The sequence below is a fragment of the Rathayibacter sp. CAU 1779 genome, assembly GCF_054551755.1.
Genome location: NZ_JBTOLK010000002.1, coordinates 510,947 through 624,064, shown reverse-complemented (window position 1 = coordinate 624,064; position 113,118 = coordinate 510,947). Strand labels below are relative to the sequence as shown.

The following is a 113,118-nucleotide window of genomic DNA, read 5'->3' as shown; positions in this document are numbered from 1 at the left end:
TCATGCCCTTCCACGCGCCGACCATGGCCACGACGATCAGGGGCACCCACATCCATCCGGCGATTCCGAGGCCGAGCCCTGCGCCCGCGGTCAGTGCGACGACGATCGGAACAGCGAGCTGGGCGATCGCCGCGCCGAGATTGCCACCGGCTGCGTTCAGGCCGAGCGCCCATCCCTTCTCGCGCTGCGGGAAGAAGAATGTGATGTTCGACATGGAGCTGGCGAAGTTGCCTCCGCCGAATCCGGCGAGCCCTGCGACCGTCAGGAGCACCCAGAACGGCGTGGCGGGGTTGCTCACGGCGAGGGCGAGTCCGACCGTGGGCAGAAGCAGGAGCCCGGCCGAGATGATCGTCCAGTTGCGTCCGCCGATCAGCGGCACCATGAACGAGTACGGGATGCGCAGGGTCGCCCCGACGAGGCTGGGCAGGGAGATGAGCCAGAAGCTCTCGCTCGTCGAGAGGTGGAATCCGGCGCCGGGCAGCAGCACGACGACGATGGACCAGAGCTGCCACACCACGAATCCGAGGAACTCCGCGAAGATCGACCAGCCGAGGTTGCGTCGCGCGATCAGGCGGCCCTGCACTGCCCACTGCGCGGCATCCTCGGGCTTCCATCCCTCGATCCAGCGACCCGATCGGAACGCCAGCGGCGCGCCGGCAGAGGCGGTCTCCGTCTGCGACCGGTCGCCTGTCGTTCGCGATCGGGGCTGCGTCGGGCTCGCGGATGGTGCGGCGTCGAGGGTTTCCGTCATGTCATCCTCCAGCTCTGGGCTGTCGCGTCGAATGGGATGCCTCGACGGTACGAAGGGGCTGTTTCGGAGGACCGCGCTGCCCGTAACCGCGGTGGAACGTTGTTCCCACGAGCGCATCGAGACGCGGTGAGGTGGGCACTCTGGTGCGAGAGGCACGCCGAGCGATCGGCTATGTTCTGCGATGTGGCACTCTCCGACGATTCCGCTGAGACAACGAGTTCCGCCGAGCCTCCTGCCGAGGACGCCCGTCAGCCGTGGCTGGCGCTCGCCCAGGACTACGAACGGGCCCGTGCGCGCGAGGACTCGCTGGATCGGCTGGTGGAGTGGCCGGCGCAGCGAGAACTCCTCGGGGACGTTGCCGGCCGGTCGGTGCTCGATGTCGGCTGCGGCAATGGTGCGAAGCTGGCCGAACTGGTCGAGGCCGGCGCGCAGGACTGTGTCGGCGTCGACATCAGCGGCAACTTCCTGACCGACGCCCCTCCCGGTATGGACCTCGTTCACGGTGATCTCTCCGAACTGGACGCACTACCCGAGTTGTCTGGCCGGAGCTTCGACCGGATCACGTTCCTGCAGTCGATCGGGTACGCGAAGGATCCTGTCCGTACGCTGCGGGCGGCGCGGGCGATGCTCGCTGACGACGGTTTCATCCTGCTCACCAGGACTCATCCGATCCGATATGCCATCGAGCGGACAGAGAAGAACGGAACCGCTCTCGGCGAGGAGTACTACTCCACCGCGGCGTACACCTACGTGCACGACAACTGGAACGACCGGGTCGCGCTCACGAAGCGCGCCTACACGGTCTCCGACCTGATCAACATGGTCAGCGCGGCCGGACTGTGGATCGAGAAGGCGATCGAGCCCCAGCTCTCCGAGGATGCTCGCCGGCGGTATCCGCACAAGCAGGCCGTCATCGACAAGTACCTCAGCATCCTCATCTTCAAGCTCCGACCGCTGCCAGGGCGCTGAAGGGGCTGGACGTCGCGCTGAGGCAGGCGTCCGCACCGACGGGCTGCGACGCGAAATCTACACAGTGTAGGTTTGCGGCGCTAATGAGGCGATTTTGAGGACTCTGGTGAAGGTTTGCGCCCGCAATCTATAATAGATTCGTGAGTGAGAACGAGAAGCGGCTCGGGATCGGGCAGGCCGCCGAACTGCTGGGGATCTCCGCCAGCTACGTGCGAACTCTCGCCGACCGCGGCATCCTCAGCTCAGCCACCACCGACGGCGGGCATCGCCGGTTCGACAGGCGCGTCCTGCTGAACGAATGGGCGGCATTCCGACACGCCACCCCGGCCCGTCCCGAGTGGTCGGACACGTTCGACCTCGCGGGCCTCGACGAATCCTTCGTGTGGGGGAGGATGCGGGACGAGGTCGGGGTGGACATCCCGCAGAACGCGCACGGCATCCTCGCCTACGCCGTCACCGAGATGGTGAACAACGCCATCGACCATTCGACCGGACGCCGGGTGGTCGTCAGTGCCGCTGTCAGCGACCGCATCATCGACGTGCGCATCGCCGACGACGGGGTGGGCGCATTCGAGACGATCAGGGCGGGCCACGGCCTCCCGGATGCCGGCGCGGCCCTGGTCGAGGTGACCAAGGGCAAGCGGACCACCGCGCCGGAACGGCACGCGGGGGAGGGGCTCTTCTTCACGCTGCGCGCCGTCGACTACGCCACCCTGTCCGCCAACGGATACGTGCTGGCGGCATCACAGGCAGCGGGCACCGACAGGTTCGCCTCCGGTTCGTCCCGCAATGACGGCACCGTCGTCACGCTCAGGCTGGACCTCGACACCGATCGCAGCCTGACGTCCGTGTTCGAGCAGTTCGCCCCCGTCGACGAAGACGGCCTCGGCGGTTTCACCCGAACCGAGCCCCGGATCAGCCTGGTCACGTACTCCGGGGACTTCATCAGCCGCAGCGAGGCGAAACGATTCGCCGCCGGGCTGGAGAAATTCGAGACCGTCACCCTCGACTTCGCCGGACTCGACCTCATCGGTCAGGGATTCGCCGACGAACTGTTCAGAGTGTGGCAGCGCGAGCACCCAGAGGTGGAGCTGAAGGTCGCCGGGGCGAGCCGCGGCGTGCGCCTGATGATCGACCGGGCACGTCGCCCTTCCGTCGACTGATCGCGTGCGAGTACACCGCGGTGGCTCAGTCGCGTTCGGCGTGAGCCGCGAGGAACCCGCTGGTCGCACCGAGAGGAATTCGCCGGGCTCGGGGAAATCCAGACGCTCAGCCGTCGAGCACGTCGATGCGGTAGCCGCGCTTCACGACCGTCGTGATGAGGCCCGGAGCGTCCAGTGCGGTGCGCAGACGGCTGAGCGCCATGTCGAGCACGTGGTCGTCGACCGCACCGACGAGGATGCGCGACAGCTGATCCCGTGAGACGACCGCCCCGCGGGCACGGAAGATAGGCCCGAAGACCGCGACCTGGGCCGGCGTGAGCGGGATGCGACGGTCGCCGATCCGCACGACCGTCCCGCGCAACTGCACTCGACCGTGCGAGGTGCGGAGGCCGTCCGCAGCACTCCGCTCCAGGTGCTCGCAGACGAGGCGGATGAGGGCGCCCATGCGGAAGCGTTCCGGTTGCAGCGGACTCAGCCCGGCGGCGAGGAGCGGAGCGGCCGTGACCGGACCCACCACCGCGGGCACCACGCGCTCCGTCATGGCGTCGAGGAGGTCGTCGCGGCGACCCATCGCATCCGCGGCGTCGAAGAGTGCCTCCACGGCGGGAGCGCTCGTGAAGGTGATGCAGTCGAGCTGGTCGGAGCATGCCGCCTCGATCAGCCGTTGCACGCGCAGGTCGGAGTCGTCGGCCGTGCGCCAGCTGTACGGTGCGACCGTGAGCACGCGGTGCCCGGCGGTGCGCAGGCGTTCCAGTTGAGGTTCGTCGATACGGCCGTGCACCTGCACCGCCACCGTCTGGCCAGGCGGATACGACGCGAGCACGCGGTCCACGAGGGATGCCGTCGTCTCCTCGTCGCTCATCCCGGCGTCATCGAGTCCGGCGGCACGGATGCCGCCGCGCGCCTTCGGACCGCGCACCAGGATCTCGCCCCGCGACAGGGCGGCGACGAGCTCCTCGCCGAGCCCTGCGGCATCCGACACCTCGAACCAGCGACGGATGCCGTATGCCGTCGTCGCCAGCAGGATGTCGGGCCGCGCCGCGATCATCGCGCGGGTGTCCGCGATGACCGGATCGTCGGCATCCGCGTTCACCATGCGGATGGTGGGGGCGTGGATCACCTGGGCCCCCCGCCGCTCGAACGCGTCGATCAGATCGCCGCTGCGCCGGTCGCTCGTGACGCCGATGCGGAAACCCTGCAGCTGATCGGGACGGAACCCAGGAATGGCCTCCGTCGTCTCGACGCCGTCTTCAGTCATGGCTTACGCGAACTCCTGGGCACGGGCGAGCTGCCGGGCGGCAGCGTCGTCCCCGTCGGCGGCGAGCCGCACGACCTCTCCGATCACGATCACCGCGGGTGAGGTGACGCCCGCGACACCCGCGGCCGTCACGATACCGTGCAGGTCGGACACCGTCGTGCGCTGCCCGGCCGTGAAGCCGCGTTCCACGGCGGCAACGGGCGTGCCGCCGGCCATGCCGTGCCGCGCGAGCCCCGCGACGAGCGACGGCAGAGTGCCGACGCCCATGAGCACGACGATGGTGCCGCCGAGTCCGGCGAGGTGTCGCAACTCCTCGTCGGTGAGCGGCGCGTGACCGGAGACGACGGTGAAGAGGTGGCTCACGCCGCGGTGAGTGAGCGGGATGCCCGCCGCAGCCGGCACGGACGTCGCGCTCGTCACGCCAGGGATGACCCGCACGGGAACGCCTGCTGCCCGGCAGGCGGCGACCTCTTCGCCGCCGCGACCGAGCACGTAGCTGTCGCCGCCCTTGAGGCGCACGACGTGGGATCCGGCACGGGCGTGCTGCACGAGCATCCGCTCGATCTCGCGCTGCTCGACGGCGTGATGCCCTGGACGCTTGCCGACGTCGATCAGGATCGCCTCGGGCGCGAGTTCGGCCAGGTTCTCGTGAGGTGCGAGCCGGTCGTACAGCACGACATCCGCGGCGCGCAGCGCCTTCATGCCGCCGACGGTCATCAGGTCGAGGTCGCCCGGACCGCCGCCGACCAGTGTCACTTCACCGATCGCTTTCATGCTTCGACCCCGTTCTCGATGCCGGATGCTCCCGCAGACCCGGCCAACACACCCGCCTGAGCGGACCCGGCCTCGCCCGACTCGGTCTCGCTGGAGGCCACGCTCTGGCCCGCACGCCGAATCGCAGGCATCCCGAGCCCGACGACGGCCTCCGACTCGTCCTCGCGCGCCGGACGCAGCTGGCCGCGCTCGACGACGCGGGGGAGTCCGGTGTCTGGCGCATCCGGAGCGTTGACGAACGAGCGGAAGCGGCGAAGCCGATCCGGGTCGGCGAGCGTCGCCGCCCACTCGTCCTGGTAGTCGTCGACGTGCCGGTGCATGGTCGCCTCGAGCTCGTCGGCCAGGCCGAGCGAATCGTCGACGACGACGCCGCGCACGTGCTCGAGGCCTCCGTCGATGTCCTCGATCCAGCGCGCGGTGCGCTGCAGCCGGTCGGCGGTGCGGATGTAGTACACGAGGTACCGATCGATGTAGCGGATCAGCGTCTCATCGTCCAGATCGGTGGCCAACAGCTGTGCGTGCGCCGGCTGGAGTCCGCCGTTGCCGCCCACGTACAGGTTCCAGCCCTCCGCTGTCGCGATCACGCCGACGTCCTTGCCGCGGGCCTCCGCGCACTCGCGCGCACACCCGGAGACACCGATCTTCAGCTTGTGCGGCGCCCGCAACCCGCGGTACCGCAGCTCGAGCCGGATGGCCATACCCACGGAATCCTGCACGCCGAAGCGACACCACGTGGATCCGACGCAGCTCTTCACATTGCGCAGCGCCTTGCCGTACGCGTGGCCGGACTCGAAGCCGGCGTCCACGAGCTTGCGCCAGATGTCCGGCAGCTGGTCGAGGCGCGCACCGAAAAGGTCGATGCGCTGGCCGCCGGTGATCTTCGTGTACAGGCCGTACTCCTCGGCCACCGCGGCGATCACGGCGAGCTTCTGCGGCGTGATCTCGCCTCCCGGAATGCGCGGCACGACGGAGTAGCTGCCGTCCTTCTGCATGTTCGCCAGTGCGCGGTCGTTGGTGTCCTGCAGTGTTCCGCGGCCGTCGTCGAGGATGTAGCCCCCGTGCTGGCTGGCGAGCATGGACGCCACGGCCGGCTTACACACGTCGCACCCGCGTCCCGTGCCGAACCGCTCGACGATGTCGTCGAACGAGACGAGACCGAGCACGCGGATCCCGTCGAACAGCTCCTGCCTGCTCATCGGGAAGTGCTCGCACAACGCGTGCGAGACCGCGATCCCGGCTGCCGTGAGTTCCTTGTCGAGGATCTTCTTCACGAGCGGCACGCACGATCCGCACTGGGTGCCCGCCCTGGTGCACGCTTTCAGGGAGCCGAGGTCGTGGCATCCGGCTCCGTCGTCACCGCCGCTTGCGACAGCCGAACGCACGGTGCCGACGCTCACGTTGTTGCAGGAGCACACGAGCGCGTCGTCCGGCAGGTCGGTGTCCGGCACTTCGCCGCCCGCCGACAGATAGGCCGAAGGCTCTGCCGCCAGTTCGCGACCGAGCAAGGGACGCAGCGCCGAGTAAGGTGCGGCGTCGCCGACGAAGACGCCGCCCAGCAGCCGCTTCGCGTCGTCGGAGACCACCAGCTTCTGGTAGAGGCCGCGTGCCGGGTCGGCGTAGACGATCTCGAGGGCGCCAGGGGTCGATCCGAGCGCGTCGCCGAAGCTCGCCACATCGATGCCGGAGAGCTTCAGGCTGGTTGCGTCGTCGATGGTCGTGAACTCGGCGTCGCCGCCGAGCAGCCGGTCCGCGACCGTCTCCGCCATGGCGTTCGCCGGCGCGACGAGACCGACGCAGCGGCCGAACACGTTCGCCACCTCGCCGATCGCGAACACGTGCGGATCGGATGTGCGGCAATCCGTGCCGATGACGATCCCGCCGCGCTCGCCGAGTGCGAGTCCGGCGTCACGGGCGAGTTCGTCGCGGGGAGCGACACCGATCGCGAACACCACGACGTCGGCGTCCACCGTCTCGCCGTTCGTCAGCTTGACCGCGTGCACGAGTCCGTCGCGCGTGAGCAGTTCCTGCGGCCGCGTGCCGAGGTGCAGACGGATGCCGCGCGCGGCGATCAGCCGAGACAGCGCCTGACCCGCTCCTTCGTCGAGCTGAGCGGACATCAGCCAGCCTCCGGAATGCACAACGGATGCCTCGACCCCGTACCCGTCGAACTCGAGGGATGCGAGTCCCCCCGCGGCCTCGAGTCCGAGCAGTCCGCCGCCCGCGACGAGCACCCTCGGCGCCCGACCCGTGCGCTCCCGGATCGCCGCGCACTCCGCGACGAGCGCATCCACGTCGTCGAGCGTGCGGTACACCCGCGCGTGTTCGCTGCCCCGGATCTGCGGAACCGGTGCACTCGACCCTGTCGCGATCACGAGTTCGTCGTACTGAAGCGTTTCGCCGTCGTCCGTGCGCACGACCCTGGCGTCACGGTCGACGGAGACCGCCCGCACTCCCGTGCGCAGCCGGATGCGCTCGTCCTCCCACACGGCGGACGGTTGCAGGGTGAGATCCTCCGGACCGTGCAGCCGGTGGCTGAGCGACACGCGGTCGTAGGGGGCGTGTGCTTCCTCACCGATCACGGTGAGCTGAAGGGATGCCGCGGTGTCGCGGGCGGCGACGGCATCCGCAAGCCGGTGCGCCGCGGGACCCGCTCCGATGACGACGACGCGCTGCTGCACCGCTCCTTGCTCACTCGTGTTCGGCTCGTTCGTCGGCGCCATGGCGTTCCTCCCGGTCGATGCGTTGAAGCACGTTGCGAGCCTAAGAACGGGTTGTTTCGGACTTCTTTCGTGGCTGTGAACCGTCGTTACGCCACCCCTCCACCTGGATGCAAGCGTGGTGAGGAGGACTTCACTGCGACGAAACACGACGGCGATCCGGCGTAACACGGCGCTCGTACGCTCGGCAACGACGCGCAGGGCGGGTGACGCTCCGGACGGCGAACACGGCAGGCACACGCGACCGCGAGGGAACGAGGACATCATGACGCTGACGATCGAACGCGCAGACTCCCGGGAGCCGACATCCGCTCGCCTGACCGCCGATGCTCGATCGTGGGCGTGGAGCCGCGTCTGCCGAGTGGACGACCTCGAGCCCGGATGGGGCGAGGCGGTCCTGCTGGCGGAGCGTCAGGTCGCGCTGTTCCGCGTCGGCGACCGCGAGCTGTACGCCGTCGACCACATCGACCCGAAGACGGCGGCGCCGGTCATCGCCCGCGGAATCGTGGGCTCGAAGGGCGACCGCACGACCGTCGCATCGCCGCTGCTCAAGCAGGTCTACGACCTCGAGACGGGGGAGTGCCTCAGCGAGTCCGGCCCGTCACTGGCCACGTACCGCACCCGAGTCGTCGCCGGCTACGTCGAGATCGAGGCCGCAGCCTCCTGACACCTCCTCCCGAGGGTGCCCGTATCTCCGCCCGAAAGTGCCCGCTTCTCCTCCCGAGAGTGCGTCTTTCTCCTCCCGAGAGTGCCCGCTTCTCCTCGCGAACGTGCCCGTCTCTCCTCGCGAACGTGCCCGTCTCTCCTCGCGAACGTGCCCGTCTCTCCTCGCGAGAGTGTGTCTTTCTCCTCCCGAGAGTGCGCGTTCCACTTTCGACCGTGCACGGCTCTGGTCACGAGAGCGGGCGTTCCGGATGTCCACCTGAGCACGTCCCGACCCGTTGCGAGTGCGCCCCCGAGTCCGCCCGGTGGGCGAGGATGGGAGTGCTCCGCTTCGGCCGAAAGGACGGGTTTCAATGGCGAAACCGGCACCGCACCTCACCCACGACGTGGCCAACCAGGCGCCCGACCGTGTGGACCTGAACGAGTTCACGACCAACGCGCCCCTCGTGGATGCCGTCGCCCGCTTCGACGCAGCCTGGGCGTTCGACGAGTTGACGGCGATCGGGAACCACGTCGGATCCGCCGCCTTCCAGCGCGACGCGGTCCTGGCGAACGTGCGGGAGCCCGTGCTCCATGCGTTCGACCGGCATGGAGTGCGGATCGATGAGGTCGAGTACGACGACTCGTACCATCGCGTCATCGCCGCGTCTGTCGCCCACGGCACGCACACCTCGGCGTGGGCGGATCCACGGCCCGGCGCCAACGTCGCCCGGGCCGCCGCTTTCATGCTCTTCGCACAGGTCGAGCCGGGACACGCCTGCCCGATCTCGATGACGCACGCCGTCGTCCCTGCGCTCCGGCAGCAGCCCGACCTCGCCGCACGCTGGATGCCGCGCCTCCTCAGCCGCGAGTACGATGGCCGCCTCGTCGCAGGCAAGCAGGGCGCACTGTTCGGCATGGCGATGACCGAGAAGCAGGGCGGCAGCGACGTGCGTGCCAACACGACGCGGGCCGTGTCCGCCGGCGATGCCTGGCTGATCACCGGCCACAAGTGGTTCTGCTCGGCGCCGATGAGCGACGCATTCCTCGTGCTGGCTCGGATCGATGATGAGCGATCGGATGCCGGCATCGGCTGCTTCCTCGTGCCTCGCGTTCTCGACGACGGCACTCGCAACGTGTTCCGCATCCAACGCCTCAAGGACAAACTCGGCAACCGCTCCAACGCGTCGAGCGAGGTCGAATTCGACGGGACGGTCGGGTACGCGATGGGGGAGCCGGGGCGTGGCATCCGCACCATCATCGAGATGGTCGCCCGCACCCGGCTGGACTGCGTCCTCGGCACGGCAGCCGGCATGCGGCAGTCGGTCGCCGAGGCGGCTTGGCACGTGCGGCATCGTGCGGCCTTCGGCCGTACGCTCATCGACCAGCCGTTAATGCGCAACGTGGTCGCCGACCTGGCTCTGGAGTCCGAGGCGGCAACAGCTCTGGCACTGCGCCTTGCCCGCGCTCATGATGATGACGCCTCCGATTCCGAGGTCGCGTACCGACGGCTCGCCACGGCCGTCGCCAAGTACTGGATCTGCAAGCGTGGCCCCGGCCACGCCTACGAAGCGCTCGAGTGCTTGGGCGGCAACGGCTATACCGAGGACTATCCGCTCGCCAGGCGCTACCGCGAACAACCGGTCATGGCCGTGTGGGAGGGCTCAGGCAACGTCATCGCCCTCGACATCCTGAGGGTGCTCGCTCGGGAACCGGATGCCGTTGCCGCCGTGCGCGACGAGCTCGCGTCGGCCGCATCCGCCGACCGTCGTCTCGCCGAGTGGCTCCGCTCGATCGACGCCCGGCTGGCCTCTGCCGCGGGCCGGGATCCGGATGACGTCACCTTCGACGCCCGCCGCCTCACCGAGGATCTCGCGATCGCCCTGCAGGCAGCGGTGCTCATCACGGGCGCTCCGGATGCCGTCTCCGACGCCTTCTGCGCCTCCCGCCTCGGTCCGGATCGCGGCGCGCTCTACGGAACGCTGCCCGGCGGGGTGGACGTGGCGGGCATCATCGACCGCACCTGATGGCGCGGTAAGCCGCTCGCGCCGGCCGGCCGACCGTGTGATCGCCCGTGGTCCCGCACCGCCGCCACCACCACCCGCACACCGTGCCGTGCGGCCGTGTTCACGTGTCCGAAACAACCACGCCCGCACGTCGAAATACGCGCTGTCTACCGTGTGAGCACGGGAGAGGGGCCGGCGGATGACGTTCGGGACATGGAGAAAGCTGCTTGCGGCTGAGTGCGACGCCGGGGCAATCGGGTGACGCTGACGACCGACAGCCCGAGTGGCGCCTCAGCAGCGCCATCGGGCGGTGGACCCGCGCTCGTGCTGGTCGCCCACGCCGGCAACGACCGCCACGGACGCCGCGCCGTCGGCGAGCTGATGACCGCTGTCGCGATGCGCCTCGGTGGAGTGGAAGCACGGGTCGCCTTCGTCGACGTGCAGCAACCCGACCTGTCGGAAGCACTGGACGGCCTCCAGCCCGGACGGTCCGCGGTGGTGGTCCCACTCCTTCTCTCCACCGGCTACCACGTGCACTCCGACCTCGCCAGCACGCTGGTGGACGACGCCGAGCGCACCCTCCACGTCTCCGAGATCCTCGGGCCGGACGACGCCCTGGTGGAACTGCTGACGATGCGGCTGAGACAAGCCGGACTGCGCGACGACGACGTCATCGTGCTGGCGGCGGCCGGATCGAGCGATCACCGCGCAGTTCGCGACGTGCTCGACACGGGCCGGCGCGTGGCATCCCGTCTGGAGCGCCCGGTGACCGCGGGATTCCTCACCGCGGCGGTGCCCCACCTGTCGTCAGCGGTGGAGACGATGCGTCGACTGCACCCCGGCTCCCGTCTTCTCGTGAGCACGCATCTGCTCGCGCCCGGGATGTTCGCGGATCTCGCCGCGGCATCCGGCGGCGACGTCGTCGCCCGCACGCTGCTCGTGCCTGGCGCGACGCCTCCCTCGGCGCTGGTCGAGCTCGTCGCGCGACGCTACCTGGATGCCGTGCGCGGCGTGGCAGCGAACTGAACGCGACCATGCCGCTGCGCTGACCGCTGTCGTCTCGCCATGACCGGTGCGCCTGCCGGCAACGGAGCGCTGCCTAGACTCGTCGGTGTGCGCATCGACATCGTGACGATCTTTCCCGCGATCTTCGACGCCCTCGACATCTCGCTGCTCGGCAAGGCGCGGCAGAACGGGATCATCGACCTTGCCGTGCGCGATCTGCGCGACTTCACCCACGACAGGCACCGCACCGTCGACGACACCCCGTACGGCGGCGGGGCCGGCATGGTCATGAAGCCCGAGCCGTGGGGAGAAGCGCTGGATGCATCGCTGGAGGTCGCCGACGACCCCGTCGTGATCTTCCCTTCGCCGGCCGGTGAGGTCTTCACACAGCGGATGGCGCGCCACCTCTCCGAGGAACGCCACCTCGTGTTCGGCTGCGGACGCTACGAAGGCATCGATCAGCGCGTCTTCGAGCACACGGCGTCCCGCGCCAGGGTCAAGCTCGTGAGCCTCGGCGATTACGTGCTCAACGGGGGAGAAGTGGCCGTGATCGCGATGGTGGAGGCCATCGTCCGGCTCATCCCCGGCGTGGTCGGCAACCCGCAGAGCCTCGTCGAGGAATCGCACGAAGACGGGCTGCTGGAGTACCCGTCGTACACGAAACCTCCGGTCTGGCGCGGACTCGACGTTCCGCCCGTGCTGCTCAGCGGCAACCACGGCGAGATCGCACGATGGCGGCACGAGCAGCAGCTGGAACGCACCCGACGCGTGCGCCCCGACCTGCTCGACGAGGACTGATCTCGCCGGATCACGCCGTCGGCGAACTCGCGCGGTTTCCCAGCCCATCCGCACGAAGGCGCACCTAGCCTGGCTGCATGATCGCGCGCAGAGCTCTTCTGAAGTGGCAGCTCGTCGCCGTGCCCGTGCTGCCGCTGTGGCTGATGGTGGGATTCGGTGTCTTCGGCGGCTCAGGCGGCTTCTTCCTGCTGTTCCTCGGCGCAGGCGTGCTCTTCCTCTTCCTCGGCGCGCTCGCCGGTCTGACCAGGCTGCGTCCCGCGGTCCGTGCTGACCGCGCGGTCGGGTGGTGGGATGTGGCGGCCACCGTCGCCTTCCACCTCGCCGTGATCGGCCTCGGGTTCTTCGGCGCCACGGGAGTCGCCTTCGGTCTCGCCGCCGTGGTGCTCGGACTCGCGACGTTCTGGCTCACCGTCTGGCAGTTGATGCGCGAATGGCGTGAGCGGGTCTCCGGCGCGATGGCTCAGGCATCCAGCGGATACGGAACGCCCCAGAACCGCAGGCCTCCGCCCGAAGACCTGGGCGTGATCGTCGTGCACGAGACCGGCCACTGACACTCCGCCGGCATCCGGAGAGCGGATGCCGCACCTCCTGTGCCCAGACGTCGCCGGTTTGGACCCCCACTTCGTTCATGGCAGAATAGAAAGCTGTGCCGCGGCACGTGCTCTGCCTCCGGGGAGTCACGCACTGCACTTCGTCCGATTGCGACGGATGCGAGCGGCACGCACACCCATACTTCATCCACTTGATCCGTGCTCGACCGGTGGCGGGCGCAGAGAGCGAATTATCATGCACATCCTCGACGCCGTCGACGCCGCTTCGCTGCGGTCCGACATCCCGGAGTTCCGCCCGGGCGACACCGTCAAGGTGCACGTCAACATCACCGAAGGCAACCGCTCCCGTATCCAGGTCTTCCAGGGCGTCGTCATCGCCCGAAGCGGCGAGGGCGTTCGCGAGACCTTCAAGGTCCGCAAGGTGAGCTTCCAGGTCGGCGTCGAGCGCACCTTCCCGGTGCACTCGCCGGTCATCGACCACATCGAGGTCGTCACCCGCGGTGACGTGCGTCGCGCGAAGCTCTACTACCTCCGCGAGCTGCGCGGCAAGAAGGCGAAGATCAAGGAAAAGCGCGAGTCGTAAGCCTCCCGCTTCCCGGCTGCGGTTCGCAGCCTGTTCCGAGCTCCCGATCCCTTATCCTGGGTCGGGAGCTCGGCCGGTTAACGGGGTGCGGTCGGCCACTGGAACGACTCGGCGCTGCATTCGCGGCCACCGAACGGCGGGATCTCAAGGACAGATGACAGACGACTTTCTGCCGACAGGGTCGGGGCACGTGAGTTCGGCGAAGAAGTCGCGTCAACGCAGCGTCAAGCTGTTCCTGCGCGACCTCGTGATCATCTTCCTTGTCGCCATCCTCGTGTCGTTCCTGATCAAGACGTTCATCGTCCGGTCGTTCTACATCCCTTCCGGCTCGATGGAGAACACGCTGCAGATCAACGATCTGATCATCGTGAACGAGCTGGAGCCGAACGTGATGCCCATTCAGCGCGGCGATGTCGTGGTCTTCACTGATCCGGGCGGATGGCTTCCGCCGTCGACCGAGAAGTCGACGACCAACCCGATCGAGTGGGTCCTCTCGCTCGTCGGCCTGGCAGCTCCCGACAGCGACGATCACCTCGTGAAGCGGGTCATCGGGCTGCCTGGCGACAAGGTGACCTGCTGCAACGCACTCGGCCAGTTGAGCGTGAACGGATCTCCGCTCGACGAGCCGTACATCAAGATCTCGCCAGGCGAGACCGACGCGGCATCCGTGCACTTCGACGTGACGGTGCCCAAGGGCGACCTGTGGGTGATGGGTGACAACCGCTGGGACTCGCAGGACTCCTCCCGCAACCAGAATCTTCCGGGCAAGGGCTTTGTGCCGGAGAAGGATGTCGTGGGTCGTGCCATCCTGATCAGCTGGCCGATCAGCCACTGGACCTGGCTCTCGAACTATCCCGACGTGTTCCGTGGCGCCGAGGACGACAAGCAGTAACGTCGAGGGCGTGGCAGCCCGCACAACGACCCGAACCCAGAACGCCGCCGGCACGAAAGCGGTGAAGCGCAAGCGCGCCGTCGTGCCCAACTACCGCTTCGAGACCGAGCTCCATTCGGCCGGGAGCCTGACGGTGATCGGATGCGACGAGGTTGGCCGCGGAGCCCTTGCGGGGCCTGTCGCTGTCGGCATGGTCGTCGTCGATGCCCAGGTGGGCCGCTGGCCGAAAGGACTGCGCGACTCCAAGCTGCTGCTCGAGCCGAAGCGCGAGGAGCTGGCGCCGCTCTGCATGAAATGGGTGAGGCACCACGCCGTCGGACTCGCCACAGCCGAGGAGATCGACGCGTACGGCATCATGGCGTGCCTCGGCATGGCAGGAGCCCGCGCCTTCGCCGCCCTGCAGGAGGCGGGAGCCGCGCTGTCGGCGAGCACGATCATCCTCGACGGCAACTACGACTACCTTTCCAGGGCTCTCCCCGTTCGGGTGCCGGTGGTCTCGCGCATCAAGGCCGACCAGTCCTGCGCGTCGGTGGCGGCGGCATCCGTCATCGCGAAGGTGCACAGGGACGCCATCATGATCGAGCAGGATGCCGTCCACCCCGGTTACTCCTGGGCCAGCAACAAGGGGTATTCGAGCGAGGCGCACTTCGACGCGATCAGGCAGTTGGGGCCCAGCGCATTGCATCGCCGTACCTGGCTGAAGCCGGAGCGCACGTCCGTGCAACTGGCCTTCGACGGCCTCGAGACCGAGGCTGATGACGGCGTGATGGTCGAGCCGGACTCGGATGCAGCGGCGGCGACCATCGACGCCGTCGGGCCCGAGCGAGCGGCCTGACGCCGCGGCGCCACAGCGTAGACTCTGACGCAAATGGACGAGGACGAATTCGACGACTACGACCGCGAGGTCGAGCTGGCCCTTTACCGCGAATACCGCGACATCGTCTCGCAGTTCAAGTACGTGATCGAGACGGAGCGCCGGTTCTACCTGGCGAACGAGGTCGAGTTCGTGCGGCGTGACACCGCGAACGACTTCTACTTCGAGATCACCATGCACGACGTGTGGGTGTGGGACGTGTACCGAGCGGACCGCTTCGTGAAGTCGGTGCGGGTGTTGACGTTCAAGGACGTCAACATCGAGGAGCTCTCCAGCAAGGAGTTCGAGCTCCCGAAGGAACTCGCGCTCGACGAGTGACGGTACCGCCGTCCGCCACACTCGGCACAGGTCGCCCGGTGTTTCGTCGTCCGCAATGACGGCCGTTCACTAGTCCTCCACAGCCCACTGTTCTGACGGGATGTCTCGTAGCGGGCACACTTCCGTCATCCGGACTCGCGCACTGCGCCACCCTGGCCGGGGAGGCAGCGATGGCGAAGAAGGATGAGCTCGGACGGCGCGGCGAAGACCTCGCGGCACGCTACTTGAGGCAGCAGGGATACCGGATCCTGGCGCGCAACTGGCGTTGCGCGCAGGGCGAGATCGACATCGTGGCCGAGAAGGCGGGAGCCGTCGCGGTCGTCGAGGTCAAGACGCGATCGTCGACGCTGTTCGGGCATCCGTTCGACGCGATCACCCCGATCAAGGCCGCACGCCTGCGGCGCCTGGCCGCACAGTGGTGCGACGAGACGGGGCGCGGAGCGGGCGGCCTCCGGATCGACGCCGTCGCCGTGCTCGCCCCACCGGGACTCGCGGACTCGCAGGTGCTCATCGAGCATCTCGTCGGGGTGTGCTGATGGCCATCGCACGCACACGCGGCATCGCCCTCGTCGGCATCACCCCGCACGTCGTCGACATCGAGGCCGACATCTCGCCGGGCCTTCCCGGCTTCTGGGTGATCGGACTTCCGGATGCCGCGCTCGGCGAGGCCCGACATCGAGTCAGGGCGGCGGCGGCGAACTCAGGGCTCCCCATCACGTCCCGCAAGCTCACCGTGAGCCTGTCCCCGGCGGCGTTGCCGAAGCACGGCGGCGGATTCGATCTGGGCATCGCCATGGCCGCGCTCGCCGCGGCGGGTGACGTCCCCGCGGATTCCGTCGGCGGCACCGTGCACCTCGGAGAGCTGGGGCTCGACGGCAGGCTCAGACCCACGCCGGGCGTTCTGCCGGCCGTCATCGGTGCGGCCAGGGCCGGCATGGTCCGGGTGATGGTGCCGACGGCCAACGAATCCGAGGCGCACCTCGTCCCCGGCATCGACGTGGTCGCGGTGTCATCGCTGCGCGAGGCGGCGATCGCGCACGGCGCAGACCTCGACCCGGTGCCCGTCGAGCCATGGGAGTCGTCTGCAGCCGCGGCCGACGACGAGTCGTCATCGTTGGATCTGGCGGACATCGTGGGCAACGAGGAAGCGATAGAGGCACTCACGATCGCCGCGGCGGGCGGCCATCACCTGTTCCTGCTCGGGCCGCCCGGTGCCGGTAAGACGATGCTCGCCGAACGTCTCCCCGGTCTGCTGCCGGATCTGCCGGTCGAGGCCTCGCTCGAGGCGACATCCATCAGATCACTGGCCGGCGATCCGGTGTCTGCTCTCGTGACGCGGCCTCCGTTCGAGGCCCCGCACCACACGGCGACCGCCGCCGCAATCGTCGGTGGAGGCAGCGCCCAGATCCGTCCGGGAGCCGCGGTCCGCGCGGCCCATGGCGTCCTGTTCCTCGACGAGGCCCCGGAATTCCCGGGCTCTGTGCTCGACGTGCTGCGGCAACCGCTCGAGTCCGGGCGGATCCGCATCCACCGGGCGAACGCCGTCGCCACGTTTCCCGGTCGCTTTCAGCTCATCCTGGCCGCGAACCCGTGTCCGTGCGGTCAGTACGGTGCCACCGACGCCGAGTGCACGTGCGCGCCGTCGGCACGCAGACGATATCTGGCCAAGATCTCCGGCCCGCTCCTCGACAGGGTGGACATCCGCCTCACCGTACGCCGCATCACGGCGGCCCAGCTCAAGCTCGCGGGAACGGCCAGGGGCGTGACGACCGCGGAGGTCAGCGCTCGCGTGACGGCTGCGCGCGCGGCAGCTGCAACGCGCCTGGCGGAGACGCCCTGGCGCACGAACGCCGAAGTGCCCGGCTCCTGGCTTCGCGAGCACTCCCGGATGCTTTCCCGCGGCTCGACCTCCGTGCTCGACCGAGCGTTGGAACGCGGAGCGCTCACCATGCGCGGATATGACAGATCCCTGCGACTGGCCTGGACCGTCGCCGACCTCGCGGGAGCGGATCAACCGACGGCCGAGCACATCGGCACAGCGCTGTATCTCAGGAAGGGGATCGGAGCATGACCCTGTTCGGACTCGACGAGGCGCACGTCCGGCATCTCGTCGCCGGGGTGAGTGCGGGATTCCAGCTGGACGACACCGATGTCGCCGAACGGTTCGCTCGTGCGGCATGGTCCGTCATCACGGAACCCGGCGACGGGATCGCGGGCACGCTCATCGCCGAACTGGGTGCGGCGGATGCGTTCAGCTATGTCCTCGACGCCGCCGAGCGTTCCCGGTCGGCGCGGTCCTCGGCGGCGAGCGCCGACACCTCGACGGGCACGCCACACGAGGATCGGGCGACGGCGGCACGCGGGTCGGAACCGACTCAGCGCGGATCCGGCTATGCCGACCACGACATGACGCAACGGGATCCGATCGTCGGCGAAGCTCGTCCCGGGGACGCAGGCGAGTCGTCGGCAGGATCGGAGCAACTCGATGCCGCGCTTCGACGATGGCTGCCTCGACTGCGCTCCGCGGACGTGGAACGCGCGCTGACGTCGGCAGCACGGATCCGTGCGCAGCTTCTCGTCCCCACCGCATCCGGCGGGGCGACCGGCCCTTGGCCATGGGGCGTGGACGACCTCGGATCCCACGCACCCGTCGCACTCTGGTCACGAGGAGACGCATCGCGGATCTCGGTCGCCAGGTCCACAGTTGCCCTGGTCGGGGCGCGCGCCGCCACCGGATACGGCGAGCACGTGGCGGGCGAACTCTCCGCCGGACTCGCCGATCTCGGCAACGCCATCGCATCCGGAGCCGCCTACGGCATCGACGGAACGGCCCACCGAGCCGCCCTGGCAGTCGGCGGGCTGACGTTCGCGTTCCTCGCAGGCGGCGTTGACCGGTTCTACCCCGCCGGTCATGACGATCTTCTGCGGCGCGTCGTCGAGAACGGACTCGTGCTCTCCGAACTTCCCTGCGGCGCTGCGCCCACGAAGTGGAGGTTTCTGCAGCGGAACAGGCTGATCGCCGCGGCGAGCGCCGTGACCGTCGTTGTGGAGGCCGGAGCGCGGTCAGGCTCGCTGAACACGGCCGGGCACGCTGCGGCTCTCGGTCGGCCGCTGGCCGCAGTGCCCGGACCGGTCACCTCGCCGGCGTCCGCAGGGTGCCATCGACTCTTCCGCGAGTACGACGCGGTCTGCGTCACGAACGCAGGGGACGTGGCAGAGTTGATCGCGCCCGACGCCGGGCGACGGAGTGTCTCGGTTGACGAGCCCGAGACGCTTCGCGTTCTCGATGCGCTGAGCACACGCACCGGGCGCACCGCGGACGAACTTGCGGCGCTCGCCGGGCTCAGCGTGGCGTCCGTCCTCGCCGCGCTCGGGAGCCTGGAGCTCGATCGACGGGTGCGGGAGCACGCCGGAGGGTGGCTCGCTGTTCCGGCGCAGCGGTGAACGCGGCGCAAGGGCGCGGCAGTCGGATGCGCACGTCGGTCCACCTGTCCACCCATGCCATGCACCGCGTTCTCGGCATCATCAGTTCCCACACCGTGCGTCCTGAACCTTCGCCTCCGCAGTCCGTGGCCGGGGCGGCCGCCCCACGCGACGTGAGCGACCTGCCGCGTCCGGCGCCGCACCGGGTGTCGTCGTCGGCCCCACGGCAGTCAGGCGACATGCTGATCACATGCCATGGGACACCGCCATCCATGCGTACGAGTCGTACCTGCGCTCGGAGCGCGGCTATTCGGCGAGCACGGTGCGGTCCTACGGCTCGGACTTGCGGGCTCTCGCGGCCTTCGCCGCCGACCAAGGGTGTGCTGCACCGGCGGAACTCGATCTCGCGCTCCTTCGGGACTGGCTCTGGCAGTCGCAGCAGGATGACTTGTCGAAGGCGTCCATCGCGCGCCGCGCCGCGACCGTGCGCGGCTTCACCGCCTGGATGGAACGCACCGGAGGATCGCCGACGGATGCCGGACATCGCCTCCGCGCTCCCAAAGCCGAACGCAGACTCCCGCGGGTGGTGACCAAGGAGCAGGTATCCGGCCTGCTGGATTCGCTCGCGCTCCGGGCCGCGGATGGCGACCCGATCGCCCTGCGCGACGTGGCGATCGTCGAGCTCCTCTACGCGTCGGCGCTTCGAGTCTCGGAGCTCACGGGGATCGACGTCGACGACGTCGACCTTGACCGTCTCACGGTCCGCGTCACGGGAAAGGGATCCAAGGACCGGGTGACACCCTTCGGCGTCCCCGCCCTGAACGCGATCGTGGACTACCTCCGCCAGGCCCGTCCGATGCTTGTCGCCCGACAACCCTCCGCCGAAGACCTGACGACAGACGACACGACTCGTCCCGCAACGACTGCAGAGGGCGTGACGGTTGACGGCACCACGCCCGACGGCACGATCGCGCGCAACACGGCGTCCGCCGGCGCGTCTGCCCGGGGCAAGGCTGCTCGGGGAGGGGCTCGAGGTGGCACGACGTCCGGCGATGGGGTTCCCGGTGGTGCCAAGCGGAGTGACGGTGCGCTGTTCCTCGGCGCACGCGGCGCACGGGTGAATCCGCGCACGGTGTACCGCCTGGTGTCTGCGCTGCTGGAGGAGCTGCCTGGATCCGGACCATCCGGTCCGCACACGCTTCGCCACACGGCGGCGACGCACCTGCTCGACGGCGGTGCGGATCTCCGGGCGGTGCAGGAGCTGCTTGGACACGCGAGCCTCGGCACCACCCAGATCTACACGCACGTCTCGGCGGAACGCCTCAAGGAGAGCTACCAGAGGGCACACCCGCGCGCCTGATCGAGAGCCCTTCTGCGCACGAATGCGGTGACCTCCGCTCGTGATGGGGTGGCGTCCGCGCGCCAGATGAAGGGTGCTTCACATCAGCTCGCATGACACCCACGCGGCTCCGTACCCCGTCGCACGACTCCAACCATCAGCCACGGTCAGAGCAGGTCGCCGGTCAGGGCTGGCCGCTCGTCGACGCCATCACCGGCAGCGTGCGATCCGCGATCAGTGCCGTTCCCTGATCGGCAGTAATACCGCGCGTGGCACCCCGCCGAAGAAACGCAACGGGGACACGTACTGGCCCGCGACGCGCACGCCGAGGTGCACGCAGGACTGTGAGCAGTGGCCTCCGGTCGCGACGACCGCCAGGACCGCCCCACGTGCGACGGATTCGCCTGCGACAAACGCCGTGGTCACCGGCTCGATGCTGATCAGGATGCCGGAACCGGTCGCGATCGTCACGGTAGGACGATCGACGACCACGCCGGAGAAACGCACGGCTCCGCCGGCGGGAGCGCGCACGACCTGTCCCGGATCGGCGGGCAGATCGATACCCCGATGACCGGCTGCGTAACGGGACGCCGGTGCCTCGAATCCCCGTGCCACCGTGTGCGGACCCGGAAAGGGCCACACCCACGTCTCGGCGGACGGTGTAGAAGGGCGGCTGGCTGTCGCATCCGCGGCGGTCGCAGTCGCACCCGTCGCAGTCGCACCCGTCGCATCGTCACCGGTCGCATCTCGACCGCTCGCATCCGCCGGCCGGGGGGTGCCGACGGATGCGAGCGTGAGCGCCGCCGCCGCGAGCACGGCGACCGCTCGGGTAGCGGTGTGGAGTCGCGGCGACGGCATGGGTCGATCCTGGTGCGCTTCGCGATTCGGATCCGCAAGGTCGGCGCGATCTGGGGACCATGCGCCGATCGCGATGCTGGGGAGGGGGAGTGGGAACCGGGGAACGGAGGGAGCGGTAAGCGAATCGCGCGTGTCCGGCAGCTTGTCCCGCGCCGGTGCCGACACCCGGTGTAGCGTTTTAGACAGACTCACGGGGGGTGGGGTGGATGTCCGACACGTCCGATTCAGGAGGTCGTTCCGACGCCGAGAAGCCGGGTGGCTCGCGGTCGGCGATGGGAACGGCGCATCGCGGGAAAGTGCTCGGCGTCACCATTTCGGCGGCGCTGGGAGGTCTGCTCTTCGGGTTCGACACGTCGGTCATCAACGGCGCGGTCGACTCGATCCAGCACACGTTCGAGCTCGGCTCGGCGGCGATCGGTTTCACCGTCGCGATCACGCTGATCGGCTGCGCCGTCGGCGCCTGGTTCGCAGGCCAGCTCGCAGATGCCTGGGGCCGCAAATCCGTCATGGTGCTCGCGGCGATCCTGTTCGTGGTGAGCTCGATCGCCTCCGGACTCGCTTTCGCCGACTGGTTCCTCATGCTCTGGCGATTCATCGGCGGTCTCGCGATCGGCATCGCCTCCGTGATCGCGCCTGCCTACATCGGTGAGATCGCGCCTGCGCGGCTCCGCGGCGGCCTGAGCTCCCTGCAGCAACTCGCGATCACGCTCGGCATCTTCCTCGCGCTGCTGTCGGATGCCGCACTCGCCGGCTCGGAAGGCAACGCGATGCGTCAGCTCTGGTTCGGCCTGCCCGCCTGGCGCTGGATGTTGCTCGTCGGTGTCGTCCCGGCTCTCGTCTACGGCATCCTGTCGTTGTCCATCCCGGAGTCTCCGCAGTACCTCATCCGCAAGGGCAGACGGGACGATGCGAAGGCGGTCGTGCGTGACGTGACGGGCGCGATCGACATCGATCGGCGCATCCACGAGATCGAGGACAGCCTGGAGAGCGAGCGACGCGCCACCTATCGCGACCTTCGCGGCAAGGCGCTTGGCCTGCAGCCCATCCTCTGGATCGGCATCGGCATGGCCGCCTTCCAACAGCTGGTCGGCATCAACGCGATCTTCTACTATTCGACGACGCTCTGGAAATCCGTGGGATTCTCCGCGAGCGACTCGTTCGTCACCTCGGTCATCACGTCGGTGATCAACGTGGTGCTCACGTTCGTCGCGATCCTCTTCGTCGACCGGGTCGGACGCAAGACGCTGCTGCTGTGGGGATCCGCCGGCATGTTCGTCGGTCTGGTGCTCGCCGCGGTCTCGTTCTCTCAGGCGCATGTCTCCGGCTCGACGGTCACGCTGCCCGAGCCGTGGGGCGTCATCGCCCTGATCGGCGCCAATCTGTTCGTCGTCTTCTTCGCCGCCACGTGGGGACCGGTCATGTGGGTCGTGCTGGGCGAGGTGTTCCCGAACAAGATCCGCGGGCTCGGCCTCGGCATCGCCGCGGCGTTCAACTGGGTGTTCAACTTCCTCGTCACGCTGCTCTTCCCGATCCTCAGCCAGGCCGTAGGCCTCGGCTGGGTCTACGCAGGATTCGCGCTCTTCGCGGCGCTCTCGTTCTGGTTCGTGTTCTCCGCGCTGCCCGAGGTCACCGGCCTCGAGCTGGAGGACAAGTCCAAGCTGGAGCGCATCCACCGGGACCGCGCGACCGCCTGAGGTCCCGCGTTCGACCGAGGTCCGTCGGCACGGAGCCGGGCGAGCGGATGACGCTGCCTGCGTCTGAGCGGATGCCCGTGCCTGCGCATTCCCGGCGGCCTCGTACCTGCGCTCAGGGACGGCATCCGTCCTGATATGATTGTCCGGCACCCCGCGCGTCGGGGTGACTACGCGCGCCCGTTCGTCGGCACGGCATCCGCTCATCCGGACGCCGGATCGCAGCACAGACATCCCCGGTTCCCGATCGCCATCGGGGCGGATGCCTGTCGGGCGCCAGGCGCGAAGCCGACCGGCTGTCGCGAAGAAACCGACCAGGCATCCACGGCACATCATGCCCGATGCCCGAGAACAGGAGAACGGCCATGGCCGTCGTCACCATGCGCCAGCTGCTCGACAGCGGCGTGCACTTCGGACACCAGACCCGTCGCTGGAACCCGAAGATGAAGCGCTTCATCCTCACCGAGCGCTCCGGCAGCTACATCATCGATCTGCAGCAGTCGCTCGCATACATCGACAAGACCTACGACTTCGTCAAGGAGACGGTCGCCCACGGTGGCACCATCCTCTTCGTCGGCACCAAGAAGCAGGCCCAGAACGCCATCGCCGAGCAGGCGCAGCGTGTCGGCCAGCCGTACGTCAACCAGCGCTGGCTGGGCGGTCTGCTCACCAACTTCCAGACGGTCTCCAAGCGCCTCGCGCGCATGAAGGAGCTCGAGGAGCTCGACTTCGAGGGCACCACGAGCGGCTTCACCAAGAAGGAACTGCTCATCAAGAAGCGTGAGCTCGACAAGCTGCACAAGTCGCTGGGCGGCATCCGCAACCTGTCGAAGACTCCGAGCGCCATCTGGGTGGTCGACACCAAGAAGGAGCACCTCGCCATCGACGAGGCGAAGAAGCTCGGCATCCCGGTGATCGCCATCCTGGACACCAACTGCGACCCCGACGAGGTGCAGTACCCGATCCCGGGCAACGACGACGCGATCCGCTCCGTCAGCCTGCTCACCCGCATCGTCGCCGACGCCGCGGCCGAGGGCCTCATCCAGCGCCACCAGAAGCCCGAAGAGGGCGAAGAGGGCGCCGAGCCGCTGGCCGAGTGGGAGCGCGAGCTCCTCGAGACGGGCGACGGCGTGCAGTCGGGTGCGGAGACCGCCAAGGTCGCCGACGCCGATCTCGCCGAGGGCAAGGCCGAGGCCGCATCCCTCGTGAACGAGGAAGCGGAGCAGGTCGAGGCGACCGAGTCCGCCGCCGACGCCGAGGGTGCTTCCGCCGAGGCCGAGGCCGTCATCGAGGCGGACGCCGCCGCCGAGGGCGACGCGGCAGAGGCCAAGTAACCACAACTTCGAACCGAGGAGTTCACACCACCATGGCAAACGTCAGCATCGCCGACATCAAGGCGCTGCGGGAGCAGCTCGGCACGGGCATGGTCGACACCAAGAAGGCGCTCGAGGAGGCCGATGGCGACATCGAGAAGGCCACCGAGATCCTGCGCCTGAAGGGTGCGAAGGGCAACGCCAAGCGTGCCGACCGCTCCACCAGCGAGGGCCTTGTGACGGCCCGCGAGCACGGCGGCCGCGCCTACCTGCTCGAGCTCAACTGCGAGACCGACTTCGTGGCGAAGAACGACAAGTTCATCGCCCTGGCCGGCGGCGTCGAGGAGGCCGTGATCGCGGCAGGCGCCACCACGCTGGAGGAAGCGCTCGCGGCCCCGGCCGCGACCAAGACCGTCGCCGACGTCATCAACGACGAGGCAGCGATCCTGGGCGAGAAGGTGGAGCTTCGCCGCTTCGCCAGCCTCGGCGGCGATCACTTCTCGATCTACCTGCACAAGACCTCGAAGGACCTGCCCCCGCAGGTCGGCGTCATCGTCGCCTACTCGGGTGACGATGCGGAGACCGCTCGCAGCATCGCGCAGCACGTCTCGTTCGCGAACCCCGAGTACCTCACGCGCGACGAGGTCCCGGCGGAGTCCGTCGAGAACGAGCGTCGCATCGTCGAGGAGATCTCGCGCAACGAGGGCAAGCCAGAGGCCGCGCTCCCGAAGATCATCGAGGGCCGTCTGAACGCGTACTTCAAGCAGGTCTCCCTGCTCGACCAGGACTACGCGAAGGACAACAAGGTCACCGTCGCGAAGGTGGCAAGCGACGCAGGCCTGACCATCACCGGCTTCGCCCGGTTCAAGGTCGGCGCTTAGCAACACGGATGAGGAGTCCGGACCCCGCGGGTCCGGGCTCCTTTTCTGTGCCCGCGGCTCTGCGAGCGGAAGACCGGTGGATGCCTCGTCGCCGCGCGCACAGGCATCCGCACGCCCGTCTCGGGTGATTCACGGCGAAGGATCGTCGTGAAGGCGGTGATCGGAGAGCCGGTCACCATTACGTTAGATTCCAGACATCTCAGAAGGGACTCTCACATGCCAGCTGCACCGAGACGGAGGGTCCTTCTCAAACTGTCAGGAGAGGCGTTCGGGGGCGGTTCCCTTGGCGTCAATCCCGATGTCGTCGGCTCTCTCGCTCGCGAGATCGCCCGTGCCGCCGAGGATGTCGAGGTCGCGGTGGTCGTCGGCGGAGGGAACTTCTTCCGCGGCGCCGAACTCAGCCAGCGTGGCATGGACCGTGGCCGGGCCGACTACATGGGCATGCTCGGCACCGTCATGAACGCCCTGGCGCTCCAGGACTTCCTCGAGCAGGCGGGGGCGGAGACCCGAGTGCAGTCGGCCATCAGCATGACGCAGGTGGCAGAGCCGTACATCCCGCGCCGGGCTGAGCGCCACCTCGAGAAGGGACGCGTCGTCATCTTCGGCGCAGGCGCCGGTCTGCCCTACTTCTCGACCGACACGGTCGCCGTGCAGCGAGCGCTGGAGATCGGCGCGCACACGGTCCTGATGGCCAAGAACGGCGTCGATGGCCTCTACAGCGACGATCCGCGCAAGAACCCCGACGCGGTCAAGCTGGAGCGCATCACGTACCAAGACGCGCTGGTGCGCGACCTGAAGGCCATCGACGCCACGGCGCTCAGCCTCTGCCGGGACAACGCGATGCCGATGCAGATCTTCGGGATCGAGCCGGAGGGAAGCGTGACCGACGCCATCCTCGGCAAGGAGCTCGGCACGATCGTCGGCGGCTGAGACCGCATCGGATGACGCCGCGCAGCGGCGTCATCCTCTCATCCGCACCGCCGGTCCGTACCGGGATGACGTCGGTGCGGCCTCTAAGCTTGACCTGATCCCTCGAACGAAGGAGCGACACGTGATCGCCGACTCATTGGCTGCTGCGACGGAACGCATGACGAAGGCAGTGGAGGTGGCCAAGGACGACTTCTCCACCGTGCGCACCGGGCGAGCCAACCCCCAGCTCTTTCAGCGTCTGCTCGTGGACTACTACGGCACCCCGACGCCGCTCGCCCAGCTCGCCTCATTGCAGAACCCAGAGGCCCGCACGATCGTGATCACGCCGTACGACAAGTCGGCGTTGAAGGACATCGAGAAGGCCATCGTGGCTGCACCGAACCTCGGCGCGACGCCGAACAACGACGGGCAGCTCATCCGGGTGACGATGCCCGAGCTCAATGAGGAGCGTCGCAAGGAATACGTGAAGATCGTGCGCTCCAAGGCGGAGGACGCGCGGGTGTCGATCCGCAACATCCGTCGCAAGAGCAAGGACGAGCTCGATGGGCTGAAGTCCGAGGTCGGCGACGACGAGGTGGCGCGCGCCGAGAAGGAGCTCGAGTCGATCACGAAGAAGCACATCGACCAGGTGGACGAGGCCCTGGTGCGCAAGGAAGCGGAACTTCTCGAGGTCTGACACGCCGATGACGCATCCGCCCGACGCTACTCCCGGTTCGCCGGATGACGGTGCCCCGCGCGGTCGACGATCGTCGCCGTTCGGGCGCCGCGTACGTGACACCCGCGCGGATCTCGAGCGCCAGATGCAGGCGACCAAGGCGCAGCTCGATGCCACGAACGAGAAGATCCAGCAGCGAACGGGCCGCAACCTGATCTTCGCGATCCTGATCGGTCTCATCGGCGGCGGCCTGCTGCTGGTGAGCCTGATCTTCATCAAAGAGCTCTTCATGGTGTTCGCCGCTGCCGTGGCCGGATCGGCCGGCTTCGAGTTCGCGACGGCGCTGCGGATCGCGGGGCTGCGGGTTCCGCGCGTCGCCCTCACCGTGGTGGGCGTGGCGCTCGTGCCCGCCGGATATTACCTGCACGCGCCGGGGCTGTGGCTGGTCGCCCTGGCCGGGATCCTGCTGCTCTGGGTGTGGCGGCTCGTCGAGTTGATCAGTCCGGCGCGGAGAGCGACAGGAGTCGCGCTCCTTCGCGATCTCGTGGCATCCGCTCTCGCCATTCTGTATGTGCCCTTCCTCGCGTGTTTCACCGTGGTGCTGGTCGCTCAACCGAACGGGCAGTGGTGGACGCTCGCGGCTCTCATCCTCGTGGTCGCCGTCGATACGGGTGCCTATGCGGCTGGACTGTCGTTCGGCAAGCATCCGATGGCGCCGACCATCAGCCCGAAGAAGACGTGGGAGGGTTTCGCGGGGGCGGCGATCGTGGCGCTCATCGCCGGCGTGATCCTGGCCCTGTTCATGCTCCACGCACCGTTCTGGTTCGGCCTCGTCTTCGGCGCGCTCCTTCTGCTCACAGCGACCGGGGGAGACCTGGTGGAATCCCTGATCAAACGGGATATCGGCATCAAGGACATGAGCTCGTGGCTGCCGGGCCACGGCGGATTCCTCGACCGGCTGGACTCGATCCTGCCGTCGGTCGCACTGGCCTACGTGCTGTACGTCGTCTTCGAGCCGCTCTTCCGCTGAGAGAACGAGTCGGCTTCCGCCGATGTGCCATCTCTTCGGGAAGCCACCCGGCCGCGGACTCTCCGAGACGGCGCCGGTGACGATGGCGACACGACACGGCCGACGATCGCTGTGTCCTGACACACGGCGAGGCTTTGAGAGAATGCTGCCGTGGCGAATTTTCCTACCGTCAAGCGCGGCAAGCGCGGATACGACCCCGAGGAGGTCGACCGCTTCCTGCGGCTGGCCAGGCGCGCCTACGAGGGTGATCCCGACGTGCCGCTGATGGCGGAGGACATCCGTCGCACCGGCTTCGCCCTGCAGCGCGGCGGCTACCAGCCCGAGGTGGTCGACGGCGCGCTCGAGCGACTGGAGGATGCCTTCGCCTCCCGGGAGCGCGCCCAGGCGCGTCAGAAGCTCGGGGACCGTCAGTGGCTGGATGAAGCCAGAGGCACGGCGCAGGTGATCCTGAACCGCCTCGGGCGGCCGGACGCGCAGAAGTTCCAGCACGCGAACATCTTCACCATCGGATACAACAAGCGCGAGGTCGACCGCTTCGCCAAGCGACTCATCCGCTACTTCCGCGACGGCATGCCGATGTCCGTCGATGAGGTGCGAACAGTGGTCTTCAGGCAGCAGCGCAACGGTTATCGCGAGGCGCAGGTCGATCTGCTGCTGGATGCCGTCGTCGACGTGATGCTCGCCGTCCGTTGAGCCGGAGGGAAAGCGCCGGACAGCGGCACCGACAATTCGTACAGAAGCAGGATTCGGCTTTGGCCATAGGCCCGAACTTCGTTATCGTTGTGTGATCGTGGGCAGGCGAGTACGACACCTAGCAGAGCCTCCGACACCGACCCGAAGCACGGTGCAGGCGTCTGTTCGGCGACCCCGCCGCACGCGTCGCGGTGCTCGTCCGGTTGTTGTCGCCGTGGCCTTCAGCGCAGCGATCGGCTTCTTCTTGGTCAACATCGTGGATCCGTACTCCGGCGCCACCGCGTCGCCTGACTTCGCGTCGGCGCGTTCCCGCTTCCTCGATCAGCCGGTGCAGAAGCTCGCCGTATCGGGAAAGTACGCCCAGAGCGCAGTGACTGCCGACACGTTCGGATCCAAGGCAGCGCCGAAGCAGACCGTCACCACGAGCAGTTCGTCAGGCGGATCCTCGGCGCCGGCCGCCGGCACCCCCGACCCGGGCAGTGCGCAGGCATACGCCCAGGGCGTGCTGGCATCGCAGGGGATGGGCGACGACCAGTTCAACTGTCTCGTCGCGTTGTGGAATCGCGAGTCGCACTGGAACGTGTATGCGTACAACTCGGGCACGGGTGCCTACGGCATCCCGCAGGCGCTGCCGGGCAGCAAGATGGCGTCTGCGGGATCCGACTGGGCGACGAGTTTCGTGACTCAGGTCAACTGGGGTCTCGGCTACGTCGACGGCCGCTACGGGACGCCCTGCGGCGCGTGGTCCCACTCGGAGTCCACCGGCTGGTACTGATCCCGACGGCTCCTGCGGTCACAGGCAGACCCTAGGCTGGTCGGATGGAGTACGCGCTGCTCATCATCGTGGGCATTCTCGTGCTCGTCGCGACGGCGGCCTTCTCGAAACGGCTGGGAGTGGCGACGCCGATCCTGCTGGTCGTCATCGGCATCGGATACTCGTTCATCCCCGGGGCCCCGCACCTCGAGCTGAGCCCGGAGATCGTCCTCGACATTCTGCTGCCGCTCCTGCTGTACGCCGCGGCCGTGCAGGTACCTCTGGTGGACTTCCGGCGCAATCTGGGTGGCATCACAATGCTGTCCGTCGTGCTGGTGGTCGTCTCCGCCGTCGTGGTCGGCTTCATCCTCTTCACGCTCCTGCCGCAGCTGAACCTCGCTGCAGCGATCGCGCTGGGCGCGGTCGTGAGCCCGACCGACGCGGTCGCGGCGACCGCCGTGGCCAAACGCCTCGGGCTGCCGGCGCGTGACATCACGCTCCTGGAGGGCGAGAGCCTCGTCAACGACGCGACCGCGCTGGTGCTGCTCAAGTCCGCGATCGCGGCGACCGCGGCATCCGTCAGCCTCTGGAGCGTCGCAGGCGACTTCGCCCGCTCCGTCGTCGTGGCAGTCGTCGTGGGCCTGGTCGTGGGGTTCGTGACGGTGTGGGTGCGCTCGAAGTTCTCCGAGCCGGTGCTCGACACGGTGGTGTCGTTCGTGGTGCCGTTCCTCGCGTTCATCCCCGCAGAGGCACTCGGAGCCTCCGGCGCGTTGTCTGTGGTGGTTGCCGGGCTCTACTCGGGACATCAGGGCGCGAGGAGGTTCACGGCGAGGGCCCGGATCAGTGAGCAGCTGAACTGGCGCGTGATCGCGTTCGTCATCGAGAACGGCGTGTTCCTGATCATGGGCGGGCAACTCATGGGTCTCGTGAGCGAGGCGGTCGAGCATCCCGAGATCGGGCTGGCAGAAACCCTCGCCCTCGGCCTGCTCGTGATGGTGCTCCTGCTGTTCGTGCGTGGTGTCATCGTGACGCCTGTCTTGTTGCGCATCCGTCGCGCGGCGCGGAGGGCGGACGACAGTCGCGAGTACCTGTCAGCGGTGCGCGATCGGGTGCGCGAGCTCACCAGACGGCATCACGACCAGCGCGTCAAGGAGCGGATGCGTCGCACCGAGCACAACATCGCCCGTCGCGACGCCGACCTGGTGGACCTGCAGAAGAACCAGGTCGGATGGCGCGACGGCGTCGTGCTCACGTGGGCGGGGATGCGCGGAGTGGTCACACTTGCCGCGGCCCAGTCGTTGCCGTCCGACACCCCTTATCGTCCGCAGCTGATCCTCATCGCGTTCGTCGTGGCGATCCTCTCTCTCGTGCTGCAGGGCGGGACACTGCCCTGGATCATCCGGCTCACCGGTGTGCGAGGAACCGACGCGGCAGCGGACGCCAGGGAGCTCGCCTCTCTGCTCGACGAGCTGGCCGAGTCGGCCGACGAGGCACTGGAGGATCCGAAGCTCGAACTGGCGAACGGGGCAGATCCGGATCCCGAGGTCATCGAACGCCTGCGCAAGGACATCGAGGTGATGGCGGAGTCGACGTGGGAGCGGGCAGCATTGCACGAGGGCAAGGCCGCGACCGGTCCGCACGCCCAGTACGGCATGCTCCTGCAACTCGCCCTGGACGCCGAGCGAGCTGCGCTTCTGGAAGCCAGGTCGAAGGGAGCGTATTCGTCGCGGGTACTGAATCGCGCTCAGAGCCTGCTCGACCAGGAGGAAGCGCGGCTCGAACGCCGTGCGGACACCTAAGTGACGGCATCCGCGGCGTCTGCGTGAGCCTTCGCCCGTTCATAGAATGGACGGATGCCGCGCAACAACCGACCTCGAGGGCGCGGAAGAGCAGCGGACGAGGAACCGGACGATCTGAGCCGTATGCTCACGGGCTGGCGCCGCACCGAGACGCGCCGGGGCCGCGAATGGAACGTGCAGCCCGTGTCGGCGGCATCCGCGATCAAGAGCTACACGTGTCCCGGTTGCGGGGGAGTGGTGGCTCCCGGAGTGGCGCACGTCGTGGTGTGGCGAGCGGATGGCGTGCTCGGGGACGCGGCGGATCTCGGGGCGCGCAGACACTGGCACACAACGTGCTGGCGGGTAGCCTGACGACGACGAGCCCTGATTCGTGGACGAGTCCTGGGGCCGATACGATCCAGGACGCGCAGGTGACTCGTGAGGCTCAGAGCTCGTTCTGACGCGGGATCACGACCTGCTTGATGATGAGCAGGATCGAGGCCGCGACCGGGATGGCGATCAGCGCGCCGAGGAGGCCGAGGAGCGAGCCGCCTGCGAGGGCCGCTATCACGACGACCGCGCCCGGAACCGACACCGCCCGGTTCATGATGCGGGGGCTCAGCACATATGCCTCTACCTGCATATAGATGATGTAGTAGATGGCTGCCACGAGTGCCGTGAGTGGTGAGGCGAGCAGAAGCGAGAGCAGGACGATCACGATTGACCCGGAGAGCGTGCCCACCAACGGGATCAGCGAGAACACGAACGCGATCACGGCGAGCAGGATCGGGAACGGTGCCCCGATGATCGTGAGGAAGATCGCGCTGAGAATCCCGTTGACGAGGGCGAGCGCGACCTGGCCCATGACGTACTTGCCGACGGAGTCCGTGACCTGCTCGGCGATATCGGCGAAGCGTGCGCGCTTGCTCGCCGGAACCAGCTCATAGGCCGAGCGCTTGACGTTCGGCAACGACGCCGTGAAGTAGATGGTGAGGATGAGCACGATCAGCACCCCGAAGAATCCGGACACGATGCCCAGGCCGACGGAGAGGAGACCGGCGCCGATGTCACCGGCGGAGTGCTGGATGTACGTCCAGACGTCTTGGAGCGTCTTGTCGAAGTCGATCGCCGGGAACTGCTTCTGCAGCCCCGCGTACCAATCCTGGTAGGTGCCGTTCTGCACGAACTCGGAGATCTTCGCCACCAGGCTCGACGCCTGCTTGACGATGATCGGGATGATCGCCCAGAGCAACAGCGCGAGGAGCGCCAGGAGCACGACCAGCACGATCAGGATGGCCGCCCAGCGCGGCAGCTTGCGACGCTCCAGGAACCCGATGATGGGCTCGAGGCCGAGTGCCAGGAAGAGGGCGGCACCGATGTAGGTGAGGATCGTCGACAGCGAGACGATCGAGGTGAGGATGAGGATGCCGAGGCCGACGCCGAGGGTGCCGATCAATCCGACGCGGAACGCGTTCTGGATCTTCACGTTTGGCCCCCTCGGCGTCGTGGCGATCAGGCGATTTCGGCGGAAACCTCTTCGGCCTGCTTCAGAACACCGCGCAGGCTCTCGAAGTAGCCGGCGACGGTTTCGCGCTCGATCCTAATCTGCGACAGGCGCTCTTCGGCGTCCGCCACGAGCTTGCGCGTGCGATCGTCGGCCTCGTCGATGATCGCACTGGCACGCTCCTCAGCGGCACGGACGATGTCGCGCGCGGAGACCTCGGCCTCCTTGCGGGCCGCCTTGACCTCCTGGCGCATCTCCTTCTCGATGGCTTCGCCCTCTGCGCGGACCTCGTTGGTACGACGGGTGACCTCGGTGAGTTCGGCGTTGGCGTCGTCCAGGTATTTCTGGGTCTGGGCGACGGCCTGCTGGTGACGAGCGAGGTGCTCCTTCTCGGACTCGTCGCGACGCGCCTTGAGCTCGACCTCGAGCTCCATGCGGGCGCGCTCCGCCTCGTGCGTGAGGCGTTCCGACTCCGATGCCACCTGCGAGCGGATGCCGGCCAGCTCCTCGTCGAGCTCCTTGCGAGCCTTCTCTGCCGCGCGTTGGAACGCCTTGCGCTCCTTCTCGGCCTCGGCCTCGGCGTCGGCCTTGCGCTGCTCGAGGTCGCGAGCCAGCGCAGTGCGGGCCTGCTCGATCTCGTTCGCCAGGTCGACGCGCGCCTGCTGCGTGTCGGCGGCGAGGTCGCGCTTGGTCTGCGCGATCTCCGCCTCGACGGCCGTGCGGTGGTCGGCCAGTTGCGCCTCGACCTCGGTGCGGCGGGAGTCCAGCTCGCGGGTGAGGGCTGCGCGGGTCTCCTCGACCTCGCGGTTCAGGCCCTCGGCGTCCGCACGGGCCTGCGCAGCCTCGTTGGCTGCAGCGGCCTTGAGCTCTGCCGCCTCGTGCTCGGCCTGTGCCTGGACGGCGGCGGCCTCGCGCTTCGCGGTGGCACGCAGCTCGGCGACCTCGGTCGCGACGGAGCTGCGCACGGCGGCGGCGATGCGCTCCGCCTCCTGGTTGGAGGTGTCGGCCTTCGCCTTGGCTTCGTTGACCAGCTCGTTCGCCTCGATGGCAGCGTCCTGCAGCGTGGTGTCCGCCTGAGCATGGGCCTCGTTGAGGATGCGCTGGGCCTGCTCCTCGGCGGTGCGGCGAGTCTTCTCGACCTCGGCCGCGACGCTGGCACGGAGCTTCTCCGCGTCGATGTCGGCCTGGGCGATCATCCGCGTCGACTGCTCTTCTGCGACGCGCAGGGTGTTCTCGAGCTTGGTGCCGAGGCCGGAGAACGTCGGGCTTCCGACCTCCTCGATCTCGGCGTTGAGCTCTTCGATGCGGGCGCTCAGACGCTTGATCTCTTTGCCGGCGTCGGCGCTCTGGCCGTTCGCCTGGATCAGTTCGCGACGAAGGTCCTGGAGGGCCTTGTCGACCTCGTCTTTGTCATATCCGCGGAAGACTTGAGTGAACTCTGTCTCTTCGGGGGCCACGGGCTTCTTCTCTCCGGGTGGTAGCTGGGGTTGGCTGGTATGCGCGCGGAACTGTCCGGAGCGGGGGCTGGGCAGGCAGCGCAGAAACGGCGCGTCGGCGCGTCGGATCCATTCGAGTGTAGTCGGGCACCGAGCCCTGTTGGGGGATACCTGACGCGGAGCCGACGCGCGATTCCGCGGAGGAGGGACGCGCCATCCCTGCTCCGCCGACGCCGACTTCTCGTCCGGGTCCCTGGGAGGCGCCTCCCAGGGCTATTTCGGTATCGTTGGGTGCCTGCCGACCGTCGCCGTGCGCGCCGGTCGTCACCCGATCACCTGATTTCTCGGGCGCGAAGACGCCCGTCACGTCGTGCACGACCGCACGAGACCTGTGCGACGTGACAGCGAAGGAGAGTTCGTGCGATTTCTGATCGCCATCCTGGCGTTCATCGCCGCGGCCGTGGCCATCGGCCTGGGCATCGCCCAGCGGACCGTCTGGATCCCCCCGGCGAACATCGTGACCGCCACCGTCGTCAAGGGCGGTGCGCCGTTCACCGTGATCGACGGATCCGTGCTGCGCGCCAGGAGCGGCCAGCAGACGCTGACCGTCTCCGGAAGTGCGAAGCCGTTCGTCGCGTACGGACGCACGGCCGACGTGCTCGCCTGGATCGGAGACGAGAAGTACGCCAAGGTCTCGTACAACGCCTCGACCAACCAGTTGTCGTCCAAGGTCGTCACGCCCAAGGCAGACAAGGACTCGAACGACGGATCGTCGTCGACCGCCACCGCCACCCCAACTCCGACTCCGACCGACAGCGGTGCCACCGACGGCAGCTCGACCGGCTCAGGAACCTCCGACTCGACGCAGAAGGGTCCGAATCCTGCCGGATCCGACCTGTGGCTCGAAGAGTTCTCCGGGGACTCCGCAGCGATCACGAAGATGAACGTGCCGAGCACCGTGAGCGTGATCATCGCCAGCGACGGCACCAAGGCCGCGCCCGACCGCATCAGCCTGAACTGGCCGCTCGACAGCCGCACGCCGTGGGCGGGTCCGCTCATCGTCGGCGGGCTCGTGCTGGCCGCGTTCGGCATCCTGATGTACATCCTGGCGATCCGGCACCTGCGCCGATCCCGCGGACCGCGTCGAGGCGGTGGCAAGCCGCCGAAGCTGCCGCGGGGCTCCAAGCCGCCGAAACCCGGCAACTACAAGCCGACCCAGGAAGTGGAGACGCCCGTGCGCGGCAGGCGTTCGATCGGGCGAGCATCCGTCGCGGTGCCCGTCGTGCTGGTCGGCACGCTCGTGCTCGCCGGTTGCTCCTCCGACTACTGGCCACAGTTCGGTGGCGACACGACGGCCACCCCGACGTCGACTCCCATCGCCACGGATCTGCCTGGCCAAGGCAAGGACACTCCGCCACCGGCGGTCACGGCTCCGCAGCTCGACAACATCGTGAACGCGATCGCGAAGACCGCGAACAAGGCGGACGGGTCGCTGGATGCGACGCTCGCCGCTACGCGCTTCAGCGGCCCAGCCCTTGACGCACGCACGGGCGACTACGCCCTGCGCGCCAAGAAATCGGATGCCCCCGCCCAGCAGGCGATCCCGAGCGACTCGGTCTCGCTCGCCCTGCCGCAGGCGACGGACACCTGGCCGCGCGTCGTGAGCGCTGTGGTGCACGATCCGAAGAACTCGAAGGCCGCGCCGCTGGATCTGGTGCTCGTGCAGAAGTCGCCGCGCGACAACTACACCGTCGAGTACTCGATCGCTCTGGAAGCCGACGCCAAGGTGCCCGACCTGCCTCCGGCGAACATCGGAACGTCCATCGTGCCGCCGGACTCGAAGCTCCTCCTCGTTTCGCCGAGCAAGCTCGCTGACGAGTACGGCGACGTGCTCCAGAGCGGCGAGAAGAGCAAGTACTACGCCCAGTTTGATACGAAGTCGGACAAGCTCGCTCCGCAGGTGGGCGCCGCTTACAAGGCGGAGCGGATTGCAGCTCTGCCCAAGACGGGGTCACTCACCTTCGACCATCAGTCGGGCGACGACCCCGTGGCGATGGCCACCAACAGCTCGGGTGCCATCGTCGCAACCAGCCTCAACGAGGTCTCAACTGTGAAACCGGTCGAGGCGGGCGCGACCGTCTCGACGGGCAATCCCAATGCGCAGGCACTCACTGGGGTGACCGACAGTACAAAAGGCATTCAGACCACGTACGGCTACCAGCTACTGTTTTATGTGCCGCCGGCCGGCTCGAAGGACAAGATCGTGATGCTCGGCTTCACGCAGGCACTGCTCGGTGCGAAGGAACTCGGATGACCAACACTCCTGATGCCGCGTCGCTTCGCGGCGCCGTCGACCTCTCAGCTCTGGCGAACCGCCAGGCGGCACAGCAGCCGGCCGGAGACGCCGCCGCAGGGACACAGGCGCTGCCCGGCCTGATCTACGACGGCACGGACGAGAACTTCAACCAGTTCATCGAGCTGTCGAACACGGTCCCCGTGATCGTGGACCTCTGGGCCGAGTGGTGCGGTCCCTGCAAGCAGCTCTCGCCTGCACTGGAGCGCGTCGTCACCGACTACGCCGGCAGGTTCGTGCTCGTCAAAGTCGATGTGGACGCCAATCCGCAGCTCAGCCAGGCGTTCCAGGCGCAGTCCATCCCCACGGTCGTCGCCCTCATCGGCGGACGCCCGGCTCCGCTCTTCGTGGGGGCGATCCCCGAGCAGCAGGTGCGCGAGGTGTTCGAGCAGGTGCTGCAGATCGCCGAGCAGAACGGTGTGACCGGCAGCGTCGCGGTGGATCCGTCGGCGGGCGCCGACGAGGAGACGCCTGAGGCCGAACCGGAGCCCGAACCGCTCCCGCCGCACCATCAGGAGGCGTACGACGCCATCGAGCAGGGGGACTACGACACGGCGATCGCCGAATATCGTCTCGCGATCGCGCAGAATCCGAACGACGACCTCGCCGTCGCCGGACTCGCCCAGGTGGGTCTGCTGCAGCGGCTGTCGAACGCGGATGCGGCGCAGGCTCGCGAGGCGGCGGCATCCGCGCCGTCCGATGTGAACGCTGCGCTCGACGTCGCGGACCTCGACCTCTCCGGCGGACACGTCGACGACGCGTTCGGCCGGCTGCTCGACGCCTTCGCATCCGCCGACGCCGAGGGCCGCGACGCGATCCGCACCCGCTTGATCGACTACTTCGAGATCGTCGGCGTGACGGATCCGCGAGTCATCAAGGCGCGCGGTCGCCTGGCGTCGCTGCTGTACTGAGCCTTCGGGCCACCACCCTGCTCGATACCGCTGGTTGAGCTTGGGCCCCCGGCCGCCGGTTCCGGCGCGTCGCGCAGCGACGTGACGGCCGTGCGCGCTGGGGGAGCGAAACCAGCTCCAGGTGAGGGCTGGTTTCGACGGGCTCTACCAGCGGTGGGGGTGCTGGTTTCGACAGGCGGCACGGTCAGCGCTTGGGGCGCAGCCAGAGCGTGCCGAGCGGCGGGAGCGTGAGGACGGCCGAGGCGGGGAGACCGCCCAACGGGGCATCCGTGGCGGTCACGGTGCCGAGGTTTCCGACGCCTGAGCCGCCGTAGTCGGCTGCGTCCGTGTTGAGGAGTTCCTCCCACTCGCCCGCGAACGGCATCGGCAGGGGGTATCCGTCGTGCGGGATGCCGGCGAAGTTCGTCACGCACACCAGCGGGTCTCCGCCGCCGACCCGGGCGAACGCGACGACGTTCGCGTGAGCGTCTCCGCCCTCGAGCCACTGGAATCCGCGCGGGTCGTTGTCGTAGCGCCACAGGGCGGGCTCCTCGCGGTACACCGCGTTCAGGCGGGCGACGAGATCCCAGAGACCGCGGTGCGCCGGCTGGTCGAGGATCCACCAGTCCAGGCCGCGCTCTTCGCTCCACTCGGACGGCTGCCCGAACTCCTGGCCCATGAAGAGCAGCTGCTTGCCGGGATGTGCCCACATGAACGCGAGATAGGCGCGCACGTTCGCCAGCTGTTGCCAGTGGTCACCTGGCATCTTCGTCAGCAGGGAGCCCTTGCCGTGCACGACCTCGTCGTGGCTGATCGGCAGAAGGAAGTGCTCGCTGAACGCGTAGACGAACGAGAAGGTGATCTCGCCGTGGTGGTACGAGCGGTACATCGGATCCTCGTGCATGTACTGCAGCGAGTCGTGCATCCAGCCCATGTTCCATTTCAGGCCGAAGCCGAGGCCGCCCGCGCTGGTCGGTGCCGTGACCCCTGGGTATGCCGTCGACTCTTCGGCGATCATCACGACGCCCGGGTTGCGCTTGTAGGCGGTGGCCGTTGCTTCCTGCAGAAAGTCGATCGCCTCGAGGTTCTCCCGTCCGCCGTGGATGTTCGGCACCCACTCGCCCTCGTTGCGCGAGTAGTCGAGATACAGCATGGAGGCGACGGCGTCCACGCGCAGGCCGTCGACGTGGAACTCCTCGAGCCAGTACAGCGCGTTGGCGACCAGGAAGTTGCGCACCTCGGAGCGACCGAAGTCGAAGACGTACGTGCCCCAGTCCTTCTGCTCGCCGCGGCGGGGATCCGGATGCTCGTACAGCGCCTCGCCGTCGAACCGGGCGAGCGCCCAGTCGTCCTTCGGGAAGTGGCCGGGCACCCAGTCCATCAGCACCCCGATGCCGACCTGGTGCAGGCGGTCGATGAGGTACCGCAGGTCGTCAGGGTGGCCGAACCGGCTCGTCGCGGCGTAGTAGCCGGTGACCTGGTAGCCCCACGATCCGCCGAACGGATGCTCCGCCAGCGGCAGGAACTCCACGTGGGTGTATCCGAGCGGGAGCAGGTACTCGATGAGGGCGTCCGCCGCCTCGCGATATCCGAGTCCTGGCCGCCACGATCCGAGGTGCAGCTCGTACACGCTCATCGGGCCGGTGTGCGGGTCCGAGGATGCGCGGGTGCGCATCCATCCGTCGTCGCCCCACTCGTGGGAGGACGTGCCGACAACGGACCCGGTGGCCGGAGGCACCTCGGTGAAGCGTGCCATCGGATCCGCCTTCATGCGCCATGCGCCGTCCTTGCCGCGCAGCTCGAACTTGTAGACGGCTCCGAGTGCGACCTCGGGCAGGAACAGCTCCCACACGCCGCTCGCACCCATCGAGCGCATGGCGGCGCCGACGCCGTTCCAGTCGTTGAACTCGCCCACCACCCGCACCGCCGTCGCGTTCGGCGCCCAGACGGCGAACGCCGTGCCCACGACACCGTCGTGCTCACGGTGGTGTGCCCCGAGGGCGTCCCAGAGCCGTTCGTGCCGGCCCTCGCGGATGAGGTGGAGGTCGAGCTCGCCGATCGTCGGCGTGAAGCGGTAGGGGTCGTCGGCGGTCCAGACGGATCCGTCGTCGTAGCGGGCCTCGAGCAGATACTGGCCGGGCCCCAGCACGCTGATGCCCTGCCAGACGCCGTCGGCGATGTGGCCGAGGGCGACGCGCGCTCCGGTGGACAGCACGGCGGTGACGGCGCTCGCGAGCGGACGCAGTGCTCGGATGACCGTGACCCGGTCCGCGACGCCTGGTGCGGCGACGAGGTGCTGGCCGAGCACGGAGTGCGGGTCGTGGTGGCGACCCTCCGCGACGGCGGTGAGGACGGATCCGTCGAGCTCGATCGATCCGATCGCGGCCGTGCCGTCGGGGTGGGCCGCGCCCGTCTGAGGCGACTCGGTCCGATCGGAAAGCGCCCGGTCGCGGACGGGAGAACGAGGGACATCGGTGTTCTGGGACATCAGACCGCCTTCACGCTGAGGATGTGGACCGGCTCGTGGAAGGCATCCAGCCGCACGTAGTTCACGGCGCCCCACGTCCACGTCTCGCCCGTGACGGCATCCGACACCGTGAACGTGGCGCCGGGGGGGATGCCGATGGCCGCGAGGTCGAGGTGCACGAGCGTCTCGCGCACCGAGTGCGGGTCGACGTTCGCCACCACGATGACAGTGTCGGCACGACGGGTGCCGGTGAACTCGGCGGCGAGATGCTTGGAGAACACGAGGACGGAGTCGTCTTCGCTGGAGTGCACGTGCAGGTTGCGCAACTGGCGCAACGCCGGATGCTCACGCCTCACCCTGTTCAGCATCGTGAGGTAGGGAGCCAGCGATTCGCCGCGCGTCTCGGCGCCCGCGTAGTCGCGGGGCCGGTACTCGTACTTCTCATTGTCGAGGTACTCCTCGGCACCGCTCCTGGCGACGGACTCGAACAGCTCGAATCCGGAATACACGCCCCAGAGCGGAGCGCCCGTGGCCGCGATCGCGGCTCGGATCTTGAACGCCGGATGCCCGCCGAACTGCAGGTACTCGGTGAGGATGTCCGGAGTGTTGACGAACAGGTTGGGCCGCAGGAACGCGTCGGTCTCGTGCGCGACCGAATCGAGGAACTCCTCGAGCTCCTCCTTCGTGTTGCGCCACGTGAAGTAGGAGTACGACTGCTGGAATCCGGCCTTGGCGAGCGTCTGCATCACGGCCGGCCTGGTGAACGCCTCGGCGAGGAACACGACCTCCGGATGCCGCTGCCGAACCGTGTGGATGAGCCACTCCCAGAAATCGAGCGGCTTCGTGTGCGGGTTGTCGACCCGGAACGTGGTGATGCCTGCGGCGATCCACAACTCGATGAGGCGCAGCGCTTCGGCGTGGATGCCCTCCGGATCGTTGTCGAAGTTGACCGGGTAGATGTCCTGGTACTTCTTGGGCGGGTTCTCGGCGTAGGCGATCGAGCCGTCGGGCAGCGTCGTGAACCACTCCGGATGCTCCTTCACCCAGGGATGGTCAGGGGAGGCCTGCAGCGCGAAGTCCATCGCGACTTCGAGACCCAGCTGATTCGCCGTGCGGACGAAGCGCGTGAACTCCCCGCGATCGCCGAGTTCCGGATGCAGGGCGTCGTGTCCGCCCGCCGCGCCGCCGATCGCCCACGGGGATCCCGGATCGCCCGGCTCGGGCGTGAGGGTGTTGTTGCGCCCCTTGCGGTACGCCTCGCCGATCGGATGCACCGGCGGAAGGTACACGACGTCGAACCCCATCTGCGCGACGGGGGGCAGACGCTTCGCGGCCGACCGGAACGTGCCGGACTTCCACGTGCCGTCTGCGAGTCGCCTGGCGCCCTCCGAGCGTGGGAAGAATTCGTACCACGAGGCGACGCCGGCGCGCGTCCGCTCAACCTCCAGCAGGTGGTCGGCGCTGCGGGTGACGAGCGAGGCGATGGGACGCGCGGCGAGGATGCCCGTCACGCGTTCGGCGGTCGCGGCGGCGAGCCGGGCTGCGGGGTCGGCATCCGTCTCCGTGATGGTCTTCAGCAGGTCGCGCAGCACCTGCCGGTCGGACGGGGGACGGCGGGATCGCTGCGCACGCTCCAGCAGCTCGGCGCCTTCGGCGAAGACGAGCTCGACGTCCTGTCCGATGGGCACCTTGACCTCGGCGGCATGCAGCCAGGTGGCCCAGTCGTCGGCCCAGGCGGCGATCCGGAACGTCCACATGCCCGGCCCGTCGAGTCGTGCGAGTGCGTGCCAGCGATCGAGGCCCGGCGTGCCGGGCCTCATTCGACGAACGACCGTCGCGCCCGACGGCGCCTGGAGTTCCAGATCCACACCGATGAGGCCGTGGCCCTCCCGGAACGCCACCGCGGAGAACGGAACGACCTCCCCGTCGAACGCCTTCGCCGGCCACGCACCGCTCTCGACCACGGGTGTCACGTCGAGGATGGGGATGCGGCCGAGCACCGTCCGATACGACTCGGTGCGGTGCCCGGAGTCGGCCGGTGCGGCGGCGTGGTTGCCGCGGCGGCGTGGTGATGGAGACGTCGAGGTCGGCACCCTCCGACCGTAGCGCGCGCCGCCCATCCCGCACAGCGACGGACGCATCCGATGGCGAACGCGACGCGAACGGGGTGTGTCCGGCCATTCATGTGCTCGAAACCTCGCGCAGGTAGTGTGGCGCAGGTGAAGGCCATCCGTCGATTCACCGTCCGTGCGGTCATCCCGGAGTCCCTGCAGGCGCTCGACGAGCTCTCCTCGAACCTGCGCTGGTCGTGGCACGAACCGACAAGGGATCTGTTCCGGCACATCTCCGAGAGTCTGTGGCGCAGCACGAACCAGGATCCGATCGCCCTGCTGGGCGCCGTCAGCCCCGAGCGGCTCGCCGAGCTCGCGGATGACGAGGGTTTCGTCGGCTGGGCGAACGGCCTGCGCGACGACCTGCGCCGCTACGTCGAGGAGCCGCGCTGGTATCAGACGCTCGAAGAGGCACCGCAGGCGATCGCGTATTTCTCGCCCGAGTTCGGGATCGCCGCCGCGCTTCCGCAGTACTCGGGTGGCCTGGGGATCCTCGCCGGCGACCACCTCAAGAGCGCATCGGATCTGGGTCTGCCGCTGACCGGCGTCGGGCTGTTCTACCGCTCGGGATACTTCGCCCAGTCGCTCACGTCCGACGGCTGGCAGCAGGAGAGCTATCCCGTCTTCGATCCGGACGGGATGCCGCTGTCCGTCCTGAGACACCCTGATGGGACCGCCGCACTGGTCGCGCTCGCGATGCCGGACGGACGCACGCTGAGTGCTCGCGTCTGGACCACCATGGTCGGCCGCGTGCGACTGCTCCTGCTGGACACGAACATCCCGGACAACGACGAGGATCTGCGCGGCGTCACCGATCGCCTCTACGGCGGCGGGGGAGAGCATCGCCTGTTGCAGGAGCTGTTGCTCGGCATCGGCGGCGTTCGAGCGCTTCGGCTCACCGGATCGCTCCTCGGCGGACCGGCGCCGACCGTGTTCCACACGAACGAGGGGCATGCCGGATTCCAGGGACTCGAGCGCATCGCGGAGCTGATCAGCGATGGATTGACGTACCAGCAGGCACTGGAGGCGGTGCGCGCCGGAACGGTGTTCACCACGCACACGCCGGTGGCTGCCGGGATCGACCGGTTCGAGGCATCCCTCGTCGAGCGCTATTTCGAGCAGCGCGAGCTCGTGCCGGGCGTCGGCATCGAAGACGTCATGCAGCTCGGTGCCGAGGACTACGAGGGCGGCACGCCGGGTGTGTTCAACATGGCGGTGATGGGGCTTCGCCTCGCGCAGAGGGCGAACGGCGTCTCGAAGCTGCACGGAAACGTGTCAAGACACATCTTCGCCGGCCTGTGGCCGGGCTTCGATTTCGACGATGTGCCGATCGGTTCGGTGACCAACGGCGTGCACGCACCGACGTGGACGGATCCGCTCCTGCTCGAACTCGCGCGGAACACGCTCGGCACCTCGGACACGACCCATGCCGACTGGCTGTCGCTGTCGCTGTCCGACGCCGAGCTCTGGCAGGTACGCCACCGCATGAGGGAGAACCTGGTCGAGGATGCCCGTGCTCGCGTAGCCGCGGCCTGGCACCGCCGCAGCCCGACCGCGATCACGCCGCAGTGGCTGTCATCCGTGCTCGATCCCGATGCGCTGACCATCGGATTCGCGCGACGCGTGGCGACGTACAAGCGGCTCACGCTCATGCTGCACGACAAGGAACGACTGAAGCGGATCCTGAACGATCCGGATCGGCCGGTGCAGCTGGTCATCGCCGGCAAGGCGCATCCGGCAGACGACGGAGGCAAACGGCTCATCCAGGAGCTCGTGGAGTTCGCGGCGCAGCCCGACGTGCGCGCCCGGCTGGTGTTCCTGCCCGACTACGACATCACGATGGCGCAGACGTTGTATCCCGGATGCGACATCTGGCTGAACAACCCGTTGCGCCCGCTGGAGGCCTGCGGCACCAGCGGGATGAAGGCCGCGCTGAACGGATCGCTCAACCTCTCGATCCTCGACGGCTGGTGGGCCGAGTACTTCGACGGCGAGAACGGCTGGGCGATCCCGTCAGCGAACGCCGCCGGCGACGCGGGAGAGCGCGACGCGCTGGAAGCGAACGCGCTCTACGACCTCATCGAGCACCAGGTCGCACCTCGGTTCTACGACCGCGACGAAAACGGCGTTCCCGGACGGTGGCTCGAGCAGGTGCGGCACAGCCTGAAGACACTGTCGCCAGAGCTGAGCGCCGACCGGATGGTGCGTCAGTACGTCGAGGATCTCTACGTTCCAGCCTGCCGCGAATCCGCAGCACTCACCGCGAACCGCTTCTCCGGTGCGAAGGAGTTCGCGGCGTGGAAGGCGCGAGTGAAGGCGGCCTGGGCGGATGTCGCGGTCGTGCACGTGGAATCCGGCGGCATGGATGCCGTTCCCCAGGTGGGCGACCAGCTGCGGTTGCGCGCCCACGTGGCACTCGGCGGACTGGCGGCATCCGACGTCACCGTCGAGGTGGTCTACGGGCACACGGGAGCGGACGACGAGCTCGTGACGCCACAGCGCGCGCGGCTGGAGCCGCGGGATGGCGGATCCGGAGGCACAGCGGCGTTCGAGGGGATCGTGCCGCTCGACCGGTCCGGCGCGTTCGGTTACACGGTGCGCGTCGTGCCGAGCAACCCTGCGATGGCGAGTCCGGCCGAGCTGGGGCTCGTCGCGTCGGCGCACTGAGGAGCGTCAGCGTCCGATCGAGGCGAGCGTTCCGTCTGTGGCGCGGAGCAGGTCGTCCGGAGCGAGCTCGATGTCGAAGCCGCGGCGCCCTCCGGAGACGAAGACGGTCTCGAAGTCGCTCGCCGCGGCATCCAGCACCGTCGTCAGGCGGGTCTTCTGGCCGATCGGCGAGATGCCGCCGATCACGTAGCCGGTCTTGCGCTGGGCCACCGCGGGATCCGCAAGCGCAGCCCGCTTGGCGCCGACGGCTGCGGCCAGGGCCTTCAGGTCGAGCTGCCCGGCGACCGGAACGATGCCGACCACGAGTCTGTGGTCGGCATCTGCCAGCAGCGTCTTGAAGACGCGCGCCGGATCCACTCCGAGCTCGTGTGCCGCCTCCAGCCCGAAGGAGGTGACGCCCGGATCGTGCTCGTAGGCATGCGGAACGAAGGGGATGCCGGCACGCGTGAGCGCGACGGTCGCCGGCGTGCCCGCGGACGGCCTGGCCATCAGTCGTGCGCCCGGAACAGCTTCATCGACGTGGGGCTCATCGGAACCGCGTTGCCGGGGCCGAACTCCGCCGTGCCCTCGGCGACGTTCTCGTCCGCACTGTCCCAGAGCAGCGTGTAGCCCAGGACGCCCTCGTGGGCCGGCAGCGAGACGACGGTCTCGGTCTCCAGACCGTGCACGACGAGCAGGATGCGGTTGAACTCCTCGAACTCCGGAGTCGACGCCGCGAGGTACTGCAGCGTGCGGTTCTGCGGGGAATCCCAGTCGTCGGCCTCCATGGTCTGACCGCCCGCGTCGTACCAGTCCAGCTGGCTCGCGCTCGGGACCGTCTCGCCGAACTTGCCGAAACGCACGGGGCGCAGCGCCGGATTCTCACGACGCAACCGGATCAGCTCCGCCGTCACGGCGGCGAAGTCGCGCTGCCGCTCGTCCCAGTCCCAGCGATACCACGTGAGCTCGTCGTCATGGCAGTACGCGTTGTTGTTGCCGGACTGCGTGCGCCCGTACTCGTCTCCCGCCGTGATCATCGGGATCCCCGCTGACAGCAGCAGGGTCCCCATCAGGTTGCGGGCCGCCTTGCGACGGATCGCCCGGATGGCCTGGTCGTCGGTGTTGCCCTCCACGCCGTGGTTGAAGGAGCGGTTGTCATCCGTGCCGTCGCGGTTGTCCTCGCCGTTGCCGAGATTGTGCTTCTGGTCGTAGCTGACCAGGTCGTGCAGCGTGAATCCGTCGTGGGCCGTGACGAAGTTGACGGATGCCAGCGGGCCGCGCTGGGGGCTGAACAGGTTGGACGACCCCGCGAGACGTGTCGCGAACGAGCCGATACCGGTAGGAGCGGCACCGGAGGTGCGGGCATCCGCAACGTCGCGGAGCCAGAACGAGCGCACGCGGTTCCGGTAACGGTCGTTCCACTCCGACCAGCCATCGGGAAAACCACCGGTCTGCCAGCCGTCGTGGCCGACATCCCACGGTTCCGCGATGAGCTTGACGCCCTCCAGGTACGGGTCGTCGGTGATGGCCACCAGCAGCGAGTGGTCGTTGTCGAACGCGCCGGTCTCGTCACGGCCGAGCGTGGCGGCCAGGTCGAACCGGAAGCCGTCGATCTGCACGTCGTCCGCCCAGTAGCGCAGCGAGTCGAGCACCAGTCGTTCCGCGATGTGGTTGCCGAAATCGAGTGTGTTGCCGACACCCGTGGTGTCGATGTATGAGCCGTCGGGGTTCTGGCGGTAGTACGTGGCGTTGTCGATGCCGCGCAGGCTCGTGGTCGGACCGCCGAGACCGCCCTCGGCCGTGTGGTTGTAGACGACGTCGAGGATCACCTCGAGGCCCGCCTCGTGCAGCAGCCGCACCATGCCCTTGAACTCGCGGAGCACGGCCTCGGCTCCGGACGCCTGCGCCTGCTTCGTCGCATACGGAGCGTGCGGCGTGAAGAAGTTCAGGGTGTTGTAGCCCCAGTAGTTCGAGAGCCCCAGCCGGGTCAACCGGTCCTCGCTGACGAACGCGTGCACCGGCAGCAGTTCGATGCTGGTGACGCCGAGCCTGTGGAAGTGCTCGATGGTGGCCGGATGCGCCATGCCCGCGTACGTGCCGCGCAGCTCGGCGGGGAGGTCTGTGTTGAGTGTGGTGAGGCCCTTGACGTGCGCCTCGTAGATGACGGTGTGATCCCTCGGCACACGCGGCTTGGAGGCGCCGGCCCAGTCGAAGGTTCCATCGATGACGACGGACCGCCATTCCTTCGTGCCCGAGCGGACGAGTCCGCGCGAGTACGGCTCGATGAGCAGCTTGCGCTCATTGAAATGGTGCTCGGGTCCACGGGGGCCCGAGCACTGCACGTTGTACCGCGTGCCAGGTCTCAGGTGCGGTGATTGTGCGGTCCAGACGTCGCCGTCGCCACGTGTCAGCGGAACGCGCTCGGTGAGCCAGTGCTGGTCGGCGTCGTCGAAGAGCAGCAGCTCGATCGCCGTCGCGTTCTTCGAGTAGACCCCGATGGTCGCGCCGTCCGGTCCGGCGTGGACGCCGAGTCGGGAGAGGGGATCCTCGCTGGGCATGCGTCCTACAGTAATTCGTATGCCGGTCTATCTTGACCACGCCGCCACCACCCCCGTTCTGCCCGAGGCGATCGAGGCGTACACGCGCGCGCTGACGCAGGTCGGCAACCCGTCGAGCATCCATTCCGCCGGCCAGAACGCGAAGCGTCTGCTGGAGGATGCCCGCGAGCGCATCGCAGACACCCTCGGCTGCCAGGGCATCGAGCTCGTCCTCACCTCCGGCGGCACGGAGGCGATCAACCTGGCGGTGAAGGGGCTCTTCTGGGCGCGCAGGCAATCGGGAGCCACGCGCATCCTGGTGCCTGAGGGGGAACACCACGCCACGCTGGACACCGTGGAGTGGCTGGAGTCGTACGAGGGCGCCGACGTGGAGTGGATCCCGCTCGATTCCCAGGGGTTCGTCAGGACGGATGCGCTCGAGACCGCGCTGCGGCGGGATCCGGGATCCATCGCACTCCTGACCTTCCTGTGGGCGAACAACGAGGTGGGCACCATCCAGCCGGCCGAGCGGATCATCGGGCTCGCCGCATCCGTCGGCGTTCCCGTGCACATCGACGCCGTCTCCGCCTACGGCCATCTGCCGATCGACTTCGCGGGCATGCGTGCCCGTACCGGATCCAAAGGGTTGTCGGGACTCGTCGCATTGAGTGTGTCCGCGCACAAGATCGGCGGCCCGATCGGCGCCGGCGGTCTCGTGCTCTCACGGGATGCGACGGTCGTGCCGCTCATCCACGGCGGCGGGCAGCAGCGTCAGGTGCGCAGCGGCACGCAGGACGTCGCGGCTGCTGCGGCCTTCGCGACCGCGGCTGCGGCTGCAGAGGCCGCACGCGAGAGCGAAGCGGAGCGCCTCACCGCACTCCGCGATCGGCTCATCGCGGGTGTGCGCGATGCGGTGCCGGGCGCCGTGCTGAGCGGTCCTGAGCCGGTCGCTTCCCGCCCCTCCGTCGGCGCGGACAAGGCGGCAACGGCCGGAGCCGGACGTGCCGGAGCCGAGTCCCGCGAAGCCGAAGAGGTCGAAGCGGAGTCCGTAGAAGGCGGGACAGTGGGAACGGTGTCCGCGGAAGGCGGGACAGCCGGAGCGGATGCTCGCCTCGCGTCCAACGCACACTTCACCTTCCCTGGCTGCGAGGGCGACTCCCTGTTGTTCCTGCTCGACGCCGCGGGCGTCGAGGTGTCCACCGGGTCGGCGTGCCAGGCCGGCATCCCTGAGCCGTCGCATGTGCTGCGGGCCATGGGGCGCAGCGAGGACGACGCGCGCAGCGCCCTTCGCATCACGCTCGGACGCACCTCCACGGATGCCGACGTCGACGCGTTCCTCGCCGCGCTTCCGGACGCGTACGCCCAGGCATCCCGTGCCGGCCTCGCCACCCGCGAGTCCGCGCTCGGCGCCCGCTGACGCGGCGCCGACTCCCGCTCGCCCCGACGCCGTCCGCCTCCCGCCGACGCCGTCCGCATACCCGGAGTTCCTGGCGCCTACGGTCGCTTCCGCCGGACGAAGCGACCGCAAGGGCCAGGAACTCCGGGAGACGGCGAGGCGGGATGGCGGACAGACGTCCAGGGACCGTTTCGTACACTGGAAACCATGCGTGTTCTGGCAGCGATGAGCGGTGGGGTCGATTCCGCGGTGGCGGCGGCGCGCGCGGTGGACGCCGGACACGACGTCGTCGGCGTGCATCTCGCGCTAAGTCGCATGCCCGGAACACTGCGAACGGGCAGCCGCGGATGCTGCACCATCGAGGACTCGATGGACGCGCAGCGCGTGGCCAACATGATCGGCATTCCCTACTACGTGTGGGACTTCTCCGAGCGCTTCAAGCTCGACGTTGTCGACGACTTCATCGCCGAGTACTCGGCGGGTCGCACGCCGAATCCGTGCCTGCGCTGCAACGAGAAGATCAAGTTCGCCGCGCTGCTCGAGAAGGCGCTTGCGCTGGGCTTCGACGCCGTCTGCACGGGGCACTACGCGAGCATCCTGACGGATGCCAACGGCAACCGTGAGCTGCACCGCGCCGCGGCATGGGCGAAGGACCAGTCGTACGTGCTGGGTGTGCTCACCTCCGACCAGCTGGCACATGCGATGTTCCCGCTCGGTGCGACGCCGTCCAAGGCGGAGGTCAGGGCCGAGGCGGCCGAGCGAGGCTTCACCGTCGCGCAGAAGCCCGACTCGCACGACATCTGCTTCATCCCCGACGGAGACACGCGCGGATGGCTGGCCGAGCACGTCGGTACGGCTCCCGGCGAGATCGTGGACCGTTCCGGTGCCGTCGTCGGCAGCCACGAGGGTGCGACGGCGTACACGGTCGGACAACGTCGGGGCCTCGGCATCACGGTGCCGGCTCCTGACGGACGTCCCCGCTTCGTGCTCGAGGTGCGTCCCAAGGAGAACACGGTCGTGGTCGGTCCGAAGGAAGCGCTCGACATCGCGGAGCTGGCCGGATCCCGCCTCACCTGGGCCGGGCTGCCACCGAAGGATGCCGCGACCCCGTTCGCGTGCGAGGTGCAGATCCGCGCGCACGCCGACCCGGTGCCGGCGACGGCGTTCCTGCGTGACGGCGAGCTCGTCATCCGTCCCGAGACGCCGATCAACGGTGTCGCCACCGGTCAGAGCGCGGTCGTGTACGTCGGCACCCGCGTGCTCGGACAGTGCACCATCGACCGGACCGTCAGCGCGGTCCCCGTCGGCGCGTAGCCCGGAGCGTCCGCTCGACCTCCACGCGTCGGGTTGTCGGTGTTCGACGTGCGTTCCTGCTGCGGACCGGCGCGACACGCCGGCCAGCACAGGCTCGGCGGCGGCGTGTCGCCGCTGTGTGCCGCCGGAAGACACGCGGACGCGGTCAGCGCGTCGGGATCCGACGACCGAGACCGGCGGCGAACGCCGTCAGCAGACGGCGTCCCTCGTCCCATTCGCCCAGGCGGCTCGCCCGATTGAGATGTCCGTGAGGTCCGACGGTGATCAGGGGTGCCGACCACCACTCACTCAGCACGGCGAGATGCTCGAGGGAGGAGTACGGGTCGTCTTCGGAGGCGACGATGACGGACGGGATCGCGATCGGTTCGTGCGGCGCGCTGAAACCGGTCGCGGCCGCGGGGAACGCGGGTCCGTTCTCGTCCGGCGGCGCAACGAGGAAGGCACCGGCCGCGCGGCCGCCGCGAGCGATCCAGGATGCCGTGGCGAGGCATCCGAGACTGTGCGCGACCAGGAGGTCGTCGGCGCCCGCGACCCGGTCGATGGCTGCGATCCAGTCCTCTTCATCGGGTTCGGTGAAGGATGCCGGCGCGATCCGCACCGCGGACGGCCCAAGCGATTCCTGCCAGATCGACTGCCAGTGGTCGTGCGGCGAGTCGTCGATGCCGGGCACGATGACGATGCTCATGGATCTCCTTGGGGTGCGGGTGCGTCGCACACAGTCTGACGGATGCCGTCGGCGCCGCGTCCCGCCTCGAAGGACCACCCATCAACCGGAGCCTCAGGGCTCTCCGACGCGTCGGTGGTCCCTTCTAAACTCGACGACGTGACGGACATCCCCGCAGACTTCGATTCCGCCCGCGCCGAGTCGGAGGCGCTCCGCGATCGCATCGAGCGCAATCGCGTCGCGTACTACGAGGGCGGAAGCCTGATCAGCGACGCCGAGTACGACACCGACATCCATCGCCTGGAGGCGATCGAGCGGGAGTTCCCCGAGCTGGCAGGACAGGACAGCCCGACGCAGACGGTCGGCGCGGAGATCGCGTCGGCGGGGTTCCCGCCGCATCAGCACGCGGAGCGCATGCTCAGCCTCGACAACGTGTTCAGCGTCGACGAGCTGCGCGACTGGGCAGCGAAGACGGCGGATGCCGCCGGTCACCCTGTCCGCTGGCTCACGGAGGTCAAGATCGACGGCCTGGCCATCAGCCTGGCGTACCGCGACGGCGTGCTGGAGACCGCCACCACCCGCGGCGACGGCACCGTGGGGGAGAACATCACCGAGAACGTGGACTGGATCCCGTGCATCCCGCGACGCCTCACCGGCACCGGATGGCCGGAGTTCTTCGAGGTGCGCGGCGAGGTGTTCCTGAAGACCGCCGACTTCGAGTTCCTGAACGAGCGGCAGCACCAGCTCCAGGACCGCTACGTCGCCGAGCAGCTGGCGAAGGGCAAGCCGGAAGACGAGATCAAGACCCGCTTCCCCGAATTCGCGAACGCGCGCAACACCGCGGCGGGCAGCCTGCGCCAGCGGCGGGAGAACAAGTCGCCACAGGAGCTCGAACTGATGCGCGAGAGGCAGGGGAGGCTGTCGCTCTACCTCCACACTTTGGGCGCGTGGGCGAACCCGCCGATGACGACGCAGTCGGAGGGATACGACTTGCTGCGGTCCTGGGGCCTTCCCGTCTCACCGCACAACCGCGTGCTCGGCTCCATCGACGAGGTGGCCGCCTACATCGCCGAGATGGGTGAGAAGCGGCACTCGCTCGAGCACGAGATCGACGGCGTCGTCATCAAAGTGGACGACCTGGCCACGCACGACGAGCTCGGCGCCACCAGCCGTGCTCCTCGCTGGGCCATCGCGTACAAGTACCCGCCGGAGGAGGTCTTCACGAAACTGTTGGACATCCTGGTGGGCATCGGCCGCACCGGCCGCGCGACACCGTATGCCGTGATGGAACCGGTGAAGGTGGCGGGTAGCACGGTGCGGCAGGCCACCCTGCACAACCAGCAGGTCGTCAAGGCGAAGGGCGTGCTCATCGGAGACACCGTTGTGCTGCGCAAGGCGGGCGACGTCATCCCGGAGATCCTCGGTGCGGTGGAGGAGCGCCGAGACGGCACGGAACGCGAGTGGCGGATGCCGGAGTTCTGCCCCGAATGCGGCACCAGGCTGGCGCCGGCGAAGGAGGGCGACATCGACCTGCGCTGCCCGAACTCGCGCTCGTGCCCCGCCCAGGTGCGCGGACGCGTCGAGCACATCGCCGGCCGCGGATCCCTCGACATCGAGGCGCTCGGCGAAGTGGTTGCGGCGGCGCTCACCCAGCCGCTCAACCCTCCGACCCCGCCGCTGGCCACGGAGGCGGGCCTGTTCGACCTGACACTGGAGCGCATCTTCGACATCGAGGTGATCGTGCGCGACCACGAGACGGGACTTCCGAAGGAGGCGGAACCCGGAGAGCCGGGGCACGAGCTCACGACCGACGACGGCGTCACCATCCGCGTGCGCACCGACACGCCGTTCCGCAGGCAGCGCAAGCTCTCCGGCAAGGATGCCGACGGCCCGTTCGACCCGACCACCGAGGTTTTCGCAGGAACTCCGTCGCACGTCCCGTCGAAGACGGCGCACGACATGCTCGCCAATATCGACGCATCGAAGCAGAAGGAGTTCTGGCGATTCCTCGTCGCCCTGAACATCCGGCACGTCGGACCCGTGGCGGCGAGGGCGCTCGCCGGCTGGTTCGGATCCCTGGATGCCATCCGCGCGGCCTCCAGAGACGAGCTCGCAGCCGTGGACGGCGTTGGTGGCATCATCGCCGACGCGGTGCTGGCGTGGTTCGAGATCGACTGGCACCTGGACATCGTCGAACGGTGGACCGCGGCCGGCGTGCCGTTCGCGACGCCGGGGCATCCGGGGCCGGGCAAGGCGGGGGAGGCCGAGGGGCCGCTGGCCGGGCTGACCGTCGTGGCCACCGGATCCCTCGACGGCTTCACCAGGGAGGGCGCGCAAGAGGCGATCATCGCGGCCGGCGGCAAGGCTGCCTCGAGCGTGTCGAAGAAGACGGACTACGTGGCGGCAGGCCCTGGAGCCGGGTCGAAGCTGGCCAAGGCGGAGGAACTGGGGATCCCGGTGCTGGATGCCGCGCAGTTCGCCGTGTTGGTCACCGAAGGCCCCGCGGCACTGGGACTCGACACCGCGACAGCGGATGCGATCGACGAGGATGCGACCGACGAGGCGTAGCCGAGCCGCTGGACGGTGGCGGCGATCCAGTCCGTGAGGGCGTCGCTGTCGTCGAGGGCGTTGCCGAGCACGCGGTACCGGGCAAGGGATCCGGTACCCTCCCTGCACGCGCCGGGCAGCCCCGAAACCGGTGGCCGCTCGCGAATAGACTGGACGGCATCCCGTACGACGTTCTAACAACGGAGACGCATGCCCGACAACAGTGCTGCCCACCAAGGTGCAACACAGATCAGCGCCGACCAGGTGCGGCATCTGGCCGACTTGGCCCGCATCGATCTGAGCGAAGCCGAGCTCGAGAGCCTCACGGTCGAGCTCGCGCAGATCGTGGAATCCGTGGCGAAGGTGAGCGAGGTGGCGACGCCCGATGTGCCGGCCACGAGTCATCCGATCCCGATGGACAACGTGTTCCGCGAGGACGTCGTGGTGCCCGGCCTCACCGTGGAGCAGGCACTCTCGGGCGCGCCCGACCGTGAGGGCGACTTCTTCCGCGTGGCGCCAATCCTGGGCGAGGAGGCCTGATGAGCGACCTGACCAGGCTGTCCGCCGCCGAGCTGGCCGCGGGGCTCGCCGCATCCGAGGTCTCCAGCGAGGAGGTCACCCGCGCTCACCTCGACCGCATCGCTGCTGTGGACCCGGACGTGCACGCGTTCCTGCACGTGGCATCCACCAAGGCGATCGAGACTGCGAAGGCCGTCGACGCACGTCGCGCAGCCGGCGAGAAGCTGGGCGAGCTGGCCGGTGTGCCGGTGGCGGTCAAGGACGTGCTGTGCACGTACGACATGCCGTCCACCTCGGGGTCGAAGATCCTCGAGGGCTGGGTGCCGCCGTACGACGCGACGGTCGTTCGTCGTCTGCGTGAAGCGGACCTGATCCCGCTCGGCAAGACCAACATGGACGAGTTCGCCATGGGATCGTCCACCGAGCACTCCGCGTTCGGCCCGACCCGCAACCCCTGGGACCTGGAGCGGATCCCGGGAGGATCCGGCGGCGGATCGGCCGCGGCCGTCGCGGCGTTCGAGGCACCGTTCGCCCTCGGCAGCGACACGGGGGGATCCATCCGCCAGCCCGCTGCGGTGACCGGATCCGTGGGCGTCAAGCCGACGTACGGCGGTGTGAGCCGTTACGGCGCGATCGCCCTGGCCAGCTCGCTCGATCAGGTGGGGCCCGTCTCGCGCAGCGTCCTCGACGCCGCACTCCTGCACGATGTGATCGCCGGACACGATCCGCTCGACTCCACTTCGCTGACGGATGCCTGGCCCTCCATGGCCGACGCGGCTCGCGCAGGACAGCGCGACGACGCCCTCAAGGGTGTGCGTGTCGGCGTCGTGCGCGAGATCTCCGGAAGCGGAGAGGGGTTCCAGCCCGGCGTGAAGCAGCGCTTCGACGAGACGGTGCAGCTGCTCACGGCGGCAGGCGCCGAGGTTGTCGAGGTGTCCGCGCCGAGCTTCGAATACGCGGTGGCCGCGTATTACCTGATCCTCCCGGCAGAGGCGTCCAGCAACCTGGCACGGTTCGACTCCGTGCGCTTCGGCCTCCGCGTCTCGCCGGAGAGCGGTCAGGTGACGAGCGAGCGTGTGATGTCCGCGACGCGCGACGCCGGATTCGGACCCGAGGTGAAGCGTCGCATCATCCTCGGCACGTACGCCCTCAGCGCCGGCTACTACGACGCCTACTACGGCAGCGCGCAGAAGGTGCGCACGCTCATCCAGCGCGACTTCGCGGCAGCGTTCGACCAGGTCGACGTGCTGATCAGCCCCGCGGCGCCGACCACGGCGTTCAAGCTCGGGGAGAAGATCGACGACCCGCTGGCCATGTACCTCAACGACGTCACGACCATTCCGGCGAACCTCGCCGGCGTGCCGGGCCTGGCGCTGCCGATCGGGCTCGCCCCTGAGGACGATCTTCCGGTCGGCCTGCAGATCATGGCTCCCGCTCGCGAGGACGCCCGCCTCTACACCGTCGGTGCGGCGCTCGAACGGCTGCTCGAGTCCGGATGGGGTGGGCCGCTGCTCGGCCGTGCACCGCAGCTGAGCCAAACCGAGATGTTCGCGAGCGAGGAGGGAGCGGTCTGATGGCGAAAGACAAGCTGATGGATTACGAACGGGCCCTCGAACTCTTCGAGCCGGTGCTCGGTTTCGAGGTGCACGTCGAGCTGAACACGAAGACCAAGATGTTCTGCGGATGCGCGAACGAGTTCGGCTCCGGCGCGAACACCAACACGTGCCCCACGTGCCTCGGGCTCCCCGGCGGTCTGCCGCAGGTGAACCACAAGGCCATCGAGTCCAGCATCCGCCTGGGTCTCGCTCTCGGCTGCGGGATCGCGGAGAGTTCGCGGTTCGCCCGCAAGAACTACTTCTATCCGGACACGTCGAAGAACTTCCAGACGTCGCAGTACGACGAGCCGATCGCACACGACGGCGAGGTGACCGTCGAGCTGGAGAGCGGCCGTCAGGTCACGATCCAGATCGAGCGCGCGCACATGGAGGAGGACGCCGGCAAGCTCACGCACGCCGGCGCCACCGGCCGTATCCAGGGCGCCGACTACTCGCTCGTGGACTACAACCGCGGCGGCGTGCCGCTCGTCGAGATCGTCACGCGGATCATCGAGGGCGTTGACGGCGACGCGCCGGAGGTCGGGCGTGCATACGTTGCGCACATCCGCGAGCTCGTCAAGGCTCTCGGCGTCTCGAACGCACGCATGGAAGAGGGAAACGTGCGATGCGACGCCAATGTGTCGCTGCGCCGACGTGGTTCGACCACGCTGGGCACCCGCACCGAGACGAAGAACGTGAACTCGCTGCGCTCGGTGGAGCGTGCTGTGCGGTACGAGATCCAGCGGCAGGCGGCCATCCTGGACGCCGGTGGCACGATCACCCAGGAGACCCGTCACTGGCACGAGGACACCGGCACGACATCCGCAGGCCGTCCGAAGAGCGATGCAGACGACTACCGCTATTTCCCTGAGCCCGATCTCGTGCCCGTCGCGCCGAGCCGCGAATGGGTCGAGGAGCTTCGTGAGACGCTTCCGGAGCCGCCTGCCGCTCGCCGGGCACGACTGCGCGAGGCATGGGGCTTCACCGCTCTGGAGATGCAGGACGTCGTCAACGCCGACCTGCTCGACGTCGTCGAGGCGACCGTGGCGGAGGGTGCATCGGCCGCCGCCGCACGCAAGTGGTGGACGGGCGAACTCGCACGTGTCGCCAACGCGCGCGGTGTCGCGGTGACGACCCTGGCGTCCCCGCTGCACGTGTCGGAGCTGGTCGCCCTCGTCGAGAGCGGCGACCTCACCGATCGGCTCGCCCGGCAGGTGCTCGAGGGCGTCATCGACGGCGAGGGCTCCCCGTCGGAGGTCGTCGAGACCCGTGGCCTCAAGGTCGTGTCGGACGACGGCGCGCTGATCGCCGCGATCGACGACGCCCTGGCGGCGCAGCCGGACGTGCTGGCGAAGATCCGTGACGGCAAGGTGCAGGCCGCCGGTGCCGTGATCGGCGCGGTCATGAAGGCGATGAAGGGCCAGGCGGACGCCGCGCGCGTTCGAGAACTCGTGCTCGAGCGAGCGGCGCAGTAGCCACCGTCGGCGAGCCTGTCGGAATCGTGCTGCGAGGGCGGGTTTCGACAGGCTCGATCCGCAAGGATCGATTGTGCCGGGGAGAGCCCGATTCGACCCGCGAGAAACGGGTTCGACCTGGGGGAACAGCCTCGACCCACGCGATCACGGGCACATGTCGGATTCGCTGCACATGGGTCGACGTGTCTGTGAGTGACCGACGACGAAGGGAACGCTCATGCGATACCTGCTGCTGATCTGCACCGATCCGACGGGTGAGGACGAGGTGCCCGGCGACCTCACGATCGACGAGTGGGTCGCCGAGACCGATGGATCGGGCGAACGCATCGTCGGTGAACGGCTACCGGTCGAGACGTCCAAGGTGGTCCGACGCCGAGGCGAAAGAGTGCACGTGACGGATGGCCCGTTCGCCGAGTCGAAGGAGCAGATCGCGGGATTCGACCTGATCGAGGCTGACTCTCTCGAGCGTGCCCTGGAGATCGCCGCGCGGCATCCGATGGCCCGCGCCGGGCTCGTCGAGGTGCGGCAGTTCTCCACCGAGTGAAGCGCTCCCCGGATGCCGCGACGGCGTCCGGCGCTGCGTCGCGGCGGAGGCCAGAAATGGCCTCCGCTCCAAGCTCCAGCGCGCATGGAAGAATGGCCGGATGCCGGCAGACGCTCCCGAGACCGATCCGGAACTCATCGAACGGCTGCGCAGCGACCTCATCTCCGCTGATTTCAGTGTGCCTGCGCTCGAAGCACTGTGGGGCGAGGACGCGGCGGCTGCACTGTTCCGCGGGCAGCGCGTCGCCGCGAGGCGCGCTGCGGCTCCCGGCGTGGCGACCCGCGACCCGCTCGCCGTTCTCGGCACACTCTTCGTGCTGGGTCTGCCGGTGACCATCGACGCGCTCGATGCAGCCCTTCCCGAGCTCGGCGCAGGGGGCGCTGCGGATCTCGGTCTCCTCGATCTCGAGGCGGCGACCGGGTTCGCCCGTCCGCTGATCGACCTCCGTCCGTACGCGTTCGCGGACGAGCGCGGATCCGGATCCTGGTGGATCGCCTCCGATCTCGGCGAACTCGCGCTGGGACGGGCGCTGCGCGAGGACCATGTGCTCGGGGTCGGCGGCGCCTCGAACACGCTGAGCGCGATCATGATCCGCGAGCCGGTGGCATCCGCTCTCGATCTGGGGACCGGATGCGGCATCCAGGCTCTGCATGCCGCGCGCTACGCCGGCCGCGTGATCGCGACCGACATCTCAGAGCGTGCACTGCGGTTCGCAGAGTTCAATGCGCTGCTCGCAGGACTCGCCAACATCGAGTTCCGGCTGGGCAGCCTCTTCGACCCGGTCGCCGGCGAGCTCTTCGACCGCATCGTGTCGAATCCGCCGTTCGTCATCACCCCGCGCGTCGCAGGCGTACCCGAGTACGAGTATCGCGACGGCGGCCTGACCGGCGACAAGATCGTCGAGGCCGTGATGCGCGGTGTGCGCGAGCACCTGAGTCCGGGCGGCGTCGCCCAGTTCCTCGGCAACTGGGAGTACCACGGCGAGGGCGAGGCGTTCGACCGCGTGCGGGAATGGATCGGCGACGAGGGCGAGCCAGGAGCCCTCGACGCCTGGATCGTGGAACGCGAGCTGCAGGATGCTCCGCAGTACGCCGAGACGTGGATCCGCGACGGCGGCACTCGGGCCGGCACGCCCGACTTCGAACGCCTCACGGATGCCTGGCTCGACGACTTCGAAGCCCGCGACGTGCACTACGTCGGCTTCGGCTACGTCACGCTGCGCCGCCCGATCGAGGCCGTCACGCTTCGTCGCTTCGAGTCGGTGGAATCGTCCGGAACCGCCGAGGGAGGCCTCGGTGCCCACCTGGCGCGCGGGCTGCGGATGGGCGAGTGGTTGGCATCCGTCAGCGATGAGCAGCTCCGTCTCGCGACGCTGGTCACCGCATCCGATGTCACGGAGGAGCGCCACTACTGGCCGGGCGCCGACGATCCGACGGTGATCGCTCTCGTGCAGGGCAGCGGATTCGGACGTCGCACCGCGATCGACACCGGCCTCGCCGGCTTCGTGGGGGCGTGTGACGGTGACCTTCCCGCCGGGGTGATCATCGGCGCGCTCGCCGACCTCCTCGACGTGGATGCCGCCGCGCTCGGGTCGGAGCTGCTGCCGCGCATCCGCGAGCTCGTCTTCGTCGGTGTGCTCGAGCCGTCGGGCATCGGCTGACCGACGCAGCGAATGCGCGACGCGCGTCGGCATTCGATGCGCCCGCACGAGCACGCACCGATGGCAACAACTGTGGTCGCCGACGTGACCGGCTTCCCTAGACTTGACGGCGTGACCGCCCCCGCTCGAAACACCACAGCCTCCGCACGCTCCACCGGCGGCCGCATCGCCATCGCCGCCGTGCTCGATCTCGTGCTCGTGCTCGTCTTCGTGCTGATCGGCCGCGGCAGCCACGGCGAGAACGTCATCGGCGGAGCACTCGTCACCTTCTGGCCGTTCGCCGTCGGAGCGATCGTCGGATGGCTCGCCGCACTCGCCTGGCGGCGCCCGTTCGCGCTCTGGCCGACCGGCGTCATCGTGTGGCTTGCCACGCTCGTGGTCGGCATGCTGCTGCGGGTCGTCAGCGGGCAGGGCATCGCCGTGTCGTTCGTGATCGTCGCCGCGATCGTGCTCGCCGTGTTCCTCATCGGATGGCGGGCCGTCGCCCTGGCCGTGCGGGCGATCACGGCGCGACGCGGATAGGGACGTCATCCTCGTGTCCCGCCTCACGGAACCGCTGCGTGCCAGACTTCAGGAGACCCTGAGCGGCCAGCAGACAGGGGTTCCCGGCTGGGTGCGCGAGTTCGAGACCGGAACCGATCCCGGATTCTTCGGTCCGGATTCGGCGGTGTGGGCCGTGCACGGCGGCATGCCGACCCTCGTTGCCGGCATCCGAGCACTGCTCATGCAGGCACTGCATCCCGGGGCGCTTGCCGGGGTGTACGACAGGTCGCGGTTCAGGGAGGATCCGCTCGGCCGGCTGAACGGCACCATCCGCTGGATCTTCACGGTCAGCTACGGCGACACGACGCAGGCGATGGCAGGGTCGGCGTGGGTGAAGCGACTGCACGAGCACGTGGTCGGCGACTACGTCGACGGGCACGGACGTGCCGCGAGCTATGCGGCCAACGATCCGCACCTCTCCACCTGGGTGCACCTGGCGTTCACCGACGCCTTCTTGACGGCCCACGAGACCTGGGGCGGCCGGATTCCCGGTGGGTCCGACGCCTACGTGGAGCAGTGGGCGATCGCCGGCGACCTGATGGGCGTGCCGAACCCGCCGCGCTCGCGGGCAGAGCTGAAGTCGGCGCTGCACGCCTTCGCCGATGCGGGTGAGCTGCGCTGCGACGACCGCACCCGAGAGGTCGTCGGGTTCGTGAAGCGGGCTCCGGTGCGCCGGAGCCTCCGCCCTTCGTACGCCGTGCTCTTCGCCGGTGCCGTCGCGTCTCTCGAGCCGCGCTTCCGCGATCTGCTCGGACTGCGGATGCCACGCCTCGGCCCGATCCCGCTCCCGGTCGTGTCGGCCACGGGCCTGGTGCTCAGGGGAGCGGGCGCCCTGCTCGGCCCGCAGACCGCGGGGGAGAAGGCCGCCCGCGTCCGTCTGGAGGCGCTGCGCGCCTGAAGCGCCGATCGGCCGGCCCTGAACCCGTCAGTGATGGAACCCACCGGATGCCCGAACCTGCCCGTGTGGGAGCACCGCGGCGACGAGGGCCCCGGCCACGAACGCGACGCCCGCGGCGAGTCCGAAGACCGCTCCGGATCCGCTAGCGCTGACGGCGACGAGCGCGGGGACGGATGCCAGAAGCACCCCGATCCCGCCTCCCACCTCGTGCACGGTGTTGACGGCTCCGGATGCGGCGCCGGCGTCGGCCGCCGACACGCCTGAGGTGGCCGTGGCGGTGGCCGTCACAAGCGCGGGACCCAGACCGAGCGCGGCGACGGCCACGCCGACGACAATCGACGGAACGCTGTGCGGAATGAGCCAGGCGATCGTGAAGCCGATCACGACGACGATGAACCCTGCCGCGCCGACGACTCGAGCCGGCATCCGACCAAGCAGGTGCGCGCCGACCTGAGCGCCCACCGCCACCGCGACGGCGGCGGGAACGAAGGCGAGGCCGGCCGACAGCGCGCCGAATCCCACCCCATCCTGCAGCGCGATCGTGAGCGTGAAGAACGATCCGATCAGCAGCATGCTGGCCAGCAGCATGGTGATCACACCGCTGCCGACGGATCGGGAGCGAAGGGTCCGGAAGGTCGCGCTCAGCCTTTCGCCCGTCGTGAGTGCTTCCTTCGCCTCGTGAAGGCCGTGCTCGTCACCTGCGCCGGCCCGCCTCGACAGCAGGGACGCCCTGACGACTACGAGGATCAGGATCCCCACCACGATGCCGACGGGGACGTTGACCAGGAAGACCGATCGCCAGCCGCCGGCCTGGATGAGAACGCCTCCCAGAACGGCACCGATCGCGGATCCTGCGCCACCGATGCCCGCCCACACCGCGAGCGCGCGGTTCCGCACTGGCCCCTGGAACAGAGAGAGCACGAGTCCGAGGGCAGCCGGGGAGAGCAGTGCCGCTCCGATGCCCTGTGTCACCCGCGAGCCGATGAGCATGCCGGCATCCGCAGCGACGGACGCGCCGAGCGAAGCGATCGTGAAGAGTGCGAGGCCGGCCACGAATGCGGTGCGGAGGCCGAGGCGGTCCGCGAGGATGCCGCCGACGATGAGCAGCAGACCGAACGGCAGGGAATATGCCGCGATCACCCAGCCGAGAGAAGGTCCGAGCCCGAGTCCGCTGTCGATCGTGGGCAGCGCCACATTCACGACTGTCACGTCCAGGATCAGCATGAACTGAGCGACGCAGATGAGTGAGAGCGCCCACCATCGACGCGCACCCGCCCTGGACTTTCCGGTGCGGACAGAACTGGAGGGTGCCGCGGTCGGTGTGCGATCCGCAGCGAGGGGGTGCGACATGATTTCCTCCTAAGCTGTACATATATGTTCGGAATAATGGGTTAAACTAAACACTGGTGTACAAGAAAAGCAAGAGGCCATGATGGGATGCATCGATCGAGGAGCGAGGACGGCATGACACGGCAGCGAGCGACACGGTCGGACTCGGCGCGCAACAGGGAACGGATCCTCGACGCCGCGATGCAGTGCCTGCTGGCAGATCCGAACGCGACCATGTCGGCGATCGCCCAGACTGCCGGCGTCGGACGCGTCACCCTCTATGCACATTTCGAGTCACGGCCGGCACTCGTCGCGGCGTTGTTCGCCCAGACCGTCGAGGAATCCGACGCATCGCTGGAATCCCTCCCGCTCGGGGGTGATCCCGCGGCGGCTCTCGATGTGCTCACCCGGTCGTCGTGGCGCATCGTTGCGCGATTCCATGCCGTGCTGGGGACGGCTCGCGACGAGCTCGGCGAGGATGCGGTGCGCGTGCAGATGGAACGCGCGCTCGGCAGGGTGCGCGCCGTGATAGAGCGGGGGCAGGCATCCGGTGCGTTTCGCGCGGATCAGTCGGCGGAGTGGCTGACCTTCTGCTACCTGGCGATCGTGCACGGCGCGTCGGATGAGATCCGCAACGGACGACTGACGGATGCCGACGCGACGGAATGGGTGCCGGCGACGGTGTCCGCGATCGTCAAGCGGCCCTGAACGAGCGGGGCGAAGCGGCTGGCGGCTCTGCGACCTCCTGCGCTGGCTCAGGGAACTCGGTCGGCTGGCCGCGGCGTCGAACTCGGGCCCGTCAGCCCCACACGCGTTCGGCGATGTCCACGGCCGAGCGCACCTTCGCCCACTGCTGATCCTCGGTGAGCACGTTGCCCTCTTCGGTGGACGCGAAGCCGCACTGTGGGCTGAGCGCGAGCTGCTCGAGCGGGGCGAACTCGGCTGCCTCGCGGATGCGCGCCGTCACATCCGCGGGATCTTCGAGAGTTCCCGACTTCGAGGTGATGAGTCCGAGCACGACGGTCTTGTCGCCGTGGGGCAGGTGGCGCAGCGGCTCGAATCCGCCGGCGCGGTCCGTGTCGTACTCCAGGAAGTAGCCGTCGTAGCCGGTGCGGGCGAGCAGCGGTTCCGCCACCGGCTCGTATCCGCCCGAGGAGATCCACGTGGAGCGGAAGTTGCCACGACACACGTGCGTCGTCACGACGAGGTCGTCCGGCTTGTCGTGCAGCGATTCGTTCAGCAGCTCGGCGTAGGCGTCGGCGAGGTGGTCGATGGTGATGCCGCGGTCGGCGGCCTTCTGCAGCTCGACCTCGGAGCACAGGTAGGCCCAGGCCGTGTCGTCGAACTGGAGGTAGCGGCATCCGGCGTCGTAGAACGCACGAATGGCGTCGCGGTACGTCTGCGCGAGGTCCGCGAAGAGTGCGTCGCGGTCGGAGTAGAGACCATCGGCGACGGCGCCCTTCTCGAGACGGAAGTGCAGCACCGTCGGCGCCGGGATGCACATCTTGGGCAGCACCGTCGTGTTCTCCCGCACGAACGCGAAATGGTCGAGCATCGGATGATGGTCGGGGAACCGGATCGGCCCGTCCACCCGGATGCCGCGATGCGAGGTCTGCACGCCGGTGAACTGGATGCCGTGGTCCTGCTCGACGATGTCGACCCCGTCGAGCATGCCGAAGAAGTCGAAGTGCCACCACGAACGGCGGAACTCACCGTCGGTGACGGCGCGGAGGCCGGCTGTCTCCTGTTTGCGGATGACGTCGAGGATCGCCGCATCCTCGACGGATGCCAGCCTGGCGTCGTCGAGCTCGTGGCGCGCATGCGCGGCGCGTGCCTCGTGCACGGCATCGGGACGGAGGAAGCTGCCGACGATGTCGGCCCGGAACGGAGGTTCGATGCTCACCGCACCAGCCTAGGTCGGACGGGTCAGCGTGCGACGAATGACGGCATCCGCTCCGTGGTCGGCTGCGTCCGGTCATCGCGGGCTTCGCCGACCGGGTCGGTGCCGATATCACCGACCGGGGCGATTACGGCCGAAGCCCCGCGACCAGGTTGACGGTCGCGGCGAGCACGACGGTGCCGAACACGTAGGAGAGCAGCGTGTGGCGCAGAATCACCGACCGCAGCTGCGTGGTGCGCACGGTGGTGTCTGACACCTGGAAGGTCATGCCGAGGTCGAACGACAGGTACGCGAAGTCGACGTAGCGCGGATCCTCGTCGTCATTGAAGTCGATGCCGCCGACCGGTTCCGTGTAGTAAATGCGGGCGTAGCGGAGCGTGTAGAGCGTGTGCAGCAGCACCCAGGACAGCGCGACACTGACGACCGCGGTGATGGCACCTGCCGCGGCAGGAACTCCGTGGCTCTGGCTGGTGTGCACCAGCAGGATGGCCACCGCGCCCAGGCTCGCGATCGAGATCGCCACGATCAGGAGCTCGCTGACCACGCGGCCGGGGTCCTCTCGTGTCGCGTGCACGCGCGTCGCCGCACCGTCGAAGCGTCCGATCGCGAGCCACACCCAGGAGATATACGTGGCGCACGCCGCGGCCCAGCCGACGACGGGCGAGTACCACCAGGATCCGGTGAGTGCGACGATGACGCCGGCGACGAGGCCGACCGCGATCATGGCGAACATGCGCAGTCGCGAGCGGTTGCGACCCTTCGGATCGAGTGTGATGGACACGCCCCGATGCTGGCACGGAGCCCGTTGTCGCTCGCGTCGGCGCGCCGCCGACCCGTCCCAGCTGGACGCATCCGGTGAGGTCGAGGCTACGGGCCACGCCGGAAGGAGCGGCTGCGCTCAGACCTGCTCCGTGCGCTTCACGAGCTGGTCGACGACCTGGCGCCTCAGCACCTTGCCAACGATCGATCTCGGCAGCTCGTCCACCTCGAACACGCGGCGCGGCACCTTGTACGGCGTCATCGTGGCGCGTGCGAAGGCCCGGATCGCGTCTTCGTCGAACGGCGCGCCCGGCTTCATGATGACCGCGGCCACGACATCCTCGCCGCCGCGAGAGTGCGGGAGTCCGACGACGGAGACGTCGGCGATGCCGTCGTACGCGCGCAGCTCGTCCTCCACCTCGGTCGGGGCCACGTTGAAGCCGCCCGTGATGATGAGCTCCTTGATGCGGTCGACGATGCGCACGAATCCCTCGTCGTCCATGACGACGATGTCGCCGGTGTGCAGCCAACCGTCGGGATCCAGCACTTTGGCAGTCTCCTCCGGCTTGCGCCAGTATCCGCCGAAGATCTGCGGCCCGCGCGCCTGCAGCTCGCCTGCCTCGCCGTGCGGGAGCACATGCTCCGGGTCGTCGGGATCCACGACGCGAAGCTCGGTGCTCGGGAGCGGAAGACCGACCGTGCCGGCTTTGCGTGTGGAACCGACCGGGTTCGCCATGAGCACGGGAGACGCCTCGGTCAGGCCGTAGCCCTCCACCAGGAAGCCGCCCGACTCCTTCTCCCACATGTCCACGATGGTCTGCGGCAGGCTCATCGCCCCGGAGATCGCGATCTCGATGCCGGCGAGCGACACGCCCTTGGCTTTCGCCGCCTTCACCAGCCGTTCGTAGATCGGGGGCACGGCGGGAAGGAACGTCGGCACACGCTTCTTCATCACCTGCAGCACCATGTCGGGATCGAAGTTCGGGAAGAGCACCAGCCGGGCACCCATGCTCATCGCGAAGGTCAGGCACAGTGTGAGCCCGTATGCGTGGAACAACGGCAGCACCGCATAGACCACGGATGTCCCGCGCGGCACCGCAGGCACCCATGCCCGTGCCTGTGCTGCGTTCGCCGCGAGGTTGCCGTGCGAGAGCATGACGCCCTTCGGCGTGCCCGTGGTGCCGCTCGTGTACTGGATGAGCGCGAGGTCGTCGACCTCCGGACGCGGAACGGATGCTGCGATCGGCTCCGCCTTCAGCAACGCGTCCCAACGAACCACGGTTCCCGTGACCTTCGCCCGAAGCTGCGCACGCGATGCGCGTGCCTTCTTCAGCGGCAGGCTCAGGGCGAAGCGCAGACGCGCAGGCATGGCATCCACGATGTCGACGGCGACGATGTGCCGCAGCCCGACGTCCTCCGGCATGTCCTGCAAAGTGGCGACAACCTTGGTCCACGCGATGGCCACCGTGGCGCCGTGATCTTCGAACTGGTGCCGCATCTCACGCGGCGTGTAGAGCGGGTTGTGCTCCACGATCACAGCGCCCAGCCGCAGCGCGGCGTAGAACGCGATGACGTGCTGGGGGCAGTTCGGCAGCACGATCGCCACCCGGTCGCCCGCCTTCACACCGAGTGCGGAGAGGCCGCCGGCGACGTGGTCGATCGCGTCGCTCAGCTGCCGGTAGGTGGTCGTCGCTCCGAAGAACTCGAGCGCGACATGATCCGCGTACTGGGAGGCGGAGTCCTCGATGAGGTGGGGAAGCGACTCGGCGGGCGGATCGATGTCGGCTGGAACGCCCTCCGCGTAGCTCGACAGCCAGGGACGCTCACCCGCGATGCTCATGCCCCAAGCCTAGGCAGCAACCCGGTCGTCGCGCCCGGTGAGCGCGAGGAGTCGCGATTGCAGGGGTGCGTCATCGGGCACCGGAACGGGCGAGGCGAACAGTCCACTCGCCTGGAGCGTGTCCTTCTGCGGCGCGAACACCGTCCAGGCCGCTTCGACGAGCGGAGCTCCGAGCTCCTCGTCTGCACCGATTGCGCGGGACAGATCCCAGGTGTGCACGATCACGTCGGATGCCTGCTCCCGCAGGTACGCGCTCGCCGGAACGTTGTCGTACGACAGGTTCACGATCGCGTCCGGGTCGACGGATGCCCACGCCTGTGTCGCCGCCGCCGAGTACCGCTCCCATTCCGCGGCCAGATCCTCGCCGAGCGGCAGAAGGCGGGATCTCGCCTCGCCGACCGTGCGACCCGCCAGAAGCAGCGGAACCCACTGCTGCTCCTCGATGACGTGGCGCACCAGGTCGGAGACGTCCCAGTCGACGTCGGGCGTCGGCGCGCTCCAGTCCACGATGAGGGTGAGGCGCTCGCCGAACGCGGCGTGGGCCTGCTGCTGCACCTGGAGCCAATCGGCGAATGACATGTGGGTCGTCCTCTGTTCGGTGTGCCGGGCTGCCTCGTCCGCAGCGGAGTCTGCTGATGCGGTCCGTGCCTTCTCGGCGTCTGCTGCCGTCGTTGCCGCTTCGGCGGCGGATGCGCGTCCGTGCTCGCGGAACGCTTCGTCGTGCGTGTTCCAGAACCGCGGGTGCCGCGGGATCATTCCTGTCATGTCGGCCCGTTCAGCTTTCAGCGGACGCCACGCCGGTGAGCGCGTCGTCGATCGGTGTCGAGCCGGAGATCAGCTCGAACTGGGTGCGGATCGTCGCGGGCCGTGCCAGGACTGCCGCGATCACCCTGGCGACATCCTCGCGGGGGATCGCTCCGCGCGGAACCCGCTCGGCGAGTTGCACGAGTCCCGTGCCGTCGTCGAGCGTGAGGGATCCCGGCCGCAGGATGGTCCAGTCGAGTCCGGATGCGCGCAGCTCGGCATCCGCGTCACGTTTGGCCACGACGTACGCCTTCCACGACTCGTCGGCGTCGTCGGCGACCGGATCGTCCACGCCCATCGCCGAGACCTGCACGAACCGGCGGATCCCGGCGAGCTCCGCGGCACGCTGTGCCTTCACGGATCCCTCGAAGTCCACGGTGCGCTTGCGCGCCACTCCGGATCCGGGGCCGGCGCCCGCCGAGAACACGATCGCGTCGGCGTCCTCGTAGGCGTGAGCGATGGCATCCGGTTCCGCCTTCTCGATGTCCACCAGCACGCCCTCGCCGCCGAAGCGGTACACGTCGTCGGCGTGATCCTCGTTCCGCACGATTCCGATGAAGTCGTCGCCCCGGTCGTACAGCACCCGCATGAGCTGCTGCGAGATCTTGCCGTGCGCCCCGATGATCGCCACCCGTGTCATGACTTCCATCATGCTCGCCCTCGGCAGCCGACGCAGGTGCCTCGCGACCCTCGGCGAGTGGAACAATGACAGTCGTGTGGTGGCGACGGGACAAGGGCGAGCCGAGGAGCCTCGACGAAAGATTCGGCGTCGGCGTGCAGGTGCACGTGATCGACGACGAACGTCTGGGGCCCAAGGGCTGGGTGGGCGACCCGACCGGCGTCATCATCGCGAGCGCATCGACGCTGGCACACGGCGCCTTCGAGGTGGAAGCCCTCTCGGGGCGCGTGTGGACCGTCGCGTTCGACGATCCGCAGTACCGGGCGGACGGCACCGGGCCGGTGTCGCGTGCCGACATCCCCGAGTACCTGCTCATGACGGCGCCGATCGCCGACGTCGACGACGCCGAAGGAAGCGATTCGTGAGACATCTGCTGTTCTCGTACGGCACGCTGCAGCTCGTTCCCGTGCAAGAGGCCACCTTCGGAAAGCGGATGCCGATGCGCGCCGCATCCCTGCCCGGCTACGTGCTCGACACGGTCACCATCACCGACCCGCACGTCGTCGCGATCAGCGGAAGCGCTGAGCATCCGTTCGCGCGTGCGACGGGGAACGCGGATGACGTCGTCGAAGGAGTCGTGCTCGAGCTCACCGACGATGATCTCGTCGCGGCCGATGAGTATGAGGTGGACGACTACACCCGAGTGGCAGTGACGCTGGGCACGGGAGAGACGGCGTGGCTCTACGTTGACGGGGCGAGCGTCGAGGGCTGAGCCGGCCGGTCGCCCGCGGTGGATGATCCACCGATTCACCGGCTCCGGTGTCGGTCGCCGATTCTATGCTTGAGCCATGCTCATCGAGGGCACCCTTCGGTGGCGGGTCACGGAAGACTGCCCGTGGGACCTGCTGATGGCACTGTGCTTGCGCGATCTCGCCGGACTCGACGGGGTGGGCGATCCGCCCTTGCCGGCCGTGGTCCCCGCCGTGCAGCACCAGCCGGCTGCCGACAGGATGCTCGCCATCGCACCGCTGCACCGCGAACGCCCCGGCTCGACAGGTGGGAGCCCGCTGGATGTCCCGTTCGGCGACGAGCGGACGTCGGCTCTCGGCGAGGAGTGGACCCGTTGGTGGCGCAGGGCCGTGGTGCGGATGAACGCCGTCGCGTCATGGAGCACGTCGTTCGTTCCGCCGCACTTCGCGGCCTTCGACCGTGAACTGGAGCTGCAGGATCTCGTGATCGAGCGGTTCGCGGATGCCGTGGCCTGGTCGAACGCGCGCCGCGCGGAATACCTCGCCGACGATCTGCGCCACCACGACGAGTACTCGGCCGACATCGTCGAAGTGGTGCGGGAGCGCGAACACGAGCTGCGCAGACAGGCCGGATCCTTTCGACTCGACATCGAAGCATTGCCGCTCGCGGAGCCGGGCGCCTGGGTCGTCGGTCCGGACACCGTCGTGATCAGCTGGAGCCTGCGCGACGACCACAGGGCGTTCCGCGACTGGTTCGAGCCGCTCGTCGCGGCCCTTGTGTAGGCCGCCGAACCGCCGGTTGAGCTTGGCTCCCCAGCGCGCACGGCCGTCACGTCGCTTGTGCGACGCGCCGGAACCGGCGGCCGTGGCCCCAAGCTCAACCGGCGGGAGAGCCGACCTGCGCGCTACGCGACGCGCGTCGCAGGCGACTTCGTCAATGCCGGATCGGTCTTCGCGACCGGGCTGATCACCTCGTCGATCCGGGCGAGGGCTCCGGCGTCGAGCTTCACGCCAGCGGCCTCGGCGTTGGATGCGACCTGCTCGGGACGTGATGCCCCGACGATGGCGCCCGCCACGTTCGGGTTCTGCAGCACCCACGCGACAGCGAGCTGCGCGAGAGTGAGCCCCGCCTCGTCGGCGATCGGCTGGAGCTTCTGCACGGCGGTGAGAACATCGTCGGTCAGGAAGTCCTTGATCGCGCCTGCGCCACCCTTCTCGTCCGTGGCACGGCTCCCGGCCGGCAGCTCAGCACCGGGCTTGTACTTGCCGGTGAGCACGCCCTGCGCGACAGGCGACCAGACGATCTGCGAGATGCCGAGCTCCTCAGATGCCGGGACGACCTCGGACTCGATCACGCGCCACAGCATCGAGTACTGCGGCTGGTTGGAGATGAGCTGGAACCCGAGCTCCTTCGAGAGCGCGTGGCCGGCGCGGAGCTGCTCCGCGTTCCACTCGCTCACGCCGATGTAGAGCGCCTTGCCGGCGCGCACGACATCCGCGAACGCCTGCATCGTCTCCTCGAGCGGCGTCTCGTGGTCGTAGCGGTGCGCCTGGTACAGGTCGACGTAGTCGGTGCCGAGACGGGAGAGCGATCCGTCGATCGACTCCATGATGTGCTTGCGGCTGAGTCCGGTGTCGTTGTGGCCGCGCGGACCGGTCGGCCAGTAGACCTTCGTGAAGATCTCGAGCGACGCACGGCGCTGGTCCTTGAGCGCGTCGCCGAGCACCTTTTCGGCGGCCGTGTTGGCGTACGCGTCTGCCGTGTCGAACGTGGTGATGCCTGCCTCGAGAGCGGCGCGCACGGACGCGGTCGCAACCTCGTTCTCGACCTGCGAGCCGTGGGTGAGCCAGTTGCCGTAGATGATCTCCGAGATCTTGAGACCGCTGTTGCCCAGATATCTGAATTGCATGGGTTCAACGTTATCTGGCGGATCCTCGCCGCGTCGCCGCTGCCGCCGAAGCACCGGCGCACGTCGGGTCAGGCGGATACCGGGCCGGCTGTCGGCGGCCGGTGCGAGACTGGAACCGTGGGACGCGGCGACGGACGAGACAGGCAGGTCACCGTCGGTCCGGTCGACGACACGGGCGCCACGAAGCTGCACGTGGACATGGATGCGTTCTATGCCTCCGTCGAGCTGCTCGACCGCCCAGAGCTGCGTGGGCGGCCCGCGATCGTCGGGCACGCATCCGGCCGGTCTGTCGTGTCGAGCGCAACCTACGAGGCGCGACGCAAGGGCGTGCGCAGTGCCATGCCGGTGAGCCAGGCGCTGCGGCTGTGCCCGGATGCGGTCATCCTGGAACCGCATTTCGACAAGTACGCGCACTATTCCAGGCAGGTCGTGGACATCTTCGGGGACGTCACGCCGCTCGTGGAGCAGGTGAGCATCGACGAGGCCTTTCTCGATGTGGCCGGTGCGGTGCGGCTCCTCGGCTCGCCCGCGACGATCGCCGCCGGTATCCGACGTCGAGTGCTCGAGGAGACCGGGCTCACGTGTTCGGTCGGCGTCGCGGGCACGAAGTTCATGGCGAAGCTCGCCTCGACCAAGGCGAAGCCCGACGGGATGCTCGTGGTCCCCATCGCCGACACTCTCGTCTTTCTGCACCCCCTGCCGATCGGCGCGCTGTGGGGCGTCGGCCCCGCCACCCAGGAGACGCTGCACCGCTACGGTCTGCGCACGGTGGGCGACGTCGCCGCCACCCCGCTCGACGTGCTCCGCGGCTGGGTGGGCGACGCGTCCGGCGTGAAGCTGCACCAGCTCGCCAACGGAATCGATCCCCGCGGCGTCGAACCGGTGTCGCGTGAGAAGAGCATCGGACACGAGCAGACCTTCGAGCTCGACGTGACGGATGCCGCGGTGCTGCGCCGAGAGCTGCTGCGGTTGTCCGCTCAGGTGGCGGCCAGGCTGCGCGCGCACGGACTCGCCGCGCGCACGGTCGCGCTGAAGCTGCGCTACGCGGACTTCCGCACGATCTCCCGGTCCAGAACACTCGGTGAACCGAGTGATGTCGGCCGGCGCATCTACGAGGAGGCCGTCGACCTCCTTGATGCGGTGCTGCAGCCGGGTGACGCCATCCGGCTCCTCGGTGTGCGCGGCGAGCAGCTGCTGCCGGCAGGATCCGGGGCCCCTCTGCTCTGGGATCCGGACGAGGAGTGGCGCGATGCGGAGAACGCGGTCGATCGCGTGACGGCGAGGTTCGGCGCGGGAATGGTCACGTCGGCGGCCCTGGTCGGAACGCGGCCGCGAAAGGTGGGCGACACCGCGAATGCCCGGGTCATTCAGGAAGGCGAGGCCGGCCGCATCGGCCACGAGTCCGATGCGAGCGCGGATCCCGATTGATCGCGAACGGATTCCGCGGCATCCTTCTCGACCGACGAGGTCGCGAGTAGCGTTGCCGTATGGCTGACTTCGTGCTCAAGCTCGCCGACTCCGTCACGTCCACCGCGGGTGTGAAAGCCGCCTACGGTGATCCGGTGACACTGGACGACGTCACGGTCATCCCGGTGGCGCTGGCGTGGTTCGGCTTCGGCGGCGGCGAGGGTGAACAGGAACCCGCCGTCGGATCCGGTGGGGGCGGTGGCGGAGCAAGCGTGCCGATCGGCGCCTACATCAAGGACAAGACCGGGGTGCGGTTCGAGCCGAACCCGATCGCCCTGCTGGCTGTCGCCATCCCGTGCGCATGGGTCGTGACGAGGGGCATCGCGCTCGTCTTCAGATCGCTGCGCCGGAAGCGTCGCTGAGTTCGCGGTGCGTCGCCCGCCTCGCTGAAGGTCGCGAAGCGCCCCACCCGTCGCTGATCGCCGTCGTGCGACGTACGCGCCGCTGATCCCGCGGGCATCGCTGCCGAGATGTCGTCGCCGTTGCCGAACCGTCCGGAAGTTCAGGAGACGCTCGGCGAGTCGCCTGCGCCCTCCGCGGCTTCGAGCTCGCGAGCACGTCGCGCCGCCGCCTCGCGGGCGGCCCGCGCCGCGGCGGTGCGTGCCAACTCGGCACGTCGTTCCGCGACGATCCGTTCGAACCGGCGCATGCGCATCACCATGAGGCGGAGCATGACGACGAACGCGAGGGCGACGACGAGCAACACCCACATGATGAACATCGGCGCCTCCTCGTCTCCCGTCCGCGGTCAAGACTACGCGGATGCGGCCCGCTCACCGTGCCGGCGGCATCCGCGACCGTGTGACGGCGGTCGACACCCGTTGGACACGTCGCACGTGACGAGAGGGATCGTGACGAGGTGGAGTGACGTGGCCGTAGTGAAGACGCTCCGGATACCGGTGGCTATACTCGTGCGTTGAACACGGGAGTCCGGTGAGCCGGGCTGAGAGGAAGGTTCTCCAACCTTCGACCGTCGAACCTGATCTGGATCATGCCAGCGCAGGGAGGCCATCTCTGGGGCGCCTCGCACGTGCGGGGCTTCCACCCGTGCCCACGTTTCACACAAACGAAAGGGCACGAATCGTGCACGCCACCATCCCCGCCGCATCCCCCCGGCGCATCTACCGCTGGCGCGTCGTCGACATCATCGTCGCGGCCGTCGTCGGCGTCGCCTCCGGCGTCATCTTCTGGGCGTGGGGACTCGCCTGGACTCCCTTGTCAGCAGCACTGACATTCCTCGGGCCGGGCGCCGCCGGTCTGCTTGCCGGCGGCTGGCTGTTCGCGGGCGTCATCGGCGGTCTCATCGTGCGCAAACCCGGTGCCGCGCTGTTCACGGAGATCGTTGCGGGCGTCGTCGAGATGCTCATCGGCAACGAGTGGGGATTCACGAACTTCATCTGGGCCGCAGTGGAGGGCTTGGGTGCGGAGATCGCGTTCGCGATCCTGCTCTATCGCGTCTGGAACATCGGCGGTGCCGTCTTCGCCGGCGCTCTGGCCGGAGCGTCGACCGGTGTCCTCGACACGACATTCACATCGCTGGCCGCGCTGGATGCCGCCCAGAAGTGGCTGTACTTCGGCACGGCCGTTCTTTCCGGCGCCGTCATCGCCGGCGTCCTCGGCTGGGTCGTGGTGCGCGGCCTGGCCGCGACGGGAGCGCTGAACAGATTCGCCGCAGGTCGCCGCGCGCGGATCGTCGACGATGCGGATCCCGCGGGCGAGGCGGACGACGCCGTTGACGGCTCCACGCAGAGCAGGCGGGCTGAAAGCGCCGTCTGAATGTCCGATCAGCACGAGACCCTACGCGGCTCGCGCGTGCGCGCCAGGGGATGGGGCTGGCGCCACGCCGGCCGGTCCCGCTGGGCGGTCCGCGACCTGGACCTCGAGATAGCAGAGGGCGAACGGGTGCTGCTGCTCGGTGCGAGCGGCGCGGGCAAGTCGACCCTCCTGCACGCCCTCGCCGGCGTCCTGGGCGGGGACGACGAAGGCGAGCCCGTCGGCGAGCTGACCGTCGACGGGCTGACGCCCTCCGCCGCGCGGGACCGCGTCGGGCTCGTTCTGCAGGATCCGGACTCCCAGGTCGTGATGGCCCGGGTCGGCGACGATGTCGCGTTCGGCTGCGAGAACGCGGCCGTGCCGCGAGAGCGCATCTGGCCCCGGGTGCGCGAGGCGCTGGACGCGGTGGGACTCGACCTTCCGCTGGACGCGTCGACGTCCACGCTGTCCGGCGGACAGAAGCAACGGCTCGCGTTGGCCGGCGCGATCGCCATGCGCCCCGGGCTGCTGCTGCTCGATGAGCCGACCGCCAACCTCGATCCCCAGGGCGTTGCCGAGGTGCGGGATGCCGTCGCGCACCTTGCCGAGGAGTCCGGCGCGACCCTGGTCGTGGTGGAGCATCGCGTTTCGGTGTGGGCCGACCTCGTGCACCGCGTGGTGGTGCTGGATGCCGCCGGCGGCATCCTCGCGGACGGTCGGCCGGACGACGTACTGCGTCGCGAGGCATCCACGCTCGACGCATCGGGCGTGTGGGTGCCGGGCATCAGGCCTGAGCGCACGCGGGCACGCGCCGTCTCGGGCGAACGGCTCCTCGCCGGTCGGGACCTCGCGGTCGGCCGCACACCGTTCGGAACGCGGGCGGCGCAGGTGGCGGCATCCGGAATCGACTTCGAGATCGCAGAGGGCCGAGCCCTCGCCGTCGTCGGGCCGAACGGCGCAGGCAAGTCGACGCTGGCGCTCACCGCCGCCGGCCTGATTCCACCGGTGGCGGGAGTGCTAGAGGCTTTGCCGGCGCTGAGCCGCGGCCTGCGACCGGAGCCAGCGAAGTGGCGGTCCCGACAGCTGGTCACGCGAATCGGCACCGTCTTCCAGGACCCGGAGCACCAGTTCGTCCGCGCGACAGTGCGCGACGAGCTCGCAGTGGGACCGCAGGCCGCGGGCGTCGAGCGTGTCGAGATCACGCGACGCATCGACGACCTGCTCGCACGACTGCGGCTCGCGCGGCTCGCCGAAGCGAACCCGTTCACGCTCTCCGGCGGCGAGAAGCGACGGCTGTCCGTGGCGACGGCGATCGCCACGCGCCCCGACCTGCTCGTGCTCGACGAGCCCACCTTCGGGCAGGATGCCCGCACCTGGCGTGAACTCGCAGCCCTGCTCGATGAGCTGCTCACTGCGGGCAGCGCCGTGCTCGCCGTCACGCACGACGACGCCTTCGTGCGGGTGCTGGCGGACGACGTCCTCACGCTGACGCCGAGTGGAGCGGGTGCTCGCACGTCCGCCATCCGCGACGCCGCGGGTGAGGTGCGATGAGCCTCGTCCTCACCGCTGAGCTGCGGTCAAGCCGGATCGCTCGCGTGAACCCCGTGGCGAAGCTGGCGGCCGCCCTCGTCATCTCCCTCACCCTGGTGCTCACGATCGACTGGGTCTCTGCCGGTGTCGCGCTCGTGCTGGAAGGCATCCTCCTGCCGTTCGCAGGAGTCGGCGCCCGGCAGTTCTGGATGCGCACCGCACCCGTGTGGATCGCCGCCGTCGCGGCGGCCGTCGCCACAGCGCTGTACGGCGCCGATTCGGGGGCCGTGCTCTGGGGTCTGGGTCCGGTCACCGTCACGGAAGGATCGTTGTCCCTCGCGGGGGCGATCGCGCTGCGCGTGCTTGCGATCGGCATCCCCGGCGTCATCCTCTTCGCGACCAGCGATCCAACGGAGCTGGCCGACGGTCTCGCTCAGCTGGTGCACCTGCCTGCCCGGTTCGTGCTCGGCGCTCTGGCCGCGGTGCGTCTGGTCGGCCTGTTCATCGACGACTGGCGCGCGCTGGCCAGGGCACGGCGGGCACGCGGCATCGGCGATGGCGGAGGACCGATCGGTGCCCTGCGCCGCCTCGGCTCGCAGTCGTTCGCGTTGCTCGTGCTGTCGCTGCGTCGGGGAAGCAAGCTCGCCACGGCGATGGAAGCGAAGGGATTCGGCGGAGACCGTCAGCGCACATGGGCACGTGAGTCGCACTTCGGACGCGCGGAGGCGGCGATGCTGGTCATCGGCATCGCGATCGCGGTGATCGCGGCCGTGGCCGCGATGAGCACGGGGAGCTGGCACTTTGTCGTCTCGTGACGGGACGGGCGTCGCTGCACCTCGTCGAGACCCGGGATCCCTGTTCCAGAGCTACCGCGCCAGCGCGGATCTGGTCGTCCGGATGGCGACCGCCGCCACCGCCGCGCCCGTCGTCCTGATCGACGGACCGAGCGGGTCCGGAAAGTCCACGTTCGCCGACGCCGTGCTGGCGGCCCGGCCCGACGACACAGTGGAACTGGTGCGCATGGATGACCTCTATCCCGGATGGGACGGGCTCGAGGCCGCATCCGTCAGCCTCGTGTCCGGCCTGCTTGCGCCGCTGCGCACGCGAGGTTACGGCCGCTGGCAGCGGTGGGACTGGGCCGGGTCTGCACCGGCGGAGTGGCACGAGGTGAAGGCGGGGCATCCGCTCATCGTCGAGGGCTGCGGATGCCTGACCCGCGCATCCGCTCGGCTCGCCGACCTGCGCGTGTGGCTGAGCGCCGACGACCAGGTGCGCAAGGGCCGGGCGCTGGCGCGGGATGCCGGCGGATTCGACGCGCACTGGGACGCCTGGCAGAGGCAGTGGGAGCGCCTCGTCGGGCGTGACCGGTCCGACGGGCTGGCGGACGTCGGGGTCGAGACGACGGATGGGCTCCGGCTCGTGGTTCCGCGTCGTTCCGGGGGAGTGGAACCCGCTGCGCGGTAGCGTTAGCGCATGAGCGATTCTGCAACCGAGTACATCGTCGAGTACGTCGACGGACCGCTGGCAGGCACGGCCGAGCGTCGCTACCTCGTACGGGGCGAGTACGACAAGGCGGTGAGCGCGTACGCCGCGATCGACGGGGTGGAGTCGCAGTTCCAGTACAAGGCGGTCGACAGCCGCGAGGTGCAGGGCACCTTGCATGTTCGGTACTCCTTCGACGCACCGGACAGCGACCCGTACGAGAGCGACCCCGAGGATGATCCCTCGCGCTGAATCAGCGCAACCCGGGCGTGTTCCAGGTCACGCCCAGCCGAGCTCGTGGAGCTCCTCGTCGTCGATGCCGTAATAGTGCGCAATCTCGTGCACGAGCGTGATGTGCACCTCGTCGCGCAGCTCTTCCTCGTCGGAGCAGATGGCCAAGAGGGACTCCCGGTAGAGGACGATGCGGTCGGGCATCTCGCCGAATCCGTATCTGTCACGTTCCGTCAGCGCGACGCCGTCGTACTCGCCGAGGAGGTCGAGCGACCCGTCCGACGGGCGATCTTCCACCAGGAACGCCACGTTCTCGAGCCCGTCGACCATGTCGTCGGGCAGCGCATCCAGCTCGTCGACGACGAGTCGCTCGAAGACGTCGGCATCCATGCTCATCACGTGACCAGCGTGCCACGAGCGGTTGCTCATGCGGCGGCGGGACGGATCCCCGGTGCACCGATTGCGACCGCGTCGCGGAAGCGGTACGCGTTATTCGATCAATGGCCTCGTGCTGGAAAGGCCGGCCGGGTACACTCGTTCGACCGGTGGGGGGCCTGCCGGACCGACTCCGGAGCCGTTCCGGACCAGCCCGACACGAGGACCGATGTCTGATCCATCCAACGCCACTCCGATCGGAGGCGGCTTCGCACAGGCCGTGGCGTCGCCGCCGTACAGCGGTCCGCCGAGCGTCGCGCCGCCCAGCACCGGTGGCCCCGTCACGGGTGCGCCCGTCACGTCGCAGCCCATCATCACCACGCCGCCGACCGGTGACGGACTCACCGGGGTTCCCGCCGTCGCCGTCGGAGGACGACCCCCGTCGCGCTACACGATCACCGGGACACTCGGTGAGGGCGGCACGTCAGTCGTCTATGCCGCGGTGGACGAGCACCTCGGCCGCGAGGTGGCCGTCAAGGTCTTCAAGCACGAGATCTCGGGCGAGGACTCCGCTCGTCAACAGGGCGAGATCGATGTGCTCGCCGGGTTGAGCCACCACGGCGTCGTGACGCTGATCGATGCCGGGATCGCGCCGGATCCACAGGGCGCCCAGCACCGTTACCTCGTGCTGGAACGTGTCGAGGGCAGCGATCTTCGCACGTGGATCGACCACGGCACCATCTCGCCGAGGCACATCGCCGAGGTCGGATACGACCTCGCCGAAGCGCTCGAATACGTGCACGGGCACGGCGTCATCCACCGGGACCTCAAGCCGGGCAACGTGCTCATCGTCGCCGACGGCGAGAACGGCGGACGCGCCAGGGCGCAGCTGACCGACTTCGGCATCGCACTCACCCCGGGCATGGCGCGGGCGACGGTCGACGGCGTCACCACCGGCACGGCGGCCTATCTGAGCCCGGAGCAGGCGCGGGGGGACGACCTCAGCGGCGCGAGCGACGTGTATTCGCTGGGTCTCGTGCTCTTGGAGTGCCACACGCGCGCGCTCGCGTTCCCCGGCGGCCCCGTGCAGTCGGCGATCGCACGGTTGTCGACCGATCCGGCCATCCCCAAGGAGCTGCCCGAGCAGTGGCGGATGCTCCTGGCGGCGATGACCGCGCGAGACCCCCGGGAACGTCCGACCGGCCGCGAGCTTGTCGCCGCCCTTCGCCAGCTGATGCTCACCGAGAGCAGCCGTCACCGTGCGGTTCCTGCCGGCACGGTCCCCGAGCTCTCCCTGACCGGATCGTTCGACAGGATCACAGCGATCGCCGCGCGTACGTGCCACGCCGAATCGTCGGTGCTGGGACTCGTCCAAGGAGAGGCGGTTCGGGTCGTGTCGCGCACGGGAGAGGCATCCGGCGACCTTGACTGGCTCTGTCGTGCGGTCTCCTCCGGCGGCGAGCCGGTACTGGTCGAGGATGGGTCCGCAGATCCGCGTTCGGGAGCGTGGGTGTCGGCAGAGGACGACGCTGTCCCGCCGTTCTGCATCGGACTTCCTGTCAGATCACGCGGCGGCAGGGTGATCGGCGCGCTCTGCGTCTCGGGCGCGGAGCCCAGGCAGTTGGACCACGGGCAACTCGAGACTCTTCATGACCTCGTCGCTCTCGCCGGCCTGATGCTCGCCTGGGACGCCGACGCCGCGCGTCTGCGGACCACAGCAGCCTGATCCACGGGGTGTTCAAGTCGCCTGCGCGCCCTGACCGTTCCGGTGGGCCGATCGCGAGCACGCGACCGGCCCACCTCTGACTTTCCGCTAGGGCTTCACCACGCCGAAGGCGCCGGCGGCGGCACCACCGCCGGACGGTCGTCGCAGGTGATCGTGTTCGGGAGTTCCCACGACGCCATCCAGTCGCCGGTGGTGTTGACTCCGCTCGACGTGTTGCCGCCAAGATCCTGCACCGCGAACTCGCTGCCTGCTGGCGTGAAGTCGAACGCCCCGCAGTTGTTGATGCCGACGGCGCCCACGTTCCGCGCCTGAACGTTCTGGAACGACGCAGACCCCGCCGACCTGGCGCTCAGCACCGAGGTTCCCGTGCCGTCCACCGTGATGTTCGAGAAGTGCACGTTCGTGATCGAGTACTGATCCTTCACCGGGAAATCGGTCACCAGCATGATCGCGTTGTACGTGTTGTCGAGGAACGCATCCCCGGTCACCTCGATGTCGGCGTCGATGTTCCTCTCCAGGGCGTAGAACCAGATGGCGCCGAGGCCGATCTGCCAGTTCAGTTCGAACGTGCCGGCCCGCACGGTGGTGTTGTTCGTGATCCAGAGGTGTCCGGTGAACGCCTCTGCACCGAATCGCGAGCCGACCTGGATGCCGCTGCCCTCACGGATCGGGTCCGCCACCAGGTTGTTCGACACCGTGTTGTCGGTGCCGCCGTAGAGTGCGATGCCGTTGGCGAGCACGGGCGTCTGCACTGTGTTGTGGTCGAACGTGTCGTGAGCGTCCTCCACCTTGTCCGACCACATCGCGAGGGCGTCATCACCGGTGTTGCGGATGACGTTGTTGCGCACCACCGAGTTCGTGACGCCGCCGTGGAAGTTGACGCCGTCCGCGATCTGGTCGACGATCTGCGAGTTGGTGATGGACACGTCGTTCATCGGACCGTCGAGCCAGATGCCCACCTTGGTGTGCTGGATGTAGAGGCCGTCGAACGTGGAGTCGTTGAACGCTCCGCCGATGCCGTTCACCTGGTCGGTGTCGATCCGCTCGCGAACGTCGCCCTCGATCGCGAATCCGGACAGGTGCACGTTGTGGCTGCCTCCGGCCGTGGCGTCCTTGCCGTAGAAGCCGACGCCGGTGTGCACAGACCCGTCGGCGGCCGGTGTCGACAACGTCACCTGGTGACCCTTGATGATCGTGTACCAGCTGCCCGCGCCCTCGATCGTGACGTTGTCGACGAGGATGTGCCGGTTCACCTGGTAGGTCCCCGGCGGCACGTAGACCTTCAGGTGGGTCTTCTTCGCGAACGCGATCGCTTTGTCGAACGCGTCGGCCGAGTCGCGCTTGCCGAACGGATCCGCGCCGAACGCAAGCACGTTCGCCGCGACGAGGTCCACCTTGGGGAGCGCGACCTTCTGGGTGTCGAGCAGGTCGATCACGGTCGTGGAGGCGTTCGACGAGGCAGGCGCGGTGAGCCGCAGGGTGGTGCCGGCGGGCAGGGTGCGGTCCAGCAGCATCCGCTGTTCGTCGTAGAAGTGGTTGGGCCGGAAGGGGGCAGGGAACGTGGTGGTCGTGCCGGGTGCGCAGTTGCACTCCACGGTCCACCAGTCCGGTTCGATCGACGTGGTCAGCGTCGGATCGTTCGAGAACGGATACGCGTTGTACAGCCACGAATACTGCGAGGTGAGCGTCATCGTCTTGCTGAGACCTGTCGAGCTCACCGTGAGCGGAGCGGTGATGCCGCCTCCGCTCGGCGCATCCGGGATGCTGTACCGCACGGTGATGGCGTTGGTCGCCGCCGGCAGCGTGAACTGCACGTACTGGCCGGGTTTCAACGAGACCGCGGAGCGTCCGGATGCTTCCGCCGGCAGCGTGTATGCGTCGGTCGACGGCCCGATCACCGTGCCGTTCGTCACAGCCTTCTCGGCTTCCTGCTCGACGAAGCCCAGGTCCGCTCCCCGCCCCGAGACCAGGCTGGGGTCGAGCGCGGCGCGAGTCGGCGCAGGGGATGGGGCACCGTGCGCCGCGAAGGCGGGCGCCCCCACTCCCGTGACCAGACCCGCCGTCAGGGTCACGGTTGCGGCAAGCGTCGCTGCGAGACGGATCCGTCTGGCAGTGCGTGGCGGATCGACCCGGCTGACAGAGCGCGCCGAGGCGCGTTGGTGCGGGGTTTCGGTCATCGTCGACTTCCTCTCGTCAGGTGTGCGTGCACCCGGCGACCTGGACGGCGCAACGCTGCGCACCCGCCGTGAGCGAGGCGACAGTACGTCCGTGCGAACCGTCGACACAAGGGGTTCTTATGAAATGTCTGTGATCTGTCGAGTTCTTGCGAAAGCGCTCGCAACCGATGCGTGTGAGCCACTGCCATCCACTCACGCTTACCGAAATCCGACGGAAGCGACGAAGGCTCGACACGACCGCTCGGCCGTGGAACGGTGGGACGATGACCGATCGACCGACGGATAGCGGAAGCTGTGTCACCCTGCACCGGGCGGGCCTAGGCGATGCCGAGGCGATCACGCGCTTGGTAGGCGAGGCGTATGCGAAGTGGGTGCCGGAACTGGGATATCGACCGCTGCCCATGACCGTCGACTACTCGCGTGCGGTGGTCGAGCATCGGATCGACGTTCTCCGCGAAGGCGGCGAGCTCCTCGGCCTGATCGAGACGAGCATCGACGCCGAGGGGCTCCTGGTGGTCAACGTCGCCGTGGCGCCGCGACGGCACGGCGAGGGACTCGGGCGGCGACTGCTCGCACACGCGGAAGAGCTGGCGCGCGAGGCCGGATGCGGCAGCATCCGTCTCTACACGAACGCGAAGATGACGAGCAACATCGCGCTGTACGAACGGATCGGCTACGTGCGCGAACGCGAAGAGGCCGTCAACGGTGGCGCGATCGTGCACCTGACGAAAATGCTGATCTGACCGATTTCCACGGCGATCAGCGTCGTGCGCACCATTCCCGCGTCGACCTCTGCACTGGAGCAAACGAGACCGTGCTCGGCTCTCCTTGGGGTGAGTAACGGGGCTTGAACCCGCGACCTCCTGGACCACAACCAGGCGCTCTACCAGCTGAGCTATACCCACCATGCCGCCCGTCGCCGGGCAACCAGACGATTCTATTACATGCCGGAGGCTTCAATGGACATGCGCGGTTCCCACCGCTCGACGACCTCCGCAGCGATCTTCTGGCAGGTCTCCGAAGTCGGCCCTGGCTCCGCGGTGAACACTGCGCGGCGGTAGTAGTCGAGCTCTCGAATGGACTCGCGGATGTCCGCGAGCGCCCGGTGTCCGCCGTTCTTCTCCGGCGCGTTGAAGTACACGCGCGGGAACCACCGGCGGGAGAGCTCCTTGATCGACGACACGTCGACATTGCGGTAGTGCAGGTGCGCATCGAGCCGCGGCATGTACTTGGCGAGGAACATGCGGTCGGTGCCGATCGTGTTGCCGGCCAGCGGAGCCTTCTGCTCATTCGGCACGAACTGCAGGATGTACTCCATCACCTCGTACTCCGCCTCGGCGAGGCTCTTGCCGTTCGGGATCTCCTCGATCAGCCCGCTCGTGGTGTGCATCTGGCGTACGAAGTCGCCCATGTTGTCGAGGGCGCTCTGGTCCGGCTTGATGATGATGTCGATGCCCGGATCCAAGGGCACGAGGTCGAAGTCGGTGACCACCACGGCGATCTCGACCAGTTCGTCGACCTCGAGGTCGAGTCCGGTCATCTCGCAGTCGATCCACACGAGGGCGTCGTTCGCAGCTGGCATGGGCTGAAGTCTATCGACGGCCCCTGACCGTGCCGCTCCGATGCAGGCGGCGATCGGCCGCGAGTCGCAGTGCCGAGTGCGCAGCCTCCGATGCCGGGCCAGGCCCGAATCGCCGGGCTCGCCCGTAGACTCCGACTGTGGAGTTGCAGCTGTTCACGTCGGCGTTCTGCGAGCCGTGCATGCAGACACGCGGCGTGCTCGCGGAGGCGGAGCGGCTGGTTCCGGATGCCACGGTCACCGAGTTCGACGTCGTGCGTTTCGAGGAACGCGCGCGGGCCGCGGGAATCCGAGCGACACCGACCGTCGTCGTGCTGGACTCGAAGGGCGACGAGGTGTTCCGTGCGGTCGGGGTCCCGACACTCGCACAGGTGCTCGTCGCCGCGGCGAAGGCGGTCTGAGCGCTGCTAGTGCTCTGCGGATGACGTCGGCAGCGGCATCCGGATCTGTTCCACGCATCGGCGACAGGGGAGGGGAAAGTGGCTGAGCGCAATCGTGTGACCCCGATGGGCGACATCATCGCCACCCCGTTGCGAGGTGCCTGGACGGGCAACAAAGGGCGGGTCCACGAGGGCCACGAGATCGTGCGCTTCCACAGCGGCAAGCTGTGGATCGTGTGCGCCCTCGAGTTCCGTGGACGCTGGCAGAAGCAGTGGCAGCCCCACCACTACACGTTCCTCTTCTTCCACGACGAGGCCGTCGCCTTCGCGGCAGGGCACCGGCCGTGCGCAGAGTGCAGGCACGGCGCCTACGTCGACTATGTGGATGCCTGGCACGAGTCGCTTGGCGGCCCGCGGCCGTCCGCGGCGGACGTCAACGATCGCCTGCACGCCGAGCGTCTGCATCCGCGGTCCCATCGTCGTCGGATCCACGAGACACCCTGGACGGATCTCCCCGACGGCGCGTTCGTGCTCGACGACGGCACACCGCGCCTCGTGCTCGGCGACGCCCTCGTCGAATGGACCCCCGCTGGATACGCGGGGCGGTCGAAACGTCCGGGGCGCGGAACAGCCGCGACCGTCACCCCTCCCGCAACGCTCGCGGTGCTGCGTGCGGGGTATCCGGTGCAGATCGACACCTCCGCGACACGGTGAAACCGCGTCCGGCTGCGACGGATGTCACGCCTGACAGGACCGCCGCACGTCGTCATACCGCGGCTGAACGACAGACGCCGGACCGAGTGCCCGCCTACGGTAGCCTGGAATCCGCCCAGCGCGTCTCACCAAGACGGCGCACGCCCCCGTAGCTCAGCGGATAGAGCAGGAGCCTTCTAATCTCTTGGTCGCAGGTTCGATTCCTGCCGGGGGCACACAAGGATTCCTGCCGGGGGCACCGGATCTCGGGAGCTTCCTCGCCCACTTCATTCCTGCGCCGACGTCGTCGACGGCTGCGGCAGCTTCTCGACCTTGAACCCGGTGATGCCGTACAGCACGCTCAGGATCGGGCTCGCGTAGTTGAAGATCGCGAACGGCAGGTACACGGGCGTTGCCACGCCCAGGACGGCGCTCATGAAGGCGCCGCACGAGTTCCACGGCACAAGCGCCGACGTCACCGTCCCGCTGTCCGCGACGAGCCGGGAGAGGTTCGTCGGAGCCAGCCCGCGCTTCTCGAACTCCACCCGGTAGATCCGAGCAGGCAGTACCAGCGCGATGTACTGATCGCCGGCAACGATGTTGAGGCCGAACGCCGTCCCGAACACGGTCACATAGAGAGCTCCTCGGGACTTGGCGGCAGCGATCACGGGATCGAGGAGACGCGAGATGAGACCGAACTCTTCGAGGATCGCGCCGAAGGTGACCGCGCCGATGATGAGCAGGATCGTGAGCAGCATGCTGTCCATGCCGCCGCGACTGAGAAGTCGGTTGATCTCGTGGAACGGCGTGTCGATCGTGAAGCCGTTGGCCATGGCGAGCCAGATGCCTTTGATCGAGCCGAGAATCGGGTTGGCGGCTGATCCCGCGGCGAAATCGTGCATCACCGCCGGCTGAGTGAAGGCTCCCAGAATGCCTGCGAACACGGCGGATGCCATCAGCGTGAGCTGAGCGGGCACCTTGCGCACCGAGAGCACGATGAGGAACACCAGCGGCAAGAGGTTCAGCGGGTTGATCCAGAAGACGGAGCTCAAGCTGTGCAACTCGACCTCTTCCGACAACGGTGGGTGAACCGAAGCCGACGCGCTCAGGCCGATGATGAGGAAAGCGACGAAGGCGATGAGGAACGCCGGCACCGAGGTCCACGCCTGTTTGCGGATGTGCCGGTAGATGTCCACGCCGACGAGCTGAGCACTCAGGATGGACGTCTCGGACAACGGCGAGAGCTTGTCTCCCAGGTACGCGCCGGAGATGACCGCCCCTGCTGTGATTGCGGGGGAGACCCCGAGCATCCCTGCGATACCGACCAGACCGACACCGATGGTGGCTGCCGTGGTCCATGAGCTTCCGATGGAGAGCGCGATGACCCCGCAGATCAGAGCGGTTGCAGCGTAGTACCAGGATGGCGCGAGAACTTGGATGCCGTAGTACACGAGGGTGGGAATCGTGCCCGACAGGTTCCAGGTGCCGATCAGCGCACCGACCGAGAGAAGGATGAAGATCGCGCTCGTCAGCGACGACAGCGCGGTCTGGCCGGCGTGCTCCACTCTGTGCCAGGAGTGTCCGTTCTTCAGGGCGATGAGCGAGGCCACCATCGCGCTGAGGATCAGGGCCACCTGGATCGGGCCGTCCAGGGCATCCAGCCCGAACAGGGCCAGCCCGCCGGCGATCAAGACCGCAAGCGTGACGAGAGGAATGATCGCGTCGGCCAGCGATGGCGGGCGCACCTTCCGTTTGGAGGGCGGCGGCCCGGGTTCACCGCTCGCGGGCTTCCCGTCTACAGGCCGATCGGTACCCGCCATGGCAGCCCCCCGCGTCTTCGGATCTCACCATATGCGCCACACAACACGGGTCACAAGGTTGCGCGCGGCATCGCCGGGATCGCGCTTCGCGACGGACGGATCAGTCCGTGACCTCCACCGCGAGCTCCGACAGTCGGTCCTCGAGCGACTCCTCGTGTCCGGTGATGGTGACGACGGCGTCACCGTGCACGACGACGAACTGGCCGTAGCGTCCCTCGAGACGCCATGCGTCGCCTGGCCCGGCCCACGTGGCGATCCCGTAGCGGTCCATCGGCGCCGGACGGCCGGTCTCGACCCAGGACGCGTGCATCGCACCCACCCATTCGGGAGAGACAAGCGAGCGTCCCTTCCAGCTGCCATGATCCAGCAGCACGTCTCCGATGCGAGCCAGTTCGTCGGTGCGCAGCTCGAGTCCTGTGCCTCCGATGATGTATCCGAGCGGGCATCGGTGCCACTGCGGGTTGTCGATCCCCAGCGGATCGAAGAGGCGGGGAAGGAGCCAGTCGCGGACGTCCCCGACGACCGTCGCGAGCATCCGCATGGCCACGTACGTGCTCACGTCGGAGTACTGGAACCGCCTGCCTGGCGTGGGGCGCGAGAGCATCTCGGCTGCGAGGTCGGGCCAGGGGACGGGCTCGTGCCCGAACCAGAGGAAGTCGATTCCGCTCGACATCGTGAGCAGGTGCCGCAGAGTCACGTGCTCCACGCCGTCACCGAGCTGAAGCTCGGGGAGCGCGTCTGGTACGCGCAGGTCCAGCGAGACGAGACCTGCGTCGACGGCCATGCCCGTGGCCAGCGCGCACACGCCCTTCGAGACCGAGTAGAGGTTCTCCCGATCGTCGCTGCGCCAGCGGTGCGAGGCGATGTGATCGCCGATTCGGATGTGCACCCCGTACACGCCGATCTTCTCGGTGTCCACGGCGGTGACGAAGCGTTCCACGGCGATGTCGGCGGAGTTCATCCCAGTCCTTTCTCGAAGGAACGCGCCCGGGGCTCGGGAGCACGACGATGGGCACGCGCTACGGCGGTTGCAGGTCGTCCGTTCATGATCGTCCGGATCCGGGCGTGCAGCAATCGCTCGGCTTCGAGGACGCGCCGCCGGCGGAACACAGACGATGTGTCAGCCCAGTATCCGGTCCAGACCGAGCCGTGCGACGCGATCCGGATCGGCCAGGATGTCGATCCGGGCGATGGTGTCGCCGGAGAAGGTGATCGCCATCACGGCGGCGGCCTGGCCACCGAGCGACACGACCATGCCGACGGCACCGTTGATCAGCGCGGGAACGAGCTCGGCATCCGAACGATGGAACTGGCGGGCGTGTGCTGCGACCTGCTCGGGCCCGCTTCGGCGTACGGTCGCCTCGGGGAAGGCACGTCCGCCATCGGACCGCAGTACGACGTCGGGGGAAAGGACGTCGAGCAGATCGTCGAAGCGTCCGGCGCGGGAAGCGGCGAAGAAGGCGTCGACGACCTCGCGCTGGCGACTCAGGTTGCTCGCGAGCGACGAGCGGTCCGCACCCCGGATGCGCTGCCTGGCCCGGCTCGCCAGTTGCCGCGTCGCCGCGGGCGTGCGGTCCAGCATCGTGGCGATGTCGTCGAACGGTACCTCGAACATGTCATGCAGCACGAATGCGAGGCGCTCTGCAGGCGCGAGCGTGTCGAGCACGAGCTGAAGCGCCAGTCCGACCGAGTCGGCGAGCACGGCCTCGTCCTCAGGCGAGGCGTGGCCCTGCGACACCCCGCCGAGCGAGGACACCACCGGATCGGGCACGCCGTCCTCGAGCGGGTACTCCCGCCGCGTCCGTCGGGCGCGCAGCAGGTTGAGGCTGACCCGGGCGACGATCGTGGTGAGCCAGGCGGAGAGGTTGTCCACGCCGTCCGCGTCGGCCTTGCTCAGCCGCAGCCAGGCTTCCTGGAGCGCGTCGTCGGCATCCGCCGTCGAGCCCAGCACGCGGTAGGCGACAGCGCGTAGTCGCGGGCGGTTGCGCTCGAATCCCTCGGCGAGCCATTCCTTGTCGGTCATCGGTCACATTCCTTCGTCGAGCCGTGTCGTAGGGAATGACACCCGGAATCCGGATGATGTGACAGGAGACGATGCCATGAGCACGCGAGACACGCTACCGACAGAGCCGATGACAGAGGGCTCGGGCGAACGTCATCAGGCCGTTCAGCAGCAGGCGAGCCCATCATCCGCCATTCTGCCGCCGGAGGCTCTCACTCCTGACGTCGTGGGGGAATGGTCTCTCGACGCAGCAGAGTCGACTGTGGAGTTCACATCGGCGGTCCTTGGCGGATGGATGCCGGCGCACGGCGGATTCACGAACCTCGCCGGGCGAGTCGTCGTCGGGCCGAAGGGTCGCGTATCCGCCCGGATCACCGTCGACACCACATCGCTGTCGACGCGCATCCCGACGATGACCATGCACCTGCGGACCTCAGGACTTCTGGCGGTGAAGAAATACCCGAGCGCCGGCTTCGAGCTCGACGGTCTCATCGTGCACGGTTCGAGCGCGGAGGTCAGGGGCCGCCTCACCGCACTCGGCGTGACGCGGGACGCGTCCATGACCGCCACGGGCGAGCTGACCGCGGGCGGTCTCTTCCGGCTGGAGGGCGAGGCCGTGCTGCACCGGAGTGAGTTCGGGGTGAGGTGGAACGTGCTGAAGATGGTGCCAGAGGATGTCCGGCTCGGCGTGCGACTCGTCTTCGTGAAGGTCGCACCCGATCGGCGGACGTCTCACGCGTAGAGACGCGCGCACGCCGGGGTGTGCGTCCTCGACGAGGTGGTCGTGGCATCCGTCAGCGGTTCGGTTCGAGTCGATCGAGGAGCTCGACCGCCGCTCGGGCATACTCGCCGATCCACCGGTCGTGCAGTCGCTTGATCGGCAGGGGAGCGAGTGCGAGACGGCGTTCGCGGCCCACCTTCCGTCCCGTCACGAGTTCGGCGCGCTCGAGCACTCGCAAATGCTGCAGCACAGTGGTGCGGTCGAGTTCCGGAAAGGCGGCGCACAGCTCTCCGGTTGTGCGATCGGATGCCTTCAGCACGTCGAGCATCCGACGTCGCGTCGGCGACGCCAGAGCCTTGAACACCGCGTCGTCCGCGTCGTCGTGCTCGTCGTTCGACGGGGGTGCGACCAGGGGGTTGCCGTCCGACGATGACATGTTGTAAAACTATCACATGAGTGAGAATGAGCAGAACACAGACACGGCGGATGATCGTGCGGACGCGCAGGTCACCGCCCGACCCGCGCTCGAAGTCACGGACGGACCTCTGGAGGAACTGCGCTTCCTGGTCTCCGGATACGTTCGAAGGCCCGTGGCCCAGACCTACGAGGCCGTCGCCGATCCCGAACAGCTCTCGCGCTACTTCACGACGGGAGGAGCACAGGGCAGGCTCGAGCCGGGCGCGACCGTGACGTGGGACTTCAGCGACTTTCCCGGTGCGTTCCCGGTGGAGGTGCTCGAAGCAGACCCGCCGCGGCGCATCGTGATCGCCTGGGGCGGCAACGAGACGGTCGATCCGCAGGGTCGCACGACGACGACGTTCGAGTTCGAACCCGTGGACGACGACACTCGCACCCTTGTCACGATCACCGAGTCCGCCTGGCGGGCGACGCCGCTGGGGGCTCAGAGCGCCTTCGGCAACTGCGAAGGCTGGACCGGGATGCTCACAGCACTGAAGGCGTGGGTCGAGCACGGCATCAACTTGCGCGACGGGTTCTACGTCTGACCCTCACCGTGTGATGGAGTACAAGGGTGATTCATGTCGAGTTCGACGGCCCTCTTCAATCCGAACGCCTGACTCTCCGAATGATGACGATGCGCGACGTCGATGCGATCTATGCGCACGAATCGCGTGACGACGTGTGCCGCTACCTTCTGTACGAACCACGCACACGTGACGAAGTCGCCGAGAAGATCGCCGACTGGTCGACCAGGACGCGTCTTGCGGAGGAGAAGGACTTCCTCCAGCTTGCGGTCGAAGAGCGTGAGAGTCGACGGGTGCTCGGTGAGATCTACTTCGCGGTCACCAGCACCGAGCATCAGACGACCGAGATCGGCTGGGTGTTCCACCCGGACAACCAAGGGCACGGATATGCCACGGAGGCGGCGGAAACGATGCTCGGGTTCGCCTTCGGGACGGTGGAGGCCCACCGGGTGATCGCGGAACTCACGCCGGAGAACACGGCGTCCGTTGCGGTGTGCCGACGCCTCGGCATGCGTGAAGAGGCGCATTTCGTGCAGGACATGCTCGTCAAGGGCAACTGGGAGGACACCGGCGTCTACGCGATGCTGCGCAGCGAATGGACGGATCGCCTGCTTCACCCGTGAAGGGCGTCTTCCCCAGGGCCACAGGCTGCCGGCGGACGAGACGCGAGCTTCGGACGCGGCCCCTGCGGGCGCCACCGAGCGTTGCACACCGGAAACACGCCAGGCATAGGGTTCAACTCATGCGCGAACTTCAGGCGGAGATCATCCGCGAACTGCATGTCGAACCGAGCATCGATCCGGCGGCCGAGGTGGAGGCGCGCGTCGCCTTCCTCGCGGACTATGCCGTGGCATCCCACGCCCGCGGATTCGTGCTGGGCATCAGCGGCGGCCAGGACTCGTCGCTCACCGGCAGGCTCTGCCAGCTCGCGACGGAACGGCTCCTGGCGTCTGGTGTCGACGCGGAGTTCATCGCCGTCCGTCTTCCCTATGCTGTGCAGGCGGACGAGGCGGATGCGCAGCTCGCCCTCGAGTTCATCCAGCCCCAGCGGGTCGTCACCTTCAACGTGCAGGGCGGAGTGGACGGCGTCGCCGACGAATTCGCGAATGCTCTCGACGAGCCCATCCGCGACTTCACGAAGGGCAACGTCAAGGCACGGATGCGCATGGTCGCCCAATACGCGCTCGCCGGCCAGCGCGGACTCCTCGTAGTGGGCACCGACCACGCGGCCGAGGCAGTGACGGGCTTCTTCACGAAGTACGGCGACGGGGGAGTGGATCTCACTCCGATCACCGGGCTCACCAAGAGCCAGGGCAGGCAGCTGCTCGAGCACCTCGGCGCTCCGGCGCGGCTCTACGAGAAGTCGCCGACGGCGGACCTGCTCGACGACACCCCCGGCCAGACCGACGAGGACAACCTGGGCATCAGCTACCGGAACATCGACGCGTACCTCGAGGGGCTCGACGTCTCAGACGAGATCGCCGAGGCGATCGAGGCGAAGTACCGAGCGACCGAGCACAAGCGCCGGGTGCCGGCGACGCCGTTCGACACCTGGTGGCGCGCGTAGGATGTTGCGGGCTCTGGCGCCGACGGACATAGCGAGGGGGCCGACGCTCGGCGTCGGCCCCCTCGTCCTCGATCGCGGTCGGGCGATCAGTCTCCCTGCAGACCCGTCGACGTGCGCTGTGCGTACGAGCCGACAGCGGTGTAGTCGTCGAGCACGGCGGTGTCATCCGTGTAGCCGGGTTCGTCCGCCTGGTCCGTCGATCCGTCCGCAGCGCTCTGCGGAGAGCCCACCTGCGTCTGCGTGTCGTCGTCATCTGTTGACGGCGCCGGCCGGGCGTCCGTCTGGGATGCGTGACGTTCGTGGTGGCGTCGGGCGACCCACGCATCCTGGTCCGCGTACGCGGACTCCTCGGACGTCGAACGGTCGAAGCGCCACCTCTCGAGGTCCTCGAGGAAGAGCCGCCGCGAACGACGCGGCTTGTTCTGCCACTCCACCAAGCGGTCGCGGAACTCCACGATGGCGGGCTCCAGGCTGTAGCCGTAGGTCGCGGAATTGCGCTTCAGGTCTGCCAGCTGATGCGACGCCCAGTCGGCGGCCACCGCCGCGCCCTTCACGGGCAGCAAACGCACCAGAATGTCGGCCTGCCCCACGGAACGGTCGGAGAGCACCTGCTCGCCCGGCGTGAGCGAGTTCCAGACGGATGCCTCGACTGCGGCATCCACGAGGGCTGCGACGGCTGCGGCCTTCTGCTCGCGCTCTTCACGCGAGAGCAGACCGCGGATGGCGCCACGCGCGATCCACGCCGACAACAGTCCGGAGACGATGATGGCGACGAGGAGCACGACGGCAGCGAAAACCACCGGCTGCGCGTCCCCCGACGTGAGCCATCCCCAGAAGTCATTCCACCACTGCATACTGCGGACAGTAGCCGCCTCGGGGTGGAACCCGGCGGAGGCGTGCCGGACTCACGCGAGCGGGCGCGCCTGCCACCGCGATGCCGGTCGGACCGCCGGGTCGAGTCGTCCGACCCGGCAGCCCGACGGATCAGGCCCGGCCGGTGCCGTCGATCGCGAACGCCTCGATGGCCGCGAGCTCGTCCGTGGTGAGCGGGGCGGCGTGCACCGCGGCGATGTTCTGCTCGAGCTGCGCCACGCTCGACGCCCCGATCAGCGCGCTGGTGACCTGCGGATGCCGCAGCACCCACGTCAGCGCCAGTTGCGCGAGCGACTGGCCGCGCCCGGCGGCGATGTCGTTGAGGCCGCGTGCCCTGACGAGGTACTCCTCGGTGATGTTCTCCGCGTGCAGGAAGACGCTCGTCGCTGCGCGCGAGTCGCTCGGGACGGATCCCGTGAGGTAGCGATCCGTGAGCAGGCCCTGCTGCAGCGGGGAGAACACGATCGAGCCGATGCCCAGTTCGTCGAGAGTCGTCAGCAGTCCGTTCTCCACGTGCCTGTTGAACATGGAGTAGCTCGGCTGATGGATGAGGAGCGGCACGCCCTCCGCAGCCAGCGCCGCTGCGGCGGCTCGCGTCTGATCGGGACTGTAGTTGGAGACGCCGACGTAGAGCGCCTTGCCCTGGCGCACCGCTGTCGCGAGCGCGCCCATCGTCTCCTCGATCGGCGTGTTCGGGTCTGGGCGGTGCGAGTAGTAGATGTCGACGTAGTCGAGGCCGAGGCGGCCGAGCGACGCGTCGAGCGACGACAGCATGTACTTGCGCGAGCCCCACTCGCCGTAGGGGCCTGAATGCATGTGGTAGCCGGCCTTCGTCGACACGATCAGCTCGTCGCGGTACGGACGGAAGTCCTCGGCCAGGATGCGACCGACGTTGCGTTCGGCCGATCCGGCCGGCGGTCCGTAGTTGTTCGCAAGGTCGAAGTGCGTGACGCCGAGGTCGAACGCGCGGCGCACGATCGCACGCTGCGTGTCGATCGGGCGTCCATCTCCGAAGTTGTGCCAGAAGCCCAGAGAAACGGCGGGCAGGTCGAGCCCGCTGCGTCCCGTGCGGCGGTAGATCATCGAGTCGTATCGGTCGTCGGCGGCAACGTGAGTCATGCCGTGAATCGTAGTGAAAGGCCGCGACGCTCGCGGCGGGCCGCACATGTCGTATCGCTCGTTCACACGACCGACTCCTCCTCCACATGCCTCTTTCGCGCGAAGAATCCACGGATCCATGACCGCATCCGCTGCACCGCTGTCCGATTCGTCACAGTGTTCGCAGGTTCGTCGCACTCACGCGGCGATCATCAAGCAGAAGAGGTACCGAGCATGCCAGACACCATCACCGCGACGGGACTCGTGGGGACGATCCCGTCGCTCACGACCGTGGGCAACGGACTCGCGCGATTGACGTTCCGGCTGGGATCCACCCAGCGCAAGTACAACCGCGAGGGCGGCGCGTGGGAGAACGGCGAGACCAACTGGTACACGGTCGTCGCATTCCGTCGTCTCGCCGAGAACGCAGCGGAGTCCATCGCCAAGGGCGACCGTGTGGTCGTCAGCGGACGCCTCCGTGTGACGGACTGGGAGCGCGAAGGACGGCACGGGACAGCTGTCGACCTGATCGCCGAGTCGATCGGTCACGACCTGCTGTTCGGCACGACGACGTTCTCGCGGCCGCAGCAGACGGGCGGCGAGAGGTCGCTGTCGCTGGCCGAATCAGCGTCGTCCGCGCCGACGGAGGTATCCGGCGAAGCACCGCTCGTGGATGCCGACGGCTGGGCGTTGCCCGGAGCCTCGGGAGGCGCCGGCGGCACGTCGGATCGCGCGTCGGATGGTGCAACCGCGGTGGAGGCCTATGCCAGCGCTGCCCAGCATGACGACCACCTCGTCGACTCCGAGGACTCGGACGACGTCGCGTTCGCGGCGCTCGAGCCGCCGTTCTGATCCGGGTCGTGGAGCCGCCGTCCCGAGCCGTGTCGACGGTGACGGTCACCGTGGGACCGGCAGGATGCGGCGTCCCCGGGTGCCCGCGATCACAGGCGACTGGAAGGCAAGTCGGAGACTGCGCACCCTAGACTGCTCTGGCGCCGTCGAGCCGACACACGCGAGCGCAGAAGGGGAGTCGATCCGTGGTCGTTCGCGGGGGCCGGCGCTACGTGCGGATCGGTGTCACAGGCGTGACGGTCGCCGCCGCGATCGTGGCCGTCCTCACCGGATGCACGGCGCCGTCGAACCCGGCGACGTCCCCGACGAGCGGAACGCCTGCCTCCACCAGCACACGGTCGGCGGTACCCGACGTGCTGCCCACCATGGATCCGAAGGCCTCCGCCGCGAAGAACCTGAACTTCTTCGATTACGTCAACAACCGCACGATCGCCGGCAACCAGAACCCGAGCGCTCAGCAGTTCGTCGACGCGCTCGCCGCCGCCGGATTCGCCAAGTCGGACATGCAGATGACCGCGGACAAGACCACGGTGAACCTCGTGCCGGGATCGGTGCAGTTCTCCGTGCTCATCAACGGCGGCTGTCTCATCGGCCAGTTCGGCAAGGACATCGGCGGCTATCACAGCGTCGTCACGCCCGTGCTCTCCACAGGGAAGTGCCTGATCGGCGACACCGTCCCGGTTCAGTAACCGAGGCATCGCTCCGGCTTCCGTGCCGTCTTGTGTGAGGGCCATGTCGGCGCGCTGAGCCGGGCATCCGTGCGGCGAAGTGCGGTGTCCCGCGCCCATAGACTGGAACGCATGGCCGAATATATCTACTCGATGGTCCGCGCCCGAAAGGCGGTGGGCGACAAGCTCATCCTCGACGACGTCACCATGGCGTTCCTGCCGGGAGCGAAGATCGGTGTGGTCGGCCCGAACGGTGCCGGTAAGTCCACGATCCTGAAGATCATGGCGGGACTCGACCAGCCGTCCAACGGCGAGGCGAAGCTCACCCCGGGCTACAGTGTCGGCATCCTGATGCAGGAGCCCGAGCTCGACGAGTCGAAGACGGTACTCGAAAACGTGCAGCAGGGCGTCGGCGAGATCAAGGCCAAGGTCGACAGGTTCAACGAGATCTCTGCAGCGATGGCGGACCCCGAGGCGGACTTCGATGCGCTGCTGGCGGAAATGGGCACGCTGCAGGAGCAGATCGACGCGGCCGACGCGTGGGATCTCGACTCGCAGCTCGAGCAGGCCATGGATGCCCTGCGCTGCCCGCCGTCCGACACCCCCGTGTCAGTGCTGTCGGGTGGAGAGAAGCGCCGCGTCGCGCTGTGCAGGCTCCTCCTGCAGAAGCCCGACCTGCTGCTCCTGGATGAGCCGACGAACCACCTGGACGCGGAGAGCGTGCTCTGGCTCGAACAGCACCTGAAGCAGTACCACGGCGCAGTTCTCGCCGTGACCCACGACAGGTACTTCCTCGACCACGTCGCCGAGTGGATCGCCGAGGTCGATCGCGGCCACCTGTATCCGTATGAGGGCAACTACTCGACGTACCTCGAGAAGAAGCGCGAGCGTCTTCAGGTGCAGGGCAAGAAGGACGCCAAGCTGTCCAAGCGGCTCAGCGAGGAACTCGAGTGGGTGCGCAGCAACGCGAAGGGTCGCCAGGCGAAGTCCAAGGCGCGCCTTGCCCGATACGAGGAGATGGCGGCCGAGGCCGAGCGCACGCGCAAGCTCGACTTCGAAGAGATCCAGATCCCGCCGGGGCCGCGCCTCGGTCAGGTCGTGATCGACGCGAAGAACCTGCAGAAGGGCTTCGGCGACCGCAAGCTCATCGACGGCCTCAGCTTCACTCTGCCCCGCAACGGGATCGTCGGTGTCATCGGCCCGAACGGCGTCGGCAAGACCACGCTGTTCAAGACGATCGTCGGGCTCGAGCCGCTCGACGGCGGAGAGCTGAAGGTCGGCGAGACGGTGGAGATCTCCTACGTCGACCAGTCGCGAGGCGGCATCGATCCGAACAAGACCCTCTGGGAAGTCGTGTCCGACGGACTCGACTACATCCAGGTGGGCAAGACCGAGGTGCCCAGCCGCGCCTACGTGTCGACGTTCGGCTTCAAGGGGCCGGACCAGCAGAAGAAGGCCGGTGTGCTCTCCGGTGGTGAGCGGAACCGTCTGAATCTGGCGCTGACCCTGAAGCAGGGCGGCAACCTCCTCCTGCTCGACGAGCCGACCAACGACCTCGACGTGGAAACGCTGTCCAGCCTGGAGAACGCGCTCCTCGAGTTCCCCGGTTGCGCGGTGGTCATCACGCACGACCGGTGGTTCCTCGACCGCGTCGCCACGCACATCCTGGCATACGAGGGAACGGACGAGAACCCGGCCGACTGGTACTGGTTCGAGGGCAACTTCGAGGCGTACGAGGAGAACAAGGTGCAGCGCCTCGGGCCCGACGCGGCGAAGCCGCACCGATCCGCCTACCGCAAGCTCACTCGCGACTGAGGTGAGAGCAGTGCGAGCGTGCTCGGACTGCCGAGCCGATGGAGTCGGGTCGATGGTTCGATTCCGAACCCCCGCGCCCGAGGTGAGTGCAGTGCGAGCGTGCTCGGATGGCCGAGCCGATGGAATCGGCTCGAGGTTTGATCCGATGAGACGGGAGTGACGTCATGAGGCTGAACGTTCCGATCCGGCTCCGCTGGAGCGACCTGGATGCCTACGGTCACGTCAACAACGCCGAGATGCTGCGTCTCCTCGAGGAGGCGCGCATCATCGCGCTCTGGTCGAGCGGTGACGATGCGCCGTCCGATGTTCCGGGCGATGTCGACTCCGGCGAGGCGCTGAGCGCGAGTACGGCGGTGCTGGACGGACGTCCGGGCGCCGACACGCTGAGCCTCATCGCACGTCAGGAGATCGAGTACCTGGCGCCGATCCCGTACCTGCGTCAGCCGATCGATGTGCAGTTGTGGGTGGGCCGTCTGGGCGGCGCCAGTCTGGAGCTCTGCTACGAGGTGCGGTCGCCCGTCGGTGTGGATCCCGCCACGCTGTACGCCAGGGCCGCGACGACGCTCGTACTGGTGGATGCGGCATCCGGTCGCCCGCGTCGCATCAACGAACGAGAGCGTGCAGCTTGGGCTCCGTTCGAGGAAGCACCGATCGAGTTCCATCGGCGCTGAGCGTCCCGGGGCCGGTGGAGGACGGGCGACGACCCGAAGATTCTCGATCTTCCGCGCCAGGAGACGCCGCCGGATTCGATCTGCGCCGACAACGCGTCAGGCGTTGCGTGCCCGGTGATCGACCGGACGTGCCGCTCGCCCGCAGCGGGTCGATCCGGGCGTCAGGCCTTGACGGTGATGGTGCCGCCGTCGACGGATGCCGTCAGCTTGGTGAGCGGCTTGGCCGCCGGTCCCTGGATGACCGCGCCCGTCGTCTGGTTGAAGCGTGATCCGTGGCACGGGCAGTCCAGTTCCCCGTTGCCGGGTTGGACGACGCAACCGGCGTGCGTGCAGATCGCGGAGAACGCCGCGACGGATCCCTTCTTCGGCTGGGACACCAGCACGGGCTGATCACCGATCTTGGCGGACACCGCCCCACCCACCGGAACATCGGCGAGCTTGACGGTGGTGGATCCGGATACCGTCTCGTTCCCGCCTGCGCTGGTGCCGCCATCCTGCGCGGTGCAGGCCGCGAGGGTTGCGGCGCTCAGCGCCGCTCCGCCGACGAGGGCCGCACGTCGGGTGACCGCGGATCCGGTGCTGGGCTGGTGCGTCACGATTCGTTCCTCTCGCACGTGCGGGTCGATGCACGCGCATCCGTATCCCACGATGGCCGGACTACTTTGGTCGAAGCTGAGTCGAGGGTGAAGCAGCTGGGCCGTACAACGGGTTGCTGACGATCGACGTACTGCCGCGCCCGACGGATGCCGTCGCTAACCGCGGGGGAGGCGGACCATGCCTTCCTGCGCCACGTTGGCCACGAGCATCCCAGCCCGGCTGTAGATGCGGGCGAGCGAGAGCCCTCGACCGCTCGTGGCGCTCGGAGACTCCTGCACGTAGAGGAGCCAGTCGTCGACGCGACTGAACCGGTGCCACCACATGGCGTGGTCGAGGCTCGCGATCTTCAGTCCAGGAGTCGACCAGGTCACGCCATGCCTGCGCAGCACAGGTTCGAGGATGGAGTAGTCACTCGCGTAGGCCAGTGCCGCGCGATGCAGGTTCGGGTCGTCTGGCAGTTGACCGAGCGCCTTGAACCACACCGCCTGATGAGCGACATGCTCGCCCTCGACCTTCAGGTAGACGGGACTCGTCACGTGTCGGAGGTCGAAGGGACGATCGTCGCGCCAGTGCCTGCTGACCGGGTGATCGAAGTCGGCGAGCAGCTCCGAGTCGCTCGGGATGTCATCCGGTCCCGGAATGTCCGCAGGCATGTCCACCTGGTGATCGAGTCCGGTGTCCGGTACCTGGAACGACGCGATCATGGACAGGATGGGCAACCCGTTCTGGTACGCCTGCGTGCGGCGCGTCGAGAACGAACGGCCGTCGTGGATGCGATCCACGGAGAACGTGATCGGCTGATTCACGTCGCCTGGGCGCAGGAAATACCCGTGCATGGAGTGGATCGGACGTTCCGATGGCGTCGTGCGCATCGCGGCGACGACGGACTGGGCGAGAACCTGCCCGCCGAAGACGCGGCCGTGCGGCATCCACTGGCTCGGCCCGGTGAAGATGTCCTCGTCGGTGCGAGCGCCGGTGTCGGTCAGTTCGAGGGCGTTGAGCAGGCCGTCGAGGGGTTGTGTCATGGTGCCTCTCGCGTCTGAGGTTCGGCGGTCACCGCCGGGCCGCAGTGCGGCCGTGCGACCTGTCGCATTCCGTTAGTTTAGACAGGACATGAGTCAGTTCTTCTCCCTCACCGACGCCCTCACCGCCAAGGACCTCCAGGTGTACCTGGGCCGTGCCGGCCGGGTCGAGGATGGTTCGATCCGCATGATCGCCGGATCCGGCGTGCTTGCGGTGTACACGGCGATCCTGTATCCGCGCAGCCTCCTCGACCACATTCCCACGGTGCTGGGACTGCGCACGTTCGCGACGGCTCGCGAGGCGGCGTTCGATGCCGTCGTGCCCACCAGATCGCTGCTCAACCGGTTGGTGCAGGCTGAGAATGCCGCGCATGCGGACGAGAACGGGGAGGCCGAGCCGCTTTCCATTCGGCTTCCGCTGGAGGTCAGCACCGTCACGTGGACGGGGATCACGCCGCCGCGTGGCGGATGGCGCCGGGTCGGCGAGACGTCGGGAGGCGTGCTGCTGGACACTGCTGCCGAGGGCATCGCCGACGTCGCAGAGGCCATCCCGGCTCAGGCGGGCGAGCAGATCGTGCAGCGCGTGCGCGGCGAGGTGTGGGGCAGGCCCATTCCGTCGCTGGAATACGTCGCCGCGGGAGCCGCATTCGCCGCCCACTCGCTCGGCTTCCTCGTGGATCGCGACGAACGGGTCAGCGTCTTCGAGACGGGCCCCTGGACGAGGTTGACGCTGCGCAGGGGCCACGTGCTGGTGAAACGTCCCGCCTGGTCGTTGCGCGGCTGAGGGGCAGACCACTCGGACCCCGTACGCCGGTAGGGGTCGGGACAACCCTGTGGGGTGATGTGCTCGGCCATGCGGCCGCCGTACGGTGCCGTCAAGCGCGGAGATGCCGCCTGAGACGGGACACCGACATGACGGCGATCGTGACCGCAACCGAATCGCGGATCATCAGCACCACAGGGCGACGAGGGGGCACGACCGCTTCCGGACAGAGCGCTTTCGCCGAGATCTCGTCTGCCATCAAGCAGGAAGGTCTTCTTCGCCGCCGACGTGGCTTCTACGTGATGGTCTTCGCCTGCTGGAGTCTTGCCCTGATCGCGGCCATCACGGCGATGCTGGTGATTGGCGACAGTTGGTGGCAGCTCGCGGTGGCGGTGGCGCTGGGTGTCATCTTCACGCAGTTCGCTTTCCTCGCTCACGAGGCGGCACATCGTCAGATCTTCGCCTCGGGCAAGGCGAACGAGCGCGCGGGGCTCGTTCTCGGCAACCTCGTCGTCGGACTCAGCTACGCCTGGTGGATGAACAAGCATTCCAGGCACCACGCCAACCCGAACACCGTCGGCAAAGACCCGGACATCGAGAAGGACACCATCTCGTTCCTCGAGGAAGATGCCGCAGCCAGCCGCGGCCTGGTGCGTCTGATCACTCGCAAGCAGGGCTACCTGTTCTTCCCGCTGCTGCTCCTGGAGGGTGTCAACCTGCACCGTCACGCATTCGTGTCGGCGTTCGGTCGGGGGCGCGTCGCACATCGGTCGTTGGAGATCGCCCTGCTGCTCCTGCGGTTCTCCGCATACTTCGCTCTTCTGTTCGTGCTCTTGCCTGTGCCGATCGCTGTGGTGTTCATCGCCGTCCAGATGGCCGTCTTCGGTCTCTACATGGGTGCGTCGTTCGCGCCGAACCACAAAGGGATGCCGATCATCGCCCGAAATGTCAGGGTCGATTTCCTGAGACGCCAGGTGCTCACCTCGCGCAACATCGCGGGTGGGGCGTTCGTCGACATCTTCATGGGCGGCCTGAACTACCAGGTCGAGCATCACCTGTTCCCGAGCATGCCGCGCCCCGCCCTACGTCGCACCCAGCGACTCGTGAAGGCGTACTGCCTCGAGAACAACGTGCACTACACCGAGACGACGCTGCTGAACTCCTACGCGATCGTGATCCGGTATCTGAATCGCGTTGGTCTCGCCGCCGGCGACCCGTTCGAGTGTCCGATGGTGTCGCAGTATCGACCACGCGACTGATCGACCGCGACAGATCGACCGCGCGACTAGAGGTCAGTCAGGACCCCGCGAGCGGCCTGCCTGCCGGAGAACAGGCATCCGCCGAGGAAGGTGCCCTCCAGCGACCGGTAACCGTGCACTCCGCCCCCGCCGAAGCCGCTCACCTCTCCCGCGGCGTACAGGCCGGGCACGGCAGTGCCCCGCGCGTTCTGAGCGCGGCCCTGCAGGTCGGTCTCGATGCCGCCCAGCGTCTTGCGCGTGAGGATGTGCAGCTTGACGGCGATGAGTGGTCCGGTCTTCGGATCGAGGAACTTGTGCGGCGACGCCACCCGGATCAGCTTGTCCCCGCGGTAGCGCCTGGCGGACGTGATCGCGGTGAGCTGGGCATCCTTGGAGAAGCCGTTGTCGAGTTCGCGATCGTGCTCGACGACGGTGCGCTCGATGGCGTTCTCATCGAACGGAGCATCGGCGATGGCGTGCATTCCGGCGAAGAGCTCCGGCAGGGAGGACGCGACCACGAAGTCGACCCCATGCTGCTTGAACGCCTCGACGGGGCCGGGCGCGCCCGAGCGCACGCGTTGCAGCAACAGCTTGATGTCCTTGCCCGTGAGGTCGGGGTTCTGCTCGCTGCCGGAGAGCGTGAACTCCTTCTCGAGGATCTTCTGCGTCAGCACGAACCACGTGTAGTCGCGCCCGGTCTTCTGGATGTGCTCCAGCGTGCCGAGCGTGTCGAAGCCCGGGAAGAGCGGGGCAGGCAGCCGGTTGCCCTCGGCGTCGAACCAGAGCGACGACGGTCCTGGCAGGATGCGGATGCCGTGGTTCTGCCAGACGGGATTCCAGTTCTGGATGCCCTCCGTGTAGTGCCACATTCGGTCGGCGTTGATGACGCGTGCCCCCGCCTGCTGTGAGATCGGGATCATGCGGCCGTCGACGTGCGCCGGGACACCGGCGAGCATCCGAGCGGGGGGAGTTCCGAGCCGCTCGGGCCAGTTCTCACGGACCAGCTCGTGGTTGCCGCCGATGCCGCCCGAGGTCACCACGACGGCCGGCGCACGGAACTCGAACTCGCCGGTCACTTCGCGGTTGCTCGCGACTCCGCGCTCGACGTCGTCCGGCTTCAGGACGCTTCCGCGCACTCCGACGACGCGGCCGTCCTCGACGATGAGTTCGTCGACCCGACGGCGGTGCGCCACAGTCGCGACGCCCTCGTTGACGCCGCGATGCACCCGATCGATGAACGGTTGCAGGATGCCTGGGCCGGTGCCCCACGTGATGTGGAAGCGCGGAACGGAGTTGCCGTGGCCGCCTGCCGTGCCGCTGCCGCGCTCGGCCCATCCGACGACGGGGAACAGCTTGACCCCTTTGGATCGCAGCCATTCTCGCTTTTCACCCGCGGCGAACTCGAGATAGGCCTCTGCCCACTTGCGCGGCCAGGCGTCTTCCTCGCGATCGAAGCCGGCCGTGCCGAACCAGTCCTGTCGCGCCAGCTCCAGGGAGTCGTGCACACCCATGCGGCGCTGCTCCGGCGTGTCGATGAGGAACAGACCGCCGAACGACCAGAACGCCTGCCCACCGAGGGACTGCGGCGGCTCCTGCTCGAGCACGAGCACGCGCTTGCCGCGATCCAGCAGTTCGGATGCCGTCACCAGTCCCGCGAGTCCGGCGCCGACGATGATCGCGTCGACGTTCGCGGTCGCGGGGGACGGGTCGTCGTGCTGGTCTTCGGGACGGGAAGCGGGCGCGGGGGTGGTGGAGGGCATCCGGTGTCTCCTTCGATCGGATTGCGTCACTGCTCGGTCGCCGGGGCCGGTCGGACGGATCGGGCTGCCCGTCGGCCTCGAGTTGGGCGTATGACCAAGTATCGCCGGTGACGGACCGCCGTGGTGACGTCAGTCCTCGAACGTGTTCACCATCGCGTGGGCTGCGCGCTCCAGGTACGACCAGAGGGTCGCATCCTGCAGCGGAGGCAGGGCGAGTCCGTCGACCGCCGCGCGCATGTGTGCGAGCCAGCGGTCACGAGCCTCCGGGTTCACTTTGAACGGGGCGTGCCGCATCCGCAGCCGGGGATGTCCGCGCAACTCGCCGTACGTCGTCGGCCCACCCCAGTACTGCTCGAGGAACATGCGGAGACGGTCGGCGGCCGGGCCGAGATCCTGCTCCGGATACATGGGTCGCAGCACCGGATCGTCGGCCACCCCGCGATAGAACGCGTCGACCAGACGCTGGAAGGTCTCCTGCCCGCCGACCTGGTCGTAGAAGTTGCCCTGAGCGGGCTCGCCGCCGGCGGACATCCGCAGCGTGAGCGGTGCTGCCGTGGCAGCCGGTGTGCCGTGTGCCGTCTCGGACAGCGGGCTCTCGTCGTTCGTCGCGCCGACGGGCGTCTCGCCCGGAGAGTTCGTGAGGCTCACGGTCGTCCTTCGTCGTGGTGGTCGCTCTGAAGGCCTCGTTCCCCCGGAGACGGGTTGCGCGGGGCAGGGCCGGCATCGTGCCCCGATGTCGGCTGCGGCCGCGTGATCGCCTGCGGGTGCCGGGCGGTCGTCGGCTTCTCGGATGCTGGTGACTCTGATGCCCGCGATCCGGTGGCGGACGATCCGGATGCTCGCGCGGTCGCGTCCCGTCCCGCGGCGGTCCGCGCCGAGGTCGTTCCGGGTGTCGCCGTCTGGACGCTCGCCTTTCCGCGCCGCCGTTTGGCCTTCGGCTCTTCGGTGGTGACCACCGGGTTCGGGCGCGTCCGCGGCGGATGCGCACCCGAGATGCTCGCCGCCCCGTCGAATCCGGTGAGCACCACGTTGGTGAGCGATGGAAGCTTGACGCCCATCTCGTCGAGCGCATCCTTGAGGCGCTTGCGCAGTTCGCGGGCCACGTCGTCTTTCGCCGTGGTGCGTGTCTTCAGCACCACTCGCAGCACGACGGCGTCGGGCGTGACGGACTCGATGCCCCACAGCTCGGGCTTCTCGACGATGCGGGACCGCCATCGGGGAGAGGTCGCGAGCTCCGTCGCGACCTTCACCATGCGGTCCTCGATCGCGTCGACGTCGCTGTCGTAGGGCACGGCGAGATCCGTGATGACCCGAGCCCAGCCCTGTGACATGTTGCCCACGCGCAGGATCTCGCCGTTGCGCACGAACCAGAGTGTGCCGTTGACGTCGCGGATCTGCGTCACCCGGATGCCGACGGCCTCGACGATGCCGGTGGCCGGCCCTAGGTCGACGACGTCGCCAACGCCGAGCTGGTCCTCCATGACCATGAAAAGCCCGTTCAGCACGTCTTTCACGATGTTCTGTGCGCCGAAACCGAGTCCGGCGCCGACCGCGGCGCTGAGCAGTGCGAAAGATCCGAGGATCTCCGAGTTGATGGTGTAGACGACAAGCACGATCGCGATGATCGCGATCACGACGTTCACGATGTTGCTGAGCACCGTGCCGAGTGTGCGGGTGCGCTGGACCACGCGAACTGCGGCGATCGGCGAGGCGGTGAGGGCTTGGGTGTCGTCGACGTTCTGCTTGTTCTTGACGCCGGAGACGATGCGCCGCACGACCCGGCGGATAACGAATCGCAGCAGCCACGACGCGAGGAACGCGAGAACGACGATGACGGCGATCCACACGAGCTTCCAGCCGATCGCCGTCAACCCGCTGAGCACGGTCTCCCAGAATGTCGGGTCGGTCACTGCACTGACGTCGGGAGTAGCGGAGGTGAAGATCATCGTGTCCGAGTGTAGTGAGCAGGTCTGGCGCATCCTGGACAGTCGCTAGGCATTGCCTGTCCGGCCGCGGCGCTCACGAACTCGTGAGCCGAGCACCGAAAGAGCCGAGCACCGAAAGAGCAGAGTACGGATACACGGATGCCCGCGGTCGGCGCCCTACTCGCCGCCCGCGGGCATCCGTGGCCGGGTGGTGTCGCACCCGGCAGCCCCCTGGCCGATCGACGGTTCGCTACACGTCCCGCCGCTTGGTCAGGATCGCACCCACCACAGTGACGACCACGACCCATCCCAGGACGACGAGTCCGCCCTGCCACGAGTTGAGCGAGAGGAGACCGTCGTGCATCGTGACCTGCTTCGTGCCCGGGGCCACGTAGGAGTACAGCTGGCCGCCGGCCTGCGAGGGCAGGAACTGCATCAGGTTCTCCACCCACTTCGCCTGCGTGAGGCCGTAGACGAGGCTGCCGATGATCGGGAGCACGAGGAGCGTGCCGAGGATGGTGGCGATGCCGCCGGCCGAGCTGCGGATGAGCGCTCCAAATGCGAACGCGAGCATGGCGACGAGTGCGAGGTAGATCGCACCGCCGAGCATCGGAAGCAGCACGCTCGACGACATGAGGTCGGTGTCGAGCCCTCTGGCGTGGAGGATCCCGCCGGCAACGAGCCCGGAGATGCCGATCGAGACCACGCCGACGACGAAGACGACGACCGTCAGCACGATGAACTTCGCGAAGTAGGCGCCGAGACGCCTGGGGTCGGCCGTGTAGGTGGAGCGGATCATGCCTGTCGCATACTCGCCGCTGATCACGAGGACGCCGAGAACGGCGACGGCGAGCTGCGTGAACACCACGCCGATGGTCGCCGCGGAGACGAGATTCGAATTCGCCGCTTCGGCGGGGATCTGCGAGACGTTGTCGAGGCGGATGAGTCCGGATCCGGCCGCGGCGAGCCCGACCGCGAGCACGATGACGATGCCGAGGCACCAGATCGTGGAGCGCAGGCTGCGCAACTTGATCCATTCGGAGTGGAGCAGGCCGGCGAACGAGAGACGGATGCCGTCCAGCGGGCTCGTCGCCGGTGTCGGGCGCTGCAGAGTGTCGGTCGCGGTGGTCATCGGGTCATCTCCGAGTGGTATTCGACCTCGTCCTGCGTGAGTTCGAGGTAGGCCTCCTCTAGGGAGGCGTCGATGGGCGTGAGTTCGTGGAGCGCGATGCCCGACGCCGCTGCCGCGTCGCCGATCTGCGCTGCGTTGAGTCCCGACACTTCCAGCGCGCCGTCGTCGAACGACGTGACCGTGATGTCCGGACCGGTGAGGGCCGCTGTGAGCGCTGAGGCCTGCGGGGTGCGCACGCGTACCACACGACGCGTCGCGCCCGCGATCACCTCAGAGATGGGAGCATCGGCGAGCACGTGTCCGCGGCCGAGCACGATCAGGTGGTCGGCGGTCTGCGCCATCTCGCTCATCAGGTGCGAGGAGATGAAGACGGTGCGTCCCTCGGACGCCAGATACCGGCAGAATTCGCGCACCCACCGCACGCCCTCGGGATCGAGACCGTTGACCGGTTCGTCGAGGATGAGCGTGTGCGGATCGCCGAGCAGCGCCGCCGCGATGCCGAGGCGCTGCCCCATGCCGAGAGAGAAGCCCCCGACGCGCTTGTTCGCCACCGAGTCGAGCCCGGTCATGGCGATGACGTCCCGCACGCGAGACTTCGGGATGCCGTGGGTCGCCGCGAGCGCGCGCAGGTGGTTGTAGGCGGAGCGGCCGGTGTGCACGGCCTTGGCCTCCAACAGCGCACCGACCTCGTGCAGAGGAGCCCGATGCTGGGCGTACGGCTTGCCGGCCACGAGCGCCCGTCCGGCGGTCGGCCGGTCCAGTCCCATGATCATGCGCATGGTGGTGGACTTGCCTGCGCCGTTGGGTCCGAGGAATCCGGTGACGATGCCTGGGCGCACCGTGAAGCTCACATCGTCGACAGCCAGCTTGGGGCCGTACCTCTTGCTGAGGCCTTCGATTTCGATCATGAGGACAGTCTGCTGGACGGGGTGACCTGGGGCATCCATCCAGAGGATGAGTGGTGTCCGCCTCGACGGCGATCTCGACGTATGGCACTCGTCGAGTTCACGTCTGCCGCCGCTGGTTGAGCGCGCCGAACAGCCGCATGGCACCCACCGCTGGTTGAGCCTGTCGAAACCAGTGACCTGGGTCCGACAAGCTCAACCAGCGGCCGGCGGACCGGCTTGGCCGGCTGGAGGTCAGGCCTGCGTGTCGCGCTCCTGCGCCGCCAGTGCACGTTCGACGGATGCGAGGTTCTCCGACACCATGCGGCGCAGCGCAGCAGGCTCGGCGTTCGCGTCCAGCCACGCCCGAGTCGCCTCGGCGAGCTCGCGGTTCGCGAGCGGATACGGGTACATGCCCTCGACGAGGTACTCGGCGATCTTGTAGGTGCGGGAGGCCCACACGGACTGCAGCGCCTCGAAGTATTTGGCCACGTACGGCTTGAGCAGCGCCGTGTCGTGCACGCGCTGGAAGCCCACCCCGGTCATCCGCACGATCGTGTTGGGCAGGTCGTTAGAGTCGAAGACGCTCGCCCATGCTGCGGCTTTGCCCTCCGCCGTCGGGATGGCGGCGCGGGCCTGAGCCGCGGCCTGTGCGCCGTTCGCCGTGTTGTCGGCGGCGAGAGCGGCGTCGATCTCGGCCGCGCCCGCCGCGCCGCCGGCAACCAGCGACGTGAGCAGTTCCCACGCCAGATCGGTGTCGACCGTGAGGTCATCGAGCACGACGGATCCGTCGCGGAGTCCGGCGACCTTCGCGAGCTGGTCCGGCGTCGAGGCCAGGGCGGCGAAGAACTTCACGAACTGGAACTGCGCATCGCTGCCGGCCTGAGCCGCCTCGGCGAGCTGCCACAGGGCATCGGCGGCCTCCTCGGCGGATGCCGTGCTGCGCTCGGGTGCGACGTACGAATGCACGCTCAGCACGAGTTGGTTGAGCGTGGTGCGCAGCGTGGTGGACTCGGTCTCCGAGCCGATGTTGCCCAGCACCAGGCGCACGTAGTCACGGGCCGGAGTCTCGGCGTCGCGCGTGGCATCCCACACGGATCCCCACACGAGCGACCGCGCAAGCGGCGACTCGATGTCGCTCAGGTGCTCGATCGCGACAGCCAGCGAGTCGTCATCGAGCCGGATCTTCGCATAGGCGAGGTCGTCGTCGTTGATGAGGATGAGGTCGGGACGCTTCTTGCCGACGAGCTCGGGGACCTCCGTGCGCTCGCCGTCCACATCGAGTTCGAGGCGCGCGTCGCGCACCAGGCGCTCCTGATCCGTTCCGGCTCCACGCAGGTTGTAGAGGCCGATCGCCAGGCGATGCGGGCGCAGCGTGGGGTAGTCGGGGTGCGCGCTCTGCAGCACGGCGAACTCGGTCACGATGCCGTCCGCATCCGTCGCGATCGCAGGCCGGAGGGTGTTCACCCCTGCGGTCTCGAGCCACAGCTTCGACCACGACGTGAGGTCGCGGCCGCTCGTGGCCTCGAGCTCGACGAGCAGGTCGCGCAGCTCCGTGTTCGAGTGGGCGTGTTTTTTGAAGTACTGCGAGACACCCGCGAGGAAGTCGTCCTGTCCCACCCAGGCCACGAGCTGCTTGAGCACGGAAGCGCCCTTCGCATACGTGATGCCGTCGAAGTTGACCTGCACGTCCTCGAGGTCGTTGATGGTCGCCACGATCGGGTGCGTCGACGGCAGCTGGTCCTGCCGGTACGCCCAGCTCTTCTCCATGGCGGCGAACGTCGTCCACGCTTCCGACCACTCAGTCGCCTCAGCGGTGGCGAGCGTCGACGCATACTCCGCGAACGACTCGTTCAGCCAGAGGTCGTTCCACCACTTCATGGTGACGAGGTCGCCGAACCACATGTGGGCCAGCTCGTGCAGGATCGTGACGACCCGGCGCTCCTTGATGGCGTCCGTCACCTTCGAGCGGAAAACGTACGTCTCGGTGAACGTGATCGCGCCCGCGTTCTCCATGGCGCCGGCGTTGAACTCGGGAACGAACAGCTGGTCGTACTTCGCGAACGGGTACGGCACATCGAACCGCTCCTCGTAGAACGCGAAGCCCTCGCGGGTCTTGTCGAAGATGTATTCGGCATCCATGTACTCGGCGAGCGAAGCGCGCGAGTAGACGCCGAGCGGAATGGTGCGTCCGTCGCTGCTGGTCAGCTCGGAGTGCCAGCTCGTGTACGGGCCCGCGATGAGGGCCGTGATGTAGGAGGAGATCACCGGCGTCTGCTCGAAGACGGTGGTCTTGGCATCCCCGGACTCCTCGACGGATGCCGCGGGCGAGTTGCTCACGACCGCCCACGCGGCCGGCGTGGTCACCGTGAACGTGAACCGTGCCTTCAGATCGGGCTGCTCGAACACGGCGAACATGCGCCGGGAATCCGGGACCTCGAACTGCGTGTAGAGGTACACCTCGCCGTCCACGGGGTCGACGAACCGGTGGAGACCCTCGCCGGTGTTCGTGTAGCGGGGGTGCGACACGACGGTCAGTTCGTTCTCCGCCTTGAGATTCGGCAGCTGGATGCGCACCCCGTCGTTCACCTCCGCCACATCGAGCGACTCCCCGTTGAGCACGATGGATTCCACGGAGGCCGTGATCGCATCGATGAACGTCGACGCGCCCTCTGTCGCCGCGAACGTCACCGTCGTGGTGCTGAGGAAGGTCTCGTCACCGGTGGTCAGATCCAGTACGACGTCGTAGGTGTGCGTGTCGACGATGGCGCGGCGTTCGGCCGCCTCGATGCGCGTGAGGTTCTCTCCTGGCATGTCTCTCCTGATGTCGATCGACGCGGAAGCGCCGATGATCCTTGCGTGCGGCTGTTGCGGCCGGACCGATGACGGGCTCGTATCGTGGACGATGCCCGATCGTCAAGCCTAATCGCGCGACGCGTGCAGACTTCTAGACTTCGCCTGTGGTCGAACGGGATGAACGCACGGCGCGGCCGGAGCATCGGTGGCCCGTTGTGGTCGCCATCGTGATCGCGCTGGCGTTGTACACCTTCTTGCCCAGCAACCTGTTCGCCATCCAGCGATACGTCGTCGTGGGGATCGGGCTGGTTCTGCTCATCCCGCTGATCGTGCTGAACCCCCACCGGTATACGAAGGAGACACGGTTCTCCCGGTTGTCGGAGGTGGCGCTCGCCCTGATCATCCTGCTCGCCAACCAGCTCACGCTGGTACTGCTCATCGTGCAACTCGTGCACAAGTCCAACGAGGGCGGCTCTCTTCTTCTCGCGTCGCTGCAGGTGTGGGTGACCAACGTCATCGCTTTCGCCCTGCTGTACTGGTGCATCGACCGCGGTGGACCGGTGGCCAGGACGACGGTGAAACGGACGGACCTGAGGCTCGCGGACTTCCGGTTTCCGCAAGATGAGGATCACGACAACGTCGTGGAGGTGCGCGCCGGTTCGTCGATCGACAGCGACTGGGTTCCGACCTTCGTCGACTACCTCTACTTCTCTCTCACCAACTCGATGGCGTTCAGCCCGACCGACACGATGCCGTTGTCGACGAGGGCGAAGGCACTGATGGCGTTGGAGTCGTTCGCCGGCTTCGTGATGCTCGCGCTGGTGATCGCCAGAGCTGTCGCGCAGATCGGCTGACGGCACCCGCCACATTGCCTGCAGCGCGGTGGGTGGTTCCGCGGTGTCCGCGAATCCGGGGCGCCATCGCTTAGATGGATGCCATGACCGACGTTGATTTCTGGTTCGACCCCTCCTGCCCGTGGGCCTGGATGACCTCCCGCTGGGTCGACGAGGTCGCCCCGCACCGCGACCTGAACGTGACTTGGCACATCATGAGCCTCTACGTGCTCAACGAGGACAAGGACGTGTCGGAGTCGTACCGCAGGATGCTGCCCCGCACCCTCCGCTATGCCCGCCTGGTGACGGCCGTGGGGGAGCTCGAGGGTCAGCGCGCCGTCAAGCCGCTGTATGACGCGCTGGGCACGCGGATCCACCCCGGCCATCGCAAGGATGTCGAGGCCGTCGTCGCCGAGGCACTCGCCGAGGTCGGCCTGCCGGCGGACTACGCCCGATTCGCCGACTCCGACGAATACGATGCGCAACTGCGGGCGAGCCACGCGGATGGCATCAGCAGGGTCGGCCAGGATGTCGGCACCCCGGTGATCGCCCTCAACGGAGCGGCCTTCTTCGGCCCGGTCATCTCGCCGACGCCGCGTGGCGAGATGGCGCTCGCGCTCTGGGACGGCGTGGTCGCCGCGTCGTCCTACGACGGCTTCTTCGAGCTCAAGCGCAGCCGCACACGCGAGCCGATCTTCGACTGATCCCGTGCCGCGCCGGGCCACGCCGCCGACCGGTGTCGTTGCCCCGCCGAGAGTGCGCCTTGGCCCCGCCGAGAGTGCGCGTTCGTCCGACCGAGAGTGCGCGTTTGTCCCACCGAGAGTGCGCGTTCGTCCGACCGAGAGTGCGTCTTCGTGCCAGCGTGGCCTCTCTAAACTGATGTCTATGCGCATCCACATCGCCACCGATCACGCCGGGCTCGAGTTCTCCCAGACTCTGCAGCAGCACCTCCGCGAGGTCGGTCACGAGGTGATCGACCATGGACCGCAGGACTTCGATCCGCTTGACGACTATCCGGCGTTCTGCATCAACGCCGCGAAGGGTGTGGTGGCCGATCAGCTGGCGGGCGTGCACGCGCTCGGTGTGGTGTTCGGTGGCTCGGGCAACGGGGAGCAGATCGCGGCGAACAAGGTGCACGGCGTCCGCGCCGCTCTGGTCTGGAACGAGAGCACGGCGCTCCTGGCGCGCCAGCACAACGACGCCAACGTCATCGCGATCGGTGCCAGGCAGCACACCGTGGACGAGGCGATCTCGTTCATCGACACGTTCATCGCGGAGCCGTTCTCCTTCGAGGAGCGGCACGCACGTAGGATCGCCCAGCTCGCCGAGTTCGAGGAGACCGGCGACATCGCAGGCAAGAACGTCGACCACTAGCAATGCCAGAGGGTCACTCCGTCCACCGCATCGCGCTGCAGTTCCGCCGCAACTTCGTCGGCAAGAGCGTGTCCGTGAGCTCCCCGCAGGGACGCTTCGCAGCGGAAGCCGCGTTGATCGACGGCCGCACCATGGTGGATGCCCGTGCAGTCGGCAAGCAGATGTTCCTCGAGTTCGACAACGGCCTGTGGCTGCGGATCCATCTCGGCATCTACGGTGCGTGGGACTTCGCGGGCGAGATCACCGTGGACGACACGATCCGGTCGTCCGGCGGGCGCATGGGCCAGACGAATCAGCACGGAACCGTGCTGGACTCGCGGGGTGAGGACTCGATCGCGAGCATGGGGGCTCCGCGCCGGGCGCGCCTGCGGATGTCCGAATCCGAGAAGGAGGACGACAGCGCGTTCGTCTTCCCGCCGGAGCCCGTCGGCGCCGTCCGCGCCCGGCTCCTCACGGATACCGCGGTCGCGGACCTGCGCGGTCCGACGGCATGTCAGGTGATCGACAGCGAGACGGCGGCATCCGCGATCGCGGGACTGGGACCGGACCCGCGGGTGGATGACGGCCCGGAGGTCGAGGAGGCGGTCGCCCTGGCGCTCACCGCGAAGAAGACGCCGATCGGACTCCTCCTGATGGATCAGTCCATCGTCAGCGGCATCGGCAACGTGTACCGTGCCGAGCTGCTGTTCAGGGCGCGGCTGAACCCGCACACTCCCGGCAACAAGGTCCCGGGCGACACCGCGCGTTCGCTATGGCGGGATTGGGCCCACCTGCTCGAGGTCGGCGTGCGCACCGGTCAGATGATGACCATGGATGACCTCACGCCGGAAGACTGGGCGAAGGCGATGGTCAGTCGTGAGGACCGCCACTGGGTGTACAAGCGCGAGGGGTTGCCCTGCAGGGTGTGCGGAACGCACATCGTGATGGAGCTGATGACGGCGCGCAAGCTCTACTGGTGCCCGTACTGCCAGGCGTGAACTGCCGGGCTGGCTTCAGCGAGTGCAACTGTGCGGACAGACTCCTCGCGCACCGCGGGTCGAGCCTGTCGAAATCCGATCCGCAGAGACACGAAGAGGGGTCGCGACCCGTGGTCGCGACCCCTCTTCGTTTGTGTCTGCGCTACTTCGCGATGTGCGCGAACAGCAGCCAGCGATCCTTGTCCAGGCCCCGAGCGATCTCGATCGCTACGTCCTGACTGGTCTGGTCGAGCTCGTCCAGTTCGCGAACGGCGGTGTTGACGGTCTCGAGGGCTGTGTCGATCTGGCCGATGACCTCGGCGATGGACTGACCGGACTGCACGAATCCGTCGCTCAGCGCCGGCGCCTTCGTGTTGGCTGCCACCGTCGCGATGCGGGCGTCGATCGGCAGGCCGAGCGCGACGATCCGCTCGGCGGCGGTGTCTGCCCACTCCTGGGCGTGCTCGACGAGCGTGTCCAGAAGCTCGTGCACGCCGATGAAGTTGGCGCCGCGCAGGTTCCAGTGCGCCTGCTTGCCGTTGACGACGAGCGCCTCGAGCTCGATGACGACGGGCGTCAGGAACTGTGCGGTTCCGGCGGCGACGTCGGGGTTGGTGGTGGCCTTGGGTGTCGTGTCGGTGGTGCTCATGGATGCAGGCGTCCCTTCGCTCGTGATGACACGAACAACGCTACGCAGCCAGCGGCATTCCGCAAGCAAGCACAGGCTGGGCTAAGTCGCCCAGCCAACCAGACGGAACGGCACTACTTGCCGGCCATGACTCCGTTGACGACGAGCAGGATGTTGCCCACCAGTCCGAAGACACCGAGCACGATCGAGATCCACGACACGATCCGCGTCCCGGTGTACATGCCGCTGCCGAAGCCGCGTACCCGGATCAGCGCCCAGATGTTGAGGCCGATGCCGAAGAGCGACAACGGTTCGAGCAGCCACCAGAACCAGGCGGTGAGCGAGAGCACCAGTCCGATCACCGCGATGATGAAGGACCGCTGCTTGCGGACGAGCTCTTCATCGGCGGTGCGCGATTTGCCCTTGGGCGCGTCGTCCGGCCATCCAGATTCGACGGTCGCTGCAGCCCGCTCGCCGTACTCCGGCTTTCCGGACGACTGGGGCGCCTTGCCGGCGGCCCGCGCGGCCACCTCGGTGCGCTGCTGCGTGCCCTGCAGCTTCTGACGGTTCGTCATGAGGGTGACCCGGGCATCCTGAAGGATCTGCACCTCGGCCTTCTCGGCGGCGAGGTCACCCGACCCGCCAGCCGCCTGCGCCTTCTTGGAGTATGCGGCGAGGATGTCGGAGGCACTGGCATCCTGCGCGACCTCGAGAATGGCTGCTGCTTCGTCTGGGGTCATCGTGGGCTTTCATCGTCGGCGCACGGCGACCGTGCCGTGCTGGGGGCTCGTTGCGCAGCTCTGCGCTCGTCAGAGACGATTCTCGCAAATCGACGGCCGAGTGAGCGAATGCGGCCTCGTCAGCGGATGTGCAGGGTGTCGTCCTGACCCGTCACCCGATAGTCGCTGGGCTTGGTGTGGGTGGTCACGACATTGTGGTCGCCCTGCACCGTCACCGACCCGAGTGCCGGCACCGAGATCGAGTTGTTCTGCCCGGTGATCTGCACCGAGCCGACGGAGTCGGCCGTGAGGGAGATGCCGTTGCCCTTGATGATGGCGGATCCGACACGGTCGGCCACGGTGATCGAGTCGGA

108 protein-coding genes, 2 tRNA genes and 1 riboswitch (2 of these 111 only partly in view) are annotated in these 113,118 nt (G+C 68.2%); of the genes, 69 read left to right on the top strand and 41 right to left on the bottom strand.

Annotated features, from left to right (window positions below; translation table 11 throughout):
* Nucleotides 1–751: the 5' portion of an MFS transporter gene (locus tag ACX9R5_RS13855; RefSeq protein ID WP_459409609.1), read on the bottom strand. The gene continues 701 nt to the left of window position 1, outside the view; the window shows 751 of its 1,452 coding nt (coding positions 1–751); it begins with the start codon at nt 749–751; its stop codon lies off the left edge, out of view.
* 183 nt (nt 752–934) lie between these two features.
* On the opposite strand from ACX9R5_RS13855, the gene ACX9R5_RS13850 reads away from it, so the two are divergent.
* Together ACX9R5_RS13850 and ACX9R5_RS13845 are read left to right on the top strand one after the other, a co-directional pair.
* Nucleotides 935–1,720: a class I SAM-dependent methyltransferase gene (locus tag ACX9R5_RS13850; RefSeq protein WP_459409608.1), complete on the top strand. Its 786-nt coding sequence runs from the start codon at nt 935–937 to the stop codon at nt 1,718–1,720.
* Nucleotides 1,721–1,860: 140 nt separating this feature from the next.
* On the top strand, nt 1,861–2,883 hold the full coding sequence (locus tag ACX9R5_RS13845) for an STAS-like domain-containing protein (protein ID WP_459409607.1): 1,023 nt from the start codon (nt 1,861–1,863) through the stop codon (nt 2,881–2,883).
* 106 nt (nt 2,884–2,989) lie between these two features.
* Here ACX9R5_RS13845 and ACX9R5_RS13840 read toward each other — a convergent pair whose 3' ends face one another.
* From ACX9R5_RS13840 to nirB, 3 genes are read right to left on the bottom strand one after another with little or no spacing between them, the layout of a single operon-like run.
* Nucleotides 2,990–4,141 carry a uroporphyrinogen-III synthase gene (locus ACX9R5_RS13840; protein ID WP_459409606.1) on the bottom strand — a complete coding sequence of 384 codons (1,152 nt, stop codon included), beginning with the start codon at nt 4,139–4,141 and terminating at the stop codon, nt 2,990–2,992.
* Nucleotides 4,142–4,144: 3 nt separating this feature from the next.
* Nucleotides 4,145–4,915 carry a uroporphyrinogen-III C-methyltransferase gene (gene cobA, locus ACX9R5_RS13835; protein WP_459409605.1) on the bottom strand — a complete coding sequence of 257 codons (771 nt, stop codon included), beginning with the start codon at nt 4,913–4,915 and terminating at the stop codon, nt 4,145–4,147.
* Complete coding sequence (nirB, locus tag ACX9R5_RS13830; protein WP_459409604.1) at nt 4,912–7,635, bottom strand: nitrite reductase large subunit NirB; 2,724 nt, start codon at nt 7,633–7,635, stop codon at nt 4,912–4,914. Before nirB ends, cobA begins: the two co-directional genes overlap by 4 nt.
* A 262-nt stretch (nt 7,636–7,897) precedes the next feature.
* Between nirB and nirD the strand changes: the two genes are divergently transcribed.
* The 14 genes from nirD to ACX9R5_RS13760 all read left to right on the top strand — a co-directional run bounded on the left by nirD (nt 7,898) and on the right by ACX9R5_RS13760 (nt 20,314).
* The gene (gene nirD / locus ACX9R5_RS13825) at nt 7,898–8,299 is read left to right on the top strand and encodes a nitrite reductase small subunit NirD (protein ID WP_459409603.1); all 402 of its coding nucleotides are present in this window, start codon (nt 7,898–7,900) and stop codon (nt 8,297–8,299) included.
* A gap of 349 nt (nt 8,300–8,648) precedes the next feature.
* Nucleotides 8,649–10,301, top strand: coding sequence for an acyl-CoA dehydrogenase family protein (locus tag ACX9R5_RS13820; RefSeq protein WP_459409602.1), 1,653 nt, complete (start codon nt 8,649–8,651; stop codon nt 10,299–10,301).
* Nucleotides 10,302–10,538: 237 nt separating this feature from the next.
* The gene (locus tag ACX9R5_RS13815; protein ID WP_459409601.1) at nt 10,539–11,306 is read left to right on the top strand and encodes a sirohydrochlorin chelatase; all 768 of its coding nucleotides are present in this window, start codon (nt 10,539–10,541) and stop codon (nt 11,304–11,306) included.
* An 87-nt stretch (nt 11,307–11,393) separates the two neighbouring features.
* Nucleotides 11,394–12,083 carry a tRNA (guanosine(37)-N1)-methyltransferase TrmD gene (gene trmD, locus ACX9R5_RS13810; RefSeq protein ID WP_459409600.1) on the top strand — a complete coding sequence of 230 codons (690 nt, stop codon included), beginning with the start codon at nt 11,394–11,396 and terminating at the stop codon, nt 12,081–12,083.
* 77 nt (nt 12,084–12,160) lie between these two features.
* Nucleotides 12,161–12,634 (top strand): MFS transporter, encoded by a 474-nt coding sequence (locus tag ACX9R5_RS13805; RefSeq protein ID WP_459409599.1) that lies wholly within the window; start codon nt 12,161–12,163, stop codon nt 12,632–12,634.
* Between the two features lie 235 nt (nt 12,635–12,869).
* Entirely contained in the window at nt 12,870–13,217 is a 348-nt protein-coding gene (rplS, locus tag ACX9R5_RS13800; RefSeq protein ID WP_459409598.1) for a 50S ribosomal protein L19, read from the top strand.
* Nucleotides 13,218–13,371: 154 nt separating this feature from the next.
* Nucleotides 13,372–14,109, top strand: a complete 738-nt coding sequence (gene lepB / locus ACX9R5_RS13795) for a signal peptidase I (protein ID WP_459409597.1) — start codon at nt 13,372–13,374, stop codon at nt 14,107–14,109.
* A 10-nt stretch (nt 14,110–14,119) separates the two neighbouring features.
* Nucleotides 14,120–14,944: a ribonuclease HII gene (locus ACX9R5_RS13790; protein ID WP_459409596.1), complete on the top strand. Its 825-nt coding sequence runs from the start codon at nt 14,120–14,122 to the stop codon at nt 14,942–14,944.
* 33 nt (nt 14,945–14,977) lie between these two features.
* The gene (locus ACX9R5_RS13785; RefSeq protein ID WP_170024148.1) at nt 14,978–15,301 is read left to right on the top strand and encodes a DUF2469 domain-containing protein; all 324 of its coding nucleotides are present in this window, start codon (nt 14,978–14,980) and stop codon (nt 15,299–15,301) included.
* Nucleotides 15,302–15,471: 170 nt separating this feature from the next.
* On the top strand, nt 15,472–15,837 hold the full coding sequence (locus ACX9R5_RS13780; protein WP_459409595.1) for a YraN family protein: 366 nt from the start codon (nt 15,472–15,474) through the stop codon (nt 15,835–15,837).
* Nucleotides 15,837–17,372, top strand: coding sequence for a YifB family Mg chelatase-like AAA ATPase (locus ACX9R5_RS13775; RefSeq protein ID WP_459409594.1), 1,536 nt, complete (start codon nt 15,837–15,839; stop codon nt 17,370–17,372). The genes ACX9R5_RS13780 and ACX9R5_RS13775 overlap by 1 nt, the downstream gene beginning before the upstream one ends.
* Entirely contained in the window at nt 17,369–18,745 is a 1,377-nt protein-coding gene (locus ACX9R5_RS13770) for a DNA-processing protein DprA (RefSeq protein ID WP_459409593.1), read from the top strand. Before ACX9R5_RS13775 ends, ACX9R5_RS13770 begins: the two co-directional genes overlap by 4 nt.
* Nucleotides 18,746–18,974: 229 nt before the next feature.
* Complete coding sequence (locus ACX9R5_RS13765) at nt 18,975–20,084, top strand: tyrosine recombinase XerC (protein WP_459409592.1); 1,110 nt, start codon at nt 18,975–18,977, stop codon at nt 20,082–20,084.
* Nucleotides 20,085–20,176: 92 nt separating this feature from the next.
* On the top strand, nt 20,177–20,314 hold the full coding sequence (locus tag ACX9R5_RS13760) for a hypothetical protein (RefSeq protein WP_459409591.1): 138 nt from the start codon (nt 20,177–20,179) through the stop codon (nt 20,312–20,314).
* Here the strand turns inward: ACX9R5_RS13760 and ACX9R5_RS13755 are convergent.
* The gene (locus ACX9R5_RS13755; protein ID WP_459409590.1) at nt 20,298–20,921 is read right to left on the bottom strand and encodes a peptidoglycan DD-metalloendopeptidase family protein; all 624 of its coding nucleotides are present in this window, start codon (nt 20,919–20,921) and stop codon (nt 20,298–20,300) included. The genes ACX9R5_RS13760 and ACX9R5_RS13755 overlap by 17 nt on opposite strands.
* 206 nt (nt 20,922–21,127) lie before the next feature.
* Here ACX9R5_RS13755 and ACX9R5_RS13750 point away from each other — a divergent pair, with 206 nt between their 5' ends.
* The 10 genes from ACX9R5_RS13750 to ACX9R5_RS13705 all read left to right on the top strand — a co-directional run bounded on the left by ACX9R5_RS13750 (nt 21,128) and on the right by ACX9R5_RS13705 (nt 31,018).
* A complete protein-coding gene (locus ACX9R5_RS13750) occupies nt 21,128–22,615 on the top strand; it encodes a sugar porter family MFS transporter (RefSeq protein ID WP_459409589.1) in 1,488 nt (495 codons plus the stop codon).
* Between the two features lie 362 nt (nt 22,616–22,977).
* A complete protein-coding gene (gene rpsB / locus ACX9R5_RS13745) occupies nt 22,978–23,946 on the top strand; it encodes a 30S ribosomal protein S2 (RefSeq protein WP_459409588.1) in 969 nt (322 codons plus the stop codon).
* 32 nt (nt 23,947–23,978) lie between these two features.
* A complete protein-coding gene (gene tsf, locus ACX9R5_RS13740) occupies nt 23,979–24,806 on the top strand; it encodes a translation elongation factor Ts (RefSeq protein ID WP_459409587.1) in 828 nt (275 codons plus the stop codon).
* 216 nt (nt 24,807–25,022) lie between these two features.
* Nucleotides 25,023–25,736, top strand: coding sequence for a UMP kinase (gene pyrH, locus ACX9R5_RS13735; RefSeq protein ID WP_459409586.1), 714 nt, complete (start codon nt 25,023–25,025; stop codon nt 25,734–25,736).
* A gap of 121 nt (nt 25,737–25,857) precedes the next feature.
* Nucleotides 25,858–26,412, top strand: a complete 555-nt coding sequence (gene frr, locus ACX9R5_RS13730) for a ribosome recycling factor (protein WP_459409585.1) — start codon at nt 25,858–25,860, stop codon at nt 26,410–26,412.
* A gap of 124 nt (nt 26,413–26,536) precedes the next feature.
* Nucleotides 26,537–27,421, top strand: coding sequence for a phosphatidate cytidylyltransferase (locus ACX9R5_RS13725; protein WP_459409584.1), 885 nt, complete (start codon nt 26,537–26,539; stop codon nt 27,419–27,421).
* Between the two features lie 150 nt (nt 27,422–27,571).
* Nucleotides 27,572–28,114 (top strand): DivIVA domain-containing protein, encoded by a 543-nt coding sequence (locus tag ACX9R5_RS13720; RefSeq protein ID WP_459409583.1) that lies wholly within the window; start codon nt 27,572–27,574, stop codon nt 28,112–28,114.
* 214 nt (nt 28,115–28,328) lie between these two features.
* The gene (locus ACX9R5_RS13715) at nt 28,329–28,889 is read left to right on the top strand and encodes an aggregation-promoting factor C-terminal-like domain-containing protein (RefSeq protein WP_459409582.1); all 561 of its coding nucleotides are present in this window, start codon (nt 28,329–28,331) and stop codon (nt 28,887–28,889) included.
* Nucleotides 28,890–28,933: 44 nt separating this feature from the next.
* Complete coding sequence (locus ACX9R5_RS13710) at nt 28,934–30,667, top strand: cation:proton antiporter (protein ID WP_459409581.1); 1,734 nt, start codon at nt 28,934–28,936, stop codon at nt 30,665–30,667.
* A gap of 54 nt (nt 30,668–30,721) precedes the next feature.
* On the top strand, nt 30,722–31,018 hold the full coding sequence (locus ACX9R5_RS13705; protein WP_459409580.1) for a hypothetical protein: 297 nt from the start codon (nt 30,722–30,724) through the stop codon (nt 31,016–31,018).
* Nucleotides 31,019–31,091: 73 nt separating this feature from the next.
* Here the strand turns inward: ACX9R5_RS13705 and ACX9R5_RS13700 are convergent, their stop codons facing one another.
* Together ACX9R5_RS13700 and ACX9R5_RS13695 are read right to left on the bottom strand one after the other, a co-directional pair.
* The gene (locus ACX9R5_RS13700) at nt 31,092–32,132 is read right to left on the bottom strand and encodes an AI-2E family transporter (RefSeq protein WP_459409579.1); all 1,041 of its coding nucleotides are present in this window, start codon (nt 32,130–32,132) and stop codon (nt 31,092–31,094) included.
* 26 nt (nt 32,133–32,158) lie between these two features.
* Nucleotides 32,159–33,607: a DivIVA domain-containing protein gene (locus ACX9R5_RS13695; protein ID WP_459409578.1), complete on the bottom strand. Its 1,449-nt coding sequence runs from the start codon at nt 33,605–33,607 to the stop codon at nt 32,159–32,161.
* Nucleotides 33,608–34,004: 397 nt separating this feature from the next.
* Here ACX9R5_RS13695 and ACX9R5_RS13690 point away from each other — a divergent pair, with 397 nt between their 5' ends.
* Entirely contained in the window at nt 34,005–35,900 is a 1,896-nt protein-coding gene (locus ACX9R5_RS13690; protein ID WP_459409577.1) for a hypothetical protein, read from the top strand.
* Entirely contained in the window at nt 35,897–36,850 is a 954-nt protein-coding gene (locus ACX9R5_RS13685; protein ID WP_459409576.1) for a tetratricopeptide repeat protein, read from the top strand. The genes ACX9R5_RS13690 and ACX9R5_RS13685 overlap by 4 nt, the downstream gene beginning before the upstream one ends.
* Before the next feature lie 184 nt (nt 36,851–37,034).
* Here the strand turns inward: ACX9R5_RS13685 and glgB are convergent, their stop codons facing one another.
* The gene (gene glgB, locus ACX9R5_RS13680; RefSeq protein ID WP_459409575.1) at nt 37,035–39,317 is read right to left on the bottom strand and encodes a 1,4-alpha-glucan branching protein GlgB; all 2,283 of its coding nucleotides are present in this window, start codon (nt 39,315–39,317) and stop codon (nt 37,035–37,037) included.
* Nucleotides 39,317–41,416, bottom strand: coding sequence for an alpha-1,4-glucan--maltose-1-phosphate maltosyltransferase (locus ACX9R5_RS13675; protein ID WP_459409689.1), 2,100 nt, complete (start codon nt 41,414–41,416; stop codon nt 39,317–39,319). Before ACX9R5_RS13675 ends, glgB begins: the two co-directional genes overlap by 1 nt.
* 99 nt (nt 41,417–41,515) lie before the next feature.
* Here ACX9R5_RS13675 and glgP point away from each other — a divergent pair, with 99 nt between their 5' ends.
* Entirely contained in the window at nt 41,516–44,074 is a 2,559-nt protein-coding gene (gene glgP, locus ACX9R5_RS13670) for an alpha-glucan family phosphorylase (protein ID WP_459409574.1), read from the top strand.
* Nucleotides 44,075–44,080: 6 nt separating this feature from the next.
* Here glgP and ybaK read toward each other — a convergent pair whose 3' ends face one another.
* Together ybaK and glgX are read right to left on the bottom strand one after the other, a co-directional pair.
* Nucleotides 44,081–44,563: a Cys-tRNA(Pro) deacylase gene (gene ybaK, locus ACX9R5_RS13665; RefSeq protein WP_459409573.1), complete on the bottom strand. Its 483-nt coding sequence runs from the start codon at nt 44,561–44,563 to the stop codon at nt 44,081–44,083.
* A complete protein-coding gene (gene glgX, locus ACX9R5_RS13660; RefSeq protein ID WP_459409572.1) occupies nt 44,563–46,611 on the bottom strand; it encodes a glycogen debranching protein GlgX in 2,049 nt (682 codons plus the stop codon). Before glgX ends, ybaK begins: the two co-directional genes overlap by 1 nt.
* Nucleotides 46,612–46,630: 19 nt before the next feature.
* On the opposite strand from glgX, the gene ACX9R5_RS13655 reads away from it, so the two are divergent.
* Both ACX9R5_RS13655 and mnmA read left to right on the top strand, forming a co-directional pair.
* Complete coding sequence (locus ACX9R5_RS13655; protein ID WP_459409571.1) at nt 46,631–48,007, top strand: cysteine desulfurase family protein; 1,377 nt, start codon at nt 46,631–46,633, stop codon at nt 48,005–48,007.
* A 186-nt stretch (nt 48,008–48,193) separates the two neighbouring features.
* Nucleotides 48,194–49,300 (top strand): tRNA 2-thiouridine(34) synthase MnmA, encoded by a 1,107-nt coding sequence (gene mnmA / locus ACX9R5_RS13650; protein ID WP_459409570.1) that lies wholly within the window; start codon nt 48,194–48,196, stop codon nt 49,298–49,300.
* A 145-nt stretch (nt 49,301–49,445) separates the two neighbouring features.
* On the opposite strand, the gene ACX9R5_RS13645 is transcribed toward mnmA, so the two are convergent.
* Nucleotides 49,446–49,985, bottom strand: coding sequence for an RBBP9/YdeN family alpha/beta hydrolase (locus tag ACX9R5_RS13645; protein ID WP_459409569.1), 540 nt, complete (start codon nt 49,983–49,985; stop codon nt 49,446–49,448).
* A 138-nt stretch (nt 49,986–50,123) separates the two neighbouring features.
* On the opposite strand from ACX9R5_RS13645, the gene ligA reads away from it, so the two are divergent.
* From ligA to ACX9R5_RS13605, 8 genes are all read left to right on the top strand, one after another.
* Nucleotides 50,124–52,532, top strand: a complete 2,409-nt coding sequence (gene ligA / locus ACX9R5_RS13640) for an NAD-dependent DNA ligase LigA (protein WP_459409568.1) — start codon at nt 50,124–50,126, stop codon at nt 52,530–52,532.
* Between the two features lie 189 nt (nt 52,533–52,721).
* Nucleotides 52,722–53,051 carry an Asp-tRNA(Asn)/Glu-tRNA(Gln) amidotransferase subunit GatC gene (gatC, locus tag ACX9R5_RS13635; RefSeq protein ID WP_459409567.1) on the top strand — a complete coding sequence of 110 codons (330 nt, stop codon included), beginning with the start codon at nt 52,722–52,724 and terminating at the stop codon, nt 53,049–53,051.
* The gene (gatA, locus tag ACX9R5_RS13630; RefSeq protein ID WP_459409566.1) at nt 53,051–54,604 is read left to right on the top strand and encodes an Asp-tRNA(Asn)/Glu-tRNA(Gln) amidotransferase subunit GatA; all 1,554 of its coding nucleotides are present in this window, start codon (nt 53,051–53,053) and stop codon (nt 54,602–54,604) included. The genes gatC and gatA overlap by 1 nt, the downstream gene beginning before the upstream one ends.
* The gene (gatB, locus tag ACX9R5_RS13625; RefSeq protein WP_459409565.1) at nt 54,604–56,100 is read left to right on the top strand and encodes an Asp-tRNA(Asn)/Glu-tRNA(Gln) amidotransferase subunit GatB; all 1,497 of its coding nucleotides are present in this window, start codon (nt 54,604–54,606) and stop codon (nt 56,098–56,100) included. The genes gatA and gatB overlap by 1 nt, the downstream gene beginning before the upstream one ends.
* Nucleotides 56,101–56,317: 217 nt before the next feature.
* On the top strand, nt 56,318–56,644 hold the full coding sequence (locus tag ACX9R5_RS13620) for a YciI family protein (RefSeq protein ID WP_459409564.1): 327 nt from the start codon (nt 56,318–56,320) through the stop codon (nt 56,642–56,644).
* 100 nt (nt 56,645–56,744) lie between these two features.
* Nucleotides 56,745–58,304, top strand: a complete 1,560-nt coding sequence (locus tag ACX9R5_RS13615; RefSeq protein WP_459409563.1) for a DUF7059 domain-containing protein — start codon at nt 56,745–56,747, stop codon at nt 58,302–58,304.
* A 111-nt stretch (nt 58,305–58,415) separates the two neighbouring features.
* Complete coding sequence (locus ACX9R5_RS13610; RefSeq protein ID WP_459409562.1) at nt 58,416–58,826, top strand: DUF3054 domain-containing protein; 411 nt, start codon at nt 58,416–58,418, stop codon at nt 58,824–58,826.
* 13 nt (nt 58,827–58,839) lie between these two features.
* Nucleotides 58,840–59,745 (top strand): oxygenase MpaB family protein, encoded by a 906-nt coding sequence (locus ACX9R5_RS13605; RefSeq protein ID WP_459409561.1) that lies wholly within the window; start codon nt 58,840–58,842, stop codon nt 59,743–59,745.
* A 27-nt stretch (nt 59,746–59,772) separates the two neighbouring features.
* Here ACX9R5_RS13605 and ACX9R5_RS13600 read toward each other — a convergent pair whose 3' ends face one another.
* Nucleotides 59,773–61,095, bottom strand: coding sequence for an MFS transporter (locus tag ACX9R5_RS13600; RefSeq protein ID WP_459409560.1), 1,323 nt, complete (start codon nt 61,093–61,095; stop codon nt 59,773–59,775).
* Nucleotides 61,096–61,209: 114 nt separating this feature from the next.
* Here ACX9R5_RS13600 and ACX9R5_RS13595 point away from each other — a divergent pair, with 114 nt between their 5' ends.
* Complete coding sequence (locus ACX9R5_RS13595) at nt 61,210–61,782, top strand: TetR/AcrR family transcriptional regulator (RefSeq protein WP_459409559.1); 573 nt, start codon at nt 61,210–61,212, stop codon at nt 61,780–61,782.
* 91 nt (nt 61,783–61,873) lie between these two features.
* On the opposite strand, the gene ACX9R5_RS13590 is transcribed toward ACX9R5_RS13595, so the two are convergent.
* The 5 genes from ACX9R5_RS13590 to ACX9R5_RS13570 form a co-directional block, all read right to left on the bottom strand.
* Nucleotides 61,874–62,977, bottom strand: coding sequence for a 5-methyltetrahydropteroyltriglutamate--homocysteine S-methyltransferase (locus tag ACX9R5_RS13590; RefSeq protein WP_459409558.1), 1,104 nt, complete (start codon nt 62,975–62,977; stop codon nt 61,874–61,876).
* 124 nt (nt 62,978–63,101) lie between these two features.
* Nucleotides 63,102–63,755, bottom strand: coding sequence for a DUF1345 domain-containing protein (locus ACX9R5_RS13585; protein ID WP_459409557.1), 654 nt, complete (start codon nt 63,753–63,755; stop codon nt 63,102–63,104).
* 117 nt (nt 63,756–63,872) lie between these two features.
* Entirely contained in the window at nt 63,873–65,573 is a 1,701-nt protein-coding gene (locus ACX9R5_RS13580) for a long-chain-fatty-acid--CoA ligase (protein WP_459409556.1), read from the bottom strand.
* A 9-nt stretch (nt 65,574–65,582) separates the two neighbouring features.
* Nucleotides 65,583–66,338, bottom strand: coding sequence for a TIGR03086 family metal-binding protein (locus tag ACX9R5_RS13575; protein ID WP_459409555.1), 756 nt, complete (start codon nt 66,336–66,338; stop codon nt 65,583–65,585).
* Between the two features lie 10 nt (nt 66,339–66,348).
* On the bottom strand, nt 66,349–67,017 hold the full coding sequence (locus ACX9R5_RS13570; RefSeq protein ID WP_459409554.1) for an SDR family oxidoreductase: 669 nt from the start codon (nt 67,015–67,017) through the stop codon (nt 66,349–66,351).
* Nucleotides 67,018–67,082: 65 nt separating this feature from the next.
* Between ACX9R5_RS13570 and ACX9R5_RS13565 the strand changes: the two genes are divergently transcribed.
* The 3 genes from ACX9R5_RS13565 (at nt 67,083) to ACX9R5_RS13555 (ending at nt 68,528) form a co-directional block, all read left to right on the top strand.
* Nucleotides 67,083–67,421: a hypothetical protein gene (locus ACX9R5_RS13565; RefSeq protein ID WP_459409553.1), complete on the top strand. Its 339-nt coding sequence runs from the start codon at nt 67,083–67,085 to the stop codon at nt 67,419–67,421.
* Nucleotides 67,418–67,768, top strand: coding sequence for a gamma-glutamylcyclotransferase family protein (locus tag ACX9R5_RS13560; protein WP_459409552.1), 351 nt, complete (start codon nt 67,418–67,420; stop codon nt 67,766–67,768). The genes ACX9R5_RS13565 and ACX9R5_RS13560 overlap by 4 nt, the downstream gene beginning before the upstream one ends.
* Before the next feature lie 76 nt (nt 67,769–67,844).
* Nucleotides 67,845–68,528: a hypothetical protein gene (locus tag ACX9R5_RS13555; RefSeq protein WP_459409551.1), complete on the top strand. Its 684-nt coding sequence runs from the start codon at nt 67,845–67,847 to the stop codon at nt 68,526–68,528.
* A 122-nt stretch (nt 68,529–68,650) separates the two neighbouring features.
* Here the strand turns inward: ACX9R5_RS13555 and ACX9R5_RS13550 are convergent, their stop codons facing one another.
* The gene (locus tag ACX9R5_RS13550; RefSeq protein ID WP_459409550.1) at nt 68,651–69,655 is read right to left on the bottom strand and encodes an aldo/keto reductase family protein; all 1,005 of its coding nucleotides are present in this window, start codon (nt 69,653–69,655) and stop codon (nt 68,651–68,653) included.
* Nucleotides 69,656–69,772: 117 nt separating this feature from the next.
* Here ACX9R5_RS13550 and dinB point away from each other — a divergent pair, with 117 nt between their 5' ends.
* Nucleotides 69,773–71,083: a DNA polymerase IV gene (dinB, locus tag ACX9R5_RS13545; RefSeq protein ID WP_459409549.1), complete on the top strand. Its 1,311-nt coding sequence runs from the start codon at nt 69,773–69,775 to the stop codon at nt 71,081–71,083.
* A gap of 59 nt (nt 71,084–71,142) precedes the next feature.
* Nucleotides 71,143–71,484, top strand: coding sequence for a hypothetical protein (locus tag ACX9R5_RS13540; protein ID WP_459409548.1), 342 nt, complete (start codon nt 71,143–71,145; stop codon nt 71,482–71,484).
* A 140-nt stretch (nt 71,485–71,624) separates the two neighbouring features.
* On the opposite strand, the gene ACX9R5_RS13535 is transcribed toward ACX9R5_RS13540, so the two are convergent.
* Nucleotides 71,625–71,843: a hypothetical protein gene (locus tag ACX9R5_RS13535; RefSeq protein WP_459409547.1), complete on the bottom strand. Its 219-nt coding sequence runs from the start codon at nt 71,841–71,843 to the stop codon at nt 71,625–71,627.
* 191 nt (nt 71,844–72,034) lie between these two features.
* Nucleotides 72,035–72,145: riboswitch (TPP riboswitch) on the top strand.
* Nucleotides 72,146–72,205: 60 nt separating this feature from the next.
* Here ACX9R5_RS13535 and ACX9R5_RS13530 point away from each other — a divergent pair.
* The 5 genes from ACX9R5_RS13530 to ACX9R5_RS13510 all read left to right on the top strand — a co-directional run bounded on the left by ACX9R5_RS13530 (nt 72,206) and on the right by ACX9R5_RS13510 (nt 76,138).
* Nucleotides 72,206–72,898: an ECF transporter S component gene (locus tag ACX9R5_RS13530; protein ID WP_459409546.1), complete on the top strand. Its 693-nt coding sequence runs from the start codon at nt 72,206–72,208 to the stop codon at nt 72,896–72,898.
* Nucleotides 72,899–74,425, top strand: a complete 1,527-nt coding sequence (locus ACX9R5_RS13525) for an ABC transporter ATP-binding protein (RefSeq protein ID WP_459409545.1) — start codon at nt 72,899–72,901, stop codon at nt 74,423–74,425.
* Complete coding sequence (locus tag ACX9R5_RS13520; protein WP_459409544.1) at nt 74,422–75,219, top strand: energy-coupling factor transporter transmembrane component T family protein; 798 nt, start codon at nt 74,422–74,424, stop codon at nt 75,217–75,219. The genes ACX9R5_RS13525 and ACX9R5_RS13520 overlap by 4 nt, the downstream gene beginning before the upstream one ends.
* A gap of 82 nt (nt 75,220–75,301) precedes the next feature.
* Nucleotides 75,302–75,868, top strand: a complete 567-nt coding sequence (locus tag ACX9R5_RS13515) for a nucleoside/nucleotide kinase family protein (protein WP_459409543.1) — start codon at nt 75,302–75,304, stop codon at nt 75,866–75,868.
* Between the two features lie 9 nt (nt 75,869–75,877).
* Complete coding sequence (locus ACX9R5_RS13510) at nt 75,878–76,138, top strand: hypothetical protein (protein ID WP_459409542.1); 261 nt, start codon at nt 75,878–75,880, stop codon at nt 76,136–76,138.
* Between the two features lie 27 nt (nt 76,139–76,165).
* Here the strand turns inward: ACX9R5_RS13510 and ACX9R5_RS13505 are convergent, their stop codons facing one another.
* Nucleotides 76,166–76,513 carry a metallopeptidase family protein gene (locus tag ACX9R5_RS13505; RefSeq protein ID WP_459409688.1) on the bottom strand — a complete coding sequence of 116 codons (348 nt, stop codon included), beginning with the start codon at nt 76,511–76,513 and terminating at the stop codon, nt 76,166–76,168.
* 208 nt (nt 76,514–76,721) lie between these two features.
* Between ACX9R5_RS13505 and ACX9R5_RS13500 the strand changes: the two genes are divergently transcribed.
* A complete protein-coding gene (locus ACX9R5_RS13500; protein ID WP_459409541.1) occupies nt 76,722–78,218 on the top strand; it encodes a GAF domain-containing serine/threonine-protein kinase in 1,497 nt (498 codons plus the stop codon).
* 95 nt (nt 78,219–78,313) lie between these two features.
* Here the strand turns inward: ACX9R5_RS13500 and ACX9R5_RS13495 are convergent, their stop codons facing one another.
* Nucleotides 78,314–80,395: a glycosyl hydrolase family 28-related protein gene (locus ACX9R5_RS13495; protein WP_459409540.1), complete on the bottom strand. Its 2,082-nt coding sequence runs from the start codon at nt 80,393–80,395 to the stop codon at nt 78,314–78,316.
* A gap of 263 nt (nt 80,396–80,658) precedes the next feature.
* On the opposite strand from ACX9R5_RS13495, the gene ACX9R5_RS13490 reads away from it, so the two are divergent.
* The gene (locus tag ACX9R5_RS13490) at nt 80,659–81,138 is read left to right on the top strand and encodes a GNAT family N-acetyltransferase (protein WP_459409539.1); all 480 of its coding nucleotides are present in this window, start codon (nt 80,659–80,661) and stop codon (nt 81,136–81,138) included.
* Between the two features lie 86 nt (nt 81,139–81,224).
* On the opposite strand, the gene ACX9R5_RS13485 is transcribed toward ACX9R5_RS13490, so the two are convergent.
* Together ACX9R5_RS13485 and orn are read right to left on the bottom strand one after the other, a co-directional pair.
* Nucleotides 81,225–81,300: transfer RNA gene (locus ACX9R5_RS13485), tRNA-His, on the bottom strand.
* Between the two features lie 35 nt (nt 81,301–81,335).
* On the bottom strand, nt 81,336–81,977 hold the full coding sequence (gene orn / locus ACX9R5_RS13480; protein WP_459409538.1) for an oligoribonuclease: 642 nt from the start codon (nt 81,975–81,977) through the stop codon (nt 81,336–81,338).
* Between the two features lie 137 nt (nt 81,978–82,114).
* Here orn and ACX9R5_RS13475 point away from each other — a divergent pair, with 137 nt between their 5' ends.
* The 3 genes from ACX9R5_RS13475 to ACX9R5_RS13465 all read left to right on the top strand — a co-directional run bounded on the left by ACX9R5_RS13475 (nt 82,115) and on the right by ACX9R5_RS13465 (nt 83,283).
* Entirely contained in the window at nt 82,115–82,375 is a 261-nt protein-coding gene (locus tag ACX9R5_RS13475; protein ID WP_459409537.1) for a thioredoxin domain-containing protein, read from the top strand.
* A gap of 78 nt (nt 82,376–82,453) precedes the next feature.
* Nucleotides 82,454–83,068 (top strand): hypothetical protein, encoded by a 615-nt coding sequence (locus ACX9R5_RS13470; protein ID WP_459409536.1) that lies wholly within the window; start codon nt 82,454–82,456, stop codon nt 83,066–83,068.
* Nucleotides 83,069–83,210: 142 nt separating this feature from the next.
* Nucleotides 83,211–83,283: transfer RNA gene (locus ACX9R5_RS13465), tRNA-Arg, on the top strand.
* Between the two features lie 51 nt (nt 83,284–83,334).
* Here ACX9R5_RS13465 and nhaC read toward each other — a convergent pair.
* From nhaC to ACX9R5_RS13450, 3 genes are all read right to left on the bottom strand, one after another.
* Entirely contained in the window at nt 83,335–84,792 is a 1,458-nt protein-coding gene (gene nhaC / locus ACX9R5_RS13460; RefSeq protein ID WP_459409535.1) for a Na+/H+ antiporter NhaC, read from the bottom strand.
* A 175-nt stretch (nt 84,793–84,967) separates the two neighbouring features.
* Nucleotides 84,968–85,828 carry a serine hydrolase domain-containing protein gene (locus ACX9R5_RS13455; RefSeq protein WP_459409534.1) on the bottom strand — a complete coding sequence of 287 codons (861 nt, stop codon included), beginning with the start codon at nt 85,826–85,828 and terminating at the stop codon, nt 84,968–84,970.
* Between the two features lie 159 nt (nt 85,829–85,987).
* Nucleotides 85,988–86,890 carry a sigma-70 family RNA polymerase sigma factor gene (locus ACX9R5_RS13450; RefSeq protein WP_459409533.1) on the bottom strand — a complete coding sequence of 301 codons (903 nt, stop codon included), beginning with the start codon at nt 86,888–86,890 and terminating at the stop codon, nt 85,988–85,990.
* Between the two features lie 76 nt (nt 86,891–86,966).
* Between ACX9R5_RS13450 and ACX9R5_RS13445 the strand changes: the two genes are divergently transcribed.
* Nucleotides 86,967–87,611 (top strand): YceI family protein, encoded by a 645-nt coding sequence (locus ACX9R5_RS13445; RefSeq protein WP_459409532.1) that lies wholly within the window; start codon nt 86,967–86,969, stop codon nt 87,609–87,611.
* Nucleotides 87,612–87,663: 52 nt separating this feature from the next.
* Here ACX9R5_RS13445 and ACX9R5_RS13440 read toward each other — a convergent pair whose 3' ends face one another.
* A complete protein-coding gene (locus ACX9R5_RS13440; protein WP_459409531.1) occupies nt 87,664–88,026 on the bottom strand; it encodes an ArsR/SmtB family transcription factor in 363 nt (120 codons plus the stop codon).
* Nucleotides 88,027–88,042: 16 nt separating this feature from the next.
* On the opposite strand from ACX9R5_RS13440, the gene ACX9R5_RS13435 reads away from it, so the two are divergent.
* The 3 genes from ACX9R5_RS13435 to nadE all read left to right on the top strand — a co-directional run bounded on the left by ACX9R5_RS13435 (nt 88,043) and on the right by nadE (nt 90,140).
* Nucleotides 88,043–88,594, top strand: coding sequence for an SRPBCC family protein (locus tag ACX9R5_RS13435; protein ID WP_459409530.1), 552 nt, complete (start codon nt 88,043–88,045; stop codon nt 88,592–88,594).
* Between the two features lie 26 nt (nt 88,595–88,620).
* Nucleotides 88,621–89,196, top strand: coding sequence for a GNAT family N-acetyltransferase (locus ACX9R5_RS13430; protein ID WP_459409529.1), 576 nt, complete (start codon nt 88,621–88,623; stop codon nt 89,194–89,196).
* 119 nt (nt 89,197–89,315) lie between these two features.
* On the top strand, nt 89,316–90,140 hold the full coding sequence (nadE, locus tag ACX9R5_RS13425; RefSeq protein WP_459409528.1) for an ammonia-dependent NAD(+) synthetase: 825 nt from the start codon (nt 89,316–89,318) through the stop codon (nt 90,138–90,140).
* 86 nt (nt 90,141–90,226) lie between these two features.
* On the opposite strand, the gene ACX9R5_RS13420 is transcribed toward nadE, so the two are convergent.
* On the bottom strand, nt 90,227–90,994 hold the full coding sequence (locus tag ACX9R5_RS13420; protein ID WP_459409527.1) for a hypothetical protein: 768 nt from the start codon (nt 90,992–90,994) through the stop codon (nt 90,227–90,229).
* A gap of 130 nt (nt 90,995–91,124) precedes the next feature.
* Nucleotides 91,125–92,132, bottom strand: coding sequence for an aldo/keto reductase (locus tag ACX9R5_RS13415; protein ID WP_459409526.1), 1,008 nt, complete (start codon nt 92,130–92,132; stop codon nt 91,125–91,127).
* Between the two features lie 213 nt (nt 92,133–92,345).
* Between ACX9R5_RS13415 and ACX9R5_RS13410 the strand changes: the two genes are divergently transcribed.
* The 4 genes from ACX9R5_RS13410 (at nt 92,346) to ACX9R5_RS13395 (ending at nt 96,117) form a co-directional block, all read left to right on the top strand.
* Nucleotides 92,346–92,963, top strand: coding sequence for a single-stranded DNA-binding protein (locus ACX9R5_RS13410; RefSeq protein ID WP_459409525.1), 618 nt, complete (start codon nt 92,346–92,348; stop codon nt 92,961–92,963).
* A 185-nt stretch (nt 92,964–93,148) separates the two neighbouring features.
* On the top strand, nt 93,149–93,652 hold the full coding sequence (locus tag ACX9R5_RS13405; RefSeq protein ID WP_459409524.1) for a DUF6993 domain-containing protein: 504 nt from the start codon (nt 93,149–93,151) through the stop codon (nt 93,650–93,652).
* A gap of 111 nt (nt 93,653–93,763) precedes the next feature.
* Nucleotides 93,764–95,446 carry an energy-dependent translational throttle protein EttA gene (ettA, locus tag ACX9R5_RS13400; protein ID WP_459409523.1) on the top strand — a complete coding sequence of 561 codons (1,683 nt, stop codon included), beginning with the start codon at nt 93,764–93,766 and terminating at the stop codon, nt 95,444–95,446.
* A 164-nt stretch (nt 95,447–95,610) separates the two neighbouring features.
* Entirely contained in the window at nt 95,611–96,117 is a 507-nt protein-coding gene (locus ACX9R5_RS13395; protein WP_459409522.1) for an acyl-CoA thioesterase, read from the top strand.
* A gap of 161 nt (nt 96,118–96,278) precedes the next feature.
* Here the strand turns inward: ACX9R5_RS13395 and ACX9R5_RS13390 are convergent, their stop codons facing one another.
* Together ACX9R5_RS13390 and ACX9R5_RS13385 are read right to left on the bottom strand one after the other, a co-directional pair.
* On the bottom strand, nt 96,279–96,713 hold the full coding sequence (locus ACX9R5_RS13390) for a QcrA and Rieske domain-containing protein (protein ID WP_459409521.1): 435 nt from the start codon (nt 96,711–96,713) through the stop codon (nt 96,279–96,281).
* 156 nt (nt 96,714–96,869) lie between these two features.
* Nucleotides 96,870–97,739, bottom strand: a complete 870-nt coding sequence (locus ACX9R5_RS13385; RefSeq protein ID WP_459409520.1) for an acyl-CoA thioesterase — start codon at nt 97,737–97,739, stop codon at nt 96,870–96,872.
* 88 nt (nt 97,740–97,827) lie between these two features.
* Between ACX9R5_RS13385 and ACX9R5_RS13380 the strand changes: the two genes are divergently transcribed.
* Together ACX9R5_RS13380 and ACX9R5_RS13375 are read left to right on the top strand one after the other, a co-directional pair.
* Entirely contained in the window at nt 97,828–98,520 is a 693-nt protein-coding gene (locus ACX9R5_RS13380) for a hypothetical protein (protein WP_459409519.1), read from the top strand.
* Between the two features lie 140 nt (nt 98,521–98,660).
* On the top strand, nt 98,661–99,758 hold the full coding sequence (locus tag ACX9R5_RS13375; RefSeq protein WP_459409518.1) for a fatty acid desaturase family protein: 1,098 nt from the start codon (nt 98,661–98,663) through the stop codon (nt 99,756–99,758).
* Between the two features lie 26 nt (nt 99,759–99,784).
* On the opposite strand, the gene ACX9R5_RS13370 is transcribed toward ACX9R5_RS13375, so the two are convergent.
* From ACX9R5_RS13370 to pepN, 6 genes are all read right to left on the bottom strand, one after another.
* A complete protein-coding gene (locus ACX9R5_RS13370; protein ID WP_459409517.1) occupies nt 99,785–101,497 on the bottom strand; it encodes an FAD-binding dehydrogenase in 1,713 nt (570 codons plus the stop codon).
* Between the two features lie 129 nt (nt 101,498–101,626).
* A complete protein-coding gene (locus ACX9R5_RS13365) occupies nt 101,627–102,028 on the bottom strand; it encodes a globin (protein WP_459409687.1) in 402 nt (133 codons plus the stop codon).
* A gap of 113 nt (nt 102,029–102,141) precedes the next feature.
* Nucleotides 102,142–103,443 carry a mechanosensitive ion channel family protein gene (locus tag ACX9R5_RS13360; protein ID WP_459409516.1) on the bottom strand — a complete coding sequence of 434 codons (1,302 nt, stop codon included), beginning with the start codon at nt 103,441–103,443 and terminating at the stop codon, nt 102,142–102,144.
* 229 nt (nt 103,444–103,672) lie between these two features.
* Nucleotides 103,673–104,554: an ABC transporter permease subunit gene (locus ACX9R5_RS13355; RefSeq protein ID WP_459409515.1), complete on the bottom strand. Its 882-nt coding sequence runs from the start codon at nt 104,552–104,554 to the stop codon at nt 103,673–103,675.
* The gene (locus tag ACX9R5_RS13350; RefSeq protein WP_459409514.1) at nt 104,551–105,462 is read right to left on the bottom strand and encodes an ABC transporter ATP-binding protein; all 912 of its coding nucleotides are present in this window, start codon (nt 105,460–105,462) and stop codon (nt 104,551–104,553) included. The genes ACX9R5_RS13355 and ACX9R5_RS13350 overlap by 4 nt, the downstream gene beginning before the upstream one ends.
* Before the next feature lie 231 nt (nt 105,463–105,693).
* Nucleotides 105,694–108,252, bottom strand: coding sequence for an aminopeptidase N (gene pepN / locus ACX9R5_RS13345; RefSeq protein WP_459409513.1), 2,559 nt, complete (start codon nt 108,250–108,252; stop codon nt 105,694–105,696).
* A 146-nt stretch (nt 108,253–108,398) separates the two neighbouring features.
* Between pepN and ACX9R5_RS13340 the strand changes: the two genes are divergently transcribed.
* The 4 genes from ACX9R5_RS13340 to ACX9R5_RS13325 all read left to right on the top strand — a co-directional run bounded on the left by ACX9R5_RS13340 (nt 108,399) and on the right by ACX9R5_RS13325 (nt 111,418).
* Nucleotides 108,399–109,088 carry a hypothetical protein gene (locus ACX9R5_RS13340; protein WP_459409512.1) on the top strand — a complete coding sequence of 230 codons (690 nt, stop codon included), beginning with the start codon at nt 108,399–108,401 and terminating at the stop codon, nt 109,086–109,088.
* Nucleotides 109,089–109,171: 83 nt separating this feature from the next.
* Complete coding sequence (locus ACX9R5_RS13335; RefSeq protein ID WP_459409511.1) at nt 109,172–109,771, top strand: mycothiol-dependent nitroreductase Rv2466c family protein; 600 nt, start codon at nt 109,172–109,174, stop codon at nt 109,769–109,771.
* Between the two features lie 181 nt (nt 109,772–109,952).
* Nucleotides 109,953–110,441 carry a ribose-5-phosphate isomerase gene (locus ACX9R5_RS13330; protein ID WP_459409510.1) on the top strand — a complete coding sequence of 163 codons (489 nt, stop codon included), beginning with the start codon at nt 109,953–109,955 and terminating at the stop codon, nt 110,439–110,441.
* A gap of 2 nt (nt 110,442–110,443) precedes the next feature.
* A complete protein-coding gene (locus ACX9R5_RS13325; RefSeq protein WP_459409509.1) occupies nt 110,444–111,418 on the top strand; it encodes an Fpg/Nei family DNA glycosylase in 975 nt (324 codons plus the stop codon).
* Between the two features lie 142 nt (nt 111,419–111,560).
* Here ACX9R5_RS13325 and ACX9R5_RS13320 read toward each other — a convergent pair whose 3' ends face one another.
* The 3 genes from ACX9R5_RS13320 to ACX9R5_RS13310 form a co-directional block, all read right to left on the bottom strand.
* Nucleotides 111,561–112,046 carry a Dps family protein gene (locus ACX9R5_RS13320; RefSeq protein ID WP_459409508.1) on the bottom strand — a complete coding sequence of 162 codons (486 nt, stop codon included), beginning with the start codon at nt 112,044–112,046 and terminating at the stop codon, nt 111,561–111,563.
* 113 nt (nt 112,047–112,159) lie between these two features.
* Nucleotides 112,160–112,765 (bottom strand): hypothetical protein, encoded by a 606-nt coding sequence (locus ACX9R5_RS13315; protein ID WP_459409507.1) that lies wholly within the window; start codon nt 112,763–112,765, stop codon nt 112,160–112,162.
* Between the two features lie 119 nt (nt 112,766–112,884).
* A protein-coding gene (locus ACX9R5_RS13310) for a hypothetical protein (protein WP_459409506.1) crosses the window boundary here: on the bottom strand, nt 112,885–113,118 show its 3' portion. The gene runs 249 nt beyond the window's last position; the window shows 234 of its 483 coding nt (coding positions 250–483); the start codon falls outside the window, past its right edge; the stop codon is at nt 112,885–112,887.

Coding starts and splice junctions, on each gene's coding strand:
- ACX9R5_RS13840 (WP_459409606.1), bottom strand. CDS start 4,141: ATGACTGAAGACGGCGTCGAGACGACGGAGGCCATTCCTGGGTTCCGT.
- cobA (WP_459409605.1), bottom strand. CDS start 4,915: ATGAAAGCGATCGGTGAAGTGACACTGGTCGGCGGCGGTCCGGGCGAC.
- nirB (WP_459409604.1), bottom strand. CDS start 7,635: ATGGCGCCGACGAACGAGCCGAACACGAGTGAGCAAGGAGCGGTGCAG.
- nirD (WP_459409603.1), top strand. CDS start 7,898: ATGACGCTGACGATCGAACGCGCAGACTCCCGGGAGCCGACATCCGCT.
- ACX9R5_RS13820 (WP_459409602.1), top strand. CDS start 8,649: ATGGCGAAACCGGCACCGCACCTCACCCACGACGTGGCCAACCAGGCG.
- ACX9R5_RS13805 (WP_459409599.1), top strand. CDS start 12,161: ATGATCGCGCGCAGAGCTCTTCTGAAGTGGCAGCTCGTCGCCGTGCCC.
- rplS (WP_459409598.1), top strand. CDS start 12,870: ATGCACATCCTCGACGCCGTCGACGCCGCTTCGCTGCGGTCCGACATC.
- lepB (WP_459409597.1), top strand. CDS start 13,372: ATGACAGACGACTTTCTGCCGACAGGGTCGGGGCACGTGAGTTCGGCG.
- ACX9R5_RS13785 (WP_170024148.1), top strand. CDS start 14,978: ATGGACGAGGACGAATTCGACGACTACGACCGCGAGGTCGAGCTGGCC.
- ACX9R5_RS13780 (WP_459409595.1), top strand. CDS start 15,472: ATGGCGAAGAAGGATGAGCTCGGACGGCGCGGCGAAGACCTCGCGGCA.
- ACX9R5_RS13775 (WP_459409594.1), top strand. CDS start 15,837: ATGGCCATCGCACGCACACGCGGCATCGCCCTCGTCGGCATCACCCCG.
- ACX9R5_RS13770 (WP_459409593.1), top strand. CDS start 17,369: ATGACCCTGTTCGGACTCGACGAGGCGCACGTCCGGCATCTCGTCGCC.
- ACX9R5_RS13765 (WP_459409592.1), top strand. CDS start 18,975: ATGCCATGGGACACCGCCATCCATGCGTACGAGTCGTACCTGCGCTCG.
- ACX9R5_RS13760 (WP_459409591.1), top strand. CDS start 20,177: ATGACACCCACGCGGCTCCGTACCCCGTCGCACGACTCCAACCATCAG.
- ACX9R5_RS13755 (WP_459409590.1), bottom strand. CDS start 20,921: ATGCCGTCGCCGCGACTCCACACCGCTACCCGAGCGGTCGCCGTGCTC.
- ACX9R5_RS13750 (WP_459409589.1), top strand. CDS start 21,128: ATGTCCGACACGTCCGATTCAGGAGGTCGTTCCGACGCCGAGAAGCCG.
- rpsB (WP_459409588.1), top strand. CDS start 22,978: ATGGCCGTCGTCACCATGCGCCAGCTGCTCGACAGCGGCGTGCACTTC.
- tsf (WP_459409587.1), top strand. CDS start 23,979: ATGGCAAACGTCAGCATCGCCGACATCAAGGCGCTGCGGGAGCAGCTC.
- pyrH (WP_459409586.1), top strand. CDS start 25,023: ATGCCAGCTGCACCGAGACGGAGGGTCCTTCTCAAACTGTCAGGAGAG.
- ACX9R5_RS13725 (WP_459409584.1), top strand. CDS start 26,537: ATGCAGGCGACCAAGGCGCAGCTCGATGCCACGAACGAGAAGATCCAG.
- ACX9R5_RS13710 (WP_459409581.1), top strand. CDS start 28,934: ATGGAGTACGCGCTGCTCATCATCGTGGGCATTCTCGTGCTCGTCGCG.
- ACX9R5_RS13705 (WP_459409580.1), top strand. CDS start 30,722: ATGCCGCGCAACAACCGACCTCGAGGGCGCGGAAGAGCAGCGGACGAG.
- ACX9R5_RS13685 (WP_459409576.1), top strand. CDS start 35,897: ATGACCAACACTCCTGATGCCGCGTCGCTTCGCGGCGCCGTCGACCTC.
- glgB (WP_459409575.1), bottom strand. CDS start 39,317: ATGTCCCAGAACACCGATGTCCCTCGTTCTCCCGTCCGCGACCGGGCG.
- ACX9R5_RS13675 (WP_459409689.1), bottom strand. CDS start 41,416: ATGGGCGGCGCGCGCTACGGTCGGAGGGTGCCGACCTCGACGTCTCCA.
- ybaK (WP_459409573.1), bottom strand. CDS start 44,563: ATGGCCAGGCCGTCCGCGGGCACGCCGGCGACCGTCGCGCTCACGCGT.
- glgX (WP_459409572.1), bottom strand. CDS start 46,611: ATGCCCAGCGAGGATCCCCTCTCCCGACTCGGCGTCCACGCCGGACCG.
- ACX9R5_RS13655 (WP_459409571.1), top strand. CDS start 46,631: ATGCCGGTCTATCTTGACCACGCCGCCACCACCCCCGTTCTGCCCGAG.
- mnmA (WP_459409570.1), top strand. CDS start 48,194: ATGCGTGTTCTGGCAGCGATGAGCGGTGGGGTCGATTCCGCGGTGGCG.
- ACX9R5_RS13645 (WP_459409569.1), bottom strand. CDS start 49,985: ATGAGCATCGTCATCGTGCCCGGCATCGACGACTCGCCGCACGACCAC.
- gatC (WP_459409567.1), top strand. CDS start 52,722: ATGCCCGACAACAGTGCTGCCCACCAAGGTGCAACACAGATCAGCGCC.
- gatA (WP_459409566.1), top strand. CDS start 53,051: ATGAGCGACCTGACCAGGCTGTCCGCCGCCGAGCTGGCCGCGGGGCTC.
- gatB (WP_459409565.1), top strand. CDS start 54,604: ATGGCGAAAGACAAGCTGATGGATTACGAACGGGCCCTCGAACTCTTC.
- ACX9R5_RS13620 (WP_459409564.1), top strand. CDS start 56,318: ATGCGATACCTGCTGCTGATCTGCACCGATCCGACGGGTGAGGACGAG.
- ACX9R5_RS13615 (WP_459409563.1), top strand. CDS start 56,745: ATGCCGGCAGACGCTCCCGAGACCGATCCGGAACTCATCGAACGGCTG.
- ACX9R5_RS13600 (WP_459409560.1), bottom strand. CDS start 61,095: ATGTCGCACCCCCTCGCTGCGGATCGCACACCGACCGCGGCACCCTCC.
- ACX9R5_RS13595 (WP_459409559.1), top strand. CDS start 61,210: ATGACACGGCAGCGAGCGACACGGTCGGACTCGGCGCGCAACAGGGAA.
- ACX9R5_RS13580 (WP_459409556.1), bottom strand. CDS start 65,573: ATGAGCATCGCGGGTGAGCGTCCCTGGCTGTCGAGCTACGCGGAGGGC.
- ACX9R5_RS13575 (WP_459409555.1), bottom strand. CDS start 66,338: ATGACAGGAATGATCCCGCGGCACCCGCGGTTCTGGAACACGCACGAC.
- ACX9R5_RS13570 (WP_459409554.1), bottom strand. CDS start 67,017: ATGACACGGGTGGCGATCATCGGGGCGCACGGCAAGATCTCGCAGCAG.
- ACX9R5_RS13565 (WP_459409553.1), top strand. CDS start 67,083: ATGACAGTCGTGTGGTGGCGACGGGACAAGGGCGAGCCGAGGAGCCTC.
- ACX9R5_RS13555 (WP_459409551.1), top strand. CDS start 67,845: ATGCTCATCGAGGGCACCCTTCGGTGGCGGGTCACGGAAGACTGCCCG.
- ACX9R5_RS13550 (WP_459409550.1), bottom strand. CDS start 69,655: ATGCAATTCAGATATCTGGGCAACAGCGGTCTCAAGATCTCGGAGATC.
- ACX9R5_RS13540 (WP_459409548.1), top strand. CDS start 71,143: ATGGCTGACTTCGTGCTCAAGCTCGCCGACTCCGTCACGTCCACCGCG.
- ACX9R5_RS13535 (WP_459409547.1), bottom strand. CDS start 71,843: ATGTTCATCATGTGGGTGTTGCTCGTCGTCGCCCTCGCGTTCGTCGTC.
- ACX9R5_RS13525 (WP_459409545.1), top strand. CDS start 72,899: ATGTCCGATCAGCACGAGACCCTACGCGGCTCGCGCGTGCGCGCCAGG.
- ACX9R5_RS13520 (WP_459409544.1), top strand. CDS start 74,422: ATGAGCCTCGTCCTCACCGCTGAGCTGCGGTCAAGCCGGATCGCTCGC.
- ACX9R5_RS13515 (WP_459409543.1), top strand. CDS start 75,302: ATGGCGACCGCCGCCACCGCCGCGCCCGTCGTCCTGATCGACGGACCG.
- ACX9R5_RS13510 (WP_459409542.1), top strand. CDS start 75,878: ATGAGCGATTCTGCAACCGAGTACATCGTCGAGTACGTCGACGGACCG.
- ACX9R5_RS13505 (WP_459409688.1), bottom strand. CDS start 76,513: ATGAGCATGGATGCCGACGTCTTCGAGCGACTCGTCGTCGACGAGCTG.
- ACX9R5_RS13500 (WP_459409541.1), top strand. CDS start 76,722: ATGTCTGATCCATCCAACGCCACTCCGATCGGAGGCGGCTTCGCACAG.
- ACX9R5_RS13495 (WP_459409540.1), bottom strand. CDS start 80,395: ATGACCGAAACCCCGCACCAACGCGCCTCGGCGCGCTCTGTCAGCCGG.
- ACX9R5_RS13490 (WP_459409539.1), top strand. CDS start 80,659: ATGACCGATCGACCGACGGATAGCGGAAGCTGTGTCACCCTGCACCGG.
- orn (WP_459409538.1), bottom strand. CDS start 81,977: ATGCCAGCTGCGAACGACGCCCTCGTGTGGATCGACTGCGAGATGACC.
- ACX9R5_RS13455 (WP_459409534.1), bottom strand. CDS start 85,828: ATGAACTCCGCCGACATCGCCGTGGAACGCTTCGTCACCGCCGTGGAC.
- ACX9R5_RS13450 (WP_459409533.1), bottom strand. CDS start 86,890: ATGACCGACAAGGAATGGCTCGCCGAGGGATTCGAGCGCAACCGCCCG.
- ACX9R5_RS13445 (WP_459409532.1), top strand. CDS start 86,967: ATGAGCACGCGAGACACGCTACCGACAGAGCCGATGACAGAGGGCTCG.
- ACX9R5_RS13440 (WP_459409531.1), bottom strand. CDS start 88,026: ATGTCATCGTCGGACGGCAACCCCCTGGTCGCACCCCCGTCGAACGAC.
- ACX9R5_RS13435 (WP_459409530.1), top strand. CDS start 88,043: ATGAGTGAGAATGAGCAGAACACAGACACGGCGGATGATCGTGCGGAC.
- nadE (WP_459409528.1), top strand. CDS start 89,316: ATGCGCGAACTTCAGGCGGAGATCATCCGCGAACTGCATGTCGAACCG.
- ACX9R5_RS13420 (WP_459409527.1), bottom strand. CDS start 90,994: ATGCAGTGGTGGAATGACTTCTGGGGATGGCTCACGTCGGGGGACGCG.
- ACX9R5_RS13415 (WP_459409526.1), bottom strand. CDS start 92,132: ATGACTCACGTTGCCGCCGACGACCGATACGACTCGATGATCTACCGC.
- ACX9R5_RS13410 (WP_459409525.1), top strand. CDS start 92,346: ATGCCAGACACCATCACCGCGACGGGACTCGTGGGGACGATCCCGTCG.
- ettA (WP_459409523.1), top strand. CDS start 93,764: ATGGCCGAATATATCTACTCGATGGTCCGCGCCCGAAAGGCGGTGGGC.
- ACX9R5_RS13395 (WP_459409522.1), top strand. CDS start 95,611: ATGAGGCTGAACGTTCCGATCCGGCTCCGCTGGAGCGACCTGGATGCC.
- ACX9R5_RS13385 (WP_459409520.1), bottom strand. CDS start 97,739: ATGACACAACCCCTCGACGGCCTGCTCAACGCCCTCGAACTGACCGAC.
- ACX9R5_RS13380 (WP_459409519.1), top strand. CDS start 97,828: ATGAGTCAGTTCTTCTCCCTCACCGACGCCCTCACCGCCAAGGACCTC.
- ACX9R5_RS13370 (WP_459409517.1), bottom strand. CDS start 101,497: ATGCCCTCCACCACCCCCGCGCCCGCTTCCCGTCCCGAAGACCAGCAC.
- ACX9R5_RS13365 (WP_459409687.1), bottom strand. CDS start 102,028: ATGTCCGCCGGCGGCGAGCCCGCTCAGGGCAACTTCTACGACCAGGTC.
- ACX9R5_RS13360 (WP_459409516.1), bottom strand. CDS start 103,443: ATGATCTTCACCTCCGCTACTCCCGACGTCAGTGCAGTGACCGACCCG.
- ACX9R5_RS13355 (WP_459409515.1), bottom strand. CDS start 104,554: ATGACCACCGCGACCGACACTCTGCAGCGCCCGACACCGGCGACGAGC.
- ACX9R5_RS13350 (WP_459409514.1), bottom strand. CDS start 105,462: ATGATCGAAATCGAAGGCCTCAGCAAGAGGTACGGCCCCAAGCTGGCT.
- pepN (WP_459409513.1), bottom strand. CDS start 108,252: ATGCCAGGAGAGAACCTCACGCGCATCGAGGCGGCCGAACGCCGCGCC.
- ACX9R5_RS13335 (WP_459409511.1), top strand. CDS start 109,172: ATGACCGACGTTGATTTCTGGTTCGACCCCTCCTGCCCGTGGGCCTGG.
- ACX9R5_RS13330 (WP_459409510.1), top strand. CDS start 109,953: ATGCGCATCCACATCGCCACCGATCACGCCGGGCTCGAGTTCTCCCAG.
- ACX9R5_RS13325 (WP_459409509.1), top strand. CDS start 110,444: ATGCCAGAGGGTCACTCCGTCCACCGCATCGCGCTGCAGTTCCGCCGC.
- ACX9R5_RS13320 (WP_459409508.1), bottom strand. CDS start 112,046: ATGAGCACCACCGACACGACACCCAAGGCCACCACCAACCCCGACGTC.
- ACX9R5_RS13315 (WP_459409507.1), bottom strand. CDS start 112,765: ATGACCCCAGACGAAGCAGCAGCCATTCTCGAGGTCGCGCAGGATGCC.